This is a genomic window from Micromonospora sp. DT227 (assembly GCF_049841835.1).
Classification (GTDB): Bacteria; Actinomycetota; Actinomycetes; order Mycobacteriales; family Micromonosporaceae; genus Micromonospora.
On the sequence record NZ_JBNCLA010000001.1, the window covers coordinates 470,504 to 583,118 of the forward strand.

General features: G+C 73.1%; 107 protein-coding genes, 2 tRNA genes, 1 pseudogene and 1 riboswitch (1 of these 111 only partly in view). Of the genes and pseudogenes, 64 read left to right on the plus strand and 46 right to left on the minus strand.

The annotated features are described in order from the left end of the window. A pseudogene (locus tag ACLQ2W_RS02365) lies at window positions 1-449 on the minus strand (hypothetical protein); the annotation flags it as partial. Window positions 450-542: 93 nt separating this feature from the next. Here ACLQ2W_RS02365 and ACLQ2W_RS02370 point away from each other — a divergent pair. Together ACLQ2W_RS02370 and ACLQ2W_RS02375 are read left to right on the plus strand one after the other, a co-directional pair. Further along, on the plus strand, window positions 543-1,253 hold the full coding sequence (locus tag ACLQ2W_RS02370; RefSeq protein WP_425785054.1) for a PASTA domain-containing protein: 711 nt from the start codon (window positions 543-545) through the stop codon (window positions 1,251-1,253). Window positions 1,254-1,353: 100 nt separating this feature from the next. After that, window positions 1,354-2,106: a PASTA domain-containing protein gene (locus ACLQ2W_RS02375; RefSeq protein ID WP_425785055.1), complete on the plus strand. Its 753-nt coding sequence runs from the start codon at window positions 1,354-1,356 to the stop codon at window positions 2,104-2,106. Between the two features lie 7 nt (window positions 2,107-2,113). Here the strand turns inward: ACLQ2W_RS02375 and ACLQ2W_RS02380 are convergent, their stop codons facing one another. Next, window positions 2,114-2,542 carry a hypothetical protein gene (locus tag ACLQ2W_RS02380; RefSeq protein ID WP_405091830.1) on the minus strand — a complete coding sequence of 143 codons (429 nt, stop codon included), beginning with the start codon at window positions 2,540-2,542 and terminating at the stop codon, window positions 2,114-2,116. A 103-nt stretch (window positions 2,543-2,645) separates the two neighbouring features. Then, a complete protein-coding gene (locus ACLQ2W_RS02385; protein ID WP_405091831.1) occupies window positions 2,646-2,933 on the minus strand; it encodes a hypothetical protein in 288 nt (95 codons plus the stop codon). Window positions 2,934-3,527: 594 nt separating this feature from the next. Between ACLQ2W_RS02385 and ACLQ2W_RS02390 the strand changes: the two genes are divergently transcribed. From ACLQ2W_RS02390 to ACLQ2W_RS02400, 3 genes are all read left to right on the plus strand, one after another. After that, the gene (locus ACLQ2W_RS02390; protein ID WP_107158177.1) at window positions 3,528-4,409 is read left to right on the plus strand and encodes a helix-turn-helix domain-containing protein; all 882 of its coding nucleotides are present in this window, start codon (window positions 3,528-3,530) and stop codon (window positions 4,407-4,409) included. Then, on the plus strand, window positions 4,379-4,600 hold the full coding sequence (locus ACLQ2W_RS02395) for a DUF397 domain-containing protein (protein ID WP_107158178.1): 222 nt from the start codon (window positions 4,379-4,381) through the stop codon (window positions 4,598-4,600). Before ACLQ2W_RS02390 ends, ACLQ2W_RS02395 begins: the two co-directional genes overlap by 31 nt. A gap of 151 nt (window positions 4,601-4,751) precedes the next feature. Further along, window positions 4,752-5,156: a hypothetical protein gene (locus ACLQ2W_RS02400; protein WP_425785056.1), complete on the plus strand. Its 405-nt coding sequence runs from the start codon at window positions 4,752-4,754 to the stop codon at window positions 5,154-5,156. On the opposite strand, the gene ACLQ2W_RS02405 is transcribed toward ACLQ2W_RS02400, so the two are convergent. From ACLQ2W_RS02405 to ACLQ2W_RS02420, 4 genes are all read right to left on the minus strand, one after another. Then, a complete protein-coding gene (locus ACLQ2W_RS02405) occupies window positions 5,124-5,726 on the minus strand; it encodes a hypothetical protein (RefSeq protein ID WP_425785057.1) in 603 nt (200 codons plus the stop codon). The two genes, ACLQ2W_RS02400 and ACLQ2W_RS02405, sit on opposite strands and share 33 nt — an antisense overlap. 89 nt (window positions 5,727-5,815) lie before the next feature. Beyond that, a complete protein-coding gene (locus ACLQ2W_RS02410) occupies window positions 5,816-6,622 on the minus strand; it encodes a WecB/TagA/CpsF family glycosyltransferase (RefSeq protein WP_425785058.1) in 807 nt (268 codons plus the stop codon). Beyond that, on the minus strand, window positions 6,619-7,728 hold the full coding sequence (locus ACLQ2W_RS02415; protein ID WP_281933778.1) for an NAD-dependent epimerase/dehydratase family protein: 1,110 nt from the start codon (window positions 7,726-7,728) through the stop codon (window positions 6,619-6,621). Before ACLQ2W_RS02415 ends, ACLQ2W_RS02410 begins: the two co-directional genes overlap by 4 nt. 71 nt (window positions 7,729-7,799) lie before the next feature. Then, a tRNA-Leu gene (locus ACLQ2W_RS02420) sits at window positions 7,800-7,885 on the minus strand. Between the two features lie 208 nt (window positions 7,886-8,093). On the opposite strand from ACLQ2W_RS02420, the gene ACLQ2W_RS02425 reads away from it, so the two are divergent. The 7 genes from ACLQ2W_RS02425 to pknB are packed head-to-tail and all read left to right on the plus strand — an operon-like array spanning window position 8,094 to window position 17,053. After that, window positions 8,094-8,897 (plus strand): FhaA domain-containing protein, encoded by an 804-nt coding sequence (locus tag ACLQ2W_RS02425; protein WP_107158181.1) that lies wholly within the window; start codon window positions 8,094-8,096, stop codon window positions 8,895-8,897. A 6-nt stretch (window positions 8,898-8,903) separates the two neighbouring features. After that, window positions 8,904-9,398, plus strand: a complete 495-nt coding sequence (locus ACLQ2W_RS02430) for an FHA domain-containing protein FhaB/FipA (protein WP_107158182.1) — start codon at window positions 8,904-8,906, stop codon at window positions 9,396-9,398. Further along, complete coding sequence (locus tag ACLQ2W_RS02435) at window positions 9,395-10,840, plus strand: PP2C family protein-serine/threonine phosphatase (RefSeq protein WP_425785059.1); 1,446 nt, start codon at window positions 9,395-9,397, stop codon at window positions 10,838-10,840. The genes ACLQ2W_RS02430 and ACLQ2W_RS02435 overlap by 4 nt, the downstream gene beginning before the upstream one ends. A gap of 28 nt (window positions 10,841-10,868) precedes the next feature. Continuing rightward, complete coding sequence (locus tag ACLQ2W_RS02440) at window positions 10,869-12,359, plus strand: FtsW/RodA/SpoVE family cell cycle protein (RefSeq protein ID WP_405091837.1); 1,491 nt, start codon at window positions 10,869-10,871, stop codon at window positions 12,357-12,359. Next, window positions 12,356-13,861, plus strand: a complete 1,506-nt coding sequence (locus ACLQ2W_RS02445; protein WP_425785060.1) for a peptidoglycan D,D-transpeptidase FtsI family protein — start codon at window positions 12,356-12,358, stop codon at window positions 13,859-13,861. The genes ACLQ2W_RS02440 and ACLQ2W_RS02445 overlap by 4 nt, the downstream gene beginning before the upstream one ends. 1 nt (window position 13,862) lies before the next feature. After that, the gene (locus ACLQ2W_RS02450) at window positions 13,863-15,239 is read left to right on the plus strand and encodes a serine/threonine-protein kinase (RefSeq protein ID WP_405091839.1); all 1,377 of its coding nucleotides are present in this window, start codon (window positions 13,863-13,865) and stop codon (window positions 15,237-15,239) included. After that, on the plus strand, window positions 15,236-17,053 hold the full coding sequence (gene pknB / locus ACLQ2W_RS02455; protein WP_425785061.1) for a Stk1 family PASTA domain-containing Ser/Thr kinase: 1,818 nt from the start codon (window positions 15,236-15,238) through the stop codon (window positions 17,051-17,053). Before ACLQ2W_RS02450 ends, pknB begins: the two co-directional genes overlap by 4 nt. An 89-nt stretch (window positions 17,054-17,142) precedes the next feature. On the opposite strand, the gene ACLQ2W_RS02460 is transcribed toward pknB, so the two are convergent. The 4 genes from ACLQ2W_RS02460 to ACLQ2W_RS02475 are packed head-to-tail and all read right to left on the minus strand — an operon-like array spanning window position 17,143 to window position 20,692. After that, window positions 17,143-17,793: an aminodeoxychorismate/anthranilate synthase component II gene (locus tag ACLQ2W_RS02460; RefSeq protein ID WP_425785062.1), complete on the minus strand. Its 651-nt coding sequence runs from the start codon at window positions 17,791-17,793 to the stop codon at window positions 17,143-17,145. A gap of 5 nt (window positions 17,794-17,798) precedes the next feature. After that, window positions 17,799-18,083: a hypothetical protein gene (locus ACLQ2W_RS02465; protein ID WP_425785063.1), complete on the minus strand. Its 285-nt coding sequence runs from the start codon at window positions 18,081-18,083 to the stop codon at window positions 17,799-17,801. Between the two features lie 3 nt (window positions 18,084-18,086). Next, complete coding sequence (locus ACLQ2W_RS02470) at window positions 18,087-19,889, minus strand: class E sortase (RefSeq protein ID WP_425785064.1); 1,803 nt, start codon at window positions 19,887-19,889, stop codon at window positions 18,087-18,089. Next, window positions 19,886-20,692, minus strand: a complete 807-nt coding sequence (locus ACLQ2W_RS02475) for a DUF881 domain-containing protein (RefSeq protein ID WP_405091844.1) — start codon at window positions 20,690-20,692, stop codon at window positions 19,886-19,888. Before ACLQ2W_RS02475 ends, ACLQ2W_RS02470 begins: the two co-directional genes overlap by 4 nt. Before the next feature lie 231 nt (window positions 20,693-20,923). On the opposite strand from ACLQ2W_RS02475, the gene ACLQ2W_RS02480 reads away from it, so the two are divergent. Together ACLQ2W_RS02480 and ACLQ2W_RS02485 are read left to right on the plus strand one after the other, a co-directional pair. Beyond that, a complete protein-coding gene (locus ACLQ2W_RS02480) occupies window positions 20,924-21,187 on the plus strand; it encodes a cell division protein CrgA (protein WP_405091845.1) in 264 nt (87 codons plus the stop codon). Window positions 21,188-21,363: 176 nt separating this feature from the next. Further along, on the plus strand, window positions 21,364-23,562 hold the full coding sequence (locus ACLQ2W_RS02485) for a (Fe-S)-binding protein (RefSeq protein WP_425785065.1): 2,199 nt from the start codon (window positions 21,364-21,366) through the stop codon (window positions 23,560-23,562). 66 nt (window positions 23,563-23,628) lie between these two features. Here ACLQ2W_RS02485 and ACLQ2W_RS02490 read toward each other — a convergent pair whose 3' ends face one another. After that, window positions 23,629-24,300: a GOLPH3/VPS74 family protein gene (locus ACLQ2W_RS02490; protein ID WP_425785066.1), complete on the minus strand. Its 672-nt coding sequence runs from the start codon at window positions 24,298-24,300 to the stop codon at window positions 23,629-23,631. An 82-nt stretch (window positions 24,301-24,382) separates the two neighbouring features. Between ACLQ2W_RS02490 and ACLQ2W_RS02495 the strand changes: the two genes are divergently transcribed. From ACLQ2W_RS02495 to ACLQ2W_RS02505, 3 genes are all read left to right on the plus strand, one after another. Beyond that, window positions 24,383-25,690, plus strand: coding sequence for a hemolysin family protein (locus ACLQ2W_RS02495; RefSeq protein WP_425785992.1), 1,308 nt, complete (start codon window positions 24,383-24,385; stop codon window positions 25,688-25,690). Further along, complete coding sequence (locus ACLQ2W_RS02500) at window positions 25,683-26,687, plus strand: hemolysin family protein (protein WP_425785067.1); 1,005 nt, start codon at window positions 25,683-25,685, stop codon at window positions 26,685-26,687. Before ACLQ2W_RS02495 ends, ACLQ2W_RS02500 begins: the two co-directional genes overlap by 8 nt. Window positions 26,688-26,857: 170 nt before the next feature. After that, window positions 26,858-27,868, plus strand: a complete 1,011-nt coding sequence (locus tag ACLQ2W_RS02505; RefSeq protein WP_425785068.1) for an NlpC/P60 family protein — start codon at window positions 26,858-26,860, stop codon at window positions 27,866-27,868. 66 nt (window positions 27,869-27,934) lie between these two features. Here the strand turns inward: ACLQ2W_RS02505 and ACLQ2W_RS02510 are convergent, their stop codons facing one another. Next, window positions 27,935-29,971 (minus strand): N-acetylmuramoyl-L-alanine amidase, encoded by a 2,037-nt coding sequence (locus ACLQ2W_RS02510; RefSeq protein ID WP_425785069.1) that lies wholly within the window; start codon window positions 29,969-29,971, stop codon window positions 27,935-27,937. 232 nt (window positions 29,972-30,203) lie between these two features. Continuing rightward, window positions 30,204-30,339: riboswitch (cyclic di-AMP (ydaO/yuaA leader) on the plus strand. 13 nt (window positions 30,340-30,352) lie between these two features. Here ACLQ2W_RS02510 and ACLQ2W_RS02515 point away from each other — a divergent pair. Then, window positions 30,353-31,387: an NlpC/P60 family protein gene (locus ACLQ2W_RS02515; RefSeq protein ID WP_425785070.1), complete on the plus strand. Its 1,035-nt coding sequence runs from the start codon at window positions 30,353-30,355 to the stop codon at window positions 31,385-31,387. A 71-nt stretch (window positions 31,388-31,458) separates the two neighbouring features. Here the strand turns inward: ACLQ2W_RS02515 and dcd are convergent, their stop codons facing one another. Beyond that, entirely contained in the window at window positions 31,459-32,037 is a 579-nt protein-coding gene (gene dcd, locus ACLQ2W_RS02520; RefSeq protein ID WP_278108718.1) for a dCTP deaminase, read from the minus strand. A gap of 78 nt (window positions 32,038-32,115) precedes the next feature. On the opposite strand from dcd, the gene ACLQ2W_RS02525 reads away from it, so the two are divergent. Beyond that, entirely contained in the window at window positions 32,116-32,697 is a 582-nt protein-coding gene (locus ACLQ2W_RS02525; protein WP_425785071.1) for a pyridoxamine 5'-phosphate oxidase family protein, read from the plus strand. 72 nt (window positions 32,698-32,769) lie between these two features. Here the strand turns inward: ACLQ2W_RS02525 and ACLQ2W_RS02530 are convergent, their stop codons facing one another. Continuing rightward, complete coding sequence (locus ACLQ2W_RS02530) at window positions 32,770-33,744, minus strand: zinc metalloprotease (RefSeq protein ID WP_425785072.1); 975 nt, start codon at window positions 33,742-33,744, stop codon at window positions 32,770-32,772. A 203-nt stretch (window positions 33,745-33,947) separates the two neighbouring features. Here ACLQ2W_RS02530 and ACLQ2W_RS02535 point away from each other — a divergent pair. Further along, window positions 33,948-34,021, plus strand: a tRNA-Gly gene (locus tag ACLQ2W_RS02535). 127 nt (window positions 34,022-34,148) lie between these two features. Then, complete coding sequence (locus tag ACLQ2W_RS02540) at window positions 34,149-34,814, plus strand: Type 1 glutamine amidotransferase-like domain-containing protein (RefSeq protein ID WP_425785993.1); 666 nt, start codon at window positions 34,149-34,151, stop codon at window positions 34,812-34,814. A 160-nt stretch (window positions 34,815-34,974) separates the two neighbouring features. Here the strand turns inward: ACLQ2W_RS02540 and ACLQ2W_RS02545 are convergent, their stop codons facing one another. Next, complete coding sequence (locus ACLQ2W_RS02545; RefSeq protein ID WP_425785073.1) at window positions 34,975-35,511, minus strand: GNAT family N-acetyltransferase; 537 nt, start codon at window positions 35,509-35,511, stop codon at window positions 34,975-34,977. 52 nt (window positions 35,512-35,563) lie between these two features. Between ACLQ2W_RS02545 and ACLQ2W_RS02550 the strand changes: the two genes are divergently transcribed. From ACLQ2W_RS02550 to ACLQ2W_RS02560, 3 genes are all read left to right on the plus strand, one after another. Further along, a complete protein-coding gene (locus ACLQ2W_RS02550; protein ID WP_425785074.1) occupies window positions 35,564-36,124 on the plus strand; it encodes an NUDIX hydrolase in 561 nt (186 codons plus the stop codon). Window positions 36,125-36,263: 139 nt separating this feature from the next. Further along, a complete protein-coding gene (locus ACLQ2W_RS02555; RefSeq protein WP_425785075.1) occupies window positions 36,264-37,319 on the plus strand; it encodes a MerR family transcriptional regulator in 1,056 nt (351 codons plus the stop codon). Window positions 37,320-37,349: 30 nt separating this feature from the next. Then, window positions 37,350-38,231: an LLM class flavin-dependent oxidoreductase gene (locus ACLQ2W_RS02560; RefSeq protein WP_425785076.1), complete on the plus strand. Its 882-nt coding sequence runs from the start codon at window positions 37,350-37,352 to the stop codon at window positions 38,229-38,231. A gap of 65 nt (window positions 38,232-38,296) precedes the next feature. Here ACLQ2W_RS02560 and ACLQ2W_RS02565 read toward each other — a convergent pair whose 3' ends face one another. Next, a complete protein-coding gene (locus tag ACLQ2W_RS02565; RefSeq protein WP_425785077.1) occupies window positions 38,297-39,319 on the minus strand; it encodes a questin oxidase family protein in 1,023 nt (340 codons plus the stop codon). A gap of 41 nt (window positions 39,320-39,360) precedes the next feature. After that, window positions 39,361-39,900 carry a phosphoribosyltransferase family protein gene (locus ACLQ2W_RS02570; protein ID WP_425785078.1) on the minus strand — a complete coding sequence of 180 codons (540 nt, stop codon included), beginning with the start codon at window positions 39,898-39,900 and terminating at the stop codon, window positions 39,361-39,363. Window positions 39,901-40,067: 167 nt separating this feature from the next. Between ACLQ2W_RS02570 and ACLQ2W_RS02575 the strand changes: the two genes are divergently transcribed. The 4 genes from ACLQ2W_RS02575 (at window position 40,068) to ACLQ2W_RS02590 (ending at window position 44,311) form a co-directional block, all read left to right on the plus strand. Continuing rightward, complete coding sequence (locus ACLQ2W_RS02575) at window positions 40,068-40,703, plus strand: septal ring lytic transglycosylase RlpA family protein (RefSeq protein ID WP_425785079.1); 636 nt, start codon at window positions 40,068-40,070, stop codon at window positions 40,701-40,703. Window positions 40,704-40,770: 67 nt separating this feature from the next. Then, the gene (locus ACLQ2W_RS02580) at window positions 40,771-41,898 is read left to right on the plus strand and encodes a PP2C family protein-serine/threonine phosphatase (RefSeq protein WP_425785080.1); all 1,128 of its coding nucleotides are present in this window, start codon (window positions 40,771-40,773) and stop codon (window positions 41,896-41,898) included. Between the two features lie 116 nt (window positions 41,899-42,014). After that, entirely contained in the window at window positions 42,015-43,871 is a 1,857-nt protein-coding gene (locus ACLQ2W_RS02585; protein WP_425785081.1) for an acyl-CoA dehydrogenase, read from the plus strand. Window positions 43,872-44,041: 170 nt separating this feature from the next. Next, entirely contained in the window at window positions 44,042-44,311 is a 270-nt protein-coding gene (locus ACLQ2W_RS02590; RefSeq protein ID WP_013283345.1) for a DUF6458 family protein, read from the plus strand. Between the two features lie 74 nt (window positions 44,312-44,385). Here the strand turns inward: ACLQ2W_RS02590 and ACLQ2W_RS02595 are convergent, their stop codons facing one another. Continuing rightward, window positions 44,386-44,916, minus strand: a complete 531-nt coding sequence (locus tag ACLQ2W_RS02595) for a SixA phosphatase family protein (protein ID WP_425785082.1) — start codon at window positions 44,914-44,916, stop codon at window positions 44,386-44,388. Between the two features lie 115 nt (window positions 44,917-45,031). Between ACLQ2W_RS02595 and ACLQ2W_RS02600 the strand changes: the two genes are divergently transcribed. Next, complete coding sequence (locus ACLQ2W_RS02600) at window positions 45,032-45,322, plus strand: DUF6458 family protein (RefSeq protein WP_396855788.1); 291 nt, start codon at window positions 45,032-45,034, stop codon at window positions 45,320-45,322. 76 nt (window positions 45,323-45,398) lie between these two features. On the opposite strand, the gene trhA is transcribed toward ACLQ2W_RS02600, so the two are convergent. Next, entirely contained in the window at window positions 45,399-46,076 is a 678-nt protein-coding gene (gene trhA, locus ACLQ2W_RS02605; RefSeq protein WP_425785083.1) for a PAQR family membrane homeostasis protein TrhA, read from the minus strand. Window positions 46,077-46,151: 75 nt separating this feature from the next. Between trhA and ACLQ2W_RS02610 the strand changes: the two genes are divergently transcribed. Genes ACLQ2W_RS02610 through ACLQ2W_RS02620 form a run of 3 tightly spaced genes read left to right on the plus strand, consistent with a single transcriptional unit; the run spans window position 46,152 to window position 48,416 of the window. Next, entirely contained in the window at window positions 46,152-46,766 is a 615-nt protein-coding gene (locus ACLQ2W_RS02610) for a 5-oxoprolinase subunit B family protein (RefSeq protein ID WP_425785084.1), read from the plus strand. Beyond that, window positions 46,763-47,692, plus strand: a complete 930-nt coding sequence (locus tag ACLQ2W_RS02615) for a biotin-dependent carboxyltransferase family protein (RefSeq protein WP_425785085.1) — start codon at window positions 46,763-46,765, stop codon at window positions 47,690-47,692. Before ACLQ2W_RS02610 ends, ACLQ2W_RS02615 begins: the two co-directional genes overlap by 4 nt. Beyond that, entirely contained in the window at window positions 47,667-48,416 is a 750-nt protein-coding gene (locus tag ACLQ2W_RS02620; protein WP_281933690.1) for a LamB/YcsF family protein, read from the plus strand. Before ACLQ2W_RS02615 ends, ACLQ2W_RS02620 begins: the two co-directional genes overlap by 26 nt. A 62-nt stretch (window positions 48,417-48,478) precedes the next feature. On the opposite strand, the gene ACLQ2W_RS02625 is transcribed toward ACLQ2W_RS02620, so the two are convergent. Further along, a complete protein-coding gene (locus tag ACLQ2W_RS02625) occupies window positions 48,479-50,314 on the minus strand; it encodes a thioredoxin-like domain-containing protein (protein ID WP_425785086.1) in 1,836 nt (611 codons plus the stop codon). A gap of 1,059 nt (window positions 50,315-51,373) precedes the next feature. On the opposite strand from ACLQ2W_RS02625, the gene ACLQ2W_RS02630 reads away from it, so the two are divergent. Beyond that, on the plus strand, window positions 51,374-52,177 hold the full coding sequence (locus tag ACLQ2W_RS02630) for a helix-turn-helix domain-containing protein (protein WP_425785087.1): 804 nt from the start codon (window positions 51,374-51,376) through the stop codon (window positions 52,175-52,177). Next, window positions 52,168-52,359: a DUF397 domain-containing protein gene (locus tag ACLQ2W_RS02635; protein ID WP_425785088.1), complete on the plus strand. Its 192-nt coding sequence runs from the start codon at window positions 52,168-52,170 to the stop codon at window positions 52,357-52,359. The genes ACLQ2W_RS02630 and ACLQ2W_RS02635 overlap by 10 nt, the downstream gene beginning before the upstream one ends. A 366-nt stretch (window positions 52,360-52,725) precedes the next feature. Here the strand turns inward: ACLQ2W_RS02635 and ACLQ2W_RS02640 are convergent, their stop codons facing one another. The 5 genes from ACLQ2W_RS02640 to pdhA form a co-directional block, all read right to left on the minus strand. After that, window positions 52,726-56,136, minus strand: coding sequence for an LppU/SCO3897 family protein (locus tag ACLQ2W_RS02640; protein ID WP_425785089.1), 3,411 nt, complete (start codon window positions 56,134-56,136; stop codon window positions 52,726-52,728). Window positions 56,137-56,481: 345 nt separating this feature from the next. Beyond that, window positions 56,482-56,619, minus strand: a complete 138-nt coding sequence (locus ACLQ2W_RS02645; RefSeq protein ID WP_405091869.1) for a hypothetical protein — start codon at window positions 56,617-56,619, stop codon at window positions 56,482-56,484. A gap of 220 nt (window positions 56,620-56,839) precedes the next feature. Beyond that, window positions 56,840-58,345, minus strand: a complete 1,506-nt coding sequence (locus ACLQ2W_RS02650; RefSeq protein WP_425785994.1) for a dihydrolipoamide acetyltransferase family protein — start codon at window positions 58,343-58,345, stop codon at window positions 56,840-56,842. A gap of 5 nt (window positions 58,346-58,350) precedes the next feature. Then, window positions 58,351-59,340 (minus strand): alpha-ketoacid dehydrogenase subunit beta, encoded by a 990-nt coding sequence (locus ACLQ2W_RS02655; RefSeq protein WP_425785090.1) that lies wholly within the window; start codon window positions 59,338-59,340, stop codon window positions 58,351-58,353. Then, the gene (gene pdhA / locus ACLQ2W_RS02660; RefSeq protein WP_107158221.1) at window positions 59,340-60,518 is read right to left on the minus strand and encodes a pyruvate dehydrogenase (acetyl-transferring) E1 component subunit alpha; all 1,179 of its coding nucleotides are present in this window, start codon (window positions 60,516-60,518) and stop codon (window positions 59,340-59,342) included. Before pdhA ends, ACLQ2W_RS02655 begins: the two co-directional genes overlap by 1 nt. Window positions 60,519-61,002: 484 nt before the next feature. On the opposite strand from pdhA, the gene ACLQ2W_RS02665 reads away from it, so the two are divergent. Beyond that, window positions 61,003-61,797 (plus strand): hypothetical protein, encoded by a 795-nt coding sequence (locus ACLQ2W_RS02665; RefSeq protein WP_425785091.1) that lies wholly within the window; start codon window positions 61,003-61,005, stop codon window positions 61,795-61,797. On the opposite strand, the gene ACLQ2W_RS02670 is transcribed toward ACLQ2W_RS02665, so the two are convergent. The 3 genes from ACLQ2W_RS02670 to ACLQ2W_RS02680 are packed head-to-tail and all read right to left on the minus strand — an operon-like array spanning window position 61,778 to window position 66,645. Continuing rightward, window positions 61,778-63,004 carry a hypothetical protein gene (locus ACLQ2W_RS02670; RefSeq protein ID WP_425785092.1) on the minus strand — a complete coding sequence of 409 codons (1,227 nt, stop codon included), beginning with the start codon at window positions 63,002-63,004 and terminating at the stop codon, window positions 61,778-61,780. The two genes, ACLQ2W_RS02665 and ACLQ2W_RS02670, sit on opposite strands and share 20 nt — an antisense overlap. A gap of 52 nt (window positions 63,005-63,056) precedes the next feature. Continuing rightward, on the minus strand, window positions 63,057-64,736 hold the full coding sequence (locus ACLQ2W_RS02675) for a GTPase (protein ID WP_425785093.1): 1,680 nt from the start codon (window positions 64,734-64,736) through the stop codon (window positions 63,057-63,059). Between the two features lie 55 nt (window positions 64,737-64,791). Continuing rightward, window positions 64,792-66,645: an ABC transporter gene (locus ACLQ2W_RS02680; RefSeq protein ID WP_425785094.1), complete on the minus strand. Its 1,854-nt coding sequence runs from the start codon at window positions 66,643-66,645 to the stop codon at window positions 64,792-64,794. A 212-nt stretch (window positions 66,646-66,857) separates the two neighbouring features. On the opposite strand from ACLQ2W_RS02680, the gene dnaK reads away from it, so the two are divergent. The 5 genes from dnaK to ACLQ2W_RS02705 all read left to right on the plus strand — a co-directional run bounded on the left by dnaK (window position 66,858) and on the right by ACLQ2W_RS02705 (window position 71,738). After that, the gene (gene dnaK / locus ACLQ2W_RS02685; RefSeq protein WP_405091876.1) at window positions 66,858-68,726 is read left to right on the plus strand and encodes a molecular chaperone DnaK; all 1,869 of its coding nucleotides are present in this window, start codon (window positions 66,858-66,860) and stop codon (window positions 68,724-68,726) included. A 48-nt stretch (window positions 68,727-68,774) separates the two neighbouring features. Next, window positions 68,775-69,521: a nucleotide exchange factor GrpE gene (grpE, locus tag ACLQ2W_RS02690; RefSeq protein WP_281933660.1), complete on the plus strand. Its 747-nt coding sequence runs from the start codon at window positions 68,775-68,777 to the stop codon at window positions 69,519-69,521. A gap of 79 nt (window positions 69,522-69,600) precedes the next feature. Beyond that, the gene (gene dnaJ, locus ACLQ2W_RS02695; protein ID WP_425785095.1) at window positions 69,601-70,797 is read left to right on the plus strand and encodes a molecular chaperone DnaJ; all 1,197 of its coding nucleotides are present in this window, start codon (window positions 69,601-69,603) and stop codon (window positions 70,795-70,797) included. 24 nt (window positions 70,798-70,821) lie between these two features. Continuing rightward, window positions 70,822-71,262, plus strand: a complete 441-nt coding sequence (locus ACLQ2W_RS02700) for a heat shock protein transcriptional repressor HspR (RefSeq protein WP_107158228.1) — start codon at window positions 70,822-70,824, stop codon at window positions 71,260-71,262. Between the two features lie 269 nt (window positions 71,263-71,531). Beyond that, entirely contained in the window at window positions 71,532-71,738 is a 207-nt protein-coding gene (locus tag ACLQ2W_RS02705) for a hypothetical protein (protein ID WP_107158247.1), read from the plus strand. Between the two features lie 180 nt (window positions 71,739-71,918). Here ACLQ2W_RS02705 and ACLQ2W_RS02710 read toward each other — a convergent pair whose 3' ends face one another. The 4 genes from ACLQ2W_RS02710 to ACLQ2W_RS02725 all read right to left on the minus strand — a co-directional run bounded on the left by ACLQ2W_RS02710 (window position 71,919) and on the right by ACLQ2W_RS02725 (window position 74,441). After that, window positions 71,919-72,347, minus strand: coding sequence for a hypothetical protein (locus tag ACLQ2W_RS02710; protein WP_107158229.1), 429 nt, complete (start codon window positions 72,345-72,347; stop codon window positions 71,919-71,921). 171 nt (window positions 72,348-72,518) lie between these two features. Further along, window positions 72,519-73,727: a cation:proton antiporter gene (locus ACLQ2W_RS02715; protein WP_425785096.1), complete on the minus strand. Its 1,209-nt coding sequence runs from the start codon at window positions 73,725-73,727 to the stop codon at window positions 72,519-72,521. A gap of 5 nt (window positions 73,728-73,732) precedes the next feature. After that, window positions 73,733-74,233 carry a cation:proton antiporter regulatory subunit gene (locus tag ACLQ2W_RS02720; protein ID WP_107158231.1) on the minus strand — a complete coding sequence of 167 codons (501 nt, stop codon included), beginning with the start codon at window positions 74,231-74,233 and terminating at the stop codon, window positions 73,733-73,735. A gap of 70 nt (window positions 74,234-74,303) precedes the next feature. Then, window positions 74,304-74,441 carry a GntR family transcriptional regulator gene (locus ACLQ2W_RS02725; RefSeq protein ID WP_425785995.1) on the minus strand — a complete coding sequence of 46 codons (138 nt, stop codon included), beginning with the start codon at window positions 74,439-74,441 and terminating at the stop codon, window positions 74,304-74,306. Between the two features lie 8 nt (window positions 74,442-74,449). On the opposite strand from ACLQ2W_RS02725, the gene ACLQ2W_RS02730 reads away from it, so the two are divergent. From ACLQ2W_RS02730 to ACLQ2W_RS02800, 15 genes are all read left to right on the plus strand, one after another. Next, the gene (locus ACLQ2W_RS02730) at window positions 74,450-74,599 is read left to right on the plus strand and encodes a hypothetical protein (RefSeq protein ID WP_425786041.1); all 150 of its coding nucleotides are present in this window, start codon (window positions 74,450-74,452) and stop codon (window positions 74,597-74,599) included. Between the two features lie 86 nt (window positions 74,600-74,685). Further along, entirely contained in the window at window positions 74,686-77,277 is a 2,592-nt protein-coding gene (gene clpB / locus ACLQ2W_RS02735; RefSeq protein WP_405091881.1) for an ATP-dependent chaperone ClpB, read from the plus strand. A gap of 154 nt (window positions 77,278-77,431) precedes the next feature. Further along, window positions 77,432-77,815 (plus strand): hypothetical protein, encoded by a 384-nt coding sequence (locus tag ACLQ2W_RS02740; protein WP_425785097.1) that lies wholly within the window; start codon window positions 77,432-77,434, stop codon window positions 77,813-77,815. Between the two features lie 83 nt (window positions 77,816-77,898). Continuing rightward, window positions 77,899-78,531, plus strand: coding sequence for a DUF4178 domain-containing protein (locus tag ACLQ2W_RS02745; protein WP_405091883.1), 633 nt, complete (start codon window positions 77,899-77,901; stop codon window positions 78,529-78,531). 2 nt (window positions 78,532-78,533) lie between these two features. Further along, window positions 78,534-79,028, plus strand: coding sequence for a DUF2617 family protein (locus tag ACLQ2W_RS02750; protein ID WP_107162655.1), 495 nt, complete (start codon window positions 78,534-78,536; stop codon window positions 79,026-79,028). After that, window positions 79,025-79,450, plus strand: coding sequence for a DUF4247 domain-containing protein (locus tag ACLQ2W_RS02755; protein ID WP_281933638.1), 426 nt, complete (start codon window positions 79,025-79,027; stop codon window positions 79,448-79,450). The genes ACLQ2W_RS02750 and ACLQ2W_RS02755 overlap by 4 nt, the downstream gene beginning before the upstream one ends. A gap of 30 nt (window positions 79,451-79,480) precedes the next feature. Beyond that, window positions 79,481-79,903 (plus strand): DUF350 domain-containing protein, encoded by a 423-nt coding sequence (locus ACLQ2W_RS02760; protein WP_405091884.1) that lies wholly within the window; start codon window positions 79,481-79,483, stop codon window positions 79,901-79,903. Next, window positions 79,903-80,679, plus strand: a complete 777-nt coding sequence (locus ACLQ2W_RS02765) for a hypothetical protein (protein ID WP_425785098.1) — start codon at window positions 79,903-79,905, stop codon at window positions 80,677-80,679. Before ACLQ2W_RS02760 ends, ACLQ2W_RS02765 begins: the two co-directional genes overlap by 1 nt. Continuing rightward, window positions 80,676-82,244, plus strand: a complete 1,569-nt coding sequence (locus ACLQ2W_RS02770; protein ID WP_425785099.1) for a polyamine aminopropyltransferase — start codon at window positions 80,676-80,678, stop codon at window positions 82,242-82,244. Before ACLQ2W_RS02765 ends, ACLQ2W_RS02770 begins: the two co-directional genes overlap by 4 nt. A 40-nt stretch (window positions 82,245-82,284) precedes the next feature. Next, window positions 82,285-83,283: a hypothetical protein gene (locus ACLQ2W_RS02775; RefSeq protein ID WP_425785996.1), complete on the plus strand. Its 999-nt coding sequence runs from the start codon at window positions 82,285-82,287 to the stop codon at window positions 83,281-83,283. A 67-nt stretch (window positions 83,284-83,350) separates the two neighbouring features. Further along, window positions 83,351-84,133 carry a hypothetical protein gene (locus ACLQ2W_RS02780; protein ID WP_405091887.1) on the plus strand — a complete coding sequence of 261 codons (783 nt, stop codon included), beginning with the start codon at window positions 83,351-83,353 and terminating at the stop codon, window positions 84,131-84,133. Window positions 84,134-84,205: 72 nt separating this feature from the next. Then, a complete protein-coding gene (locus ACLQ2W_RS02785) occupies window positions 84,206-85,135 on the plus strand; it encodes a hypothetical protein (protein WP_425785100.1) in 930 nt (309 codons plus the stop codon). Then, window positions 85,132-85,941 (plus strand): SDR family NAD(P)-dependent oxidoreductase, encoded by an 810-nt coding sequence (locus tag ACLQ2W_RS02790; RefSeq protein WP_425785101.1) that lies wholly within the window; start codon window positions 85,132-85,134, stop codon window positions 85,939-85,941. Before ACLQ2W_RS02785 ends, ACLQ2W_RS02790 begins: the two co-directional genes overlap by 4 nt. 157 nt (window positions 85,942-86,098) lie before the next feature. Then, entirely contained in the window at window positions 86,099-86,638 is a 540-nt protein-coding gene (gene pyrE, locus ACLQ2W_RS02795; protein ID WP_107162644.1) for an orotate phosphoribosyltransferase, read from the plus strand. A 57-nt stretch (window positions 86,639-86,695) separates the two neighbouring features. Next, complete coding sequence (locus ACLQ2W_RS02800; protein WP_007073957.1) at window positions 86,696-87,073, plus strand: ArsR/SmtB family transcription factor; 378 nt, start codon at window positions 86,696-86,698, stop codon at window positions 87,071-87,073. A 229-nt stretch (window positions 87,074-87,302) separates the two neighbouring features. Here the strand turns inward: ACLQ2W_RS02800 and ACLQ2W_RS02805 are convergent, their stop codons facing one another. The 4 genes from ACLQ2W_RS02805 to ACLQ2W_RS02820 all read right to left on the minus strand — a co-directional run bounded on the left by ACLQ2W_RS02805 (window position 87,303) and on the right by ACLQ2W_RS02820 (window position 94,008). Further along, window positions 87,303-88,085 (minus strand): DedA family protein, encoded by a 783-nt coding sequence (locus ACLQ2W_RS02805; RefSeq protein ID WP_425785997.1) that lies wholly within the window; start codon window positions 88,083-88,085, stop codon window positions 87,303-87,305. 138 nt (window positions 88,086-88,223) lie between these two features. Beyond that, the gene (locus tag ACLQ2W_RS02810; RefSeq protein ID WP_425785102.1) at window positions 88,224-90,740 is read right to left on the minus strand and encodes a polynucleotide kinase-phosphatase; all 2,517 of its coding nucleotides are present in this window, start codon (window positions 90,738-90,740) and stop codon (window positions 88,224-88,226) included. Next, window positions 90,737-92,206 (minus strand): 3' terminal RNA ribose 2'-O-methyltransferase Hen1, encoded by a 1,470-nt coding sequence (locus ACLQ2W_RS02815; protein ID WP_425785103.1) that lies wholly within the window; start codon window positions 92,204-92,206, stop codon window positions 90,737-90,739. The genes ACLQ2W_RS02810 and ACLQ2W_RS02815 overlap by 4 nt, the downstream gene beginning before the upstream one ends. 230 nt (window positions 92,207-92,436) lie before the next feature. Beyond that, on the minus strand, window positions 92,437-94,008 hold the full coding sequence (locus tag ACLQ2W_RS02820; RefSeq protein WP_425785104.1) for an LPXTG cell wall anchor domain-containing protein: 1,572 nt from the start codon (window positions 94,006-94,008) through the stop codon (window positions 92,437-92,439). A gap of 168 nt (window positions 94,009-94,176) precedes the next feature. On the opposite strand from ACLQ2W_RS02820, the gene ACLQ2W_RS02825 reads away from it, so the two are divergent. Further along, window positions 94,177-94,662, plus strand: a complete 486-nt coding sequence (locus tag ACLQ2W_RS02825) for a SigE family RNA polymerase sigma factor (protein ID WP_425785105.1) — start codon at window positions 94,177-94,179, stop codon at window positions 94,660-94,662. Further along, complete coding sequence (locus ACLQ2W_RS02830; protein WP_425785106.1) at window positions 94,659-95,705, plus strand: LCP family protein; 1,047 nt, start codon at window positions 94,659-94,661, stop codon at window positions 95,703-95,705. Before ACLQ2W_RS02825 ends, ACLQ2W_RS02830 begins: the two co-directional genes overlap by 4 nt. A 6-nt stretch (window positions 95,706-95,711) precedes the next feature. Here the strand turns inward: ACLQ2W_RS02830 and ACLQ2W_RS02835 are convergent, their stop codons facing one another. Then, entirely contained in the window at window positions 95,712-95,924 is a 213-nt protein-coding gene (locus tag ACLQ2W_RS02835; RefSeq protein ID WP_405091894.1) for a hypothetical protein, read from the minus strand. Between the two features lie 136 nt (window positions 95,925-96,060). Between ACLQ2W_RS02835 and ACLQ2W_RS02840 the strand changes: the two genes are divergently transcribed. Both ACLQ2W_RS02840 and fbaA read left to right on the plus strand, forming a co-directional pair. Further along, window positions 96,061-96,444 (plus strand): phage holin family protein, encoded by a 384-nt coding sequence (locus ACLQ2W_RS02840; RefSeq protein WP_425785107.1) that lies wholly within the window; start codon window positions 96,061-96,063, stop codon window positions 96,442-96,444. Between the two features lie 135 nt (window positions 96,445-96,579). Continuing rightward, complete coding sequence (fbaA, locus tag ACLQ2W_RS02845) at window positions 96,580-97,602, plus strand: class II fructose-bisphosphate aldolase (RefSeq protein WP_107162635.1); 1,023 nt, start codon at window positions 96,580-96,582, stop codon at window positions 97,600-97,602. 67 nt (window positions 97,603-97,669) lie between these two features. Here the strand turns inward: fbaA and ACLQ2W_RS02850 are convergent, their stop codons facing one another. Then, entirely contained in the window at window positions 97,670-98,881 is a 1,212-nt protein-coding gene (locus tag ACLQ2W_RS02850) for an LOG family protein (protein ID WP_425785108.1), read from the minus strand. Window positions 98,882-99,140: 259 nt separating this feature from the next. Between ACLQ2W_RS02850 and ACLQ2W_RS02855 the strand changes: the two genes are divergently transcribed. Then, on the plus strand, window positions 99,141-99,569 hold the full coding sequence (locus ACLQ2W_RS02855; protein WP_107162633.1) for a DUF3151 domain-containing protein: 429 nt from the start codon (window positions 99,141-99,143) through the stop codon (window positions 99,567-99,569). Window positions 99,570-99,617: 48 nt separating this feature from the next. Here the strand turns inward: ACLQ2W_RS02855 and ACLQ2W_RS02860 are convergent, their stop codons facing one another. Both ACLQ2W_RS02860 and ACLQ2W_RS02865 read right to left on the minus strand, forming a co-directional pair. Next, window positions 99,618-101,813 carry a chromosome partitioning protein gene (locus ACLQ2W_RS02860; RefSeq protein WP_425785109.1) on the minus strand — a complete coding sequence of 732 codons (2,196 nt, stop codon included), beginning with the start codon at window positions 101,811-101,813 and terminating at the stop codon, window positions 99,618-99,620. A 74-nt stretch (window positions 101,814-101,887) separates the two neighbouring features. Further along, window positions 101,888-102,886, minus strand: coding sequence for a diacylglycerol kinase family protein (locus ACLQ2W_RS02865; protein ID WP_425785110.1), 999 nt, complete (start codon window positions 102,884-102,886; stop codon window positions 101,888-101,890). 122 nt (window positions 102,887-103,008) lie between these two features. Between ACLQ2W_RS02865 and ACLQ2W_RS02870 the strand changes: the two genes are divergently transcribed. The 3 genes from ACLQ2W_RS02870 to purD all read left to right on the plus strand — a co-directional run bounded on the left by ACLQ2W_RS02870 (window position 103,009) and on the right by purD (window position 106,770). Then, a complete protein-coding gene (locus tag ACLQ2W_RS02870) occupies window positions 103,009-104,298 on the plus strand; it encodes an adenylosuccinate synthase (RefSeq protein ID WP_405091898.1) in 1,290 nt (429 codons plus the stop codon). A 202-nt stretch (window positions 104,299-104,500) separates the two neighbouring features. Then, the gene (locus ACLQ2W_RS02875; RefSeq protein ID WP_425785111.1) at window positions 104,501-105,439 is read left to right on the plus strand and encodes a type IV toxin-antitoxin system AbiEi family antitoxin domain-containing protein; all 939 of its coding nucleotides are present in this window, start codon (window positions 104,501-104,503) and stop codon (window positions 105,437-105,439) included. A gap of 83 nt (window positions 105,440-105,522) precedes the next feature. Then, window positions 105,523-106,770 (plus strand): phosphoribosylamine--glycine ligase, encoded by a 1,248-nt coding sequence (purD, locus tag ACLQ2W_RS02880; RefSeq protein ID WP_425785112.1) that lies wholly within the window; start codon window positions 105,523-105,525, stop codon window positions 106,768-106,770. Between the two features lie 91 nt (window positions 106,771-106,861). Here purD and ACLQ2W_RS02885 read toward each other — a convergent pair whose 3' ends face one another. The 4 genes from ACLQ2W_RS02885 to ACLQ2W_RS02900 form a co-directional block, all read right to left on the minus strand. Further along, complete coding sequence (locus tag ACLQ2W_RS02885; protein ID WP_425785113.1) at window positions 106,862-108,355, minus strand: N,N-dimethylformamidase beta subunit family domain-containing protein; 1,494 nt, start codon at window positions 108,353-108,355, stop codon at window positions 106,862-106,864. A 73-nt stretch (window positions 108,356-108,428) separates the two neighbouring features. Then, window positions 108,429-109,994, minus strand: coding sequence for an AMP-binding protein (locus tag ACLQ2W_RS02890; protein ID WP_425785114.1), 1,566 nt, complete (start codon window positions 109,992-109,994; stop codon window positions 108,429-108,431). Between the two features lie 165 nt (window positions 109,995-110,159). Next, entirely contained in the window at window positions 110,160-111,374 is a 1,215-nt protein-coding gene (locus ACLQ2W_RS02895; RefSeq protein WP_281933594.1) for an acyl-CoA dehydrogenase family protein, read from the minus strand. A 2-nt stretch (window positions 111,375-111,376) separates the two neighbouring features. After that, entirely contained in the window at window positions 111,377-111,829 is a 453-nt protein-coding gene (locus tag ACLQ2W_RS02900; protein WP_343444160.1) for an SCP2 sterol-binding domain-containing protein, read from the minus strand. Window positions 111,830-111,895: 66 nt separating this feature from the next. Here ACLQ2W_RS02900 and ACLQ2W_RS02905 point away from each other — a divergent pair, with 66 nt between their 5' ends. Beyond that, a complete protein-coding gene (locus tag ACLQ2W_RS02905; protein ID WP_357304213.1) occupies window positions 111,896-112,534 on the plus strand; it encodes a TetR/AcrR family transcriptional regulator in 639 nt (212 codons plus the stop codon). Between the two features lie 45 nt (window positions 112,535-112,579). Here ACLQ2W_RS02905 and ACLQ2W_RS02910 read toward each other — a convergent pair whose 3' ends face one another. Then, window positions 112,580-112,615, minus strand: partial view of a DedA family protein gene (locus ACLQ2W_RS02910; protein ID WP_425785115.1) — the 3' end only. 588 nt of this gene lie beyond the right edge of the window; only the last 36 of its 624 coding nucleotides appear in the window; its start codon lies beyond the right edge, outside the window — the gene reads right to left on this strand; its stop codon occupies window positions 112,580-112,582.

Here is a 112,615-nt window from a genome sequence, read left to right on the forward strand (position 1 = left end):
TTGGGGGGGGGGGCGGGGGTTTCCACCGCCCTGGTCGCCCCCCGCCCGCCGAGCACCCGCCCCGCCGCGGGGGCGGGGGCGGCGACGGTCTGCGGCGCGGTGGTGTCCGGTACCCGCGCGGCCCGGGCCGGCACCGCCACCAGCAGCACGGTGACCAGCGCGCCGACACCGGCGGCCAGGGCGAGCCCGAGCCGGGGCAGCACACCCACCGGCTCGTCCCCACCACCGCGCAGGCGCTGGGCGCAGACCGCACCGGCGATGACCGAGGTCGCGGCGATCCAGGTGGCCCAGGCGAGGCTCGCCACCCACGCCGACTCGACGCGTACGGTGCCGGTGGGCGCCCAGTTGATGATGCCCAGCCCGTAGCCGAAGCCGAGCTGAGCGGCGCCCGCGCCGGCAGCGACGCCGAGCGCCGCAGCGGTCGATCCTCCCCAGCCCCGTCTGGCCATGCCGGGCAGCGTAGCGTCCCGAGGTCGGCCCGGCGAGTCGTGGGAGCGGCCGGCCGGGCCCGGACGGCTTGGCGGCACCGGCTACGGTCGCCGATGACTGAGGCGGGAGACGCGATGACGGACGAGCAGCAGCCGGTACGCGACGAGACCGGTCCGGACCGGACCCGGCTACTCGTCGGAGGCGGACTGGCGGCGGTCCTGCTGGCCGTGATCGGAGCCAGCGGTGGCTGGATCCTGGCCGGTGGCCCGGACCGGCCCACCGCCTCGTCCGAGGCCGTCTCGCCGCCGGCCGCCCCGCCGCCCGTTCCGTCCGGCCCGACCGGGGCCGCTCCCACGACGGACCGCCCGGGCGAGGACCGTCCCACCGGTACCCGTTCGCGCACCCCGGCCGGCCTCACCGTGCCGGAGCTGGTGGGTACTGACTTCGAGCGGGCCCGGCAGCAGTTGCGCGACCGTCGACTCGGTTGGCGGCTGGTGTTCGGCAGCGGCTCGGGACGCGCCGTGGAGCGCACGTCGCCCCGGCCGGGGGCGCCGGTGAAGCGCGGGGTCACCGTCACCGTCTGGGTCACCGGGCCGGCGCCCGAGGTAACCGTCCCCGACGTGGGTGGTGAGTCCTGCTCCGACGCCGCCGACGACCTGGTGGAGGCGGGGCTCTATCCCCGTTACCCGGCCGGTCGGCAGGGGCCGGTCAGCGGGCAGGACCCGGTCGCCGGGGGCACCGCCCACTGGAACGACCAGGTGTCGTTGACCTGCGGGAACGAGCCCTCGAGCACGCCGAGCGACGGCCCGCCGCCGACGCCCTGACGCCGTCCGGCGCGCTGATCCCGGCCGGCCCGGCCGTGGCCCGCTACCGTGGACGTCCGAGGGCCGCGAGCCCCGTCCCGGTGCGGGAAGGACGAGTGTCATGAGCGACGACCGTCAGGAACCACCCGCCGACGACGGGGACGCCACCCGGGCCCTGCCCCGGAACGCGGCCGGGGCGGGCGGGGACGCGGACGCGACCCGGCCGTTGCCCGGCGGGGCCCCTCGACCCCTCGACGCCACCAGCCGGCAGGAGCCGGTCGGTGACGCGCCCTGGTCCGGCCGGGCCGGCGTGCCGCCGCCACGGTCGGCGGCCTATCCGGAGCCGGGCGCCGAGTGGTACGCCGACGAGCAGGCCGGACGTCGCTGGTGGATGCCCATCCTGCTGGGCGTCCTGGCCCTGATCCTGATCGGGCTGATCGCGGCCGGGGTGTGGCTGGCGTCGCGGGCCGCCGACCGCGACTCCGGTCCCGGGCCGGCACCGTCGGCGGTGCCGAGCACCCCCGCACCGACGAACGCCACCCCGACCAGCGCGTCGCCGAGCAGTGCGCCGCCGACCACGCCGCCGGCCACGACGGCAGCCGCCGAGGTGCCGATGCCGCCGCTGGTGGGGGTGCCGGAGTCGGCCGCCCGAACGGTGCTGGACCGGCTCGGCATCGACTACCGCGTCCAGCGCCGAGCGTCGGACCGGCCGGCCGGGACGGTGATCGCCACGGATCCGGAGGCCGGTTACGCCGTGGGCGAGGGCGAGCGGGTCACCCTGGTGGTGGCCGCGTCCGCCGCGCCCACCACCGGCGCACCGACGACCGGGACGACCACTCCGGGCTCCGCGCCGGCCACCTCCGCCACGCCCTGACGCGTACTCACCACTGTCGGCGGCGGGCGCCGACCAGGCCGAGCCCGGCCAGCGAGATGGCGAGACCGAGCAGACCGGAGTAGAACAGCGGCCGGCTGAGGTCCGTCGGCTCGATGGGGCGGTCGGCGAGCATGCCGCCGCCGGCCCCGCTGCCCGCCGCGCCGGACGGGGGTGACACGTCGGCCCCGTCCGCCGCCGACGGCTGCTCGATCTCGTCCGGCTCGGCGTCGTCCGGTTCGACGGTCGGGCGGGCGTCCGCGCCGGCCACGGTGATCTCCGGGGCCGGTACGGGTTCGGCCAGTTGCTGGGTGGTGGAGAAGGCCGGGTGGCGGACCACGAGCGCGAGCGCGGTCGCGACCCCGAGGAAGACGAAGAGCCCGAGGGCGTAGCCGGTGCGGGACCTGTGGTGCCGCCGCGCGGTGGGCAGATTGACCATGACCATCCCTGGTTCAGGGTCCGTGGCGCGCGGGGTGGAACGTGCCGGGGTGGGCGTACCGATTCTATGGCGGCGGCACGCCCACGGGCCGGGAATCGTGAGGTCAGCCCACCCGGACCGGGGTCCGGGTGACCGGACGGCGGGCTGTCCGGACGGTGTGCTGTCGGGGGACCGGCGCGGCCTGGATCTGCCGCAGCCCCTCCTGCTGTACGAAGATCGACCGTCGGTTGACCGCGTCCCCCGCCGCGTTCAACTCGTAGCCGTCGAGCCAGAGCCAACCGTCGTAGGCCGGCCAGTCGAGCACCCGGATCACCCGGAACATGATCGGTCGGAAGAACTGGACACTCGCCGCGCGCGTCACGTGCAGTACGTCACCGGAGCGGGGAAGCACATGGGCTCCTGGGAGGGTTCGGCCGGCACGGGGCCGGCGAGCTGAACGGGTCGGTGCGGTCCGGCGACGGGGGGTCTACCTCGTGGACCGGCGGTCGGTCGGTGCTGGTCGGGCCGTACCCACGGTGGCGAGCCGCCACCCGACCATCACCCGGCTGCTCCCGGTTACCGCTCCCGCCGCCGCAGCCGAGACGGCGTGCAGCGGCGGGGTCTTCTACTCCGGGGCAGGTCGCACGGCGCGGGACGGCTCCCCTCCGGCCGTCCCGCGAGCGTGGTGTCACCACGCGCGGAGATCAAGCGAAGACGGTGAGTAACCCGTGCCATACGGACAGAGTGCATCAGCGAGGTGCGACATGCAAGTTGCACGTCGACTTTTGCCGATAGGTGAGCGGGACACGTGAACCGGACGCTTGAAGCCTCAGGTGCCGGGCCGGCACACTGGACGCCGGTTTCGCCCGTCGCGGCCGGTCGACGACCGGCACCACCCCCGCCGCGAACGCTTGCCCGCCGCCCGCCGGTCGCGCCCACGGCGGGTGTGGAACCGGGCGCGACCGACCGGAGGTAGCCGGGTGACTGCGAGTCCTGGAGCCGCGTCGTGAGCGAACGGCGCAGCCCGACCATCCGTCGGCGCCGACTCGGCGCCGAACTCCGCCGGCAACGGGAAGCCGCCGGCATCACCATCGAGGTGGTCGCCGAGCAGTTGGAGTGCTCGGCGTCCAAGGTCTCCCGGATCGAGACCGGCCACACCACCGCGACACCCCGCGACGTGCGGGACATGCTCCGCATCTACGGGGTGGTCGGCGCGGAGAGCGACGAGCTGGTGCAGATCGCCCGCGAGGCACGGCAGAAGGGGTGGTGGCATCCGTACAGCACGGTGCTGGTGGGCGCGTACGTCGGCCTGGAGGCCGCGGCCAGCCAGATCCGGGCGTACGAGCAGCAGGTCGTGCCCGGCCTGCTGGAGACCGAGGAGTACGCCGGGGCGATGATCCGCGCCGCCCGTCCGGACTTCACCGCCGACCAGATCGACCAACGGGTCCGTGTCCGATTGGGCCGACAGTCGTTGTTGACCCAGGACGATCCGGTCGATCTGTGGGTGGTGCTCGATGAAGCGGTGCTGAGCCGGCCGGTTGGCGGCGACGCGGTGATGCGTAGTCAGCTCAAGCGGTTGGTGGAGGTGGCCCAACTGCCGAACGTGACGGTGCAGGTCCTCCCTTTCGAGGTGGGGGCCCACGCCGGTATGGACGGCACCTTCACGATCCTCAGCTTCCCCGAACCGAGTGATCCCGATGTCGTGTACGCGGAGAACGCCACGGGTGGGCTCTTCCTGGAGAAGAGCGACGAGCTTCAGAAGTACAGCTTCATCTTCGATCACATTCGAGCAGCGGCCATTCGACCGGAGGAGTCCGTCGCACACATCGCGAGACTGGCAGAGGAGCCGCTGTGGAAATGGCGACCAAGGAGTTCCCCGTGGACCTGACGCAGGCGACGTGGTTCAAAAGCTCGAAGAGCGGGCCGAACTGCGACAACTGCGTGGAGGTCGCGTACGTGACCGGGGCGGTCGGCGTCCGGGACTCGAAGGACAAGGCGGGCCCCGCCCTGGTCTTCGCCCCCGGTGACTGGCACGCATTCGTCGCCCGGGCCCGGGGCGGAGCCTTCGGCCAAAGCTGATCGGTACCCCCGAGAAACGGTCCCGCCCGCCAGCGTCGTCGGGCGGGACCGTTCCACGTCCACCGGCCGCCGACGCCGGGCACCCGTCGCCTGTTCCGTTCCGCCTCGTTGAACCGCACGGATCGGCAACCGAACGAGGCAGGCGAGACTGATGACGACGATCGGTTCAGAGAATCTCACCAACGGCCCGGGCAAGCCCGAGCGGTTCGGTGGCAAGTACCGTGGGGCCCGCCGGGACACCGTCCTGACCGAGGTGGTCTCCACCGACGGCGAGGACCTCACCGCCCGGGACACGGGCGCGCCGGAGCCGTCCGCGCCGACGCTCTCCCTGCCGTCGCTGGACCCGAACCCGCTGACCGAGCCGTCGTTCCCGCCCAGCGGGTGGCCGATGGAGCAGCAGGAGTCCCTGGTGGACCACCCGCTGCTGCGCGGGCTGCTGCTGGAGTTGCCGCCCAGGGGGAGCGTGCCCCCGCCCGGCTGGCTGGACCGCTGGTTCGAAGCGACCCGGGCGATCCTCGAACTGCTATACGTGCAGGGCACCGGCCGGACGCGTTGACACCGCGGTCGCCCGGGGCATCGCCCGCTCGGCGAGCCGGTTGTGCCGCAGCGCGTGGCGTACCCCGATCGTGGCCACGCCGAGCACCGCGACGGTGATCGCCGGGCCGGCCACCCCCGGCGCGGCGAACAGGTCGACCCCGACGGCCGGCGGCACCGCCACCAGCGCCGCGAGCGCGGTCGCCTGGATCGGGAGCACGATCAGCGGGTGTGCGGCGGCGGCCCGCAGCCCGTGCGGCGCCGGGGTGCCCGGCGCCGCGGTGAAGGCGCTCGCGCCGGCCCGCAGTCGCCGGAGCCGGCGTACCGTGCAGACCGCGACGAGAGCCGTCGGGGCCGCCGCGACCGCGAGCCCGGCGGCGGCCTTGTCGAGCGCCGTGTCGCCGCCGCTCTGCAGGCCCGCGACGAGGAGCGCCGCGGTGAGCGTGAGGCCGGTCAGCACCAGTGCGGACAACCATCCGGTACGCCGGCGCAGCGCGCGGGCGCGGCGCAGCCCGGGCAGGCCCTCCGCGACCAGGCCGGCGGCCAGCCAGACGGCGGCGACGGGGAGCAGCAGAGCGAGACGGTCATCCATGGGCTCAGCCTTGCCCAGTTCGGCGTCCACCGAATCCGGGACGGCACCCCGGTCGACCCGGAACGTCGTCCCGTAGGGGGCGGGCCGGATCAGACGTCGAAGGTGGACGGACGCCCGGTGGCCGGCGCCGGCGGGGTGGCCTTCCACAGGCCGGTCTTCTGCGCCGCGAGCCGGGCCAGGTAGGCCGGGTTGAGGATGACGTACCGGCGCCAGAGCCGCTTCGGCTCCAGGCCGAGCCGCCAGAACCACTCCAGCCCGGCGCGCTGCATCCACGGCGGCGGGTTGCGCAGCAGGCCGGCGTGGTAGTCGAACGCCGCGCCGACCGCCATCAGCGGCATGTCCAGCAGCGGTCGCATGGCGTACGCGAAGACCTCCTGGCGGGGGCAGCCCAGCCCGACCAGGACGAGGCGCGCGCCACTGCTCCGGATCCGGTCGGCGATCTCGGCGTCCTCGCCCGGCTGGACGGCCCGGAACTTGGACGGCTCGACGCCGGCGATCTTCAGCGCCGGGAACTTGCGCTCCAGCGCCGGGATCAGCCGGGACAGCGTCTCCTCGGTGGAGCCGTAGAGGTAGACCGGCAGCCCCTCGTCGGCGAACCGGGCGAGCACCCGCAGGGTCAGCTCCGGCCCGTAGACGCGGTCGGTGAGGCCGGCGCCGTGCAGCAGGTTGAGCGCCCAGCGCACCGGCTGGCCGTCCGGGGTCACCACGTCGAACGCGTTGAGCCGGGCGTTGTGCGCCGGGTCGAGCACCCCGGTCATCACGCCGTGCACGGCCAGCGCGGTCAGCGCCAGGGGACGGCGTTCCCGGGCGGCGTCGACCACCGCCTCGGTGGCCCGGGCGTAGTCGGTCGCGTCGACGCCGACGCCGAGCACGTTGCGCTTCGTGTCGCCGGTCATGCCTGCGGCACCCACTTGTCGACGTTCGCCTCGTGGATCTCGCGGAGGATCATCGGCACGTCGTATGTGATCTTCCAGGCCGGGTAGTGCTCCTCGAACCGGGCCATGCTGCTGACGTACCACTGGTGGTCGCCGGTGCGGGCCTGCTCGACGTAGTTGATCCGCGCCTCGCGGCCGGTGATCTCCTGGGCGATCCGGAACGCCTCGATGTGCGAGGTGTTCGAGTGCCGGCCGCCGCCGAGGTTGTAGACCTGGGCGGACCGCGGCTCCCGGAAGAACGCCTCGAACGCGGTGAGCACGTCGTGGGAGTGGATCGCGTCCCGGACCATCTTCCCCTTGTAGCCGAAGAGGTTGTACGTCCGGCCCTCCATCACGCACCGCATCAGGTAGGCGAGGAAGCCGTGCAGCTCGGCCGCGGAGTGCGCCGGGCCGGTCAGCGTGCCGCCCCGGAAGCAGGCGGTCTTCATGTCGAAGTACCGGCCGTACTCCTGGACCATCACGTCCGAGGCCACCTTCGAGGCGCCGAAGATCGAGTGCAGCGACTCGTCGATCGACATGTCCTCGGTGATGCCGCCGTACCAGTGGTGGTCCTCGGGCAGCTCGTAGCGCGTCTCCAGCTCGATCAGCGGGAGCGAGTTGGGCCGGTCGCCGTAGACCTTGTTGGTGGAACAGTGGATGAACGGCGCGTCGATCGCGTGCCGCCGGGTGTTCTCCAGCACGTTGAGCGTGCCGCCGGCGTTCACGTCGAAGTCGGTGAACGGCTCCTTGGCGGCCCAGTCGTGGCTCGGCTGGGCGGCGCTGTGGATCACCACGGCGATGTCCCGGCCGTACCGGGTGAAGACCTGCTCCAGGCCGTCCCGGTCCCGGATGTCCACGGCGTGGTGGGTGTACGCGGAGCCGAGGTCGGCGGCGAGCCGGTCGAGGCTCCACGCGGTCGAGCCGTCCTCGCCGAAGAAGTACCGCCGCATGTCGTTGTCGATGCCGACCACGTCGAGACCGAGGCCGGCGAAGTGCCGGGCCGCCTCGGAGCCGATCAGACCGCCGGAACCGGTCACCAACGCGACACTCACACGCCACTCCTGGTCCATGGGAGGCAGGGAAACCATCGGAGCATAGCGTGACGTCCGGTACGCCCCGATACGGCGCGAGGGCCCCGCAGCCTGCGGAGCCCTCGTTCTGGTGGGGATGGGGGGAGTTGAACCCCCACGTCCTTTCGGACACACGGACCTGAACCGTGCGCGTCTGCCATTCCGCCACATCCCCGTGGCACGACCGGAACACCATATCGCATCCCGCGCCCGCCATCTGCGGCGGGTGTCGGGACATATTACGCTGTCCACTGGTCTTGCCACGAACGATCACCGCTCGTGGCGGGCGAAACTGTAGCACGCTCGCGGGCCTGGTCACGAACGGGTCTACGGTAGCCGGCCGAGCGGCGTGTGAGCTGCGGAGGCGGTGTCCGGATACCATCATTGCCTCGGGACCCGAGGAGGAGCCGGTGAGCGTGCTGCAACGCTTCGAGAAGCGTCTGGAAGGCCTGGTCGAGGGGGCCTTCGCCAAGGTCTTCAAAGGGGTGGTCCACCCCGTGGAGATCCTCAACGCCATGCAGCGGGAGGCCGAGGCGCACAAGGCGATCCTGGCCGGTGGGCGCACGTTGGTGCCCAACCGCTACGTGATCGATCTCTCGCCGTACGACCACAGTCGGTTGGCGCCGTACGCCGCCGCGCTGGCCCAGGAGCTGGCCCAGTCGCAGGCGGAGTTCATCGGCGAGCAGGCCTGGACGGTCTACGGCGACGTGATCGTCGAGGTCGAACGCGGTGAAGGGCTGGACACCGGCATGTTCCGGGTCACCGCGGAGGTCTACACCGGCGGCGACGTCGCGCCGGTCTCCGCGCCGGGCGGCTACGACCAGGGCGGCTACGACGCCGGCCCGGCGTACCCGGCCTACGACCAGGGTGGCGGCTACGGTCCGCCGCCCGGCCACGGCGGCGGTCGCAACGTCCGCCTGGTCTCCGGCGACGGGCGCACCTACCCGCTCCAGATGGGCTCGACCGTGATCGGTCGCGGCGACCAGGCCAACCTGCGTCTGCCCGACGTCGGCATCTCCCGGCGCCACGCCCGGCTGGACTTCGACGGCGGCCAGGTCGTGCTGACCGACCTCGGCTCCACGAACGGCACGATGGTCAACGGCCAGCGGGTCTCGGCGGTCGCCCTCAACCCGGGCGACATGATCCAGCTCGGCACCACGACGCTGACCTTCCGCGTGGACGGCTGATCCCCGTTGCCGGAGCTCGTCATCACCGTCGCCCGGTTCGGGTTCCTCATCCTGCTGTGGATCTTCGTCTTCACGGTGGTCGGCGTGATTCGCCGGGACCTCTTCGCCGGGGCCCGGTCGAGTCGCCTGGTGGCCGCGCCACGCGGGGTCGGCGCGTCGACCAACCAGCCCGCCCCACCCGGCAAGCCGGCGAAGGCCAAGCGGGGCCGCGCCGCCCACCAGATGGTGGTCACCGCCGGTCAACTCGCCGGCACCCGGATCACGCTGGGGGAAGCGCAGATCACCATCGGTCGGGCGGAGGACTCGACGCTGGTGATCACCGACGACTACGCCTCGGCGCGACACGCCCGGCTCGTGCCGCGTGACGGGCAGTGGTACGTCGAGGACCTCGGATCAACTAACGGCACCTACCTGGATCGCGCTAAGGTCACCGGACCAACCCCCGTCCCCCTCGGCGTGCCGATCCGGATCGGCCGCACTTCCCTCGAATTACGGCCATGACTCTGACCCTGCGCTACGCGGCCCACAGTGACCGCGGTCTGATCCGAGACGGTAATCAGGATTCCGTCTACGCCGGACCGCGGCTGCTCGCCGTTGCCGACGGCATGGGCGGCATGGCCGCCGGTGACGTCGCCAGCAACATCGTCATCGGTGCCATGGCGCCGCTCGACGAGGACGTCCCCGGTGACGCCCTGGTCGACGCGCTCCGATCCGCCGTGGGCACCGCCAACCAGCAACTCCGCGACACCGTGGACGCCAACCCGCAGCTGGAGGGGATGGGCACGACGCTCACCGCGACCCTCTTCTCCGGCAGCAAGCTCGGCATGGTCCACATCGGTGACTCGCGGGCCTACCTCCTGCGCAACGGCGAGTTCGCGCAGATCACCAAGGACGACACCTACGTCCAGATGCTCGTCGACGAGGGCCGGATCAGCGCGGAGGAGGCGAGCAGCCACCCCCAGCGCTCGCTGCTCACCCGCGCGCTCGACGGCCGGGACATCGACCCGGAGTACAGCGTCCGCCAGGTGCTGCCCGGCGACCGGTACCTGATCTGCTCCGACGGTCTCTCCGGCGTGGTCAGCGCGGACACCATCGGCGACACCCTGCGCGAGTACCCCGACCCGCAGCAGTGCGTGGAACGCCTGGTGCAGCTCGCGCTGCGCGGCGGCGGGCCGGACAACATCACGGTGATCATCGCCGACGCGACCGACCAGGACATCGTCGAGGCGTCCCCGATCGTCGGCGGCGCCGCCGCCCGCGACCGGGGCATGGCGACATCGGCCGACGACTCCACCCCGGCGGCCCGCGCCTCGGCACTGTCCGCCCCCCGGGCGCCCGTGCCCGAGGAGCCCGCCGACAACCGCGACGACGAGCCCGAGCCGCGTCGGCGACGGCCGCTGCGGACCGTGGCCATGGCGCTCGCGCTGGCTGTCATCGTCGCCGGCGCCGTCTTCGGCGGCTGGACGTACACCCAGCGGCAGTACTACGTCGGGGCCACGGACGACGGTCAGCTCGCGGTGTTCCGTGGGGTGCCCGGCCAGGTCGCCGGCCTCGACCTGTCGGACGTGCACGCCCGCAGCGAGTCCCGGCTCGACGACCTGACCCTGGCCGCCCAGGAGCGGGTGAAGCAGGGCATCCAGGCCAAGAGCGAGCCGGACGCCGAGCGCCGACTGGCGGAACTGACGAGCGACGACCCGGCCAACCCGAACCTCAAGCCGCTCTGCCCGCCGAGTCCGGCGCCCGGCACGACGCCGGCCACGCCCAGCCCGACGCCGGTGGCGACGGCCGGCGCGCTGTCCCCGGCGGCCACCGGCAGCGCCGTCCCGCCGACCCCGACGCCCGGCCCGCCGACGCCCACACCGACGTTGACCATCACGCCCGACGCCGTAGTCTCCGACACCGTTCCGCCGGCCGATCCCGCCGGTTGCCGGTCGCCGGAGTGAGCGCCGGCTCGATCCCGAGGACGCATCCGTGACCGCAGCCGCCGCACCGGCCGCCTCGCCCGCTTCGACGGGCGAGCAGTCCGGCGTACGCCTGGCCCGGTCCCGGCGTAACGCCGAGCTGTCCCTGCTCCTGCTCGCCATGGTGCTGGTGGCGGCGTACGCGGCGATGATCGAGGCCAAGGCGCTGGACACCATCACGTCGGATTTCTGGGTTCCGGCCGCCGCGCTGGGGCTGGTCTTCCTGGGCCTGCACCTGGTGATCCGGTGGCTGGCGCCGTACGCCGATCCGGCGCTGCTGCCGGCGGTGGCGCTGCTCAACGGCATCGGGGTCGGCTTCCTGCGCCGCTACGACCTGGCCCAGGCCGCGCCGGCGGAGCGGGCCGACCTGGCCATCTTCGCCGGCACCGGGGGCCGGCAACTGGCGTGGACGCTGGCCGCGGTGGCGCTCGCCGCCGGGCTGCTGGCGATCCTGCGCGACCACCGCACGCTCTCCCGGTACGCGTACACGCTGGGGCTGGCCGGCATCGTGCTGGTGATGATCCCGGCGGTGCTGCCCGGCCGGTTCTCCGAGATCAACGGCGCCAAGCTGTGGATCCGGGTCGGCGGGTTCCAGATCCAGCCGGGTGAGTTCGCCAAGCTCGCGCTGCTCACGTTCTTCGCGTACTACCTGGTGCGCAAGCGGGAGGTGCTGTCGCTGGCCAGCCGGCGGGTGCTCGGCATCGACTTCCCGCGCGGCCGGGACCTCGGGCCGGTGCTGGTGGTCTGGCTGGTCAGCATCCTGGTCCTGGTCTTCGAGAAGGACCTGGGCACCTCGCTGCTCTACTTCGGCATGTTCGTGGTGACGCTCTACGTCGCCACCGAGCGGGTGAGCTGGCTGCTCATCGGTCTGATCCTGTTCTTCGGCGGCGCCTACCTGGCCTACCTGCTGGGCAGCACCGTGGGTGGCCCGTTCGCCAACTTCTACGACCGGGCGCAGATCTGGCTCGACCCGTTCGCCGAGCCGTACGACCGCGGCTACCAGCTCGTCCAGGGCCTGCTCACGCTCGGCACCGGTGGCCTGTTCGGGGCCGGGCCGGGCGGCGGCCAGCCGACGCTGCTGCCCGAGGTGCAGACCGACTTCATCTTCGCCGGCATCGGTGAGGAGATCGGCCTGTTCGGTCTCTCCGCGCTGCTCGTGGTCTACCTGCTGATCGTCGAGCGGGGCCTGCGGGCGGCACTGGCGGTGCGCGACTCGTTCGGCAAGCTGCTCGCCGGCGGCCTGGCGTTCACGCTGGGCCTCCAGGTCTTCGTCATCGTCGGCGGGATCAGCAAGCTCATCCCGCTGACCGGTCAGACCACGCCGTTCCTGTCCGCCGGCGGTTCCTCGCTGATGGCGAACTGGCTGCTGATCGCCGTGCTGCTGCGGGTCTCCGACGGTGCCCGCCGGCCGGTCACCGGCGGTCGCGGCCCGGCGGCCCGGCCCGGCGGCGGCCCGCCCGACCAGCTGCACGGTGCTCCCACGGAGGTGATCCGGCCGTGAACGCACCCCTGCGCCGCGTCGGTGTGGTCGTGATGATCCTGTTCGGCCTGCTCTTCGCGAACCTGAACTGGATCCAGGCGTACAAGGCCGACGAGTACCGCACCAGCGACTACAACGGCCGGGTCCAGGTCGCCGAGTACGACCGCAAGCGCGGCAACATCGAGGTCGGCGGCACCGCGTACGCGCTCAGCAAGGAGACCGGCGGGGAGCTGAAGTACCTGCGCACCTACCCCCAGGGGGAGATGTACGCGCACGTGCTCGGCTGGAAGCCGGTGAACGGCAGCGCGAGCGGCATCGAGCGGGTGGAGAACGACTTCCTCGCCGGCACCAGCGACGCGCTCATCGCCAGCCGGATCAAGGACATGTTCACCGGGGACGAGACCGGTGGCGGCAACGTGCTGCTGACCCTCTCCAAGCGGGCCCAGGAAACGGCGTTCAAGCAGCTCAACGACAACCAGGTCGGGGCGAAGAAGGGCGCGGCAGTCGCGATCGACCCGCGTACCGGCGCGGTGCAGGCGCTGGTCTCCATGCCGAGCTTCGACCCGAATCCGCTGGCCAGCCACTCCAGCACCGAGGCCGACCGGGCCTACAACGCGTTGGAGAAGGACAAGGACCGGCCGCTGGCCAACCGCGCGCTCGCCGAGGTGCTGCCCCCGGGCTCCACCTTCAAGGTCATCATGGCCGCCGCGGCGCTGGAGAACGGCGTCGGCCAGCAGACGCAGATCCCGGCCGGGTCGAGCTACACCGCGCCGGGCGCCGGCGTGCCGATCAAGAACGCGGCGCCGTCGATCTGCCCCGAGTCGCAGGTGACACTGCGGGACGCGGTGACCGAGTCCTGCAACACCGGCTTCGCGCAGCTCGGCGTGCGCCTCGGCGCGGAGAAGGTCAAGGAGAAGGCGAAGCAGTTCGGCTTCGAGCAGGAGGACCTCACGGTCGGGCAGAACGGTGACGGCGGCCTGCCGGTCGCGGCCAGCCGCACCGGTGACATGCAGAACCCGGACGGCAGCACCGACCAGGCCGCGCTGGCCCAGTCGTCGATCGGCCAGAACAACGTGCGGATGACGCCGTTGCAGGGCGCGCTGATCGCCGCCGCGGTGGCCAACAACGGCAGCCAGATGCGCCCGTACATGGTGAAGCAGCTGCTCGGGCCGGACCGCACCACGGTCTACGACGCGGCCAAGCCGCGTGAGCTGCGCCGCCCGGTCAGCAGTCAGGTCTCCGCCGACCTGCGGTCGATGATGCAGAACGTGGTGAAGGAGGGCACCGGCCGCCGGGCCGCCATCGACGGGTACGTGGTCGGCGGCAAGACCGGCACCGCGCAGTCCGGCCCGGACACGCCGGACCACGGCTGGTTCATCGGCTTCGCGATGGACAAGGACGGCACGCCGCTCTCCGCGGTCTGCGTCGAGCTGGAGCAGGCCGGCAGCGGCGGTAGCGCGGAGGCGGCCCGGATCGCCGGCCGGATCATGGCGGCGGCCATCGCGGACTCCGGGAGGCGCTGACGTGCTGAGCCCGGGGGTGCAGCTCGGCAACCGCTACCGTCTCGACGAGCGGATCGCCAGCGGTGGCATGGGTGACGTCTGGCGCGGCACCGACCAGGTGCTGGGCCGGACGGTCGCGGTCAAGAGCCTGCTGCCCGCGTTGCTCGACGAGCCGGGTTTCGCCGAGCGGTTCCGGGGCGAGGCGCGGACCATGGCCACCATCAACCACCCCGGCGTGGTGGACGTCTACGACTTCGGCAGCGACCAGCACATCGCGTTCCTGGTCATGGAATACGTGGAGGGCGACGCGCTCTCCGCCACGCTCGGCCGGGTCGGCCGGCTCACCCCGGCCCGCACCATGGCGTTGCTGGCCCAGGCCGCCGACGCGCTGCACGCCGCGCACGAGAAGGGCATCGTGCACCGCGACGTGAAGCCGGGCAACCTGCTGGTCCGGCCGAACGGCACGCTGGTGCTCACCGACTTCGGCATCGCCCGGTCGGAGCTGGTCGGCCAGCTCACCGCCGCCGGCTCGGTGCTCGGCACCGCCTCCTACATCTCGCCCGAGCAGGCCACCGGCGCGGTCGCCACCCCGGCCTCCGACGTGTACGCGCTCGGCGTGGTCGCCTACCAGTGCCTGGCCGGGCGGCGGCCGTTCGAGGGCGACAACCCGCTCGAGATCGCCATGAAGCACGTGCGGGACACGCCCCGCGCGCTCCCTGCCGACATCCCGCCGCAGGTGCGGGCGATCGTCGAGCGGGCCATGGCGAAGGACCCGGCGGCCCGCTGGTCCAGCGCCGCCGCGTTGGCGGGGATCGCCCGGCAGGCCAAGCAGACGCTCTCCCAGCAGGCGCGCGGCGGGCGGCCGATCTCCGGCGTACCGGCCTCGCCGGCCGCACCGGTCGCGCGGGCGCAGGTGCCGAACGCCGCGCCCCGCCCGCAGCCCCGCCCGCCGGTCACGCCGCCCCGACCGCCGGTGACGCCGGCCCGCCCACCGGCGGCGCCGCGCCCGACCATGGTCGCGCACCCGGCCCCGCAGGCCCGCCCGCCGGTGGGTCCGCGTGGTGCGGCACCCGTCCCGCAACCCCGGCCCCCGCACAACCCGCTGGGGTACGCTCGTCCGCCCGTCGCGCCGCCGCCGGCACCCCGCCGCTCCCGGTCCGGGCTCTGGACGACCGCGATCCTGGTGGCGGTGCTGGTCATCCTCTGCTCGGGCGTGATCTCGTTCTGGTACCGGAAGTACGGTTCGGCCGCCCCCGGTCCGGCGAGTGTGAGCGTGACCTCCGGCGCGGTGCGCGCGTACGGGGGCGACTATCCGGTCCGCACGTCGTACCGTCGTGAGGTACGCCTCCAGCCGGCCGGCGGCGGTACGACGACGAGCGAAGGACGAGAGACGCGATGACAGCGCAGGCCCGCCTGCTCGGTGGCAGGTACCAGGTCGGCGAGCTGCTGGGCTACGGCGGCATGGCGGAGGTGCACCGCGGTCGCGATCTCCGGCTCGGGCGGGACGTCGCGATCAAGATGCTTCGTGCCGACCTGGCCCGCGACGCGACGTTCCAGATGCGGTTCCGCCGGGAGGCGCAGAACGCCGCCTCGCTCAACCACCCGGCCATCGTGGCCGTCTACGACACCGGCGAGGAGACCGCCCCGACCGGCGAGACACTGCCGTTCATCGTGATGGAGTTCGTCAACGGGCGGACCCTGAAGGAGGTCCTCGGCGTCGAGGGGCGGCTCCAGCCGCGCCGGGCGCTGGAGATCTGCGCCGACATGTGCGCCGCGCTGGAGTTCAGCCACCGGCACGGCATCATCCACCGGGACATCAAGCCCGGCAACGTGATGCTCACCCAGACCGGCCAGGTCAAGGTGATGGACTTCGGCATCGCCCGCGCGCTGGCCAGCGGCGCCACCACGATGACGCAGACCAGCGCGGTCATCGGCACCGCACAGTATCTTTCCCCGGAGCAGGCGCGCGGCGAGGCGGTCGACGCCCGCTCCGACGTCTACGCGGCCGGCTGCGTGCTGTTCGAGCTGCTCTGCGGGCACCCGCCGTTCGTCGGGGACAGCCCGGTCAGCGTCGCCTACCAGCACGTCCGCGAGCAGCCGCCGACGCCGAGCACGATCAACCCGGACGTCAACCCCGCGGTCGACGCCATCGTGCTCAAGGCGCTCTCCAAGAACCCGCTCAACCGCTACCAGAGCGCCGGTGAGATGCGGGCGGACCTGCTCCGCGCCGCGGCCGGCCGGCCGGTGCTGGCCACCCCGGTGATGCCGGCCGAGGAGACCATGCCGATGGCGGCCGCCGCGGGCGGCTACCAGGCGGCGCAGCAGACCCAGATGATGGGCCCGCAGACCCGCCAGCAGCCGCCGGCCCGGGTCGGGGATCCGCGCAAGCGCAGAAGTTCCTCCTGGGTCATCGCGACGTTCGCGGCGCTCGGCGTGCTCGCGGTGATCGCGCTGGGCACCGCGCTCTGGCTCAACCAGGCCGGCAACGAGAAGGTCTCCGTCCCGCAGTTGGGCGACCGGACCCAGGCCGACGCGCAGGCCGCGCTCACCCAGGCCGGGCTGCGGTTCGTCCCCGGCACGCCGGTGAAGAACGCCGAGTGCAAGAAGGGCACGGTGGTGGGGCAGAACCCCGGGCCGGGCCTCCGGGTGGACAAGAACACGCCGGTCACGGTGCAGGTCTGCGCCGGCCCGGACGACGTCACCATCCCGCAGAGCCTGGTGGGTGGCACCTACACCAGCGTGAAGGGCCAACTGGAGAGCCTTGGGCTGACCGTCGAGCGCAAGGAAGTCACCAGCGGTGCCCCGCAGGACCAGGTCACCAAGGTGACGCCCAAGGAGGGCAGCACCGTGCCCCCGAACACCAAGGTGACGCTCGAAGTGTCCAAGGGCAACCTGAACGAGGTGCCGGACGTTCGTGGCTACACCGAGGACCAGGCGAAGGCGCGGTTGAAGGACGCCGGCTACGACGTCGAGGTCCGGGACGGCAAAGAGGTCGATCCGGCCCAGGCGGGCAAGGTGAGCAGCCAGTCCCCGTCCCCCGGCAAGAAGCTGGCCAAGGGCGAGACCGTGACCATTGCGGTCGACGTGCCGCTGCCGGAGGAGTCCGAGAGCCCGTCGCCGAGCGCGACCCCCACCACGTCGCCGAGCACCCCGGGTGCCGGTGGCGGTGGCGGCTTCCCGATTCCGTCGATCCCGCCGACGCGCAACCGCTGACGTGTGCTCCCGGGGCGCGGCCCCGGCGGCCCTGACCACGGGCGTGGCGGTGTCCCACCGGGGGCGCCGCCACGTGGGTGTCCGGAGAGTCAGGCGGTGGCGAACGCGGCCCGGCGTCGCGCGTCGACCTCGGCGGCCAGCTCCGGGGCCCGCTCCCGCGCCTCCGGATGGCCGCAGGCGGCCAGCCAGTTCGCCAGCATGAGGTGACCGCCCTCGGTCAGCACCGACTCGGGGTGGAACTGGACGCCCTCGATCGGCAGCGTGCGGTGCCGCATCGCCATCACCACGCCGGAGGCGGTCCAGCCGGTGACCTCCAGCTCGTCGGGGAGCGTTTCGGGCAGTACGGCGAGCGAGTGGTAGCGGGTGGCGGTGAACGGGTCGGGCAGGCCGGCGAGCACGCCGTCGCCGCGGTGGCGCACCTCGGAGGTCTTGCCGTGCAGCAGCTCCGGCGCGCGGGTCACGGTCGCGCCGAACGCCGCGCCGATGGCCTGGTGGCCGAGGCAGACGCCGAGGATCGGGAGCCGGCCGGCGTACTCGCGGATGACGTCCAGGCAGATGCCGGCGCGGTCCGGGCGGCCCGGTCCGGGCGACAACAGGACGCCGGCCGCCCCGACCCGTCCCACCTCGGCGACGTCGATCTCGTCGTTGCGGCGGACCTCGCAGTCCGCGCCGAGCTGGCCGAGATACTGCACGAGGTTGAAGACGAACGAGTCGTGGTTGTCGATCACCAGGACGCGCATCCGGGTCACCCGCCCGGAGCGGTGGGCGGGGCGTTGTTCGTCTCGGTGCTGTAGGGGAGTTCCTCGTCCTGTTCGGGCTGCCCGGTCGGGTCGGTGAGGCCGCCGCCGGGGGCGTCGCCGGGCACGCCGGAGTTTTGCGTGACCTGCACGTCGTCGAAGGGCAGCAGCGGCTCGGCCCACGGGAAGACCACGAACCAGAGCAGGGCCACGGTGGCGGTGGCCAGCAGCACCGACCCGATCAGCTTGCCGGGCAGGCCCAGGGGCAGCTTCCGCCAGATCCACGCGTACACGGTTCAGCCCTCCAGCTCGGCCGGTCGGCCCGTCGACTTGGCCTGGGCCCGGTCGAAGCGGGCGTGGATGATCAGCCGCTGGTAGTTGTCGAACTTGGGGTTGCAGGTGGTCAGCGTGAGCAGCTTCTCGGTGGCCCGGCCACCCGGCTTGCCCGGCACCGGCGCGACCACCTCGACCTGGGACGGCTTGACGATGCGCTGCTGGTAGACCCGGTAGACCAGCCACTCGCCCTTGGTCTCGACCACGATGGCGTCGCCGGGGGACAGCTCGTCCAGCCGCCAGAACGTGGACCGGATACGGTGCCCGGCGACGGAGAAGTTGCCGACCTCGCCGGGCATGGCGCTGTCCGGGTAGTGGCCCGGGGCGTACCGGATGTCGTCCGGGGTGACGCCCTCGACCACCACCCAGTGCTTGTCGAGCTTCGGGATGTAGAGGCCGGCGACCGGCTTGCCCTCGGCCGGCGGTTTCGGTTTCGTGCTCGGGCCGGGGGTCGGGCCGACCGTCGGGTCCGCCGCCCACTCCTGGGCGAGCTGACCGGTCAGGTCGTTCTGGTGGGCGTCGACGATGACCGACTTGCCCCAGATCTCGTAGCCGGCGAAGAGAAGCACCACCAGGCCGAACGTGATCAGCAGCTCGCCCGCGCCACGGACCGCCGTGCGCAGCCGGGAGCCGGTGGTGGGCCGCGTCAGCTCGGAGTAGACGCTGCGGTATCCCTCGCCGGTCTGTTCCGGCCGGAGCTGCACCACCCGCTCGCCGCGCCGTGGCCGTGGCGGCTCGGCGGGCGGCTCGCCGTCGTCGCCGCCGGGGTCCGGCGCCGGGGGCACCGCGCCCATCAGGCCGGTGGCGTCCAACCGGGGGTCGGCCGGCCGGCGGGTGACGGCGGGCAGCACCGCTGTCGCGCCGGGGTCGGCCGGCGGGGCCGGGTCCGGGCCGCGCCCGGTCGGGCCACCCGACCGGGGTACGCCGTGTCGCTCGGGTCCGACAGCGTGTCGCTCGGGTGCGCCGGCGTGCCGCTCGGGACCACTCGCGTGTCGCTCGGCTGCGCCGGGGTGCCGTTGTGGTGCGCCGGTGTGCTGCCGGGCTGCGGTGGAGTGCCGCTCGGGCCGGCCGGCCACCGGCGGGATGAAGTCGGTCGGCCCGTCACCCGGCGCGGCCGGTCGCACGCCGACACCGGGCCCTCCGCCGGCACCGGACATCCCGCCCGCACCGGGCATCCCGCCGGGACGGCCGGTCGGGGCGTCGGAGGGGTCCAGGCCGGCGCGGCGGTCGTGGGGGGCCTCGGCGGGCGGGCGGGAGTGCGGTCCCCGACCCGGCGGGTCGAACCGTCGGGGGTCGGTGGGAGCCGTCGGACCGGCGTACCGCCGGCTGTCGACGCCGGGCGTCTCCGCGGTTCGGCCGGCGGGCGGGCCGCTGGGCGGTGGGGTGCCGAGCCCGTTGCGGACCTCCGGCGACCGCCCCTCGGGGCCGGCGGCGGGCCGGCCGGGTCGGCGGGACGGCGGGTACGCCTCGGTGCGCGAGGCGGCCGGCGGCGGGGAGGCCGGATTGCCCGGCCAGGCGGGCGGGCGGGCCGGATTGCCCGGCCAGGCCGGCGGTGGGTCGGCGGGGCGGGCGGCCGGCGGGGTGACCGGGCGGGCGGTGGGGCCGCGCCGTGCCGGGGCGGAGTGGGCCGGGCCGTCGTCCGGCCACGGCAGGTCGACCCGGGCCGGGGCGGGCGCCGGACGCTCGACCTTCCGGAGGAACGCGGTCGGCTCCTCCGACCCGCTGCGACGGCGATCGTCGCGTTCCCGGGGTTCGTCGCCGGTCACCGGGGCACCGTCGCCGATTGCAGCGCGGTGGAGTCCTCGAACGCCGGCACCGTCACGGTGGAGGTCTGCTCGCTGTAGCCGAGTTGGTAGTGGTCGGCCACTTCCTTGAACACCCGGACTCCCTCAGACGCGGCGAGCGCCCGCTGGAACTGGGCGGGGTCGCCGATGGCCACGATCTTGAAAGGAGGGGAGTAAACCCGGCCGTGCAGCAGCAGGGTGTTACCGACGCAGCGTACCGCGCTGGTGCTGAGCACGCGGACGTTCATGATTGACATGGCCTCCGCGCCTCCGGCCCACAGCGCGTTCACCACCGCCTGCACGTCGCCCTGGTGCACGACCAGGTCGTCGTTGCTGGCGCCCTTGGGCAGCGGCTGGCCGGGGCCCCAGTCGGCGTCGTTCAGCTCGATCGTGATGCCGGTGCCGGTGAGCGCGGTGAACCCGGCCGCCTGCCGGATCGCGGCGGCCCGGTCCCGCTGCGTCTTCACCGGCCCGTCGGTGCCGGCCAGCGCCTCGGTCTGCTCCTCGACCTCGTCGCGCAGCCGCGCGGCCTTCGCCTCGCTGGCCGCGACCTGCTCGCGGCGGTCCTCGATGAGCTGGGTGAGCTGGGGGCGCCGGTCCTCGCGCAGCGGGGTGCCGCCGGCCGTGGTCGCGGTGGTGGTGAACAGCAGCCCGGCCGCGGCGGCGATCAGCGGCACGCCGATCGACCAGCCGGGGCGGCGCTGGCGTGCCCGCCGGGGCAGCAGACCGGCGACCGCGCGGCGAAGGACCTTCTGCCAGGAGGCGGCGCCGGACGTGTACTCCACCGGGCGTTCCCTTTCCCGTCGTCTCGTTCCGGCCCGCGCCGATGCGAACCGACCTGCTCGACCCGAAAAGTCCGCTCTTTTCGGTAACTCCGTGCACCGGCCCGACCCCATTCGTGGCCTGGACGGTCCGTCGGGACTACGCTAGCTGTCGACACATTATTGGCCATGGACCGTCGCCCCCGCGCCCGGTTGTCAGGCCGGACGAGGTCGTACCCCCCTCTGGAGAGCGTCGTGCCCAAGTCTCAGGTCCGCAAGAAGAAGGTGTACACCCCGCCGACGGACGTCCGTCCGACGGCGACGGCGTCGACGCGCAAGCCTAGCCCGATCTGGCTGCCGTTCACCGCCGTCGCGCTGATCGTGGTGGGCATCGCCTGGCTGGTGGTCTACTACCTTTCCGAGCAGGCGTATCCGGTCGCCTCGTGGGGTTACTGGAACCTCGCGGTGGGCTTCGGCGCGATGGTCTCCTCGCTGATCCTGCTCTCCCGCTGGCGCTGACCGGCCGGTTTTCACCTCGCGCACGTCACGCCACGCCGCCCCTGCCCGGCGCCTGGGCTCCGGCCCACCTAAGGTGTCCGCAGGGCGGCGTGGCCGATGCGAGAAGATTCACGTTACTGCTGAGTAACCTTCCGCGTAGGCTGCACTGACAAGCAGCAGACCGGGAGGCCAACTCGATGGGCAGCGTCCAGATCGTCACCACGATCCTCGCGGCCGCCATCACCGCCGTGGCGGTGTGGCTTGCGGTACGCGCGGTCATGAAGATGACGGCCGTCATCCGGCTCGGGCAGCCCGCGCCCGAGCGGTTCGCCGACAAGGGCGCGCGCACCACCAAGATGCTGGTGGAGACCGCCGGCCACACCCGCATGCTCAAGTGGAGCGTGGTCGGGGCCGCCCACTGGTTCGTGATGGTCGGCTTCATCGTGCTGTCGCTGCTGGTGCTGGAGGCCTACTTCGAGGTGGTCTCGACCGGCGGCGGGCTGCCGATCGTCGGGCACTGGACCGTCTTCGGGCTGGTCACCGAGTGGATCGGCATCCTCGGCCTGGTCGGCATCCTGGTGCTGATGGCGATCCGGCTGCGCAACCGGCCCAACCGGCCGGAGAACCGTTCCCGCTTCACCGGCTCGACGATGTGGCAGGGCTACTTCGTCGAGTGGGTCGTGCTGCTGGTCCTGATCTTCGGCTTCCTCATCCGGGGTTTCAAGGTCGCCACAGACCACTTCGAGTACCCGGTCTGGGCCACCCCGCTCAGCCACGCGGTCGGTTCGGTGCTCCCCGACTGGGCGGCCGGCGTCAGCGTGGCCGCCCTCATCAAGATCGTCATCTCGATGACCTGGCTCATCGTGATCTCGCTGAACGTCACCATGGGTGTCGCCTGGCACCGCTTCCTGGCCTTCCCCAACATCTTCTTCAAGCGCGACCCGCAGAAGGCGGCCGGCTCCGGCCTGGGCCCGCTGCGGCCGATGACGAGCGAGGGCAAGCCGCTCGACTTCGAGGAGGCCGACCCGGAGAAGGACCAGTTCGGCGTCGCCCAGGTCGAGCAGTTCACCTGGAAGGGCCTGCTCGACTTCAGCACCTGCACCGAGTGCGGTCGCTGCCAGTCGCAGTGCCCGGCCTGGAACACCGGCAAGCCGCTGTCGCCGAAGCTGCTGGTGCTGAGCCTGCGCGACCACGCGTACGCCAAGGCGCCCTACCTGCTGGCCGGCGGCGGTAAGGACCTGACCGGCGAGGAGAAGGCCACCGAGGCGCAGCTCGCCCACATGGACGTGCTGGCCCTGGCCGAGGCCGACCGGCCGCTGATCGGCACCGCCGAGGAAGGCGGCGTCATCGACCCGGACGTGCTCTGGTCCTGCACCACCTGTGGCGCCTGCGTCGAGCAGTGCCCGGTGGACATCGAGCACGTCGACCACATCGTCGACATGCGCCGCTACCAGGTGTTGATCGAGTCGAGCTTCCCGTCCGAGGCCGGCGTGATGCTGCGCAACCTGGAGAACAAGGGCAACCCGTGGGGCGCGCCGCAGAACACCCGCGAGGACTGGACCAAGGGGCTGGACTTCGAGGTGCCCCGGGTCGGCGAGGTCGAGGACTTCGAGTACCTCTTCTGGGTCGGCTGCGCCGGCGCGTTCGAGGACCGGGCCAAGAAGACCACCCGCGCGGTCGCCACGCTGCTCAACGAGGCCGGCGTGAGCTTCGCCATCCTCGGCGAGGGCGAGACCTGCTCCGGTGACCCGGCCCGCCGGATCGGCAACGAGTTCGTGTTCCAAATGCTCGCCCAGCAGAACGTGGAGACGCTGAACGAGGCGTTCGACGGCCGGGAGAAGAGCAGGCGGAAGATCGTCGCCACCTGCCCGCACTGCTTCAACACGCTGGGCAACGAGTACGGCCAGCTCGGCGGCGAGTTCGAGGTGGTGCACCACACCCAGTTGCTGGCCCACCTGGTCAGCGCCGGCAAGCTCACGCCGGTGCAGCCGGTCGACGGGGGCGTCACCTACCACGACCCCTGCTACCTGGGCCGGCACAACCGGATCTTCGCCGCGCCCCGCGAGGTGCTCGGCGACTCGATGCAGGGCGAGCTGACCGAGATGCCGCGCAACAGTGAGCGCTCCTTCTGCTGCGGCGCCGGCGGCGCCCGGATGTGGATGGAGGAGAAGATCGGCAAGCGGATCAACGTGGACCGGGTCGAGGAAGCCATGTCCACCGGCGCGAAGACCATCGCGGTCGGCTGCCCGTTCTGCTCGACGATGCTCAACGACGGGGTGAACGGCAAGGGCGCCGGCGAGGACGTCGAGGTGGTCGACGTGGCGAGCGTGCTGCTGCGCTCGGTCAAGCCGGAGGCGCCGGCCGGCGAGAAGGAGACCGCGCCGGCGGCCGGCTGAGGCGTACCCCCGGCACGAGCCGGACCACGACGGCGGCGGCACCCGGACGGTGCCGCCGCCGTCGTCTCAGCTCGCTGTGGTGACCGCGATGGCGGCCGTGGTGGTGGTCGCGATCATCACCGCCGCCTGCATCTCCTCGATCGCCTTCTTCGTCGCGGCGGAGGCCCAGTCACCGGCGGCGATCTCGCTCAGCCGGGCCTTGACCCGCTCCTTCGGCAGCTCGCGGAAGAGCTTGCGGTCCAGACCGACCGCGCCGGTCAGGGTGAGCAGCGCCGCGGTCCGCGCGTCGACCGGGCCGTCGCCGACCAGCGCGTCCCTCATCCGGTGCCGGGCCGCGGTCTCCGCCGCCGGCTCCGCGCCGGTCGGCGAGGGATAGCGGGTACGCGGAAAGACCAACAGCACCCGGTCGGACTCCCGACGCAGCACCCCGGCGTCGACCAGCCCGTCGAGCACCCGGTCCGGCAGCCCCTTGGCCAGCTTGCCGATCCAGTCCTTCGGCTTGCGGGGCCGCCCGTCCCCGACGGTGGCCAGCGCCTCGTCGAGCAGTGGCACGCCGGTCGGGGTGGGATCGGTCACCACCAGTCGCTTGTCCGCGACCTCCACCCGGCGGGCCAGCGCCAACTCCAGCAGCACCGCGCCGGCGAGGCCGTAGTCCAGGTGCGGACGGCCGAGCCGGTTCGCGCCGGCGTCGTCGTAGGCGAGCAGGACCAGTTCATCGGTGAGCAGCAGACCGTCCATATCCGCCACGCTACGGGTGGCGCGCCATCGGCGCCCGCATGCCACAATCACGCCCATCGACGGCCTTTTGGTTCTGACGCTGTTGCCCCTGGTCGGCTTCGTGCTGCTGACCGCGGGCAACGCCTTCTTCGTCGCGGCCGAGTTCGCCCTGGTCACGGTGGACCGGGCGGAGATCGACAGGCGGGCCGGCGAGGGGGACGCCCGGGCCGCCACGGTCCGCCGTGCGCTGCGCGACCTGTCCTTCCAGCTCTCCGGCGCGCAGCTCGGCATCACCATCACCGCGCTGCTCACCGGCTACCTGGCCGAGCCCGCCCTGGCCCGGCTCGTCGCGCCGGTGCTGCGCCCGTTCGGCGGGGCGGACCACCTCTCCGGGCTGCTCGCCCTGGCGCTGGCCACGCTGCTCTCGATGCTCTTCGGTGAGCTGGTGCCGAAGAACCTCGCGCTGGCCCGGCCGATGCCGGCGGCGCTGGCCACCGCCGCGCCGATGCGCGCCTTCTCCCGCACCTTCGGCTGGCTGATCCGGCTGCTCAACGACTCCGCCAACCGGTTGGTCCGCCGGCTCGGCGTGGAGCCGCAGGAGGAGCTGGCCAGCGCCCGCTCACCGGAGGAGCTGGGGCTGCTGGCCGCGATCTCGGCGCGGGCCGGCGCGCTGCCACCGGACACCGCGATGCTGCTGCGACGCACCATCCGGTTCGGCGACAAGCGGGCCGCCGAGGCGATGACCCCCCGGGTGGACGTGATCGCGTTGCGCGCCACCGCCTCCGTCGCCGAGCTGCTCGATCTGTCCCGGCGGACCGGCCGCACCCGGTTCCCGGTCTACGAGGAGACGCTCGACCTGGTGACCGGTGTCGTCGGGGTGCCCGACGCGCTCGGGGTGCCGCTGGCCCGGCGGTCCGCCACCACCGTCGCCTCGGTCGCCCGGGAACCGGTGTACGTGCCGGAGAGCCTGGACCTGGACGGCGTGCTGGCCGCGCTGAAGGACGCCGGCGCGGACCTGGCCATCGTGGTCGACGAGTACGGCGGCACGGACGGCGTGGTGACGGTGGAGGACCTGGTCGAGGAGCTGGTCGGGGAGATCGCCGACGAGTTCGACCCGGCCGCGGTGGACGACCTCGGGCCGGCGGAGCTGACCGTGCCGGGCGGGGAACGGACCGTCCTGGTCGACGGCCTGCTGCGCGCCGACGAGCTGGTCGAGCAGACCGGTTTCCGGCTGCCCGAGGGGCCGTACGAGACGTTGGGCGGGTTCCTGATGGCCCGCCTCGGGCACATCCCGGTCGCCTGCGAGACGGTCGACGAGGCGGGCTACGAGTTCACCGTGGTGGAGGTGGACCGGCACCGGATCGAGCAGGTCCGCGTGCTGCGTCCCGAGGAGCCCGACGACGGTGCCTGAGCTGCTGGTGGCCCTGGTGTTGCTGCTCGGCAACGCCTTCTTCGTGGGCAGCGAGTTCGCGCTGATCGCGTCCCGCCGTACCGTGCTCGAACCGCTCACGGCGACGTCGAAGCGGGCCCGCTGGGCGCTGTCCGCGATGAACCAGATCCCGCTGATGATCGCCGGTGCGCAGCTCGGCATCACGGTCTGTTCGCTCGGCCTGGGCGCGATCGCCGAGCCGGCGTTGGCGCACCTGCTGGAGGTGCCCTTCACCGCGGTCGGGCTGCCCGACTCGGCGGTGCACCCGGTGGCGTTCGTGATCGCGCTGGCCGTGGTGGTGTTCCTGCACACCGTGGTCGGCGAGATGGTGCCGAAGAACATCACGCTGGCCGGCCCGGAGCCGTCGGCGCTCTGGCTCGGCCCGGCCATGCTCGCGTTCTGCCTGGCCACGAAGCCGCTGCTGCTGGCGATGAAGTGGTCGGCCCGGCAGGTGCTGCGGTGGTGGCGGGTGGAGGCGACGGACGCGGTGAAGACCGTGTTCACCGCCGAGGAGTTGGCCGGGCTGGTCTCCCAGGCCCGCACCGAGGGGTTGCTGGACGCCGAGGAGCATGCCCGGATCACCGGTGCGCTCGCCCTGCACAGCCGTACCGCCGCGGACGCGTTGCAGCCGTGGTCGACGGTGACCACGGTGGCGGAGGACGTCTCACCGGCCTCGCTGGAGGTGCTGGCGACCCGCACCGGCCGGTCCCGGTTCCCGGTGGTGCAGCGGGCCACCCGCCGGGTGCTCGGCTTCGTCCACGTCAAGGACGTGCTCGGGTACGCCGGCGCGAGCCGACGGGCCCCGGTGCCGGCCGAGGTCTACCGGCCGCTGGCGGTGGTGCCGCCGGACCGTACGCTCGCCGATCTGCTGCTGGCGATGCGTCGCGAGCGCCGGCACATGGTGCTGGTCAGCGACGGTCGTCGGCCCCTCGGTGTGGTGACGCTCGACGACGTATTGACGGCCATTGTCGGCACGTGAATGAATACCCTTGGTGTGCAAGCGATTGCGGACGCGTGATTGAACAGGCGGCCGCCTTGATTCCACCCCGGTGCCTTCCCTAATGTGATGCACCGACCGCCGTGGGTCGTCCGCCTCGATCTTCCCTCTCGCGAGGCGCCCGCCGGTCGGTTGCAAAGGAGTCCGTGCCGGTGGCAACCATGCCCCCTCAACGTCACGTCCCGAGCGCTTCCCCCGGCCGGCCGGCCGGGGTCCACCGGGTGGTACGCCGTCTCCTCACCCTGGTCGCGGCCGTCGCGGTCGGCGCCGGGATGCTGGCGGCCCCGGCGCACGCGGCGCCCTCGGTGGACGACATCGACGCGCAGATCGACAAGCAGTGGGAGCAGCTCGAACCCACGATCGAGCAGTACAACAAGGTCAGCGCCCAGCTCAAGGCCGACCAGAAGAAGTCGGTCGAGCTGAAGAAGAAGATGGTCCCGCTGGAGCTGGCCTCGACGCTGGCGATGAACAAGGTCGGCGACATCGCCTCCCGCTACTACATGCGCGGCCCGTCCCAGGAGATGGGCGCGCTGCTGGTGAGCACCAAGCCGGGGACGCTGGCCGAGCAGCTCGTCATGCTGGACCGGATCGCCGACGACCAGCGCCGGCAGATCGCCGGTGTGCTCGCGGCCCGCGACAAGTACAACGCGCAGAAGCAGAAGCTGGACGCGTTGATCGCCACCGAGCTCAAGCGGAAGAACGACCTGGCGGCGAAGAAGAAGCAGATCGACTCCGAGATCAAGCGGCTGACCGGGATGCTGCCGGTGACCTCGATCCGCCCGGAGGGCTGCCCCTCGATCGACGGGGTGGTGAGCAGCGCCGCACGGACCGCCATCAAGACGGCGTGCGCCCAGGTCGGCGACCCGTACGTGTGGGGCGCCACCGGCCCGAACTCGTTCGACTGCTCCGGCCTCACGCAGTACGCGTACAAGGCGGCGGGCATCTCGCTGACCCACTTCACCGGCGCGCAGTGGAACGAGGGCCGGAAGATCTCGGCGAGCGAGGCCCGCCCCGGTGACCTGGTCTTCTTCTTCAGCGACCTGCACCATGTCGGGCTCTACCTGGGCAACGGCCTGATGGTGCACGCGCCACGGACCGGCAAACCGGTCCAGGTGGCCAAGGTGCAGTACATGCCGGTCGCGGGCTACCGCCGACCGTACTGACCCGCGTCACGGCGAAGGCCCCCGGTCCTCCACCGGACCGGGGGCCTTCCTCCGTCTGGTGGGCCGTCAGCGCGGCGCGCCGAGCGGCGACGGCAGGATCAGCACGTCGTCGAGGTTCACGAACATGATCCGGTGGCCGAACTGGACCTGCACGTAGCGGTTCTCGCCACGGACCACGGTGCGGTCACCGGGGGCGGAGCCGTCGTAGGAGACCGCCCGGTAGTACTCGCCCGGCAGCACACCGCCGACCGCGTACCGCTGGCCGGCCGCGAACGTGTACTGGAGCGGGGAGATGGCCTGGTACGGGATGGTCTCCGGGTAGGCGGCCTGCTCCGGGTAGGCGCGGCCGTACACCGGGATGGTGGCCTTGCCGGGACGCGGCGTCACCACGAAGCCGGTGGCCCACTTCGCGGTGGGCGCGGCGGCCGGGTTGTGGAACCACGCCTTCTGGCCGAGGTACCAGATCGCGGTCCAGTCGCCCTGGCGGCCGGCCACCGCGTACGTCTGTCCGGCGGAGGCGCGGGCGCCGTGGTCGGAGATGTACATCGTGTCCGGCGTGCCGTCCGGGCGCAGCCCGAGGTCGTTGACCAGCGGGGCGTCCGTGCTCGGCGCGGTCCGCAGCACCACCGCCGAGGAGCCGCGCGACGGGCAGGGCGCGGCCGGCGGGGTGGGCGTCGGGACGCCCGGCGGCTGCTGGTTGCAGCCGACGAACGCGGGGCGGTTGGTGGCGAAGTCCGGGTCGATGGTGACCAGCCCGGTACGCGACGTGCCGGTGGTCCGGAACGGGGCCTTCATCAGGTCGAAGTAGTGCGACCAGTCCCAGTAGGGGCCCGGGTCCCAGTGCATGCCCCGCACGTTCGCGGCGGTGATGCCGGGCACGTTGTCGTGGCCGATGATGTGCTGCCGGTCCATCGGGATGCCGAACTTCTGCGCCAGGTACCGGACCAGCTTGGCCGAGCTGCGGTACATCGCCTCGGTGTACCAGGTGCCCTGGCCGGCGAAGCCCTCGTGCTCCAGGCCGATGGACTTGGCGTTGACGTACCAGTTGCCGGCGTGCCAGCCGACGTCCTTGGCCTTGATGTGCTGGGCGACGTAGCCGTCCACCGACCGCAGCGTGTAGTGCCAGCCCAGGTAGTCGGCACGCTTCACCAGGTCGACGCTGGGGGCGAAGTAGCCCTCGGTGTCGTGGATGACGATGTATTCGATTTTCTGCTGCTTCGGCCGGTCGCCCAGGTCGTGGTTGCCGTAGTCGCCCGGGTCGGCGCTGAGCTGCTCGTAGGGGGCGGGAATCCACTCGCAGGCCAGCCGCACCGGGCACTCCAGCCCGTCCGGCCGCGCGGCGTGGCGCAGTCCGAGCCGGGCCAGCCCGGACCGGTCCGGCTCGGCGGCGGTGGTGGCGGCCAGCGTGACCCGCTGCCCGTCGTCGGTGGTCCGGGCCGCGCCCTGGCCGAGCTGGTCGTAGACCTCGTCGGCGAAGGCCGCCGCCGCGTCGGACGTGTCCGCGCCGGAGTAGCGGGCCACCGCGCCGTACCAGGCCGCGACGTCGCTGCCGGCGCCGACCGGCCCACCCAGTGCCTTCTGGTACGACGCCAGCAGCGCCGCGCCACCGCGGATGTTCGCCGCCGGGTCGGTGCGCAGCGTCTGCGCGTCCAGCCCGGTGAGCGTGGCGGCGGCGTCGAGCGTCTGGAGCGAGGCGGCCGGCAGCGGCGTCTCCCGGGTCGGCGCGGCGGCGGTGGCCGGGTCGAGCCGGAGCGGGCGGGCGTCGTCGCCGCGCGGGTCCTCGTCCTCGTCGACGTGCGCGCTGCCCGGCGTGGCCAGGACGTGCGTGGCGTCGGTCAGGTGCATCGGGCCGTAGCCGCCGCTGGTGCTGGGCTGGCCCGGGTGGGTGTCCCACCTCGACTCCAGGTAGGAGACACCGAGCAGCACGTTCTGCGGTACGCCGTACTCGGCCGCCGCGGCAGCGTACTGCTGCTGGCGGTCGCCGGTGGGCCGGCTGGCCTGCGGCGCGGCGCTCACCGGGCCGGTGGTGGCCAGCGCGGTGGCCGTCGCCACGGCGGCGGCGAGCAGGATCCGTCTGCTCGACGGCGGGGCTGAGAGGTGCATCGAACCTCCTGGACAGGGATGGGGGTCACTGCGTTCCACCCTCACTCCGCCCACCCACAAGGGTCAATACCTTTCCGGGCAGTAATCCGACATGAAAGAAATCTTCATTCGCGTTCGGGTGGCGCATCCGGTACGGAGTGTCACGGCCGTTCGGGTTGCGGATCGATAACGGGAATCCTTACTCTGGTCAAATCGTCGGCCGCATGTTTCACCGTCCAACCCGGTCGGTGACGGCACGACACCGCCGAGTCGCCCACGGGCGAACCGGGGACCCAGGTACCTGGGGTGAATCCGCAGCCACTGCGGTAGGGCGCTTCCCTTCCCGCCCGAACCCGTCAGCTAACCCGGTAGGCGGTCAGGCAGAAGGAGTACGGACGCCCGGTGGCCCACCATGCCCCGCGGCCGACGTCGAGCCGGTCGGTCGACCGGTCCGCCGCCGTGCCGCGTTTCCGCTGGTCCCGCTTCACCACCACACTCGCCGCCCTGGTCGGCGCCGCGGTCGTCCTGACCGGTGGCGCGACGGCGGCGCACGCGGAACCCTCGGTCGCCGAGATCGAGGCCCAGATCGACCGCGACTGGAACAAGCTCGAACCCGTCATCGAACAGGTCAACGCCGTCCGCGGGCAGCTCGCGGTGCGCCGCAAGCAGGCCGACGCGCTCGGCAAGCAGATCGCCCCGCTCCAGGCCCGGGTGGACGCCGCGCTCGGCCAGGTCGGCGGGCTCGCCGCCGACGCGTACAAGGGCGACAACCTCTCCACCGTCAACGCGCTGCTGGGCAGCCGTTCGCCGAGTGAGCTGGTCGCCGGCCTGGAAATGCTCGACCGCTTCGCGCACCACCAGCAGGAGCAGGTCCGCGACATCGCCGCGTTGCGCGACGAGCTGGCCGCGAAGAAGAAGCCGCTGGACGCGATGGTCGCCGACCTGAGCCGCACCGAGGCCCAGCTCGCGGCGAAGAAGAAGCAGATCGACGCCGAGATCGCCAAGCTCCAGAAGCTGCGGCTCAAGGTGTACGGCAACGGTGGCGGCGGCCCGCTGCGCCCGGCCCCCTGTCCCGCCGGATACCCGGGCGGCGCGGCCGGGGTGGCGGTCAAGTTCGCCTGCGCCCAGATCGGCAAGATCTACGTGTGGGGCGCGGCCGGCCCGGACCACTTCGACTGCTCGGGCCTGACCATGGCCGCCTGGGCGAAGGCCGGGGTCTCGCTGCCGCACAACGCCCGCCAGCAGCACGACGTGACGAAGCGGGTCAGCCGCGCCGAGCTGCGCGCCGGTGACCTGGTCTTCTACTACGGCGACCTGCACCACGTGGGCATGTACGTCGGGGACGGCTGGGTGGTGCACGCCTCCCAGTCCGGCAAGCCCATCACCATGAAGCGCGTCGACGACGGCGACATCAACAGCTACGGCCGCCCCGGCTGAGGTGTAAGGAGGGGCCCCCGGTTAACGCATTCCGCATAACAGGGGGCCCCTCTTAACAACCACGCTCGGCGTCAGCGGGTCGGCCAGGTGCGCCAGCTCTGCCAGGACCGGCTCGGCGTCGGGCCGCGCTGACCCTGGTAGCGCGAGCCGTAGACGGCCGAGCCGTACGGGTGCTCGGCCGGCGACGAGAGCCGGAAGATGCAGAGCTGGCCGATCTTCATGCCCGGCCAGAGCGTGATCGGCAGATTCGCCACGTTGGACAGCTCCAGCGTGACGTGGCCGGAGAAGCCCGGGTCGATGAAGCCGGCCGTGGAGTGGGTGAGCAGACCGAGCCGCCCCAGCGACGACTTGCCCTCCAGCCGGCCCGCCAGCTCCTCGCCCAGTGAGATCACCTCCAGCGTGGAGGCGAGCACGAACTCGCCCGGGTGCAGCACGAACGGCTGCCCCTCGGGAACCTCCACCATCGACGTCAGGTCGTCCTGCTGCACCGACGGGTCGATGTGGGTGTAGAGATGGTTGTTGAAGACCCGGAACAGCCGGTCCAGGCGTACGTCGATGCTGGACGGCTGCACCAGCGTGGGCTCGAAGGGCTCCAGCGCGAGCGTGCCCGCCTTGATCTCGGAGACCAGGTCGCGGTCGGAGAGCAGCATCGGAACACTCTAGCGACAGACGGTGGTGACCAGCGTGTCGGACTACTTCTTCGTACACGTGTTCGATAGACTGTCGGCATGGCTTCCTGGTCCGAATTCGCCGCCGACGAGCCCCGACTCGCGGCCGAGATCCGCCTTCTGATGCAGCAGTACGGGCCGGGCTTCGGCTACCTCGCCACGGTCCGCGCCGACGGCGGCCCACGGGTGCACCCGGTCTCGCCGCTGATCACCGACGACGGTCTCTGGTGCTTCGTCATCGACTCGCCGAAGCGCCGCGACCTCGAACGCGACGGCCGTTACGCGTTGCACTCCTTCCCGCCGGAGGAGAGCGACGACGAGGCCTACCTGGCTGGTCGCGCCGTTCCGGTGACCGATCCGGTGACGGTGGACCGGCTGACCCGGATCGGCCGGGCGGCGCCGCAGGGTGACTGGCGCCTGTTCGAGTTCTCCGTCGACGTGGCGATGCTGACCCGCCGTGACCCGGTCACCCAGATCGGTGCCGGCCGCCCGGAGATGCGGCTCTGGCTGGACCCGGGGGAGGTCGCACCCGTGTCCGCCACCCCGGCGTCACCATCCCCGGCCGCGGCCCGACGTGACGTGCTCGTCCCGGACGGCCGCCGTGGTCGGCACGGCTTCGACACCCGCCGGCCGGCCGCCTGACCGGGCCCGGAAAACGACGGTGCCGGCCCCGTCCGCAGACGGGGCCGGCACCGGTACGTGGTGCGGTGGCGATCAGGCCGCGCGGTAGGCGTTCCACGCGGTCAGCATGCGGCTCGCCTGGCCGGCGGTGAACTGGTACATGCAGGAGTCGTAGGTGTAGTCCATGAAGTTGGTGATCGGGTCCTTGCCGGTCGTGGAGCAGGTGTCCCGACCGGTGGGGCACTCGTACGCCGGGGAGGCCTCGGCCGGGGTGTCGGAGACGCTGTCACCCGAGCCCGAGCAGCCGCCCTGGAAGGTGTGGTAGAGGTTCAGCCAGTGGCCGATCTCGTGGGTGCCGGTGTCGCCCTGGTTGTAGTTGGTCGCCGAGCCGCCGGGCAGCGACTCGTTGAGCACGACCACGCCGTCCATCTTGTCCAGCGTCCGCTTCGGGAAGGTCGCCCAGCCCAGCAGGCCGTCGCTGAGCTCACCGAGGTACATGTTCAGCGTGTTCTTGCCGCCAGTGCGCAGCGAGGTCTTCATCGACCGCTCCGCCGAGGAGCCCTGCACGATCGGGTACCACGACGTGTTGGTCACCCGGTTGATCTTCGTGAGCTGGAAGCTGAACGCGGTGGCCGCGCCACCGGTCGAGCCCGCGTACGCCTGGTTGAGCACGCTGATCTGCTGGGTGATCAGCGAGTCCGGGATGTTGCCGCCGGCGCGGGTGCTGTTCTCCTGGATGACGTGCACGACGACCGGGATGGTCACGGTCGCCAGCGGGGCGACGGCGCCGGTCCGGAAGTTGGCCCGCTCGCGCTGCGCGGCGGCGAGGTCGGCCTCACGGTCGCGAACCTGCTTGGCGGTCAGGTGGTTCGGGTCGAGCTTGGCGTGGCCACCCTTGGCGACACGGGCGTGGGCGTCGGCCGGCTCGGCGCACACGCCGGCCGGGGCGGCCGAGAAGGCCGAAGCAGCGGGGACGACGCCGACGGCGGCGGTGCTGAGCAGCAGCGCGAGGGTCGACGTCGCGACACCGGCGGTACGCCGGGTCAGCAGGTTGGGACGGAGTCCCATGGGCCCACCTCTTTCTGACGGCGTGCCAGGGGGTGTGTCACGCCGAGTCGGAAACGTGTGGCAGACGTTACATCCCATCGAGGGATTTGAGAACGACCATATGTTGCCGGCGTGCAACATCCTTGATCAACTTGGCTGGCCCTCGCGGGGCGGGGGTACCTGGGTGCACGGGGGTGGTGACCTCAGGTACAGTGGTGCCGCTCGCGGGTGTAGTTCAATGGCAGAACATCAGCTTCCCAAGCTGACAGTGCGGGTTCGATTCCCGTCACCCGCTCCACGATCGAGGCCCTGGTGAGGACGACAGTCCCGCCGGGGCCTTCGACGTTGCGGCGGCCGACGGACGCCGAACTCGCGGTCAGGGGACTATTCTCCGGAGACTGACGAAGATCCATCGGGGGATGATCTTGAAGCTCCTTCTCACGTCCGCGGGCATCAAGAACGCCAGCATTCAGGACGAGCTGGTCGACCTCCTGGGCAAACCGATTGCCGACGCCAACGCCCTCTGCATTCCGACCGCCGGATACGCCATGGGCGGTCCCGCCGGGGCGTGGCGCTTCATCACCGGTCAATCCGTCATACCGATGTGCGAGTTGGGGTGGAAGTCGTTGGGGGTGCTGGAGCTGACCGCGTTGCCCAGCGTCGGGGAAGATCGCTGGGTGCCCTGGGTCCGGGAGGCGGACGCCCTGCTGGTGGGCGGCGGGGACGCGCTGTATCTGAGCCACTGGATGCGGCAGTCCGGGTTGGCGGAACTGCTGCCGTCGCTGGATGCGGTCTGGGTGGGGGCGAGCGCCGGCAGCATGGTGATGGCCCCCCGGGTCGGGGCCGAATTCGTCGCGTGGACCCCGCCCGGCGGGACCGACGAGGCGTTGGGCGTGGTCGACTTCTCGATCTTCCCGCACCTGGATCACCCGAACCTGCCGGAGAACACCATGGCCGAGGCCGAGAAGTGGGCCGCCGGCATGTCGGGTCCGGCATACGCGATCGACGATTCAACAGCCATCACGGTGATCGACGGCAGCGTCGAGGTCGTCACCGAGGGGCACTGGAAGCTGTTTCCGGCACAGTCGTGACGACAGGCGATCTGCCCGCCGTGGGGCCGGATCGCGTTCTCAGGACCGGTTCCCGCGCGCCAATCCCGCTTCCACCTCGGCCAGCACGGGCGGACGCACTCGACCTCGCAGTGGGCGAGGCAGCCGCTCAGGGGCGACGGGATGTCGACCGACACCTCGCTCACCGCTGATCCCCCGGGCGCGTACCGCCGGCCTGAGGGCGCTGCTCCGGAGTCGGGTGCAGGTCGAGGACGTGCCGCAGCCCCGGCTCCCCACCCAGGTCCACCGCACCGGCCTCCACGAACCCGGTCCGCCGGAGCACCGCCAGCGACGCCGGGTTCGCCAGCGTCGCGTCGGCGACCAGCCGGCGCAGCCCGTACCCGTCGCGGGCCAGTTCGCTGACCCGCCGCACGCCGTACTGCGCGAGGCCGCGTCCGGCGGCGCGTTCGGCCACCCGGTAGCCCAGCTCGGCGCTGCCGTCGGCCACGTCGACCAGGTTGAACCGCCCGAGCACGAAACCGTCGTCGTCGACCAGCACGTGGAAGTGGCAGATGCCGCGGTCCTGCTCGTCCAGCAGGGCGGCGAGCCGGTCGGCGAACAGGTCGAAGTAGTCGTCGCCGCGGTCGGGCACGTAGCGCGCGAAGTAGGCCCGGTTCTCCCGCTCGAACCGGTACAGCACGTAGGCGTGATGGGTGGCGAGTCGTTCGAGTTCCGGCACCGGGCCAGGCTAGTCGCCGGCGCCCGTCGTACCCGGATGGCAGCATCGCGGGATGCGCGACGAGATCCGGGCCCTGGTCGAGGCGCTGACGCCGGGTGACGAGCTGGAGGCCCGGCACCGGGCGGCGGCGTTGGTCTGGCTGGCCGGCACGGAGGACATCTTCCGCCGGGTCAAGCCGCGCACCCCGTCGCCGCACCTGGTCGCCTACTTCCTGCTCCGCGACCCGTCCGACGGCGCGGTGCTGCTGGTCGACCACCGCAACGCCGGCAGGTGGCTGCCCAGCGGCGGCCACGTCGAGCCGGGCGAGCACCCCGTGCACACCGTGCGCCGCGAGCTGCGGGAGGAGCTGGGCGTACCAGCGGTCTTCGCACCGCCGTTCGGCGAGCGACCGGCGTTCCTCACCGTCACCGAGACGGTCGGCCCGCCTGCGCAGCGGCACACCGACGTCAGCCTCTGGTACGTGTTGGACGCCCACCGCGAGCAGCGGTTCACCCCCGACCCGGTCGAGTTCCGGGGCGTCCGCTGGTGGACGCCGGCCGAGGTGGGCGACGCGCCGGCCGGCACGGTCGAGCCGCACCTGGGCCGGATGCTGGCCAAACTCAACCAGGGCTGAGCGTCAGCGGATGCGGCTCGCGGCGCGGCACGAGCGCGATGGCCGACAGGGTCGCCGCGCCCTCTTGACCCGTCCCCTGCGGCAAGCCGCAACGTGGTCCGGGCCGGCCCACCCGGGCCGGCGCGAGGAGGAGAGCGACGTGCGGCTGCTGACCATCGGGGCGTTCGCCCGCGCGGCCGGACTGACCGCCAAGGCGCTGCGCGTCTACGACGACTGCGGGCTGCTGCCGCCGGCCGCCGTGGATCCGCACTCCGGTTACCGCTACTACGCGCCGGAGCAGCTCGACCGGGCGCGGCTGATCGCCGCGCTGCGCCGGGCCGGCATGCCGTTGGCCGAGATCCGGGCCGTCTGCGCGCTGCCGCCGCCGGCCGCCGCCGAGGCGCTGGACGCCTGGTGGCGGCGGGTCAGCGCGGACACCGTGGCCCGTGGCCGGGCCGTCGCACTCCTCGTCGACCAGCTCACCGAGAGGGGCACCACCATGTCCGAACACACCTTCCGGTACGCGGCGCGCTGCGAGACCGGCACGGTCCGCGACTCCAACGAGGACATCGCGTACGCCAGCGACACGCTGCTCGCGGTCGCCGACGGCGTACGCGGTCCGGGCGGGTCGACCGCCAGCGCGGCGGCGGTGGACGCGCTGCGGCCGTTGGCGGCGGCCGACGCGCCGGCGGGCGACCTGCTCGCCGCGCTGGGCGACGCGGTGAGCCGGGCCGACCGGGCGGTACGCGCGCAGGCCACCGACGCGGACCGGCCGGCCAGCACGCTCACCGCGATCGTCCGGCGGGGCACCCGGCTCGCGCTGGTGCACGTCGGGGACACCCGGGCCTACCTGCTGCGGGGCGGCGAGCTGTCCCGGCTCACCCAGGACCACACGTACGTGCAGACGCTCGTCGACCAGGGGCGGCTCACGCCGGCCGAGGCCGGGGCGCACCCGCAGCGGGCGCTGCTGGCCCGGGCGCTGGGCGCGGGCGGCGAGGTGGAGGCGGACCTGGCGCTGCGGACCGCGCTGCCCGGTGACCGCTACCTGCTCTGCTCGGACGGCCTCGCCGCGGTGGTCGACCCGGGCGCGCTGCACGCCGCGCTGGCCGGGGCGGACGACCCGGAGACCGCCGTCGGGCGCCTGGTCGAGCTGGCGTACGCGGCGGGCGCGCCGGACAACATCGCCTGTGTGGTGGCCGATCTGGTGACGACGTAGCGGAACGGCCCGGGCCGTACGCTGGGGATCATGCGGATTGGCATCGTGATCCTGCCGGACCAACGCTGGTCGGAGGCGCGCCGGCGGTGGGCGCAGGCGGACGAGTGGGGCTTCGACCACGCCTGGACGTACGACCACCTGGGCTGGCGTGACCTGGTCGACGGGCCCTGGTTCGACTCCTGGACGACCCTGACCGCGGCGGCCTCGGTGACCTCCCGGGTCCGGCTCGGCACGCTGGTGGCCTCGCCGAACTTCCGCCACCCGGCGGCGTTCGCCCGGCAGGTGACCGCGTTGGACGACGTGTCCGGCGGGCGGGTGCTGCTCGGGCTGGGCGCGGGCGGCATCGGCTTCGACTCGGCCGTGCTCGGCGGCGAGACGCTGCCGCCCCGGCAGCGGGTCGACCGGTTCGCGGAGTTCACCGAGCTGCTCGACCTGATCCTGCGCGAGGACGGCACGACCTGGCGCGGGGAGTGGTTCGCGGCGGTGGACGCCCGCAACAACCCCGGCTGCGTCCAGCAGCCCCGGGTGCCGTTCGTGCTGGCCGCGAACGGTCCCCGGTCGATGCGCCTGGTCGCCCGGTTCGGGCAGGGGTGGGTGACCACCGGCCTCGACGGTGACGACCTGGCGGGCTGGTGGGACACGGTGGCGGAGCTGTCCGACCGGATGACGCGGGCGCTGGAACAGGCCGGCCGGGACCCGGCCACCCTGGACCGTTACCTCTCGCTCGACTCGGCTCCGGTCTTCTCGCTGACCAGCGCGGACTTCCTCGCGGAGCAGGCGGCCCGGGCGGCCCGGCTGGGCTTCACCGACGTGATCACGCACTGGCCCCGGGCCAGCAGTTGGTACGCCGGCGACGAGGCGGTGCTGACCGAGGCGGCGGCGCTGCTGCCGGAGCTGCGCCGGGTCGGCTAGGTGTTAGGAGGGGGCCCCTGTTATGCAGAATGCGTTAACAGGGGGCCCCGCCTTCGCGGCACCGGTCAGATCAGACGGCCGGCGTGGGCGGGGGCGGCCAACACCCGCTGGTCACCTGTTGCCGCGTACGCCTCCAGCGCCGCGTCGGCCAGCTTCACCACGTGTTCGTCGCCGTGTCGGGCCGCCCGGGCGAACACCTCGGCCGGATCGGTGGGCCCGTCGACAGGAGTGGCGGCGGTCGGCGCGGGTGCGGCGTACACCGAGGTCACGGCCGCCGTCGCGGCCCAGGCCGCGGCGACGCTCGGCGCTCGCAGCGCCGGGTCCAGGGCCGGCAGGGTACGCAGCACCGCGGTCGGCGCGGTGACCGCGTGCACCAGCATCACCGGCTCGCCGTGCCCGAACCGCAGGTAGTCCAGCGCGGCGCGGTGCACCACCTCGGTGAGCGTGCGGGCCGCCCGGTCCGGGTCGGCCGGCGGACGCAGCGCCGTGACCGCTGTCGACCATCCGGGCTCCCCGGTCAGCCGGCCCAGCCGCTCCCGGATGCCGCCGCTGCGGTCCGCGATCCGGGGCACCCCGGCCAGCGCCGCCACGACGTCGGCGTGCCCGGTGAGCGGGCCGGCGCCGGGGACCGGCTGCCAGCGGGCCGCCCAGTAGCCGAGCGCCTGGCCCAGCTCGGCGCGGCGCTCCGGGGTCTCCCCGTCGGTGTGCAGCACCCGCACCGCGTGTCCGACCCGGATCACGCCGTGGGTGGCCCCGGCCGCGATCCCGGGGAGCAGCCGGGGCCACCATTCGCCGAGCACCTCCCGCCACGGCCGGTCGCGCAGCTCGCGGTCGAAGTGGTCGAGCCAGTCGCCGGCCCGCTTCGGGTCACCGAGCGCGGCCCGCCAGTCGTCGATCGGCCGCAGCCCACGGGGCAGGTCGTCGAGCCGGCGCAGGTAGCCGTCGAGCCAGCGGTGCACGCGGGCGCCCTGCCCGTGCCGGACCAGCGCCTCGGCGGCCATCGGCCCGTGGTTGGAGAGCCAACCTTCGAACTCGGGGCCGGTGCGGTGCAGTCGGTGGTACGCCTCGTCGAGGATGCCGTCGTCCATCCGCCGATGGTCGGGGTTGAAGCGTGCTTGAGGTCAACCCCTCAGGGCAGGTCGTCCCCGGTGAGCAGCGCGCGGACCCGCAGTCGCGCGCGGACGGCCGGCGGGCAGGTGGCGACCAGCGCGGCGGCGCCGACCGGCTCGGCGTCGTGGTCGCGCACCAGCCGGCACAGCGCGTCCAGTTGCGCGCCGGTGTCGACCCAGTCGTCCACCAGCAGCACCCGGTCGCCGGGGCCGAGCCGTCGGCCGTCCACGCCGATCCGGAGCCGCTGCCCCCGGTGGTCCGGCGGGGTCGCGGCCCACCGGGTCGGCCCGATCCGGCGTCGCTCGCCACCGTCCTTGTACGCGGGCAGGAACCCGGCGCCGGCGGCCACCGCGACCAGCGGGCCGAGCAGCAGCCCGGTCACCTCGGGGGCGACCACCACGGTCGGGCGCGCGTCGGGGAAGAGGCCGGCCAGCGCCGGCCCGACCTCGGCGAGCACCTCGGGGTCACGCCACCAGCCGGAGAGGTCGCTGACCAGGTGGCTGCTCTCCGGCCCGGGGTCGGCCCAGCGGAACAGTTCGACCAGGCGACGGTTCAGCACCGCTCCATCCTGCCCACCCGTCCACCGTTCGGCCCAACGGCCGTGGCTTGATCGGCTACACGTACCACGGCAAATGCGGGCATATCACCATGATCACGTTGACGTCGGAAGTGCTTCTCTCGTTACGGTCCGGGCCGGTTTGTTGAGTTGACGAAAGGACCGGCCCGGTGGCTGCTAGGCACCTTCGTACCCGCAGATTGTTCTCCTCGCCGGCCGGCATCGCCGCCACCGCGGCGGTCGGCGTGGCGCTCGCGGTCGGCGGCACCGTCGGCGCGGTGCAGCTCACCGCCGCCGAGCCGCCCGCCGCGCCGGCCCTGGTCGAGGCCACGCCCAGCACGGCGGCCCCCACCTCGGCCGCGCCGTCGCCGAGCGCCTCCGCCACCGCGAGCCGGAGCCCGTCGCCGAAGGCCACCCCGAGCCCGAAGCCGACCCGCACCCAGCCGGCGTCCCGGGGCAAGACCCGGACCGCGGCGCCGAAGCCGACCACGACGAAGAAGAAGACCGCCGCCCCGAAGGTGGTGGAGAGCGGCTCCTGCGGCGCGTCCTTCTACGACGAGGGCCAGATGACCGCGAACGGCGAGACGTTCGACCCGGACGCGCTGACCGCGGCGCACAAGACGCTGCCGTTCAACACCCGGGTCCGGGTCACCAACCCGGCCAACGGGAAGTCCGTGGTGGTCCGGATCAACGACCGGGGCCCGTACATCGACGGTCGGTGCATCGACCTGTCCCGCGCCGCGTTCGCGGCCATCGCCTCGACCGGTCTCGGCGAGGTGGACGTCCGCTACGAGGTGCTCGGCTGACAGCCGGTCCGGCAGAACTTCCGCGACGGACGGGCCGCGATCGTTCTCCGGTTCACATCCATCAGGCATGCTGTCCGATGTACGTACGCAACCCTTCCAGCCGGGCCGCGGCCCGCTGAGCCCCGGATCCCGCGCCGGCCTCGGCGCGGCCCTCGCGCTGCTCGCGATCGTGTCGGCGGCGGAGGCGGCCGACGGCCGGCCGGTGCACTACCTCGCGCTGATGGCCGCCGCCCCCGTCCTCGCCGCCGCGCTGGCCTCCTGGCGGGTGGTGCTGGCCGTGGGGGCGCTGGCCACCGCGGCCGGGGTCGCCTTCGCCGCGGCCGAGAAGGGCATGCCGCTGGTGACCGCCGTCAGCGTGGCCGCCATCGTGCTGGCCACCGCGATCTCCGCCGCCACGGCGGCCGTGCGGCAGCGTCAGACGGAGCGCATCGCCGAGCTGACCCGGCTCGCCGCGGTCGCCCAGCAGGCGGTGCTGCGTCCGCTCGGTCCGCAGGTCGGCACGCTGGCGGTGGCCGCGCGCTACATCTCCTCCACGGCCACCGCCGAGATCGGCGGCGACCTGTACGAGGTGATGGACACCCCGTACGGCGTCCGGATGATCATCGGGGACGTCCGCGGGAAGGGGCTGGACGCGGTCCGGCTGGCCAGCATCGTGCTCGGTTCCTACCGGCACGTGGCCTACGAGCGGGCCGACCTGCGCGCGGTGGTGACCGACCTGGACCGGGCGGTGGCCCGCAACGTCGGCGACGAGGACTTCGTCACCGCCGCGCTGGTCGAGGAGCGCGGCGGCACGCTCACCATCGTCAACTGTGGACATCCACCGCCGCTGTTGCTGCGCCGCGGCGCGGTGATCCCGCTGGAGCCGCCGGCCCCGGCGCCGCCGCTGGGCTTCATGCCGGTGGTCCGGCCCCGGGTGGAGCGGCTGGAGCCGGGTGACCGGCTGCTGCTGTTCACCGACGGGCTGGGCGAGGCCCGGCGGGACGGCGAGTTCTTCCCGACCGCCGACCGCGCCTGGCGTCTGCTCGGCCACGGGACGGTCGGCGACGGGCTCGCCTCGCTGGAGACCGCCCTGGTCGAGTGGGTGCAGGACCGGCTCGACGACGACATCGCGCTGGTCCTGATGGAGTACACCGGCCCGCGTAGCGCGGCGGCGGCCCCGGTGCCGAGCTGGGAGGTCGGCGCCGCCGACGGGTGAACCGGACGTGTGTAATCGCTGTCACTTCGGCGATCGGGTTGTCGTTGCCTACCGGCGAGTAATACAGTCTGGAGTTACTGATCGGTAACACCTGTCCGGAAGCGGGGCCAGCGAGCATGACCCACTACAAGAGCAACCTTCGGGACCTCGAGTTCAACCTGTTCGAGGTGTTCGGGGCGGACCGGACGTTCGGCCAGGAGCCGTACACGGACCTGGACGTCGACACCGCCCGTAGCTTCCTCTCCGAGGTCGACCGCCTGGCCCGCGAGGACCTCGCCGCCAGCTATTCCGACAGCGACCGCAACCCGCCGGTCTTCGACCCGGCCACGCACACCGCGCCGCTGCCCGAGTCGTTCAAGAAGTCGTACCAGGCGTTCATGGACTCCGAGTTCTGGCGCCTCGACCTGCCGGAGGCGCTCGGCGGCACGAACGCCCCCCGCGCGCTCTGGTGGTCCCTGGCCGAGCTGGTGCTCGGCGCCAACGCCCCGGTCTGGATGTACGCCTCCGGCCCGTCCTTCGCGCACGTGCTGCACGTCGAGGGCACCGAGGAGCAGCGGAAGTGGGCCCGGCTGTTCATCGAGAAGCAGTGGGGCTCGACCATGGTGCTGACCGAGCCGGACGCCGGCTCGGACGTGGGCGCCGGCCGCACCCGGGCGGTCCAGCAGCCGGACGGCTCGTGGCACATCGAGGGCGTCAAGCGCTTCATCACCTCCGGTGAGCACGACCTGAGCGACAACATCGTCCACTACGTGCTGGCCCGTCCGGTCGGCGTGGAGGGCGTCGGCGGCCCCGGCACCAAGGGCCTGTCCCTCTTCGTGGTGCCGAAGTTCCACTTCGACGCCGAGACCGGTGAGCTGGGTGAGCGCAACGGCGTCTACGCCACCAACGTCGAGCACAAGATGGGCCTGAAGGTCTCCAACACCTGCGAGGTGACCTTCGGCGAGCACGGCGTACCGGCCAAGGGCTGGCTGCTGGGTGAGAAGCACGACGGCATTCGCCAGATGTTCATGATTATCGAGTACGCCCGGATGATGGTCGGCACCAAGGCCATCGCCACGCTCTCCACCGGCTACCTGAACGCGCTGGAGTACGCCAAGAACCGCGTACAGGGCGCCGACCTGATCCAGCAGGCCGACAAGACCGCGCCGCGGGTGACCATCACCCACCACCCGGACGTGCGCCGCTCGCTGCTGATGCAGAAGTCGTACGCCGAGGGCCTGCGCGCGCTGGTCTGCTACACCGCGAGCTGGCAGGACAAGGTCGCGCTCGCCGAGGCGGCCGGCGACGAGAAGGCCACCAGGCTGGCCAAGCGGGTCAACGACCTGCTGCTGCCGCTGGTCAAGGGCGTCGGCTCGGAGCGGGCGTACGAGCTGCTCGGGCACGAGTCGCTCCAGACGTTCGGCGGCTCCGGCTTCCTCCAGGACTACCCGTTGGAGCAGTACGTCCGGGACGCCAAGATCGACACTCTGTACGAGGGCACCACGGCCATCCAGAGCCTCGACCTGATCTTCCGGAAGATCGTCCGGGACAACGGCAAGGCGCTGATGGCGGTCGCCGGTGAGATCCAGGAGCACATCGCCTCCGAGGCCGGCAACGGCCAGCTCAAGGAGGAGCGGCAGGCGCTCGGCAAGGCGCTCGCCGAGATCCAGAACATGATCGGTGTGATGACCGGCTGGCTGGGTGAGGCCCAGGCCGGTGACGCCCGCGCGCTCTACAAGGTCGGCCTGAGCAGCCGCCGGTTCCTGCTCGCGATCGGCGACCTGGTGGTCGGCTGGCTGCTCCAGAAGCAGGCGGACGTGGCGTTGAAGGCGCTGGCCGGTGAGGTCTCCGCCAGCGACAAGGCGTTCTACACCGGCAAGGTGGCCGCCGCCCGGTTCTTCGCCCGCGAGGTGCTGCCCCGCATCGGCGCCGACCGGCGGATCATCGAGGGTGCCGACCTGGAGATCATGGACCTTCCGGAGGAGGCGTTCTAAGCCCTCGCGGGCACTTCCTCCCTTTCACCTCGACGGCCGGTGGGCGACAGCCCGCCGGCCGCCGTCGTTGGTGGCGCCGGAGGTGGATAGGCCGGCCGGTGGGTGGGTAACCGTCGCGGACCACGACCGGAGTACGCCCAAGGGCCACCGCACGGGGGAGTGCAGCGCACATGGGCATTGGCAGCGCCATCTTTCTCATCGCGCTCGGCGCGATCATGACCTTCGCCATCCGGGCCAACGTCTGGTGGATCGACCTGCGCGCGGTCGGCTGGGTCTTCATCCTGGCCGGGCTGGGCGTCCTGCTGACCACGTTGTGGTTCTGGCAGGACCGTCGCAAGCGGGCCCGCACGCTCATCGTGGAGGAGAACCGGCTCTCCCACCCGACCGCGATGATGCCACCGCCGCCCGACCCGCCGCCGCCCACCGCCCCGCCGTCCTGACGGCCTCGCCCGCACGTGTTAAGCGGGGCCCCCTCCTCTACCGAATGCGTTAAGAGGGGGCCCCTCCTTGCACCTCAACCGCGGGCGGTGTGGCGGGTGGCGAGCGGGGCGCGCGAGAGCGCTGCCCACTCGGTGGTGGGGTGGTGCACCACGATGTCGGTGGTGCGCATCCCTTCCGGATCCGCCCGCTCGGGGTCGAGCAGCGCCGAGAGCAGTGAGATGCCCGGGTTGTGCGCGACCAGCAGCACCGTGCCGGCTGCCGGGTCCACCGATCGGACCAGCTCCAGCAGCTCGTCCGGGTGCGCCTCGTACGCGGTCGGCTCGTAGCGGACGGCGGGGGCCGGACCCGCCGGGCCGCCCTCCGGCGGGGACCCGGCCAGGCCCAGCGCCACCCCGTGCCAGGTCTGCCGGGTGCGTCGGGCCGGCGAGCAGAGCACCACGTCGGGGAGCAGCCCGTGCCGGGCCAGCCAGGCGCCGGCCGCCGCGGCGTCGGCGTGCCCCCGCGCGGTCAGCGGCCGTTCCGCGTCCGGGGCGTCCCGGGACTGCTCGGCCTTGGCGTGCCGCAACAGCACCAACGTCCGCTGCCGGTTCCTGCCGTCCGTCATCCGCCCAGCTTGCCTGATTGGCGATCGGAGCGCGTGGGTATGTCGATGTGTGCCGCTACCTCATCCATGGCCGCGGCGGGCAGAAACGCCAGCAGGACGCCAAGGAGGCGACGTCATGGGCATCGGTGCCAGCATCTTCCTCATCGCGCTCGGCGCGATCTTCGCGTTCGCCATCGACGCTGACCTGGGATGGCTGAACCTCAACGTGGTGGGCTGGGTGCTCATGCTCGCCGGTCTCGCCGGGCTGCTCACGACGCTCTACTTCTGGAACAGCCGCCGTCGCGTGGTCGCCGCGCCGGTGCGTCAGCAGGTCGTCGCCGAGCCGGTGGTGCCGGTGCAGGGCGACCGGGTGGTGCGCGAGGAGTACCGCGAGGTGCGCCGCCCGGGCTCGGGCTACCCGGCCTGACCCACCCCGAGACCCGAGGGCCCCGCAACGGCGCGGGGCCCTCGTGCATGTCCGGGCCGGCTTCGTCCGGGCCGGCTCAGGCGAACAGCGCGAAGTAGATCGCGATGTGGTGGCAGATCGCCGCGACCAGCGTGCACGCGTGGAAGAACTCGTGGTGGCCGAAGACGGTGGGCCACGGGTTCGGCCGGCGCAGCGCGTAGAACACCGCGCCCACGCTGTAGATCGCGCCGCCCACACTCAGCAGCACCAGCGCGGTGACGCCGCCGGAGTGCAGGATCTCCGGCAGCATCGCCACCGCCACCCAGCCGAGCGCCAGATAGAGCGGGGCGGAGACCCAGCGGGGCGCGTGCGGCCAGATCAGCTTGACCGCCACGCCGGCCAGCGCGCCGCCCCAGACGAGGCTGAGCATGATCGTGGCGTACCGGGTGTCCAGCAGCAGCGCACAGAACGGGGTGTAGGTGCCGGCGATGAACACGAAGATCATCGAGTGGTCCATCCGGCGCATGATCTGGTAGCCGCGCTCGGACCAGACCCGCCGGTGGTACAGCGCGCTGGTGCCGAAGAGCCCGCACACGGTGAGGCTGTAGATCAGGCAGCTCACCAGCGGCGCCCAGCCGGGCCGGGTGGCGGCGATCGAGCAGAGGACGATGCCGCAGACGAGCGCGGCGAAGAACGCGTACGCGTGGAGCCAGCCGCGCATGCGCGGCTTTCCGATGTCGACCGGCCGGAGCCGGAGCGGTGCGGAGGTGGTCACCTCATCAGGTTACGACACCGTAGGTTACTTGCAAGTAGTGTGGACCGTCACGCCCGACGACGCGAGGATGACCGGATGCGGATCCGACCCGTCGGGGCGCACGCCCTGCTGCTCGACTGCGACGACCCCGACCAGGTCGAGGCGTGGCGCGCCGAGCTGTGGCACCGGCGCGCCACCGGCGAACTGGTCGCCGTCGAGATCGTCCCCGCCGCGGTCACCGTCCTGCTCGACGGCGTACCCGACCCGGCGGCCACCGCCGCACGGATCGCCGGCTGGCACCCCCGGAACACCACCGACCGCTCCACCGCCGCCGAGGTCCGGGTGCCCGTCACGTACGACGGGTCAGACCTGCCCACCGTCGCCGGCCACTGGGGCGTCGACACTCCGACAGTGGTCGACCGGCTGCGGCGTACCGAGTTCCGCGTCGCGTTCTGCGGCTTCGCGCCCGGGTTCGCCTATCTCACCGGGCTGCCGCCCGAGCTGGCCGTGCCGCGCCTCCCCACCCCGCGTACCCGGGTGCCGGCCGGCTCGGTCGCGCTGGCCGGCCCGTACGCGGGCATCTACCCCGCCGCCTCACCCGGCGGCTGGCTGCTGGTCGGGCGGACCGAGCTGACCCTCTTCGACGTGCGTGCCGACCCGCCGGCCCGGCTCACGCCCGGCACCCGGCTCCGGTTCGTCGACGCGCCATGATCGAGATGCTGCGGGCCGGCGCGCTCACCACCGTCCAGGACCAGGGCCGGCCCGGCTGGGCGCACCTCGGCGTGCCCCGGTCCGGCGCGCTCGACCCGGCCGCCCTGCGCCTGGCCAACCGCCTCGCCGGCAACCCGGAGCACGCCGCCGGCCTGGAGATCACCCTGACCGGGTGCGTGCTGCGCGTCACCCGGGCGGTCACCGTGGCGCTCACCGGCGCCCCCGCCGACGTGCTCGTCGAGCAGCGTTCACGGACCGCCGGCCCGGGGCCCGCCGAGGTGCGCCCGACCGGGCCGCGCCCCGGCGAGGTCGAGCGACGCCCCGGCGACGTCGGGCGACCGCTGTCGTTGCCGGCCGGCGCGGTGCTGCGGATCGGTCCGGCCCGCGTCGGGGTCCGGACCTGGCTGGCCGTCAGCGGCGGGATCACCGTCGAACCGGTGCTCGGCAGCCGGTCCACCGACACGCTCTCCGGCCTCGGGCCGCCACCGCTGCGCGATGGGGACCGGCTGCCGCTGGGCGCACCGACCGGCCCGCCGCCCCCGGTGGACCTCACCGTCACCCCGCCGGTGCCGGCCGAGGTGTCGCTGGCCGTACGACCCGGCCCCCGGCAGGACTGGTTCACGCCCGCCGCGCTCGACCTGCTGCACGGCAGCGCGTACACCGTCGGGTCGGACAGCAACCGGGTCGGCGCGCGGCTGGCCGGCGCCGCCCTGCCCCGCGCGGTGGCCGGCGAACTGCCGAGCGAGGGCCTGGTGCTCGGCGCGGTGCAGGTGCCACCGGACGGCCAACCGCTGATCTTCCTGGCCGACCACCCCACCACCGGCGGCTACCCGGTCATCGGGGTGGTGGACGACGTGACAGCGCTCGCCCAGGCCCGCCCGGGGACTACGGTGAGGTTCCATGGACCTGAACGCGGACCTCGGTGAGGGATTCGGCAGCTGGCGGCTCGGCGACGACGAGGCGCTGCTCGGGCTGATCAGCTCCGCCAACGTGGCCTGCGGCTTCCACGCCGGGGACGCGGCCACCATGCACCGGGTGTGCGCCGCCGCCGCCGAACGCGGCGTCGCGGTCGGCGCGCAGGTCGGCTACCGGGACCTCGCCGGCTTCGGCCGCCGGCACATCGCCTACGACTTCGCCGAGCTGCGGGACGAGACGATCTACCAGCTCGGGGCGCTCGACGCGTTCTGCCGGCTCTACCGGACCCGGGTGCGCTACCTCAAGCCGCACGGCGCGCTCTACCACGCGGCGGCGTGCGACGAGGCCCAGGCCGCCGCGCTGGTGGCGGCGATCAGCGGGTACGACCACGAGCTGCCGGTGCTCTGTCAGCCCGGCACCGTGCTCGCCCAGCTCGCGGTCGGCGCCGGCCTGCGGGTGGTGGCCGAGGGCTTCGCCGACCGCAACTACCTGCCCAACGGGGCGCTGGTGCCGCGCGGCGCCCCGAACGCGCTGGTGACCGACCCGGACCAGGTCGCCGTGCGGGCCGTCCGGATGGCCGTCGAGCGGACCGTGGTCGCGGTCGACGGCAGCGTGGTCTCCTGTCCCGTCGAGTCGATCTGCCTGCACGGCGACACACCCGGCGCGGTGCGGTGCGCGGAGCTGGTCCGCGCCGCACTCGTCGACGCGGGGGTCACGCTCACTCCGTTCGCGTGAAAGGAGGGGGCCCCGGTTAACGCATTCTGCATAACCGGGGCCCCCTCCTAACACTCGTCAGCTCACGCGTCGTCGAGGCCGCGCAGGACCAGGGGGAGGCGGGTGGCGCCGTCGGTGACCACCCGGACCGGTACGCCCCAGTCCTGCCGGGTCAGGTGGCAGGCGGCGTGCTCGATGTCGGCGTCACAGGTCGCCGCCTGGGCGGTCACCTGCAACACCCCCTGCGTCACGTCCCCGCTGACCACCAGCCGCCGGGACAGGTCGGTGGTCGTGCCCGCGCCGTCGACCAGCAGCTCCGGCGGGGACGCCGAGACCACCAGCCGGGTCGACGGCCCGTACGTGTCGTCGAGCTTCTGCCCCGGCGCCGGCGTGAAGATCACGTCAAGCGTCAGCTCCCCGGCCGCCACGTCCGTGGGTTTGCGCTCCATCCGGTGCCGGGCACCCGCCACGGTGCTCGCGCCGGCCGCCGTCAGCGCGCCGGGCGCCAGCCGGGTCAACCGGTGCGCGGCCGACTCGACCACAAGCACCTCCCCCGCCGGAGTGACCACCAGGTCGCTCGGCTCGGCCAACCCGTCGGCCACGGTCGCGACCTGGCCGGTCGCCGGATCGAAGCGGCGCACCGCGCCGTTGTACGTGTCCGCGATCAGCACCGAGCCGTCCGGCAGCGCGCACACGCCCAGCGGATGCTGGAGCAACGCCTGATCGGCCGGGCCGTCGACGTGCCCGAAGTCGAACAGCCCCTGGCCCACGGCGGTGTGTATCTCGCCCGCCTCGACCCAGCGGACCGCGCTGGTCTCGCTGTCGGCGATCCAGAGCCGGGAACCGTCGGCCGAGACGGACAACCCGGATGGTTGGGCCATCCAGACGTCCGGCAGCGGACCGTCCCGCAGCGCCTCGACCGTGGTGCCGGCGTACATGCCGGCGGTCCGCTTGATCGGGTCGAACCACCAGAGCTGGTGGATGCCGGCCATCGCCACGACCACCCGGTCGTCGTACCAGGCCACGTCCCAGGGGGAGGAGAGGTCGACGGCGCGCGCGTCGTGCGCGTGGTAGTCGACCGTCGAGCGCCACTGCCGCCCGGTGCCGGCCACGGTGACCACCTCGCCGGTCTCCAGCCGTACGCCGCGCAGCAGGTGGTTGACCGTGTCCGCGACGACCAGGTCGTAGCCGGCCACCTCGGCCACGTGCGGGGGCAGCAGGCAGAGCCCCTGCGGCTCGGCGAACGTCGCGCCGGCCGCCGGGCCGTCGGTGCGGCCACGGGTGCCCGCACCGATCCGGCGCACCACGGTCTCCGCGTCCGGCGCCAACTCGACCAGGGAGTGCCGGGCCGAGTCGGAGACCAGCAGGTTGCCGCCGTCGAGCGGGACGACCTTGCCGGGGAAGCGCAACGCCGTCTCCGGCTCGGCCGGCGGGACGTACGGGCCCTCGCCCCGGTGCAACGTGCCCTTCGCCTCGTGCGTGGCGATCAGGTCGTCGACCAGCCGGGCCAGCCCTTCGGCGTGCCCCTCGCCGGCCATGGTGGCCACCACGTAGCCCTCCGGGTCGACCACCGACAGCGTCGGCCAGGCCTTCGCCGCGTACTGCTGCCACATGTCCATCTCGGGGTCGTCGAGCACCGGGTGGTGCACGCCGTACCGCTCGACGGCCGCGGCCAGCGCGTCCGGGTCCTTCTCGTGCTCGAACTTCGGCGAGTGCACCCCGATCACGACCAGCACGTCGCCGTACTTCTCCTCGAGCGGGCGCAGCTCGTCCAGCACGTGCAGGCAGTTGATGCAGCAGAAGGTCCAGAAATCCAGCAAAACGATCTTGCCCCGCAGGTCGGCCAGCGTGACGGCTCTGCCGCCGGTGTTCAGCCAGGCCCGGCCCCGTAGTTCGGGGGCGCGTACGCGTGCGCTCATCACCCCATCGTGCCGCATCAACGGAGCCCAGTCGGCGCGACGGGGCGGCGGGAGAGGCGTACGTGACACTGACTCTCCCGGGAAGGCACAGCCGACGCGCCTGCGGGCCAGAGCCCAACCCATGAACCGGTCTGTCAGGCTTGGCGGGATCTCGCCCGAATCCTGGGCCGCGTAGTCGTCGATCGCATCGGCGAGCTGCGCGCCGAGGTGGAGGATCAACCCCTGGCGGTCGTCCGCGAACCTCGCGCGGAGGGCCGTCCGGGCAACCGAGCACGGCCACGGGCTACCGGTGGCGCGGCACGTCCACGCCGGGCGGACCGGGGAGTGATCGTCGGTGGGAGGTTTCATGCGCCCACCTGTACGGGCGTACGCCGGCTCGGGGCGCGGCGCGCTGAAGACGGGATCGTCGGCGCGGTCAGGAGGCGAACGCCGTCCAGCCAGCACCACCCGTCGAACGTTGGCCACTCCAGTGTGCGAATGACGCGAACGGCGATGGGACGGGCGAACTGTGGGGACGCCGCGCGGGTCAGGCGGAGCACGTCGCCAGACCGAAACGGCGCCGAGGTGGCCGGGCCAACCGTGCGGCGGGGCGCGGTCACCTCTGCTCCCCGCTGCGCCGGAAGACGGTCGTCGTCGCGGGAGCGGACGACCAAGCGTGCCCGTTCGGGGGGCGTGAGGCCGGTGGCGGGGATGGGGGAGCGGCGGCCCGGCGGCGCAGCTTGAGGCAGTAGCGCCAGGTCATCAGGCCGCACGAACAGCTCAGGCCGGGCGGGGACAGCCGCAGGCGGGGGCGGTGAAATCGGGAGGGCAGGACGGCAATCCAATTGAGCTTCGGCTTCTCTCTGGGCACGGCTTCGCCTCCTTTCGTGAGGACCGGGAAGGGGTCGCCCCGCGTGGTGCCTGCCCGGCGGGGCGACCCCCTGACTGGTTCCACTCTCGTGCGTGACCGCCTAGTGTCGGAAGGTGTTCGGCCACGTTGGAGAGACTGCGGCCTTCAGTGTTTGCCCTGGTGGGGAGCCAGGGGGACGGCTGGCTGAAAGTGGGGAAGGGCTGGGGGACATGACCATGACCGCCGCTGAAATCCTGCTCGATGAGCTGCGGAACGCGCGTGCGTCTCGCGGCCTCAGTCAGGACGATTTCGGCAAACTCATCAGCTACTCGGGCACGCATGTCAGCGCCGTCGAGACCGGCTCGCGACCGCCGACGGGCGAATACGCCGCCGCCATCGATCGAGCACTGAGGACGGGCGGCATGTTCGCGCGGCTACTCGATCGGCTCTCCGACCTCGATGCCGCGCCACTCTGGTTACGCGAGTGGATCAGCTACGAACAGCAGGCCCGCACGTTGCGGTGGTATGAGGTCGCGTGGGTGCCAGGGCTCTTGCAAACCGAGACGTATGCACGCGCTGTGTTCGGTAGTGACGGCAGGATCAGCGCCGAGGAGGTAGAGGCGCGAGTGACCAAGAGGCTTGCGCGGCAACAGGTCATCGCCAGCGATGACCCGCCCCACCTCGTTGCCGTCCTGGACGACGCAGTCCTTCGGCGTCCCGTCGGCGGCCCCGCAGTGATGCGCGAGCAACTGTTCCACCTGGCGCAGCTCAGCCAGGACCGACGGCGCGTCCGAATCCACATCGTACCGCGCGGGGTCGGCGCGTACGCTGGCCTCGACGGGCCGTTTGTCGTCGCGACCCTGGCGGACCTGGTTGACGTGGGCTACCTCGACAACCGGCTACGGGGTCAGGTGGTCGAGCGGGCCGCGGAGGTAGCGGCCCTGCGCGAGCAATGGGAAGCCATCCTCGCCGAGGCGCTGACCCTGCAACAGTCCACCGAGCTGATGACGGAAGTGGCAAAGTCATGGACCTGACTGGCGCGCACTGGCGCAAGAGCACCCGCAGCGGCAGTAATCAAGGGGCCTGCGTCGAGGTCGCCGACAACCTTCCCGGCGTCGTCGGCGTGCGGGACTCGAAGGACCCGACCGGCCCGGCGCTCGCTTTTGAGCCGGCTTCCTGGCGGGCGTTCGTCGCCCAGGTCGCCGACCGCAGCTGACACGACCAACACGAGCGCCCGTCCCGTGGTGGGGCGGGCGCTTCACTGTGTGGGCGAGGGTAGGGCGGGTGCCAGCCGGGCCCGCCTGGGCGAGGACCGGGCGTACGCCCGGCTAGTACGTCGAACCCTGACCAGCAGCCGATCGAGCGCTCCGGGCGTACGCCCATCCGACGCCTGGCACCCGCTCTGGCGAGGGCTACCCGAAGGCGCGCATCGCGGCGACGCCGACCCGCCCGACGATCATGAAGTTGGCGGTGACGAATCGGACCGGACGCGCCGTCAACTTCATGATCGACGGGCCGCGGGGGCTGGCCGGGACAGCGTGAAGCGCCCGCCCCCACCGGGGACGGGCGCTTCACGGGAGAGTTACTGGCCGGCCGGCTTCAGGCAGAGCACGCGGTTGGTGCCGCCGCCCTGGAGGACGACAGTGGGCTGGGACAGGTCGGCGCACTTGTCCTTGTTGTCCACCTTCGACACCACGGTGAACGCGCCCTGCTCGCCGCAGTCCGCAGGCGCGGCGGTCGTGCCGGTCTGCTTGATGCAGGAGCCGACCGCCGGGTCGAAGCCCGCCGGCTTGTCGTCACCGCCGATCTTGCCGAGCAGCGTGAGCAGGCCGAGCGGCACGGCGAGGATCAGCACGGCCGCGATGAGCACCAGGGCCAGCACCCGGCCGTTGCGCACCTTCGGCGAGGGCGCCTCGGTCTTCGGCTCGGCGTCCGGCTTGAACGCGTCGAAGCGGCCCTGATCCGATTCGTCGGCCGGACCCTCCGGGGACCAGGCCGGCGGGGCCTGCGGGGACGGCGGCGGGAACGCGGGCGGGAAGCCGCCCGGCTCACCCCCGGGACCCTGACCCGGTACGGCGACCGAGGCCCGCCCACCGGCCGCCGGACCGTACGCGTCCTGCTGGCCACCCGGACCGCCGAACGGGTCGGGACGGCCACCGGGACCGCCGTACGCGTCCTGACGGCCACCCGGGCCCCCGTACGCGTCCTGGTGGCCGCCGGGGCCGCCGAACGGGTTCTGCTGGCCGCCGGGGCCGCCGAAGGAGTCGCGTGACCCGCCGGGCTGCTCGTCGTCCTGCGGGTGCACCCCGTTGGCGGGGCGGTTGTTGCCGGGCGGGTCCACGAAGGACGGCACCCCGACCGGGAACGGCGGCGGGCCGGCCGGCGAGGACGGCCGGTCGCCGTATCCGCGTGGGTCGTCGTCGGACCGGGACTGCGGTCCGCCGTAGCCGGGGGGACCGTCCTGGCCGGGGTAGCCGTGCGGCCCGTCGGACCGGGACTGTGGCCCACCGAAGCCGGGGGGACCGTCCTGGCCGGGGTAGCCGTGCGGCCCGTCGGGCCGCGACTGCGGACCACCGAAGGCGGGTGCGTCGTCCGGCCGGGAGTGCGGTCCGCCGAAGGCGGGTGCGTCGTCGGAGCGGGACTGCTGGCCGGCGAAGTTGGGTGCGTCGTCAGCACGCCCCTGCGGCCCGGCGAAGCCGTGTCCGTCGTCGCCCCGGGAGGGGGACCCGAAGCCGTGTCCGTCGTCGCCCCGGGAAGGGGATCCGAAGCCGTGTCCGTCGTCGGCCCGGGACGGCGACCCGAAGCCGGGTCCGTCGTCCGGTCGGGCCTGCGGGCCGGCGAAGGCGGACGGAGCATCCTGGCCGGGGTAGCCGTGCGCGTCGTCCGCCTCCGGGGCGTCCTCGGGCTCCGGTCGGGTCGGCCGGCCGTACACCCGGGGCTGCGGCGTGGACGCGCCGGTCGGATGTGCCGGCTGGTCGGCCGGCGGGGTGACCCGGCTGGCCACCGGGACGGAGGCGCTGGCCGAGACCGGACCGGCGGCGCCGGCCTCGGGCGAGGTGCGCGGGCCGGGAAGGATCGGACCGGCCGGCGACTGCGGCTCCTCAGGTGCGGACCGGGCGGCGCCCCAGCCGGCGTCACCGCGCTCCGGCTCGTACGCCTGGGGTGCACGCTCGGCCGGGCCGAACTGCGCGGCGGCGGCATGGTCGGCGGGTGGTGAGGCCGCCAGTGCGGCCCCCGGCACCCGCTGGCTCTGTGCGGGCAGCGGTACCGCGTGGCCGGGTGAGATGCCCGGTGCGGGCGCGGGCTGGTAGACCGGTCCGTCCTCGGCGGGCTGCCAGCCGCGCGACGGTGCCGGCGGAGCCTCGTCGGCGTGGCCCCACGCCTCGGCGGGCGACCAGGGTTCGGCGGACGCCCGCTCGTCCTGGTTGCCGCCCCACCCGGGCCGGACCGGCTCCTCCGCCGGCCGCTCGGTCTCCCGCTGCTGCGGCCCGGCTGCGGCGCCGCCCCAACCGCCGGCCGGTCCCTCGCCGCCACGCTGCGGCAACGCCGGGGCGTCGTGCCAGCCGGCGGCCTGGTCATCGGCGTCACGTTGCGGCAACGCGGGAGCGTCGTGCCAGCCACCGGCCTGATCGTCGCCGTCGCGCCGAGGCCGGGCGGGGGCGTCGTTCCAGCCCGAGGGGTGGGGCTGATTCGACTCGCCCCAACCGGCCGGCTGCGGGACCTCGGCCGCGCCGGCGGCGCGCCCGCCGGCGGCCCAACCGCCGGAGCGGTCCGGGTCGTCGTCCCGAGTGGAACCGTCCCGGCCGCCCACCCGGTTCTCTCCCTGCGGGGCGGGCCAGCCGCCGGATCGGGCCGGTTCGTCGTGCTGCTGCCCGCCGGCCGCCTGCCAACCGCCGGAGCGGTGCGGGTCGTCCTCGGTGGGGTTGGAGCGGCTGTCCTGGTCGGACTGCTCCGGAGTGGACCACGCCTGCTCGGGCCGGACGGCGCCGGGCACGGAGACCTTGGCGGCGGCCCGGGCGGTCGGCTCGGGCGGAGGCCAGGTGGCCCCGCTCTGCTGGCCGGGCGGAACCCAGGCCGGCTGCGTGTCGCGCGGGGTCCAACCGCCGGACCGGTCGTCCGGCTGCGCGCCGGGCTGCTCGTCGCGGCGGTTCCAACCGCCGGAACGGTTCGGGTCGTCCGACCGGGCGGCGGCCTGCTCGTCGCGGCGGTTCCAGCCGCCGGAGCGGTTCGGGTCGTCCGACTGGGCGGTGGTGCCGACGGCCCAGCCGCCGGAGTGGCCGGCGTCGTCACCCTGCTGCGCGGCAGGGGTGAACCCGCCGGAGCGGTGCGGGTCGTCCGAGCCGGCGGGGGTGACCCAGGACTCGTTCGGCACGGTGGCCGGCGCCGGGACGTAGCCGGTGCTCCGCGCGCCCGTCTCGGGCTGCGCCCAGGCGGGCTGCTCCCCGGCGGCGCCGCGGGCGGGACGGTGCTGCTCGGCGGCCCAGGCGGGCGGCGCCGGCTCGGCGGGACCGCCCGACGTCGGGGCCCAGGCCGGCGGCGCCGGCTCGCCGGAGGCGTCCGGACGGGTCGACTCGCCCGGCCCCCACGCGGGAGCACCCGGACCGGAGCCGGCCCAGGCCGGTGCGCCCTGCTCGGGGCCACGGTCGCCGGAGGCGGCCCAGGCAGGCGCGCCCTGCTCGGAGCCGGCCCAGGCGGGCTGTGCGCCCCGGCCGCCCGAGTCGGCGGGCGGGGGCACCTGGGCGGTGGCGCGACCGGTGACGTGCTGGCCGGCGGGCGGGGCCCAGGCGGGCGGCTGGTCGTCGGCCGCGGCCCAGGCCGGAGCCGGCGGGGCGGGCCGACCGGCCGGCGGGGGCGGGGCCCAGCCGAGGTCGGGTGTGCCGTTGTACCCGTTGTCCTGCTGCGCCGGCTGGTCGCCGTACGGCACCGGTCCGCCGGTGCCCGGCGACACCTCGCCCGGCTCCTGGCCGGGGTGGTGCGGAGCCTCGGACGTCATGGGTGCTCCTCCTCCATCACAGGTCGACCGCCGATGCCGGCCGGGGACCGTCGGCATGGCTGCCGGCGTCGCCGGCGGGTACCGGCCGTGCGGGCTCCCCGCACCGTATCCGGTGGCCGCCCGGGGACGCTCGGGGAGCATCGGCCGTCACCGAAAGTCACCGGTCGACGTCGATGAGTTTCACTCTCCACGTCGGTCCGGAGCAGCCGGTTGGCGACCGTGCCAACCGTACCGGGCGGTGCGGCGGGGTGGAATCCCGGTGCCGGACGACGGGGAACGCAGAAGACCCGCCCGGGGTGCCGGGCGGGTCTTCTGCACTGGAGGAGGTGAGGAACGTCGGTGGCGTCAGCTCAGGTGACGCTGGGCGATGGCGAGAAGCTCTGCGCGGACCGCGGGCGAGTTGGCGGAACGCAGGGCGTGCTCGATGGCACGGGCCCGGCGGTTGGCGTCGCGGCGGGTGCGGATTCGCTCGATCATGCTCATCTTGGGTCTCTCCTCCTGGCTATTCGGTTGTCAGCCCTTGATGTCTCTATTTAAGCGCACCGCACGCATGATCGCCATCGATTACAAGGTGAGCTGAGCCACCTGCCTAAGGATCGTAGGCATCCTCATCGCTGAGCCGATGATTCCTTCATCAACGGCAACGGCCGGTGTGCCGGGCGTTCACCCGTGGCACACCGGCCGTTGCCGGAGCGGTGGTACGTCAGGTCCAGGCGAGCAGCGCCGCCTCCGGATCGGCCAGGAAGTCCCCGATGTCGCGCAGGAACTTGGACCCCAGCTCACCGTCGATGATCCGGTGGTCGAAGGAGAGGCCGAGCGTGGTGACCAGCCGGGCCTTCACCTTGCCCTTGTGCACCCACGGCTGCTCGCGTACCGCGCCGAAGGCGAGGATCGCCGACTCGCCCGGGGGCAGGATCGGCGTACCGGTGTCGACGCCGAAGACGCCGACGTTGGTGATGGTGAGCGTGCCGCCGGACATGTCCGCCGGGGACGTCCTCCCCGACTTCGCGGTCTGCACCAGCGCCGTCATCGCGTCCGCCAGCTCACGCAGCGTCAGCCGGCCGGCGTCCTTGATGTTCGGCACGATCAGGCCGCGCTCGGTGGCCGCCGCGATGCCCAGGTTGACGTACTCCTTGACCACGATCTCGTCGCCGGCCCAGGTCGAGTTGACCATCGGGTACCGCTTGACCGCCAGCAGCACCGCCTTGGCGACCAGCAGCAGCGGGGAGACCCGCACGTCGCGCCACTCGCGCCGGTCGCGGAGCCGGTCCAGCGCCTTCATCGCCCGGGTCACGTCGACGGTCAGGAACTCCGTCACGTGCGGGGCGGTGAACGCCGAGCGGGCCATGTTCTCCGCGGTGAGCTTGCGTACCCCCTTGACCGGGATGCGCTGCTCGCGGTCCGCGCCGAAGCTCGCGGCCGACGCGGCCGACGTCGCCGGCGCGGTGACCGTCAGCGGCTCGGCCGCCGCCGGGGTCCCACTCGCCGCCCGCTGTACGTCCTCGCGGGTGATCGAGCCGAGCGGACCGGAACCGGTCAGCGCGGCCAGGTCGACCCCGAGGTCCTTGGCGAGCTTGCGGACCGGCGGCTTGGCCAGCACCGGGCCGCCGCCCGCCCGACCGTTGCCGTTGCCGTTCAGCGCGGGCGTCGGGGCCACCGGGGTCGCCGCCGGAGCCGGCGCCGGCGCGGCCTGGACCGGCGCGACCGGGACCGGGGCCGCCTGGGTCGGGGCGGCCGGCGCCGGGGCGGCGCCCTTGCGCGGGCGGCGCTTGGCCGGCGCGTTGCGCGGGCCGTAGCCGACCAGCACGGCGGTACGCCCACCCGGCGCCACGCCACCGATCAGGCCCGGCTCGACCATGCCCTCCTCGGGCGCCACCTCGACAGCGGCCAGCGAGGCCGCCGACGGGGTGGGCAGGTCGGCGGTGGGCGTGCCGGTCGTCGACTGCTCCACCGGCCCGGCGCCCGGGTCGGTGTCGATCGCGATGATCGGCACGCCGACCTCGACCGTCGAACCCTCCGGGTGGAAGATCGCCTGCACCCGGCCGGCCCACTTCGCCGGGATCTCGACCGCCGCCTTCGCGGTCTCCACCTCGACGATCGGCTGGTTCAGCTCGATGTCGTCGCCCACCTTGACCAGCCAGGCGAGGATCTCGCCCTCGGTCAGGCCCTCGCCCAGGTCGGGCAGGTTGAACTCCTTGATCCGGGACATGCCGCTCACCAGCCGAAGGTGCGGTCGACGGCGTCGAGCACCCGGTCGAGGTCCGGCAGGTACTCCTCCTCCACCCGGGCGGCCGGGTAGGGGATGTCAAAACCGGTCACCCGCAGCACCGGGGACTCCAGGGAGTAGAAGCACTCCTCGGTGATCCGGGCCGCGATCTCCGACCCGAGGCCCAGGTTGCCCGGCGCCTCGTGCACGACCACGCAGCGGCCGGTGCGCTTCACCGACTCGTACGCGGCGGTCAGGTCCAGCGGCGACAGCGTCCGCAGGTCGATGACCTCCAGCTCCCGGCCGTCCTCGGCGGCGGCGGTGGCCGCGTCCAGCGCGGTGCGCACCATCGGGCCGTACGCCAGCACGGTGGCGTCCGTGCCCGGCCGGGCGACCCGCGCGTTGTGCAGCGGGTACGCGTCGGTGAGCGGGGCGTCCAGGTCGACCTGACCCTTCTCCCAGTAGCGCCGCTTCGGCTCCAGGAACACGATCGGGTCGTCCGACGCGATGGCCTGCTGGATCATCACGTACGCGTCCTGCGGGTTCGCGCAGGTGACCACCTTGAGACCGGCGGTGTGCGCGAAGTACGCCTCGGGCGACTCCGAGTGGTGCTCGACCGCGCCGATGCCGCCGCCGTAGGGGATCCGGATGACCATCGGGATCCGCACCTTGCCCTGCGAGCGGTAGTGCATCTTCGCCACCTGCGACACGATCTGGTCGTACGCGGGGTAGACGAAGCCGTCGAACTGGATCTCGCAGACCGGCCGGAAGCCGCGGATGGCCAGGCCGACCGCGGTGCCGATGATGCCGGACTCGGCCAGCGGGGTGTCGATCACCCGCTGGTCGCCGAAGTCCTTCTGGAGGCCGTCGGTGATCCGGAACACGCCGCCGAGCTTGCCGACGTCCTCGCCCATGATGACGACCTTCTGGTCGTTCTCCAGGGCTCGCCGCAGACCGGTGTTGAGTGCCTTGCCGAGCGTGAGCGTTTCCGTGGCCATCAGTGCGCGCTCCCCTCGAACGACTCCATGTACTGCGAGAACCGGGCCCGCTGCTCGTCCAGCTCCGGGGAGCCGTGCGGGTAGACGTGGTCGAACATGCTGACCGGCTGCGGGTCCGGCATGTTGAGCACCCGTTCACGCAGGTGCACCGACTCGGTACGGGCCTGCTCGTCGATCTCGGTGAAGAACGACTCGTCGACGATCTGCTGCTTGAGCAGGAACGCCTTCATCCGGGCGATCGGGTCCTTGGCCTGCCAGGCCTCGACCTCGCTGGCGATCCGGTAACGCGTCGGGTCGTCCGAGGTGGTGTGCGCGCCCATCCGGTAGGTGTACGCCTCGATCAGGGACGGGCCCTGGCCGCTGCGCGCGGTGTCCAGCGCGTGCCGGGTCACCGCGTACGAGGCGAGCACGTCGTTGCCGTCCACCCGGACGCCGGGGAAGCCGAAACCGCCGGCCCGCCGGTACAGCGGGACGCGGGTCTGCCGCTCCAGCGGCTCGGAGATGGCGTACTGGTTGTTCTGGCAGAAGAAGACCAACGGCGCGTTGAACACGCTGGCCCAGACGAACGACTCGTTGACGTCGCCCTGGCTGGTGGCGCCGTCACCGAAGTAGGCGATCACCGCCTCGCCGTCCTCGCCGCCGGTCTTGCCGTCCATGGCGACGCCCATGGCGTACCCGGTCGCGTGCAGGGTCTGCGCCCCGATGACGATCGTGTACATGTTGAACTTGAACTCGTTCGGGTCCCAGCCGCCCTGGTCGACGCCGCGGAACAGGCCGAGCGGCATGATCGGGTCGATGCCGCGGCAGTAGAGGACGCCGTGCTCCCGGTAGGTCGGGAACGCCATGTCCTGCGCGCGCAGCGCGCGGCCGGAGCCCACCTGCGCGGCCTCCTGGCCCAGCAGGCTCGCCCACAGGCCCAGCTCGCCCTGGCGTTGCAGGGCGGTCGCCTCGGCGTCGAGCTTGCGGACCAGCACGAGGTCGCGGTAGAGCCCGCGGTACTCCTCGTCGGTGAAGTCGACGCGGTACTCGGTCCCGTCCGGGCCGAGCGCGGTCTCGATCCGCTCGCCTTCCGGCGTGAGCAGCTGTACGAGTTCCGGTTCGCCGGTCGCGGCGGCGCGCCTGGTACGGGGTGCGGCCCGCTTGCTGCGGGTGGCGGCCCCGGGGTCGCCCTTTGCCATCGGTCTCTCCCTGTCTGTCTGCGCCGCCGGGGGTGACCCGAGCCGCGCACCTCGTGCGCCCGCCCGGCTGCTGCCGGGTCGGTCCCTGGCGACCGCGCCTAGCCCCGGTGAGGGTTGCCGCGCGGCGTGAGCCGGGGTCCGTCGGGGGACCCAGGCCCGGGAGCGCCGGCGCCGTTCCGCACCAGCCGCGGGGTGCGCGGAGGTAGCGGCTGCGTTGCCGTCGTGCCTGAATGATTGCAGAGGAGGTGAGCGGGCCCACAGTATGGCCTCCCCCGTCGGTGAGCTTCCATCGGCTTCGCGACGGATGAGCGCTTTTGTCCCGACAGGTGACGGGCCCTCGGCGGACAAAATGTGTGTCGACACGCGGTTGCGGCTGGTGAACTGACTGTCACTCGGTCAAGCTGGCGATGAGCGTTCACGCGGCTTTTGTCCGGATATTCGGGCGGGCTGTTCCGTTCCGTCGACGCGTACGAGGAGTGTGCCGGTGTCTGAACCAGAGGGTCCTCCCGGTGCCCCCTTCCTGGGCCGGCACCGGGCCCTGCCCGCCGCCCGCTACCGACGGGTGGTCGGCGCGCACCGCGCGCCCGGCGTCGGTGGCCCGAGCCGGGGCTACCTGCTGACCGTGGCGCTGCTCGCCGGCACCGCCTCGATGCCGATCCTGGCCGCGATCAGCACCGGCTCGGCGACCGTGGGGAACAGCGCCCTGCCCGACGCCGGCACGCCGTTCATCCCGACGCCCTCGGTCGGGCCGGTGGTCATCCCGCTGCCCCGGACCACGCCGGCCCCGGTGCTGACGGCGTCCACGCCCGCGGTCGACGCCGTCACCACCACCGCGCCGCCGCGACCGGCGTTCCCGGCCGCCCCGATCCCGCCCGACAAGAGCGACCTCGGCTCCGCGCGTCGGTCCCGGCCGGCCACCGCGCCGGCGGCCCCGCCCGAACCACCCCGGCCCTCACCGGTCCGGCCGCCGCGACCGTCGCCGGTGCCCTCGCCCACGCCGGTACCCACCCCCTCGGCGTCCGACCCGGCGCAGGATCCGGTCCCGGTGCCCGAGCCCACCACCACCTCCTCCGCGCCCACCCCCGAGCCGACCGGCACCTCGTCCGGACCGACCGCCGAGCCGACGTCCGGGCCCACCTCGGAGCCGTCGTCGGGGCCGACCGCCGAGCCGTCGTCGTCCGGGCCCACCTCGGCGCCGACCTCCGGGCCCACGTCGGAGCCGAGCCAGGGGCCGTCGCCGAGCGGCGAGCCGGACCGGCTCAGGCGGGGTCGTCGGTGAGGCGGTGCCGGTTCGCCTCGATCCAGGCGTCCAGCGCCGCCGGGTCGTCCGGGTCCACCCCGTCCGCCATCAACTGCGCCACCGCCGCGGTGGCCGCGCTCCGCCGCTCACCGGTGCTGTAGAGCCGGGCGAACTCGGGGACCATCTCGGTGATCGCCTCGTCCGTCCGGGCGGTCGCGGGTGGCGCCAGCCCGCGCTGCCGGCCCGCGTACGCGGCCCAGGCCCGCAACACCCGGGGCAGCATCGCGGCGTCGTCCATGTCCAGCACGGCGCGACGGTGCACCCAGTCGAGCAGGAACAGCTCGACGACCATCGGGCTCCACCGCATCGGGTCGGCGTCCGGGAAGCTCGCCGCGTGATCCAGCAGCAGACCCAGGCAGAAGTGCAGCGAGGCCAGCTCGCCGTCGGCCACCTCGGGCAGGCCGAAACGGGCGGCCTCGGGCGAGTCGAGGAAGGCGCGTACCAGCCTCGTCCGCTCCTCGTCGGTGGCCGGCGGCACGACCTCCGGCCCGGTCGGCGGTCGCGGCCCGGGCAGGGCCGCCAGGCGGGCGCCCACCAGGGCCCGGTCGGTGGCGAGTGAACCCTGGGCGGGCAACTCGCCGAGGTCGTCGGTGACCGCCAGGTGGCGGCCCACCTCCGCGTGCATCCGGGCCGGGTCCTCGGCACGGAACCAGGTCAGCTCGTCCTCGGTGCAGATCTCCCGGGCCTGCTCGACGATCCGGGCCGCCGGACCGCCGACGAACACGTCCTTGGTGATGCCGATGTTGTGGTCGACGAGGGCCACCAGGGCGTGCTCCGGCCCGCCCTGCTCCTCGTCCTCGTAGGCGAACGTGGCCAGGTAGGAGGTCTGGTCGCCGTACACGTCGCCGTACGCCCAGGTGCCGGTGAGGCGCACCCGGCCGAGCTGGCCGGCCCACGCCGGGGCGTACGCGCCGGGCCGGACCCGGGCGGCGCCCTCGGCGTCCGGCACCAGGGCGGCGAAGACGGCGCGGATGGTGGTCGCGGCGGCACTGCGCCGGCGTGACGTGGCGGCGAGGAAGCCGGTCACGAACTCGTGGACGGCTCGCTGTCGGTCGTGCTCCGCGACGGCGTAGACGCTGCCCAGCAATGCGGCGCCGAGCATCTCCGCGTCCAGGGCGGAGTCGAGCCTCGTCACGTCGCGCGCGGCGTGCAGCACCGCGTCGTAGGGGGTCTGTGGCGTGGCCATGCATCGACCCTACGCCGCGCCGACGGCCGTCACACCGCTCCGCGCGCCCGATTCAGCGCCGGCCGGCCTCGTGCAGCGCGTCCCGTGCCGCGCCGTACCGCCCCAGCAACGCCCAGACCGGATCCAGCACGTACTTCTCGCCGACGCTGCCGACCGAGGTGAGCAGGCGCTGCTCGGCCCGGTCGCGGGCCCGCCGGGCCGCCCACCCGACCACCGGCCGGGTCAGCGCCGCCACCAGCAGCCCGGCCAGCAGGCCGCCGAGCAGCAGCACGGTGGGCCAGGGCACCTCGCCGAGCTTCGGGTGTTCCAGCGGTGGCAGGCCGAGGAAGCGCAGCGCGTACCCCAGGACCAGCCAGACCAGGCCGCCCACCGCCGCGAGCGTGACCAGCCACTGGATCGCGCCGACCACCCGCCACCAGGCCGGTCGCCGGTCCATGCCGAGGTCGGTGGCGGCGACCGCGTGGTCGAGCGCGCCCGGCAGCTCGGCCAGCCGGGACCGGGCCGCGGCGGTCACCGCGGTCGGCCACGGCGCCGGCAGGTCGGCGCCGGACCGGTCGGCCACCGCCCGGATGGCCAGGTTCAGCGCCGAGCGCTGCGCGGCGGTCGGATCGGGTACGGAGGTGGCCGAGATCAGGCTCTCGGCCGGCGCGTCCGGGTCCCGCCCCGGCAGGTGCAACCGGCGCAGCGGATCCGGGCGCAGCTTCCGCCAGCTCCGCACCAGCGGCCAGCCGGTGCTGCTCACGGCCCGGTGCCGGTACGCGCCCTGGACCGCCTGCGCCACGGTCGGCACGCCGGCCGCCCCGGCCAGCGCCCGGGTGAGTTCCCGGGCCGAGGCGTCACCCGGCCGGGTGCGTGGCGGCTCCGGCCCGACCAGCGGTTCGAGGTCGGTCACCACGGCGTCCACGTCGCCGGAGAGCCGGCGCAGCGCGGCCTGCCGCTCGGCGACCGTCTTCTCCAGCTCGGCCCGCAGCCCGGCCAGCCCGGCCGGGTCCGTGGCCACGGTGGGCAGCAGCGGCACCCCGCCCAGCCCGTCGGCGTCGAGCAGCCGGCGCAGGTCGTCGAGGACGGTGGGCAGCGCGGTCGGGTGCAACCGGTCGGCCTGGTTGAGCACCACCACTGTCACGTCCCGGTGCCGGTGGAACTCGCGCAGGTAGCTGGTGTGGATCACGCGGTCGGCGTACTTCTGCGGGTCGACCACCCAGACCACCAGGTCGACCAGGCCGAGCAGCCGGTCGACCTCCAGCCGGTGGTGGTGCTGCACCGAGTCGAAGTCGGGCAGGTCCAGCAGGACCAGGCCGTGCAGGTTGGACTCGTCGTCGCCGTCCAGCGGGCTCTCCCGGACGAACCGGTGCCGGGGCAGCACCCCGACCCAGTCGAGCAGGCGTACCGCGCCGTCGAGCGGGCCCCACACGCAGGCGTGGGCCACACCGGTGGTCGGCCGGCGCACGCCGACCGGGGAGAGGTCCATCCGGGCCAGCGCGTTGAACAGGCTCGACTTTCCGCTGCCGGTGGCGCCGGCGAGCGCGACCACGGTGTGCCGGCCGGAGAGAGCGAGCCGGTCGCCGGCCCGCTCGACCACGGTGTGCGCGGCCACCAGTTGGGCGTCCGGCACCTGGCCGTCCACCGCGCCGAGGAACCGCTGGACCGCCTGGAGGCGCGCGATCAGGACGTCCGGGTCGATCCGTTGGTCGCTTCGGAACGCCTCGCGCATCCGTCCCACGAGGTTCGTCATGATGCCGTCCTTGTTCGCGACTGCGGGGCTCGCAGGCCCGGCTCGCTCCTCGCGCTCACGGGTGGTGGCGTCCGTCCTGGTCGGTGGCGGTGGCGGTGGGCGACGGGGCGCCGTCGGCGGTGGTGAGGCCGCTGCGGTGCCGGGCCCGCTCGACCGTCACCGCCGCCTGGCGCAACGCCGCACCGGCGTCGGTGGCCGGGCGGGCGGCCTCGGTGCGGGCCAGGAAGCGGGCGGCCTCCTCGGTGAGCAGCGCGCCGACCCGGTCGAGCAGGTCCACCCGCGCCTTTCGGGACAGGTTACGCACCGCCTGGTCGCCGAAGATGGCCTGGAGCACGGTCTGCCCGGCGACCGCGGTGCCGGTGCCGGCGGCGACCTCCAGGCCGGTCGGGATGAACGCGGTGGAGGCGAAGACGCCGATCATGACGGCCAGGCCGGTGGCGTTGACCGCGTACGCCGCGGTGCGGGCCACGAACCGCCGGTCGCCGCCCTCGACGCGGACCAGCTCCAGCACCGCGCGCTGCCAGTCGCGGACCAGTTGCTCGCCGCGCGCCGGCAGGTCGGCCGACGCGTACGCCAGCTCCGGTTCGAGCAGCGCCGCGCCGGCCGGGTGCGCCTTCCAACCGGTGTACGCGTTCTCGGCCGCCTCGGCGGCCACCCCGCGCAGCAGCGTGACCAGTTGCGACTCGATCGCGGTCCGCAGCTCCGCCGCCGGGGCGGGCCGACCGGTGACCGCCGCGACCATCCGGTCCCGCAGCCGGCCGATCCGTGCCTCCAGGCTGCGGAAGAACTCGCCGGTGCCGACGAACTCCTGCCAGCGGGCCAGCACCTCGCCCCGGAGCAGCCGGCCGTCCCGGAGCCCCTGGTCGACGGTGCGCTCGGCGCCCCGGTAGGCGGCCCGGACCCGTTCGTCGAGCGCCTCGGCGGCGGCCATCTGCTCGTCGGCGGCGTCGGCCAACCCCTCGACCACCGGGTGCAGGGCGGCCAGCGCGCCGTCGAGTGTCTGCCGGACCACCGCCGAGCGGGCCTCCGCGTCGCCGGCGAGCCGGGCGAACCAGCCGCTCAGCGGCGCGGTCATCCGGTCCGGCAGCAGGCCCTGCCCGTCCACCCAGGTCTCCGGCAGCACGAACAGCGGCGCGGCGCCCAGATCCTGCGAGGCGAGCATCTCGGACAGGTGGGCGGCGATCTCGTCGGCCGCCTCGGGCGGGACCCGGTCGAGCACCATGGCGACGGCGGTGCCCCGGGCCCGGGCGCTGCGCAGCAGCTCCCAGGGCACGGCGTCGGCGTAGCGCGCGGCGGTGGTGACGAACAACCACAGGTCGGCGGCGGCGAGCAGTTGCCCGGCGAGCGCCCGGTTGGCGTCCACCACCGAGTCGATGTCGGGGGCGTCGAGGAAGGCCAGCCCGGCCGGCAGTGCCGGGGCGGTGACCAGTTGGAGGGTGCCCGGGTGCTCGCTCGGCTCGGTGGTGCGGGTCAGGCCGGGCAGCAGCTCGCCCTGGCGGAACCAGGCGGCGTCGGCCGGATTGCAGACCAGCACCGGGGAACGGGTGGTGGGCCGGAGCACCCCGGCCGCGCTGACCCGCGCCTGGACCAGGCTGTTGACGAGCGTCGACTTGCCGGCGCCGGTCGAGCCGCCGACCACCACGAGCAGCGGGGCGTCGAGTCGGGCCAACCTCGGCAGCAGGTAGTCGTCGAGCTGGTCGGTGAGGCTCCGGGCGGCGTGCCGGGCCGACTCGGCCGAGGGCAGGGCGAGCGGGAAGCGAGCCGCGTCGATCGCGGCCCGCAGGTCGGTGAGCGCGGCGGACAGGCCCGCCGTGGCTTCGGCGGGCTGGTCGTCGCCGGTGGGGGTTCCGGTGCGGGCTGCGACGGCGGGCGCGCCGGCACGGGTGGCGGAATCGCCATGCGTCGTCACCGCTAAAGCGTGCCCGACCGACGCAAGGTAAGACAACCGGACGGTAATAACGGTCAGGTTGCGTCGAGTCGACTCAACCCCGACTTGCGGTTTGCCGATCGCGTGGCACTATTGAGTCAAGTTCACTCAACTTGTGGCGCGGCTGCCTTCCGGGCGACCCCGCCGGGCAGGCCAACCGACCTGCTCACCCGTTATGAAGCGAGGAAGCGAACATGGCACGTGCGGTCGGCATCGACCTCGGCACGACGAACTCCTGCGTCAGCGTTCTCGAGGGCGGTGAGCCCACCGTCATCGCCAACGCTGAGGGCTCGCGTACGACTCCCTCGATCGTCGCGTTCGCCCGCAACGGCGAGGTGCTCGTCGGTGAGGTCGCCAAGCGCCAGGCGGTGACCAACCCCGACCGGACCATCCGCTCGGTCAAGCGGGAGATCGGCACCAACTGGACCGTCGACATCGACGGCAAGAAGTACACCCCGCAGGAGATCTCCGCGCGGACGCTGATGAAGCTCAAGCGGGACGCCGAGGCGTACCTGGGTGAGCAGATCGCCGACGCGGTGATCACCGTCCCGGCCTACTTCAACGACGGTCAGCGCCAGGCCACCAAGGAGGCCGGGGAGATCGCCGGCTTCAACGTGCTGCGGATCGTGAACGAGCCGACCGCGGCCGCCCTGGCGTACGGCCTGGACAAGGGCTCCAAGGAGCAGACCGTCCTGGTCTTCGACCTCGGTGGCGGCACGTTCGACGTGTCCCTGCTGGAGCTGGCCGAGGGCGTCGTCGAGGTCAAGTCGACGAGCGGTGACAACCAGCTCGGCGGCGACGACTGGGACCAGCGGATCATCGACCACCTGGTGAAGACGTTCCGCGGCGAGCACGGCATCGACCTGTCGCAGGACAAGATGGCCATGCAGCGGCTCAAGGAGGCGGCCGAGAAGGCCAAGATCGAGCTGTCCGCGGCCACCACCAGCAACATCAACCTGCCGTACATCACCGCCGGCGCGGCCGGCCCGCTGCACCTCGACGTGACGCTGAGCCGCGCCGAGTTCCAGCGCATGACGCAGGATCTGCTGGACCGCTGCAAGGGCCCGTTCGAGCAGGCCGTCAAGGACGCCGGGATCAAGGTCGCCGACGTCGACCACGTCATCCTGGTCGGCGGCTCGACCCGGATGCCGTCCGTCACCGACCTGGTCAAGCAGCTCACCGGCCGCGACCCGAACAAGGGCGTCAACCCGGACGAGGTCGTCGCCGTCGGCGCCGCGCTCCAGGCCGGCGTGCTCAAGGGCGAGGTCAAGGACGTCCTGCTGCTCGACGTGACGCCGCTGAGCCTCGGCATCGAGACCAAGGGCGGCATCTTCACCAAGCTCATCGAGCGCAACACCACCATCCCGACCAAGCGCTCCGAGGTCTTCACCACGGCCGACGACAACCAGCCGTCGGTGCTGATCCAGGTGTTCCAGGGCGAGCGGGAGATCGCGGCCTACAACAAGAAGCTCGGCACGTTCGAGCTGACCGGCCTCCCGCCGGCGCCGCGCGGCGTGCCGCAGATCGAGGTCACGTTCGACATCGACGCCAACGGCATCGTCAACGTGCACGCCAAGGACCTGGGCACCGGCAAGGAACAGAAGATGACGATCACCGGCGGCTCCTCGCTGCCGAAGGACGACATCGAGCGCATGCGCCGGGACGCCGAGGAGCACGCGGACGAGGACAAGCGCCGCCGCGAGGAGGCGGAGACCCGCAACGTCGCCGAGGCGCTCCAGTGGCAGACCGAGAAGTTCCTCGCCGAGAGCGGCGACAAGCTGCCGGCCGAGAACCGGGACCAGCTCAACGAGGCGCTCGGCGAGCTGCGCAGCGCCCTCGGCGGGCAGGACATCGAGAAGATCAAGGCCGCGCACGAGAAGCTGGCGCAGGTCTCCCAGCAGGCCGGCTCGCTGCTCTACGCGCAGCAGCAGGAGGGTGAGCCGGGCGCTCCCGGTGCGGGTGCGGCCGGGCCGGGTGCCGGCGCGGGTGCGACCGGCGGTCCGCAGGCCGGCGGCGCCGACGACGTGGTCGACGCGGAGATCGTGGACGAGGACAAGAAGTGACAGTCGGTCCCCGGCACGATCCGCACCGCAGAGGGATGAGGTGACCGCATGACGGACACGCCACGAGCTGCCGACCCGGGTTCCACCGGGTCGGCGCCGGGTGGCTCCGCGGGCGCCGGCAAGGACGCCGGCGACGAGCCGCGGGTCGTCATCCGCGACAAGCGCAAGCTCGGCAAGGTGACCGAGGAGCCGGCGAACGACCCGTCCGCCGCCGACGCCGCCGCCGACGCGCCCGCCGAAGGGCTGGTCGAGGAGGCCGAGGTCGTGGTCGACGAGATCGGCGGCGACGCCGACGTCGCCGGGCCCCCCGTGGTCGACGCGCCGGCCGAGCCGAGCGACGAGACCGGCAAGGCGCCGCTCGGCGCCGAGCTGGAGTCGCTCCGCTCCGACCTGGAGGAGCGCACCCGCGACCTCCAGCGGGTGTCGGCGGAGTACGCCAACTACCGCAAGCGGGTCGACCGCGACCGCAACCTGGTGCAGGAGCAGGCGACCGGCGGGGTGCTCACCGCACTCCTGCCGATCCTCGACGACCTGGACCGGGCCCGTGAGCACGGCGACCTGGTGGGTCCGTTCGGCAGTGTGGCCGACCAGCTCACCGCCGCGCTGGGCAAGTTCGGCCTGACCGCGTTCGGCGAGCAGGGCGACCCGTTCGACCCGACCCGGCACGAGGCGGTGGCGCACCAGACCTCCGCCGACGTGACCGAGCCGACCTGCGTGCAGGTCATGCGCCGGGGCTACCAACTCGGCGAGCGCCTGCTGCGGCCGGCCCTGGTCGCGGTCGCGGACCCGGAGTAGTGCCGACCCGTGACGTCCCGCCCGCCCGCACCGGGCGGGCGGGACGACCGGGATTCGACCCGTGGAAGGGGGTGGACCGGTGAGTTCCAAGGACTGGCTCGAGAAGGACTACTACGCCGCGTTGGGCGTGGACAAGTCCGCCTCCTCGGACGAGATCAAGAAGTCGTACCGGAAGCTGGCCCGGGAGTCGCATCCGGACCACAACCCCGGTGATGCCGGGGCCGAGGAGCGGTTCAAGACCGTCTCCGAGGCGTACGCGGTGCTCGGCGACGAGAAGAAGCGTCGCGAGTACGACGAGATGCGGTCGCTGTTCGGCTCGGGCGCGTTCCGGCGCGGCGCCCGCGGCGCGGGCCAGTCCGGGGGCACGCCGTTCGACGTCTCCGACCTGTTCGGCGGTGGCGGCGGTGGTGCCGGCGGTGGTGGCGACGCCCGGTTCGGTGGCGGCGGCTTCACCGACCTGTTCAGCACGATCTTCTCCGGTGGCGGCGCCGGCGGCGGGGCACGCCCGCGCGGTCCGGCCCGGGGCCGGGACGTCGAGGCCGAGGTGGCGCTGGACTTCTCCGACGCGGTCCGCGGCGTCACCCTGCCGCTGACGCTGCGCGCACCAGGGGTGTGCGACACCTGCCACGGCAACGGCGCGAAGCCGGGCACCACGCCGCTGGCCTGCCCGGTCTGCCACGGCGCCGGCGTGACCACCCGCAACCAGGGGTCGTTCAGCTTCTCCGAGCCGTGCCGCAACTGCCAGGGTGTCGGCACGATCGTCGAGGAGAAGTGCCCGGAGTGCCACGGCAGCGGCGGGGTCACCAAGACCCGCACGCTGACCGTGCGCTTCCCGGCCGGGGTGGCCGACGGCCAGCGGATCCGACTGGCCGGTCGCGGCGAACCCGGCGACCGGGGCGGCCCGGCGGGAGATCTGTTCGTGCACGTGAAGGTGCGCCCGGACGAGCTGTTCGGACGCACCGGGGACGATCTGACCCTGAACGTCCCGATCACGTACGCCGAGGCGGTGCTCGGCACCGACCTGCGGGTGCCGACCCTGGACGGCACGGTGACGTTGCGGGTGCCACCGGGTACCCCCGCCGGGCGGGTGTTGCGGGCCCGCGGCAAGGGCGTCGTACGCAACGACGGCCGCGCCGGTGACCTGCTGGTCACGCTCGACGTGGTGGTCCCGGCGAAGGTGTCGGACGAGGCGCGGGCGGCGCTGGAGACCTTCGCGGCACAGACCCCGCCCGCCGCGCGGGAACATCTCGACGCGCGGGTACGTCGATTCAGTTGACGGCGGCAGCGGAGGTGAGCGGGCATGTCGGAGGAGTACGTCGGCTCGGGTGACCCGGCCTACGAAGCCAAGATTCTGATGATCTCGGTGGCGGCGCGAATGGCGGGCATGCACCCCCAGACGCTGCGCCAGTACGACCGGCTGGGCCTGGTGCAGCCCGGCCGGGCGGCCGGCGGCGGTCGCCGGTACAGCGTCCGGGACGTGGTGCTGCTGCGCGAGGTGCAGCGGCTCAGTCAGGACGACGGGATCAACCTGGCCGGGGTCAAGCGGATCATCGGGCTGGAGCGGCTGCTGGAGGAGGCGCAGCAGCGGGTGGCCCGGCTGGAGGCGGAGCTGGACGCCGCGTACCGGCGGATCGCCGAGCTGGAGTCGCTGGGTGGCTTCCCCCGCGGCGACCTGGTGCCCACCAACCGCACCTCCACCGCGCTCGTGGTCTGGCGTCCCCGCCGTACCCCCGATCGCTGACACCTGCTGCTCGCGCTCGTCCGAGGGCCGGCACGTCCCCGCTGTTCCCGGGGCCGTTGCCGGCCTTCCGTCGTCTCTCCCATTGCCCCCATGGCTGCAGAGCAAGTGGGTGGAACGCCATGGCTGTCTCCGGGCCGCGGAGGGATCCATGGCGTTCCACCGGTGCCGGCCGGAGGTTGCGGAAGTGGGGGTGCGGCGGAGTGGATTCCACTAGGCTTCCGATCAGGGATGAAAGCCCTGAAACGGAATCCGGGCTGGCGGGGGGAGCCATGGCGGAACCGGCGAAGAAAGTGGCGGAACGCGCGGAGGAACGCCTCGAGAAGGTGGCCGAGAACGTCAAGGAGCGGTTCGACCGGGTCACCGAGGGCCGCTTCAGCGACAAGGTCAAGGAAGGGCGCTTCGCCGACCAGACCGACCACGGTGTGGACCGCGCCAGGGACGACGAACGGCGCAAGAAGCAGGGCGGATCGACCTGACGGTCCGCCGACGAACGGGCCGGGACCCACGGGGGGCCCCGGCCCGTTCGCCATTTCGCGCGGGCCGGACGCCACTCGGCCCACCCTGACCGGTGATCATGAAGTTGGCGGCATCGGTGGAGATCGACACCGCCGTCAACTTCATGATCACGGCGGAGGCGGGGTGCGGCGGGTGGGGGGTCAGAGGCGGCGGTTCTCGCGGACCAGGCCGCCCTCGCACCAGTCGCGGTAGACGAAGAGATCCGGGCGGGCGAGCAGCACCCGGCTGTTGTGCGCCCAGTTGCGCATCAGGTCGTCGCCGGTCCGTTCGGCCTGCTCGACGAGCTTGCGGAAGCGGCGTTTCGGGTGCGCGCGGAAGTTCGTCCGGATGCCGTCGGCGGCGTAGATGTAGAGGCAGTGCAGCGCGAACCGGCGGGCCGGGCAGGACCGGTCCATGGCCAGGTCGAACAGCGTCTGCACCAGGTGGTCACCGGCGACCAGCAGGTCCCAGTCCGGTGGCATGGAGGCCAGTGGCACCGAGTCCGGTTGGTACGCCCAGGCCCGCAGCTCGGCGGGCGAGGGGTCGACCGGGTTGGCGAAGCCGTGGAACGTCTCTTCCCGCACGTTCACCGGCCGACCTTCCGCTGACGCTGACGGGGGCTCCGGCCACCCGCGGACCCTGGCTGCTGGGGCGACACGTTAACGCGCTTCGGCGGAGCAGTGGTAGCCCTTCCCGGAATCAATTTGACAACCGTTGGCCGGGCCGGACCGGCTGAGCAGCCGATCAGGCCCGGCCACGGGTCAGTCGCCCACCGGCACCGTGACCGGTCGGGTGGCGGCGGCACGTCGGCGCAGCCACTGCTTGAACCAGGGGGTGTCCGGCAGTCGGGCGAGCAGCGGACCGGTCACCACCGTGATCAGCACGTACGCGGTGGCGAGCGCGGCCAGCTTCGGCTCCACCGGGTAGACGGCCGACACGGCCAGCCCGGCGATGACGATGGAGAACTCACCGCGCGGAGTGAGCGCCAGGCCGGCCCGCCAGCGTCCGGGCTCGGCGATCCCGGCCCGACGGGCGGCCAGGTAGCCGGTGGCCACCTTCGTCGCCATGGTCACCACGGCCAGCAGCAGCGCGGGCAGCAGCACCGGCGGCATGTCCAGCGGGTTGGTGACCAGCCCGAAGAACACGAAGAAGACCGCGGCGAAGAGGTCTCGCAGCGGCGACAGCAGTTGGGTGGCGTGGTGCGCGACCGGCCCGGACAGCGCGATGCCGACCAGGAACGCGCCGACCGCGGCGGAGACCTGGAGCTTGGCCGCGATACCGGCGACCAGCAGGGTCAGGCCGAGCACGCCGAGCAGCAGCGCCTCCGGATCCTTGGCGGAGAGCGCGGTGGAGATCAGGTGCCCGTACCGGATCGCCACGGCCAGCACGACGACCACGGTGAACACCGCGATGGCGAGCGCGATGCCGCCCTTCATCAGGCCGACCCCGGCGAGCAGCGCGGTGACCAGCGGCAGGTAGAGCGCCATCGCCAGGTCCTCGATCACCAGGACGGAGAGGATCACCGGGGTCTCCCGGTTACCGACCCGGCCCAGGTCGCCGAGCACCTTGGCGATCACGCCCGAGGACGACACCCAGGTGACGCCGGCGAGCACCACGGCGGCGACCCAGCCCCAGCCGAGCAGCAGCGCGAACGCGAAGCCGGGCAGCGCGTTGAACACCGCGTCGATGAGCCCGGCGGGCGCGGCCGAGCGGAGGTTGCCGACCAGTTCGTTCGCGCTGTACTCCAGGCCGAGCATGACCAGCAGCAGGATCACGCCGATCTCCGCGCCGACGGCGAAGAACTCCTCGCTGGCGTTGAGCGGCAGCAGGCCGCCGTGCCCGAAGGCGAGGCCGGCCAGCAGGTAGAGCGGGATGGGCGAGACGCCGACGCGACGGCTGAGCCGGCCGAGCAGGCCGAGCAGGAGCAGCAGCGCGCCGACCTCGACGAGCAGGATTTGGGTTTCGTGCATACGCGTCAGCCGTCCGGGTCGGTCTCGGCGAGGATGGAGGTGACGCCGTCGAGCCCCTGTCGGGTGCCGACCACGACGACCACGTCGCCGGATTCGAACCGGAAGGTGGGGTCGGGCGAGACGTTCACCTCGCCCTGACGCAGCACGGCCACGATGGACGCGCTGGTCCGGGTGCGGGCCTTCGTGTCGCCGAGCCGCCGACCGACGTACTTCGAGCCGGCCGGGATCACGATCTGCTCGGTCAGCAGCCCGGCGGCCTGCTCGCGCAGCCCGGAGAGTTGACCCAGCATCAGCGACGCGCCGAGGATGTCGGCCAGCGCCTCCGCCTCGTCGTCGGTCAGCGGTATGTCGTGCTGACAGGAGTCGGGATCGTCCGGGTCGTAGAGGACCAGGTCGCGGCGGCCATTGCGATGGGAGACCACGCCGAGCCGGCGGCCGGATTCCGTCATCAGGTCATGACGTACGCCGATTCCCGGTAAGGCGGTCTGTTCGACACGTACTCGCACGCCGGTGAGGCTACCTCTGCCAGGCACATGCTGCTCCCGGAGCCGAGCCACCACCCGGATGCTCGTGGAATCAGGAGGCGTTGCCGCGGGGGGTGACATAGGTGCCCTTGCCCTGGTGCCCCTCGACCAGCCCTTCGGCCTGGAGGATCAGCAGCGCCGAGCGGACCGGCTCTGCGGAGACCTGGTAATGGGCGATCAGCTCGCGCAGCGAGGGCGTTGGGCGGGATCACCGTCTCGGCCGAGGACGACCAGGGCGTACGCCACTGGGTGTTCTGCGACCGCAAGCTCGACGGCGGCCGGCGCTGCGTGCTGCGCGCCGACCACGTGACGCCCTGCACCGCACGTCTCCCCGGCCGGAGACGGTGACTCAGGTCACACGGGTGGAGTTGAGCGGAATAGACTCAACTCTGGTTGTGTCATGTCCAGTCGACACGCCGATCCCGGGGGAGCCCATGAACACGGAACGCCTCACCACCAAGAGCCGCGAGACCATCACCGGTGCCGTCGCGCTGGCGAACCAGCGCGGTCACGCCACCGTGGAGCCCTGGCACCTGCTGCTGGCCCTGCTGGACACCGACGGCTCGACCGCCGCCGGCCTGCTGCGCGCCGTCGGCGCCGACGCCGCCGAACTGCGCCGGGTCGCCCAGCGCTCGGTCGACGCGCTGCCCGCCGCGCGCGGCTCCAGCCTGGCCGAGCCGACGTTGGCCCGGGAGTTCGTCAACGCCATCGGCGCCGCCGAGCAGATCGCCCGGCCGCTCGGCGACGAGTACACCTCGACCGAGCACCTGCTCGCCGGGCTGGCCCGGGTCGGCGGCGCGGTCTCGGTCGCGCTGAAGAACGCCGGCGCCACCGAGGAGAACCTGGTCGCCGCGTTCCCGACCGTCCGGGGCGGGGACCGTCGGGTCACCACCGCCGATCCGGAGCAGACCTACCAGGCGCTGGCCAAGTACGGCGTCGACCTGACCGCCAGCGCCCGCGACGGCAAGATCGACCCGGTGATCGGCCGGGACTCGGAGATCCGCCGCGTGATCCAGGTGCTGTCCCGGCGTACCAAGAACAACCCGGTGCTGATCGGTGAGCCGGGCGTCGGCAAGACCGCCATCGTCGAGGGCCTGGCCCAGCGCATCGTCGCCGGTGACGTGCCCGAGTCGCTGCGGGACAAGAAGCTGGTCTCGCTGGACCTGGGCGCGATGGTTGCCGGCGCGCAGTACCGCGGCCAGTTCGAGGAGCGGCTCAAGTCCGTGCTGGAGGAGATCAAGAACTCCGACGGGCAGGTCATCACGTTCCTCGACGAGCTGCACACCGTGGTCGGCGCCGGCAAGGGCGAGGGCTCGATGGACGCCGGCAACATGCTCAAGCCGATGCTGGCCCGCGGCGAACTGCGGATGGTCGGCGCGACCACGCTCGACGAGTACCGCGAGCACATCGAGAAGGACCCGGCGCTGGAGCGCCGCTTCCAGCCGGTGCTGGTCGGCGAGCCGACCATCGAGGACACCATCGGCATCCTGCGCGGGCTCAAGGAGCGCTACGAGGTGCACCACGGCGTACGCATCACCGACGCCGCGCTGGTCGCCGCCGCCGCGCTCTCCGACCGCTACATCACCGACCGGTTCCTGCCGGACAAGGCGATCGACCTGGTCGACGAGTCCGCGTCCCGGCTGCGCATGGAGATCGACTCCCGCCCGGTCGAGGTCGACGAGATCGAGCGGGCGGTGCGCCGGCTGGAGATCGAGGAGATGGCGCTGGCCAAGGAGCCCGACGCCGCCTCCGCCGAGCGCCTGGCGCGGCTGCGCAAGGAGCTGGCCGACAAGCGTGAGCAGCTCACCGCGCTCTCCGAGCGTTGGCAGACCGAGAAGAGCCACATCACCAAGCTCTCCACCGCCAAGGAGGAGCTGGAGCGGCTCGGCGGCGAGGCCGAGCGGGCCGAGCGGGACGGCGAGCTGGAACGCGCCGCCGAGCTGCGCTACGGCCGGATCCCCACGCTCAAGGGTGAGCTGAAGCAGGCCGAGGAGGAGCTGGCCCGGCTCCAGGCCGACGGCGCGATGCTCAAGGAGGAAGTCGGCGCGGACGACATCGCCGCCGTGGTCGCCTCCTGGACCGGCATCCCGGCCGGCCGGCTGCTGGAGGGCGAGACCGCCAAGCTGCTCCGGATGGAGGAGTCGCTGCGGGCCCGCGTGGTCGGCCAGGCCGAGGCGGTCGGCGCGGTCTCCGACGCGGTCCGCCGCGCCCGGGCCGGCGTCGCCGACCCGGACCGCCCGACCGGCAGTTTCCTCTTCCTCGGCCCGACCGGCGTCGGCAAGACCGAGCTGGCCAAGGCGCTCGCCGAGTTCCTCTTCGACGACGAGCGGGCCATGGTCCGCATCGACATGAGCGAGTACGGCGAGAAGCACTCGGTGGCCCGCCTGGTCGGCGCCCCGCCCGGTTACGTCGGGTACGAGGAGGGCGGCCAGCTCACCGAGGCGGTGCGCCGCCGGCCGTACTCGGTGATCCTGCTGGACGAGGTGGAGAAGGCCCACCCGGACGTCTTCGACATCCTGCTCCAGGTGCTCGACGACGGGCGGCTCACCGACGGCCAGGGCCGGACGGTGGACTTCCGCAACGCCATCCTGATCCTCACCTCGAACCTGGGGTCGTCGGTGATCAGCGACCTCACGCTCGGCGAGGAGGAGCGCCGGGAGGGGGTGCTCGCGGTGGTCCGGTCGCACTTCAAGCCGGAGTTCCTCAACCGCCTCGACGACATCGTGGTGTTCGCCGCGCTCCAGGGCGAGGACCTGCGGGCCATCGTCGACATCCAGCTCGACCGGCTGCGGCGCCGGCTGGCGGACCGTCGGCTCGGCATGGACGTCACCGACGCGGCCCGCACCTGGCTGGCCGACCACGGGTACGACCCGATCTACGGCGCGCGCCCGCTGCGCCGGCTGGTGCAGTCGGCCATCGGTGACCGCCTCGCGAAGGCGCTCCTGGCCGGCGAGATCCGCGACGGCGACACGGTCCAGGTCGACCTGGCCGACACCAAGGACGCCCTGACCGTAACCGCCGCCTGACGGATCCCCTTCCCCGGCTCGGGGCCCCGCCGGACCGGCGGGGCCCCGCCCCCTTCCGGCGATCATGAGGTTGGCGGTGCGACACGCCGTCGTGGTGCCGGACAACTTCATGGTCAACAGCGTCGGGTCGGGGCGGAGCGGGCAATAGGAGGGCATGGTGGGGATGGGGAAGAAGGACCGGGAACTGGACGCCGCCGTCCGGCAGCTCGCCGAGGCGGACACGCTGGCGTTCGGCGGGGTGGGGTTCGCGGGGCAGATCCTGCCGGCCACGGACGCGTACCGGCACATCGAGCGGGCACTCGCCGACCATTCCGAACGCGCCCGGAAAGAGGTGGATCGGCTGCTCCGGAAGGGCTCGCCGGCCGGGAAGGCGTACGCGGCCACGCTGCTGGAGACCGTCGACCCGGCGGCCGGGCGGAACGCCTGGGAACGGCTGCGCGACGACGACGGCGAGTTCACCACGTTCCACGGTTGCGTGATGGGCCGCACCACGCTGCGTGAGTACGCGGCCGAGCGACTCGCGGCAGACCGTAGCTGACCCCACACTCAGCGAACAGCGCTTCGGCCGAGGTGCGCGGGGTTGTTACCGTCTCCGCCAATGCAGGTTGGGGGGAGGCGGTCATGAACGGTTCGGTGGCGTACGTGGTGGCCACGCTGGGGTGCCTGCTGGGGGTGGCCGGCGTGGTGATCGCCGTGATCGCGCTGCGCAGGTCCCGCTCGGCGCCACGCCCGAAGGCGGCACCCGGTGACCCGTTCCGGGACCGGGACTCGGACGCGCTGCGCGGCGACCCGCGCGCGCTCAAGCCCGGCGACATCGTCGAGATCCGCCAGGTGCCGTACACCGTGCGCGGCTCGGTGCACCTGGTCGAGGGCGGTTGGAGCTGGGCGGAACACCTGCTCGACGACGCCGGCGGCGTGAAGCGCTGGCTCTCCGTCGAGGCGGAGCCGGACCTGGAGATGGTGCTCTGGGCCAGTGAGCCGGGGGCCACGGTGACGCCGGGCGCCCCGACGCTGGAGATCGCCGGTCGCCGCTACAACTGGGACGAGTCCGGCCAGGCGCGCTACACCGCGACCGAGGGCACCGGCCTCGACCCGCGCGGCACCATGCGCTACCACGACTACCAGGCACCCGGCGGGGCCCGGTTGTCCTTCGAGGCGTACGGCGAGGCCGGCTGGGAGGTGAACCTCGGCGAGGAACTGCGCCGCGCCGAGGTGATGATCTACCCGCAGGGCGGCCCGGACCAGGTGAAGTGAGCGTGCTCGTCGCCCTGCAGACCCCGTACGTCGACAGCCGCGCCGCCGACCTGAGCCTGACGCTCGGTGGCCCGGAGCTGCCGGCGCTGGCCGTCCGCGACGTCGACCTGCCCGGCGGGACCCGGCTGCGGCTGCGCCTGCTCGGTGCCTCCCACCAGGTGGTCCTCGGCGGGCTGACCGAGACGGTCGCCTGCCTGCCCGGCCGCCGGCCGCACCTGCCGGACACGCTGCACGACGCGACCGCCGGCTACCGGTTCACCGCCACCGTGCTGCGGCCGGCTGGCGACGGCCTGCGTACCCGGGTCGCGGCGCTCCGCGCCGAACTGGCCGGCGACCCGTTCGCCCTGGTCGGGGTGTTTCCCGGCGACGAGGACGCGGTCACCGCGCTCGCCGTCCGACCCGACCCGCCGGGCGGCCCGGTCGCCTGGCGCACCTGGCACGCCTACCCCCAGACAAACGAGCTGGTCCTGACCGAGACGGTGGTGGAGGAGCTGTGACGTACCGACGGTGGTTCGTGGTGGGCGTGGCGGTCGCCGTGGTCGGCGCGCTGGTCGCCGCTTTCGCGATCTTCTACGGCAACTTCTCGCCACGCGGCTACGTGCAGGACCACTACTCCCGGGCGTCCGGTCGGGACATCGGCTCGCAGGCCGTCGCGTACACCTCGAACCGGTCGCCGAGCCAGGTCTCGAAGGAGATTACCGACACCTGGCAGCCGGCCGACCAGTACGTCGACGGCAGCGGCGTGTACCTGCGCTACGACGACGACTCGGTGGTGATCCTCCCGCTCGCCGTCGGCTCGGTGATCCTGCTGGAGCGGATGTCCACCGCGTACCCCCGGTACCACAGCGTCGTCGGCAACAGCTGGGGCTGGGGCCGAGGCAGCACCGTCCGGGGCGGCGGCCCCGGCGCCGGCAAGTAGCCCGTCCGACCCCCTCACCCTGGAGTTCCTGTGCAGCATCTCGTCACCGATCTGCTGGTCACCCTCGCCTATGGCGTGGTCGGCGTGGTCCTGATGGCCGTCGGCTACCTGCTTGTCGACCTGGCCACCCCCGGCAAGCTCCACGAGCTGATCTGGGCCGAGCGCAACCGCAACGCCACGCTGCTGCTCGCCTCCAACCTGGTCGGCGTCGGCACCGTCGTGGTCGCCGCGATCGTGGCCAGCGCCGACGACTTCATGCTCGGGCTGGTCGGCGCCGCCGCGTACGGGTTCCTCGGTCTGGTGATCATGGCGGCGGCGTTCGTGCTGCTCGACGTGGCCACCCCCGGCAAGCTCGGCGAGCTGCTGGTCGACCCGGACCCGCACCCGGCGGTCTGGATCTCCGCCACGGTGCACGTCGCCACCGGCGCGATCATCGCCGCCGCCATCAGCTGATGACCAACAGCAAGACCACCGCGACGGGCGCGCAGAAAAAGCGCCAACAGGTGCTGATCTGGACGGTGATCATCGGGGTCACGGTCGGTGCCTGCGTCCTCGGGGCGATCACCGGCGACTCGGACACCACCGTTCCCGCGCCAGCCGCCGACGAGCGCTCCGGCACCGTGCCGATCCTCCAGGCCGCGGCCGACAGCCAGGGCATCTGCTACGGGTGGCGACTGCTCGACGGGTACGACCCGGTGAGCGTCGGCTCCAACCTCGGCGACGGCACCCCGGTCGAGGACGCGGCCGGCTGCGCGCGCTGGATCGAGGTGACCGCCAACGTCTTCTACACGTCGTCCAGCAGCGAGTCGAACGACTCCGCCGCGATCCGGGTCCGAGGCTCGTCGGACATCGAGTTCTCCGACCTCTCCGCGATCGAGTCGGGGCTGGGCCGCTTCGGGCTGGACGAGGACGCGTTCGTCGACGAACCGGGTTGGGCCGTCACCCGGGCCGCCACGATGCTGCCGCTGCTCGCCACCGAGCGAGGGCTGGCCGACCCGGCCGCCGTCCTCACCGCCGAGCCGGCCACCCCGGCCGCACCGCTACCGGACGCCGGCAGCGACTTCTGGCGGGACCGGTGGGTCCTGCTGCTCACCACGGTCGGGCTGTTCCTGGCCGCCGCGCTGTTCATCGCCGTGGGCGTGCGACAGCGAAACCGGCAGCGCCGGGAAGCCGGGCCCGCGCAGCGCGCCGGGGCGGGACCCGCCGGGCGTACCCGGGAGGAAGCGTGACCGTCGACGTGCCCGCGCGGCCGCGGTGGCGCGCGGCCCGCGCGGCGGTCCTGCTCGCGGTCTTCGTCTGCGCGGCCTGCGGCCTGGTGTACGAGCTGGCGCTGGTCGCGCTCGGCAGCTACCTGATCGGCGACGCGGTCGGGCAGGCGTCGATCGTGCTCGGCGTGATGGTCTTCGCGATGGGCGTCGGCGCGCTGGTCGCGAAGCCGTTGCAGTCCCGGGCCGCGCCCGCGTTCGCCGCGATCGAGCTGACGCTCGCGCTGCTTGGCGGCCTCTCCGTGCTCGGCCTCTACGCGGCGTTCGCCTGGCTGGACCTCTACGGCCCGGCGCTGGTCGGCACCGCGTTCGTGCTCGGGCTGCTGATCGGCGCGGAGATCCCGCTGCTGATGGTGATGCTGCAACGCATCCGCGAGCAGTCCGCCGGCAGCGCGGTGGCCGACCTGTTCGCCGCCGACTACGTGGGCGCGCTGCTCGGTGGGCTGGCCTTCCCGTTCCTGCTGATGCCGATCTTCGGCCAGCTCAAGGGCGCGCTCGTGGTCGGCGCGGTGAACGCCGTCGCCGGGGTGGTGCTGGTCTTCACGGTGTTCCGCGACGAACTGAGCCGCCGGGCGCGGGTCGGCCTCGGCGCCGGCTCCGTCGTGGTCGCGCTCCTGCTCGGGTACGCCTGGGTGACCGCCCACGACTTCGAGGTGACCGCACGCCAGCAGCTCTACCGCGACCCGGTGGTGCACGCCGAGCGCAGCCGCTACCAGGAGATCGTGCTGACCCGCTCGGTGCGGGAGGTCGGCCACACCGACACCGACCTGCGGCTCTTCCTCAACGGTGACCTCCAGTTCAGCTCCGTCGACGAGTACCGCTACCACGAGGCGCTGGTGCACCCGGCGATGCGCGGGCCGCACGGTGACGTGCTGGTGCTCGGCGCCGGCGACGGGCTGGCGGCGCGGGAGATCCTGAAGTACCCGGACGTGCGCTCGGTGACGCTCGTCGACCTCGACCCGGCCGTGGTGACGTTGGCCCGCAGCGAGCCGCAACTGCGCGACCTCAACCACGCCTCGCTCACCGACCCCCGGGTACGGGTGCTCAACCTGGACGCGTTCGGCTGGCTGCGGACCGCCACGCAACGCTTCGACGTGGTGATCGCCGACCTGCCCGACCCGGACGAGACGGCCACCGCGAAGCTCTACACGGTCGAGTTCTACGCGCTGGTCCGGCCGGTGCTGGCCCCGGGCGGGCGGCTGGTGGTGCAGTCCGGCTCGCCCTACTTCGCGCCCCGGTCGTACTGGTCGATCGAGCGGTCGGTGCGGGAGGCGGGGTTCGCCACCGTGCCGTACCACGTCGACGTGCCGAGCTTCGGCGACTGGGGGTTCGTGCTCGCCGCGCCCGGCGACGCCGCGCCGGAGCTGGCCCTGCCGGCCGACGCGCCGCCGCTGCGTTTCCTCACCCCGGCCGTGCTCGCCGCCGCCGCCACGTTCCCCGCCGACCGTGGCCGGGTGGACGTGCCCGCCTCCACGCTGTTGCAGCCCAGGGTGCTGGAGTACGCCCGCGAGGAGTGGCGCGGCTACTAGGTTTCGGAGCATGCGGGCACACCATCGGCTGGTCCGCCGGCTGCCGACCCGGGCGATCGGCGCCGCCGCGTACCTCCAGGCGTTCGTGCTCTCCGGTGTGGTCACCGTGCTGGCCGTCCGGGCCTACCTCCAGGCCACCAACTATCCGCAGCTCGGCGGCGGTGGGCTGCACATCGCGCACGTGCTCTGGGGTGGCCTGCTGCTCGTCGTCGGCCTGGGCATCGCGCTGGTGTTCCTCGGTGGTGGGCCGCGCACCGCCGGCGCGGTGGTCGGCGGCGTCGGGTTCGGGCTCTTCATCGACGAGGTCGGCAAGTTCGTCACCGCCCGCACCGACTACTTCTACGCGCCCGCCGCGGCCATCATCTACGTCGTGTTCGCCCTGCTGGTGCTGCTCACCCAGGCGGTACGCGGGCGCACCGGCCGGGGCCGGCTGACCCCGGCCGAACGCACCGCCAACGCGCTGGACCTGGTGCTCAGCGGCCTGCCCGGTGGGCTGACCGACAGGCGTCGGATCGCGGTGCTGCGCCTGGTGCAGGGCACCGGGCCGGCCACCGAGGCGGCCCTGGCCCAGGTGCTGGACGCGGTGCCCCGCCGGGAACCGCCGCCGGTGCGATTCTGGCAGCGCGGGGCGGCGTGGGCCCGACGCCTCGCCACCTGGGCGGTGGGCCGGCGCTGGCTGGTCTGGCCGGTGGTGCTCTGGCTGGTGGTGGAGCCGGTGGTGACCGTGGTGGCGGTGGTCGTCGACGGCGTGACCGGCGCGCTGGACCAGGAACGGGAGTGGGGCGCGGTGCTCGGGGTGAGCGCCACCGCGCTGGTCACCGCCGTGCTCAGCCTGCGCGCGGCCTGGCTGCTGCGCCGGGACCGGACCGAGGCGTTCCGCCTGTTCAAACTGGCCATCCTGGTCGACCTGCTGTTCGGGCAGGTCTTCAACTTCACGGTCAACCAGTTCGGCGCGGTCTCCGCGGTCGCGCTCGACCTGGCGCTGCTCGGCGTGGTCACCGCCGAGCACCGGCGGCTGCGCCGCGCCGCCGATCACTGAGCCCTTCTGCCGTGCTCACCTGGCCCGGGATCGCTACGGTGGTGATCTCATCCAGGGAGGGAGAATCATGGTCGATGCTCCGGGCACCTCGCCCCGCGCGCGTCCCAGTGTGGTGACGCTTTCCAGTTGGCTGCTCATTCTCGTCGCCGCGATCCAGGTGCTGAACCTGATCGTGACGCTGTCCGTCATCGGCAAGATCCGGGACGTGCTGAAGGACGCGTACGCCGGCACCTCGGCCGAGTCGGCCGGTGACATCGCGTACGCCTTCACCATCGGCACGTCGATCCTGTCGCTGCTGCTGGCGGCCGGTCTCGTCGTGTTGGCGTTGCTGAACAACCGGGGCAAGAACGCCTCCCGTATCACCACCTGGGTGGTGGGCGGCATCCTGTTCTGCTGCACCGGTGGCAGCCTGCTCAACGGCGTCTCCGGCGGCACCATGGGCGGCGGCAACACCAGCGGCGACCTGCCCAGCGGGCAGGAGATCCAGCGCCGGCTGGAGGACGCGCTGCCGTCCTGGTTCGCCCCGGTCAGCACGCTGCTCGGCGTCGTCGCGCTGCTCGCACTGCTGGGCGCGCTGATCCTGCTGGCGCTGCCGAAGTCGAACGAGTTCTTCCGCAAGCCGAAGGCGGGCTGGGAGCCGCCGGTGCCGGGTGGTGCCTACCCGGCGTACCCGTCGGCACCGGGCCAGTCGGCCGACCCCGGCTACCCGTCGGCCACGGGGCAGTCGGGCGACCCGTCGTACCCGGCGTACCCGTCGACCCCCGACCAGCCGCCGACCACGCCGCCGCCGGCCGGGCCGACCGGTCAGCCGGGCGAGCGCCGTGACCCGGAGCCGCCTTCCGGAAACTGACGTCCGGATATCAGCGACGCCGACGGTCCCTCCGAGTAGGTTGCAAGCCGACGCCTACCGGAGGGACCTGTCGTGTCGTACCCCGATCGGGTCGCGCCCCGCCGGCCGGGCGCGGTCGTCGCGGCGGTGGCCGTGCTGCTGCTGATGGCGGTCGGCGCCGTGGCGTACGCGGCGACGAACCTGGTGATCGCCGGCGGCACGGTGGACCGGTTCCGGGCCGCCGCGGCGGGCACCGACGCGGGCGGTGACGACATCGACCGGGTCGCCGGCCTGCTGCGCGGCTCGACCGTGCTGACCGCCGTGCTCGGCGTGCTGGCCGCGCTGTTGCTGGTCGGGCTCGCGCTCGGGCTGCGCGCCGGCCGCCCCGGCGCACGGGTGGCCACCTGGGCGGTCGCCGGGCTGGGGCTGCTCTGCGGCTGCTGCGGGTTCGCGACGCTGGTCGGGCAGCGGGCCGCCCCGCTGCGGCTCGGCGCCGACGACCGGGTCACCGCCGATCTGCTGGGGCTGGTCGGTGACGCGTACCCGGACTTCTGGCTCGCGGCGAACGCGGCCATGTTGGTCGCGCAGATCATCGGGTACCTGGTGGTCGTCGCGCTGCTCGCGGCGCCCTCGGCGAACGCCTTCCTGCGCCGTCCGGCCCCGGCGCGGTCCGGCCCGGCCACCGGCTACGGCGCGACCGTGTCCGGCGGGCCCGCCTCCGGGCCGACGCCCTGGGGCCCGCCACCCGGCCTGACCGCACCGACCGGGCCGACCGGGCCGGCCGCGACCGCACCGACCGAGCCCTCGACGCCACCCGCGTCCGCGCCGCCACCCCCTCCGTCTGCGCCCCCGTCGTTGTCGTCGACTCCGTCCGCGCCACCCGCGTCCGCGTCGCCGATGCCGCCGTCTGCGCCGCCGATGCCGCCGTCCGCGTCGCCGATACCGCCGTCCGCGTCGCCGATGCCGCCGTCCGCGTCGCCGTCGTCCCCGTCCGGCTCGCCCCCTCCGGAGGATCGTCCATGACCGACGCCGCCGTACCCGTCCGTCGCCGGGCCCTCATCACCGGCGCCAGCCTGGGGATCGGCGAGGCGTTCGCCCGCCGGCTCGCCGCCGACGGGTGGGACCTGGTGCTGGTGGCCCGGGACGCCGCCCGGCTCGGCGCGTTGGCGGCCGAGCTGACCGGCCGGCACGGCGGCGCGGCGGAGACGCTCCCGGCCGATCTGTCCACCGACGACGGTTGGGCGATGGTCGAGCGCCGGCTGACCGCCGGCTCGCCGGTGGAACTGCTGGTGAACAACGCCGGGATCAGTCTGGACACCCCGTTCGTCAGGTCGGCCGTCCCGGACGAGGTGCGGTTGGTCCGGCTCAACGTGCTGGCGGTGCTCCGGCTCACCCACGCGGCTCTCGGTCCGATGATCGAACGAGGTCATGGGGCAGTGATAAATGTCTCTTCGGTTGCGGGTTTCGGGGTACCCATGCCGGGATCGACATACTCCGCCAGCAAGGCGTGGGTGACCAATTTCAGTGAGTCGATCGGTCAGTCGGTGGCTCCGCTCGGTGTACGCGTGATGGCGCTCTGCCCCGGCTACACGCGCACCGGAATTCACGAGCGAACCGGCATCGACATGTCCAGACTGCCCGCCTGGGCCTGGCTGCGGCCCGACTCCGTCGTCGATGAAGGGCTGCGTGACCTGCGCAAAGGCAAATTGGTGAGCGTGCCGGACTGGAAGTACAAGCTGGCCGTGGCCGGGCTGCGGCACGCGCCGAAACGGCTGCTGCGCGGCTTCACGCGCGACACCCGGGGAGCTGTCGACCGGGCTGGTGGGTGACCTGGCGGTGCTGCGGACGATCGGGTCGATCCGTCGCCGGACCGGGATGGACGGTCGCACAGCGTAGCCGGGCATAGCCACTCATCGGTCGCTCACAGGGTTGACCGCGGTGGACCCCACAGACGGCGTACAGACTCGGGAAGTACGCTCTATCGCCATGGGGGACCACGACGACCTGCGTAAATTCATCACTGACCTGGCTGTGGTTCACGGTCGGGTGGTGCTCTCGTCGGGCCGTGAAGCGGACTGGTACGTCGATCTGCGTCGCGTCACGCTCCATCACCAGGCCGCTCCACTGATCGGACGGGTGATGCGCGACCTCACCGCGGACTGGGCGTACGACGCGGTCGGTGGCCTGACCCTGGGCGCCGATCCGGTGGCCGTCGCGATGCTGCACGCCTCGGCCGGCACCGACCGCCCGTTGGACGCCTTCGTGGTCCGGAAGGCGGGCAAGGCGCACGGCCTCCAGCGCCGGATCGAGGGCCCGGACGTGTCCGGGCGTCGGGTGTTGGCGGTGGAGGACACCTCGACCACGGGCGGAAGTGTGTTGACCGCCATCGAGGCGTTGCGTGAGGCGGGGGCGGAAGTCGTGGGCGTGGCGGTTATTGTTGATCGAGGCGCCGGCGACGCGGTGCGAGCCGCCGGACTGCCTTATCGGGCGGCCTATACGTTGGCTGACCTCGGCCTTGTGGCCTAAAAGTTTGCCGATTCGGATCTGCTGATATGCAGGCGGATCGATGCTGCTGGTGGAAGGATGGAATACGTGGGAACTGCGTTGGCTGAAATGACCATGCCTCAGATCTCGCCGCTTGCCGGCGAGCCGATCGAACGCGCCGACGCCGAGCGGCTGGCGGGGGTCCTCAAGGCCCTCGCCGACCCCGCCCGGCTGCGGCTGCTCAGCCTGATCCAGTCGGCTCCCGAGGGGGAGGCGTGCGTGTGTGACCTCACCGCGCCGCTCGGCCTCTCGCAGCCGACGGTCAGTCATCACCTGCGTATCCTCACCGAGGCCGGCTTGCTGGAGCGGGAGAAGCGCGGTGTCTGGGCGTACTACCGGCTGGTGCCGACCGCGATCGCCACGATCGCGGATCTGCTCACCCCGCCGCGGAAGCGGGCCACCAAGAAGGCTCGCTGACATCACGGCCCGTTTGTGGACGGGTCGGCCGGTCGAGGCCCGGCGCGCTGACACGCGCGTCGAACCCGACAGGCCGTTCCGCCCGGATGCGGGTGGCCGGTGGCGTGCCAGGGGTGGCGCCATCGACGCACGGTGACGGCTGCCGTCATCCGTGTCACCCGCGACCCGACAGGTCGGACGCGAAGGCCGGCCCCCGCCCGGGGGCCGGCCTTCGGTGTGTCCGAACCGGTCAGCGGCGGTGCTGGCCGCCGTGCCCGTGCGGGTGGTCGTCGCCGTCGAGGGCGTCCCGGGCGGCGTCCACGGCGCCGGCCGCGGTCGCCGCGGCGATCACCGCGACCGCCTCGCCGCGCTTGCGCGCCCTCCGGTCGCGGAGGAACTCGAAGAAGATCGGCAGCACCGAGATCAGGATGATCAACGCGACGACCGGCAGGATGTACCTGTCGATCTTGTCGCCGATGGCGTCGTAGATCTGGCGGGCCAGCAGGTAGCCGATCAGCAGGATGCCGTCCACCCAGAGGACCGCGCCCACCACGTTCCACACGAAGAACTGCCGGGCCGGCATGCCGAGCACCCCGGCCACCGGGTTCAGGAACGTCCGCACGATCGGGATGAACCGGGCCAGCACCACGGCCTTGGCCGGGCCGAACTTCTGGAAGTAGTGCTCCGCCTTCGCCACGTACTCCCGCTTGAACAGCCGGGAGTTGGGCTTGTCGAACATGCGTCGGCCGTAGCGCGCGCCGAGCCAGTGCCCGAGCTGCGCGCCGGCGATCGCGCAGATCGGGCCGCCGATCATCAGCCCGGCCAGCGACAACCGGGTGCCGTTACCGAAGATGGCGTCGGCCACCGGCGAGGCGGCCACCCCGGCCAGGAAGAGCAGCGAGTCACCCGGGAAGAAGAAGCCGACCAGCAGACCGGTCTCGGCGAACAGGATCGCCCAGACGCCGATCATCCCGAAGGTGTGGATGAGGTCCTTCGGGTCGAGCGGGTTCAACGCCACGTTCTCGGAGATCATCCGGGTCTTCTCTGCTGTGTCCACGGCCACATAGGGTACCCGTCCACCCCCCACCCCCGGCCCGCCCCCGCTTTTTCCCGGAAAGAGTGGCCATTCGCCCGTCGATGGGCCCGCTTTCCGGGAAACCGCGGGGGTAGGTCAGAGGCGCGGGTCGACCGGCTCGGACTCGCAGGCGAGGATCGCGAACACCAGTTCGTGACGACGCCAGAGCGGAGCGTCCTCGGCGAGCGCGTCCAGGGCGGCCAGGCCCAGGCCGTGCTCCCGCAGGGCCAGGCCGCGCTTGCGGCCCAGCGAACGCTTGCGCAGCGCGGCGAGCTGCGCCGGCTCGGTGTACCCGGGACCGTAGATGATCCGCAGGTACTCCCGACCCCGGCACTTGATTCCGGGCTGGAGCAACGAGCCCTTCGGCGACCGGGCGGCCAGGCCGGCGTATGGCTTGACCACCATGCCCTCGCCACCGGCGGCGGTCAGCGCCAGCCACCAGTCGGTGGCCGCCGACACCGCCACCTCGTCGGCCAGCTCCACCACCAGCCGCCGGGTCGGCGTGAAGAACTCCGGGTCGGCCGTGCGGAGCCGGTCCGCCAGCGCCAGATGCCAGCCGTGGTCGCGGTCCGCGTAGCTCGTCCCGGCACCGGCCAGCACCGCGAACGGGGCCAGCGTGACGCCGCGCAACCCGTCCGTCGGACCGACGTACGCCCGGTACGCCGCCGAGTACGCCGTCACCTCGGCGGCCCGCTCGGCCATCCGCGCCCGCAACCCGTCCACCGGCAGCCCGCGCCCGGCCGCCGAGTCCAGCGTGGCCAGCACCGCCGGCAGCGCCGCCCGGCCGGCCGCGCCCACGCTGGCGTACTGCTCGCGGATCAGGCCGCCCGCCTTCGCCGACCAGGGCAGCAGCTCCGTGTCGAGCAGCAGCCAGTCGGTGTCCAGCTCGGCCCAGAGACCGGCGGTGGTGACCGCGGCGCGCACCCGGGCCAGCAGCTCGTCGTCGAGCGGCGGGGAGAAGAACGGCCGGCCGGTACGCGTGTGCACCGCTCCGCCGCCGAACCGGCCCGGCTCCCGTTCCACAAGCACCACGGCGCGGGAGCCCATGTGCTTCTCCTCGCACACCACCCGGTCGACACCGGCCGCGCGGTAGTCGGCGAACGCCTGCGCCGGATGCTCCAGGAACCCCGCCACGGTCGACGTGGAGCAGGGCGCCATGGTCGGCGGCAGCCACACCAGCCGGCCCGGGTCCAGCGCGTACCGGCTCATCACCTCCAGCGCGGCGGCGGCGTTCTCGGCCGGCACGGTCAGCGACCCGTACGCGTGGGTCAGGTGCCGCCGACCGGTCACGTCCGCCACGTCCAGCACGGTGTCCGGCCGCGCCGGGGCGGGCGGGACCAGCGGGCGGGCCGGGGCGTACCACTCCCGCTCCGCCGGGACCGCCACCAGCTCCTTCTCCGGGTAGCGCAGCGCGGTCAGCTTGCCCCCGAACACGCAGCCGGTGTCCAGGCAGATCGTGTTGTTGACCCACTCCGGCTCCGGCGTCGGGGTGTGCCCGTACACGACCATCGCCGAACCCCGGTAGTCGCGCGCCCACGGGTAACGCACCGGCAGGCCGTACTCGTCGGTCTCACCGGTCGTCTCGCCGTAGAGCGCGAACGACCGTACCCGGCCGGACGCCCGGCCGTGGTACGCCTCCTTCAGGCCGGCGTGCGCCACCACCAGCCGGCCGCCGTCCAGCACGTAGTGGCTGACCAGGCCGTCGATGAACGCCTCCGCCCCGGCGACGAACTCCGCCGGCTCCGCGGCGAGCTGCGCCATCGTCTCGGCCAGGCCGTGGGTGAGCCGCACGTCCCGGCCGCGCAGCTTGCGCAGCAGCTTCTGCTCGTGGTTGCCCGGCACGCAGATCGCGTGGCCGGCCGCCACCATGCCCATCACCAGGCGGAGCACGCCGGGCGAGTCCGGGCCGCGGTCCACCAGGTCACCCACGAAGACCGCGGTACGCCCCGACGGGTGCGACGCGTCCACCGGGCGGCCCGCGTCGTCGCGGCGCAGCGCGTAACCGAGTCGGGACAGCAGCGCCTCCAGCTCGGCGCGGCAGCCGTGCACGTCCCCGACGATGTCGAACGGGCCGGTCAGCTCCCGCCGGTCGTTGAACAGCTTCTCGTAGCGGACCTCGGCCGCGTCGATCTCCTCGACCCCGTGCAGCACGTGCACCTTGCGGAAGCCCTCCCGGGCCAGCCGCCCGTACGACTGCCGCAGGTCACGCCGCATCCGGGTGAGCACCTGCCGGCCGTGCGTCCGGTCGGCGCGCGCCTCGGTGCGTTCCCAGGCCACCGTCTCCGGCACGTCCAGCACGATCGCCACCGGCAGCACGTCGTGCTCCCGGGCCACCCGGATCAGCCCGGCCCGAGCGTGCGGCTGGAGGTTCGTCGCGTCCACCACGGTCAGCCGACCGCGCCGCAGCCGGATGCCGGCCACGTGGTGCAGCGCGTCGAACGCGTCGGCGGACGCCGACTGGTCGTTCTCGTCGTCGGCGACGAGACCACGGAACATGTCCGAGGAGAGCACCTGGCTGGGCGCGAAGTGCCGGCGGGCGAACGTGGACTTGCCGGCGCCGGAGACGCCGACCAGCGCCACCAGCGCCAGCTCGGGAATGTCCAGGACGGTCATCGGCTCGTCTCCTCCTTCCGGTCGTCGCGGTCGTTTCGGGTGAAGACCGCCAGCTGGGTCGGGGTGCCCACCTCGGGGTCGTCGTCGTCGCCGACGCCGCCGAGCGTGGCGGTGTAGCCGTGCGCCGCCGCCACCCGGGCCACCCAGGCCGCGAACTCCGCCCGGGTCCACTCGAACCGATGGTCGGCGTGCCGGAACCGGCCCGGCCCGAGCCCCTCGTAGCGGACGTTGTACTCCACGTTCGGGGTGGTCACGACCACCGTGCCCGGTCGGGCGTGGCCGAACACCGCGTCCTCCAGCGCCGGCAGCCGGGGCGGGTCGAGATGCTCGACCACCTCCATCAACACCGCCGCGTCGTACCCGCGCAGCCGGTCGTCCCGGTACGTCAGCGCCGACTGCCGCAGGTGGATGCGGTCCCGCTGCCGCTCCGGCAGCCGGTCCAGCCGCAGCCGACGGGCCGCCATGGCGAGCGACCGGTCGGCCACGTCGACGCCCACCACCTCGGTGAACCGCCGGTCGGCGGCCAGCGTGGTGAGCAGCGCACCACCACCGCAGCCCAGGTCCAGCACCCGGCTCGCGCCACTGTCGCGCAACGCGGCGAGCACCGCCTCCCGTCGGCGTACCGCCAGCGAGGCGCGACGCGGGTCGGCGTCCCCGGCCGGCGCGTCCCCGGCGGCGCCCGGGTCGACGCTGTCGTCGGCGGGCGGCTCGTCGGCCAGGCGCAGCTCGGCCAGGCGGGCCAGCGCCGCGCCGGCCAGGGCCCGGCGGTGCGCCAGGTAGCGGCGGGTGATCAGGCCCCGCTCCGGGTGGTCGACCAGCCAGCCGGAGCCGGCCCGCAGCAGCTTGTCCACCTCGTCCGGGGCGACCCAGTAGTGCTTGGCGTCGTCAAGTACCGGCAGCAGCACGTACAAATGGTTGAGGGCGTCGGCGAGTCGCAGCGTCCCGGTCAGCGTCAGGTCGACGTAGCGGCTGTCACCCCAGTCCGGGTACGTCTCGTCGAGCGGGACCGGGGTGGCCGTCACGGTCCAGCCGAGCGGGGCGAAGACGCGTACCGCCAGCTCGGCACCGCCCCGGCAGCGCAGCACCGGCACCCGTACGGTCAGCGGGAGGTCGGTGGCGGCCAGTTCGGGGCGGTCCCGGGACTCGCCGCGCAGCGCCGAACGGAACACCTTGGTCAGCGCCGAGGAGAGCAGGCTGGAGGCGGCGTACGGGCGGTCGTTGACGTACTGCCCGAGCGTGAAGCCCTCCGGGGAGGTCGACTGCCGGCGGCCCCGGCCCCCGCCCAGCTTCAGCGGGTCCACCTCGACCAGCAGCGCCGCCGTGCACCGCGCCTCGTCCGCCTCCGGGTAGAACACGTGCGCGGTGCCGGCGGGCAGGTCGAAGCTCTGCACGCGGTCCGGGTGCTTGACGAGGAGGTGGCCGAGGTCGGTGGCGGGGTGGTGGGTCGTGGTGAGGGTCAGCAGCACTTGGTTGATGTTCCTTGATCTTTGCCTTGGTGTCGTGGGGGTTTCCGGGGGAGCCCGACCCGCTCCGGGGCGGTCAGGCTTGATCCCTGCGCGGGTCGGGCTCCCCCGGAAACCCTGTCGTTGTCGGTCTCCGTCGGACCGTGCTGCTTTGTGGGTCTTCTTTGTGGTGCTCTGGATGTGGCGGTGCCCCGCCGACCGGTGTGGTCGGCGGGGCACCCGGGGTGGTTCGGTCAGGCGACGAAGCGGGTCTTGCGGCGGCGGGCCACCACGTAGCCGCCGAAGCCGGCGGCGAGCAGCAGCGCGCCGATGCCGGCGATCAGGCCGGTGGAGGAACCGGTGATCGGCAGCGTGCCGCCGTCACCGCCACCCTGGCCGCCGTCGCCACCCGCGGCGGCGTTCACGACGACCTTGGCGCTGTCGTTGGCCGGCTTCTGGTCACGGTAGAAACCGCCGTCGCACTCACACGGCACGTTGATCTTCACGAGCCCGGTGTCGTTGGCGATCACCTTGTCGATCTTCAGGCCGAAGTCGAGCGTGACGGTCTGGCCGGCCTTCAGGAACGAGTCGAAGTAGCAGCGGTAGTGACGCGCACCCGGCTGGCCGGGCTCACCCCACTCGTCGCCCTTCACCGGGAAGCAGTTCTCCGGGACCGCCACCGTGGTCGTGCCCTTCGGCACGTCGAAGGTCAGGTAGGTGACCGAGCTGCCGGAGCGGCTGTAGTCGAGCGTCGCCGGGCCGTTGTTGCGCAGGCCCACGGTCGCCTTGACCGTCGCGCCGGCCGCGCCGGACACCGAGGAGCCGAGCGCCTCGAGGTCGGTGCCGTTGTTGCCGGTCACCGTCACCTGGAGGTTCGTGCCGTTGTTCTCCGGCCGCGGGTCGGCCTGGAAACCACGCGCGCTGGCCTTGCCGCCGGCCTCGGCCAGGGTCAGCTTGCCGTCGGTGCCCGGCTTGCCGACGGTCACGTCGTAGTTGTCGAGGTAGCTCTCGAAGTCCTCGAACTCGTTCGGGGTCATCCAGATGACCTCGCCGTACTTGAAGCCCGGTGCCAGGGTGTCCGCGCCCAGGGCGTACGGCAACGTGGCCCCGAAGGTGCTGCCGGCCGGCAGTTCCTCGTCGAAGCGGCAGGTGCGCAGCTCGTCACCCACGTAGGTGCAGTTGCTGTAGTGCTTGGTGGAGTTCAGCCCGTAGTCGTTGTAGAAGACGACGGTGGCGCCCTTGGCGGTGGTCTCGCCCGCGTTGCTGACCTTCAGCGGTGCGGTGAAGGTCTTGCCGGGCGCGACCGACACGGCGGTCTCCGGACCGGCCGCCAGGTCGACACCCTCGCCGACGCGCACCTTGGCGTCGTGCGAGACGGCGTCGAAGCCGTTCGCCGACAACGTCACCTTGATCGTGCCGGAGTCGCCGTCCTTGGCCTTGTCGGTGGCCTTGATCTGCACCGGGAAGATCCCGCCCAGACCCCACTCGTCCACCTCGACCTCCCAGGGCGAGGTGCAGACCAGCACGTTCGCGGAGGGCGAGGCGCAGTCGGCGAAGGTGTCCTCCTCCTCCGCGACGGTCACCTTGCCGGCCAGGCCGGTGAAGTCGTAGCGCACGGTGAGGTCGTTCAGCACGGTCGGGGCCGAGCTGTGGATGGTGCTGTACTCGATCTTGCCGTCGGAACCGGTCGCGACCGTCGTGTCGCCGAAGTAGACGCCCAGCGCGATCTGCGGAGCGGCGGCGACGGCAGGGGTGGCGGAGGCGGCGACGAACGCGCCTGCGACGCCCAACCCGGCGAGCCAGCGCCGGGTGGAGTGGCTGAGCATGTAGGGGGTCCTCCCGTGGGGATGATCAGGTGGAGCCCGTGGAGCTTAAAGATTCCTTAAGCCGGGCCGTTGCCCCGAACGGCGAACATTGACCGAACGGTTGATCACCACCGCCGCAATGTTCGGTGCCCCCGTGCCCGTCTATCGATCGGGACACCGGGAGGTGCAGTGACGTACGAGGAGTTCGTCGACGCGCGGCTGGGCGCGCTGCTGCGGTACGCGGTCATGTTGACCGGCGACCCGCACCAGGCCCAGGACCTGGTGCAGGAGACCATGGTCCGGGTCCAGCTCCACTGGCGACGGGTGGCCCGCGCCGACGCGCCGGAACGGTACGTGCGCCGGATGCTCACCAACCAGTTCGTGGACTGGCGGCGCGGCTCCTGGGCCCGCCGGGTGCTGCTGCGTGGCGAGCCGGACGACGCGGTGCCCGCGCCCGCCGACCACGCCCAGTCCGCGGTGGACCGGGACCAGGTCTGGTCCTGGCTGTCCCGGCTGCCCAGACGGCAGCGCGCCGCGCTGGTGCTGCGCTACTACGAGGACCTGTCCGACGCGGAGATCGCCGACGTGCTCGGCTGCGCCGTCGGCACCGTCCGGTCCAGCATCTCGCGCGCCCTGGCCACGCTCCGAGCCGAACACCTGGAGGTCTGCTCATGATCGAGGACGAGCTGCGGGCCGCGTTCGCCCGGTACGAGGCGCTGACGCCGTCCACCGGCCCGGTCCGGGCCGCCATCGACCGGGCGGTGGCCCGTCGACGTCGACGCCGTCGGCGGGTACGCCTGGCCGGCACCGCGCTGGCGGTGGCCGCCGTCGCGCTCGTCGGCTTCACCGTGGTGGCGCCCCGACCACCGCAGCCCACGCCGCTCGCCACCGCCGCGCCGTCGCCGCCCCCCGGCACCGCGCTGAACGTGCTGCTGCTCGGCCTGGACCAGGCGGACGCCAGCCGGCGGGCCGACTCGATCGTGCTGGTGCACGTGCCGGCCGACCAGAGCCGGCTCTACCTCGTGTCCATCCCGCGTGACCTGCTCGTGCCGATGCCCGCCGGCGGGACGGACAAGCTCAGCGCGACCTTCGCCCTGGGCGCCGGGTCGGGTGACCTGGCGGCCGGCTACCGGGCCACCCGCCAGGCGGTCACCCGGCTGACCGGGGCGCCGGTGGACGCCGGGGCGGTGCTCACCTACCAGACCACCCGGACGCTCACCGACGCGGTCGGCGGCGTACCGGTCTGCCTGCCGGCGGCGGTGCGCTCGGTGCACACCGACCGGCGCTTCCCGGCCGGCTGTCAGCGGCTCGACGGCGCGCAGGCGGTGGACCTGCTCCGACAGCGGTACGGCCTGCGCGAGGCCGTGCTGGACCGGGAACGCAACGCGCTCCGGTACGCGGCCGGCCTGCTCCGCCAGATACGCGAGCAGGGGATCACGAGCGATCCGGTACGCCTCGGCCGGCTGGTCGGCCAGGTCGGACCGGCCCTGACCACGGACACCGGTGACCTGTCCCTGCCGGCGCTGCTCTCCGTGGTCGTTCGGGCGGGCACCGCCGACCCGGTCGCGCTCGGCCTGCCGGTCCGCTACCAGGAGTGGACGGCGCGCGGCTTCGAACCGGACCCGACACTCGTCGACGGCTTCCTGGACGCGTTGCGTGGCGACCGGCTGGCCGGCTGGAGCGCCGCCCACCCGGCGCAGGTCGTCAGCCTGCGCTGACCAGCGTCAGCGGTAGTCGTCCTCGTCGGCGCTCACCACGCGGGCCTGCTCCATGGCGTCCCAGTCGGCGACCTCCAGGCCCCGGTGCGGCTCACCGTCGGTGTCGTCGAGGGTGGCCGGGGCGGCCTGCTCGACCGCGTCGGCCGGCTCCGCCTCGGGGTCCCGTTCCTCCGGAGCGAGGTGGTCGCTCGGGGCGAAGTCCTCGTCGGGCTGTCCCATCGTCCCTCCCTGCGTCTCGTTCCGACCGTGTCCCCACCACCGTACGGGCTGGTCGGGGCCACCGCTCGGAGCCGGGCGAAGCGCGGAGTCGGCGATTGCGCCTCCCCGGGCGCGCGGCCGGTGCCAGGATGGAGGCGTGGGCTTCCTCATCCGGCTGGCGATCACCGCGGTCGCGCTGTGGGTGACCACGCTGATCGTGCCCGGGGTGCAGGTCGCCGGCCGCAACGGCGGCAACACGGTGTTCACGCTGATCGTGGTGGCGCTCGTCTTCGGCGTGGTCAACGCGGTGCTCAAGCCGCTCATCAAGGTGTTCGGCTGCGTGTTCTACCTGCTCACGCTCGGTCTGTTCGCGCTCGTGGTGAACGCGCTGCTGTTCCTGCTGACCGACTGGATCGCCGGCGTGCTGCGCCTGCCGTTCCACGTCGACGGCTTCTGGGCCGCCTTCTGGGGGGCCATCGTGGTGTCGGTGGTGAGCTGGCTGATCAGCGTCGCCGTGCCGGACCGTCTGGAGGAACGGTGAGCGGTGGTGCCCGGGTCGGTTGTGTCCCGCGTTCGCTTCTACGGGATACTGCCCGCGGTGGACAGCGCGGTCCGGCGCACCCGAGGAAAGACGACGGCCTGTACGGCCGAGAGCGGTAAGTAAGGAGCGTTCGACATGCCCATCGCTTCCCCCGAGGCTTACGCGGAGATGCTGGACCGGGCCAAGGCCGGCCGGTACGCGTACCCCGCGATCAACGTGACCTCCTCCCAGACGCTGAACGCGGCGCTCAAGGGCTTCGCCGACGCGGAGAGCGACGGCATCATCCAGGTCTCCACCGGTGGCGCGGAATACCTGTCCGGCCCGTCGGTCAAGGACATGGTGACCGGCGCGACCGCGTTCGCCGCGTACGCGCACGAGGTGGCCAAGAAGTACCCGGTGAACATCGCGCTGCACACCGACCACTGCCCGAAGGACAAGCTGGACAAATTCGTCCGGCCGCTGATGGCCATCTCCCAGGAGCGGGTCAAGAACGGCCAGGAGCCGCTGTTCCAGTCGCACATGTGGGACGGCTCGGCCGTGCCGGTGGCGGAGAACCTGGAGATCGCCGAGCAGCTCCTCGCCGAGGCCGCCAAGGGCAAGATCGTCCTGGAGATCGAGGTCGGCGTCGTCGGTGGCGAGGAGGACGGCGTCGAGAACGCCATCAACGACAAGCTCTACACCACCGTGGACGACGGCCTGGCCATGGTCGAGGCGCTCGGCCTGGGCGAGAAGGGCCGCTACATGGCGGCGCTGACCTTCGGCAACGTGCACGGCGTCTACAAGCCGGGCAACGTGAAGCTCCGTCCCGAGGTGCTCAAGCAGATCCAGGACGCGGTCGGCGCCAAGTACGGCAAGGACAAGCCGCTCAGCCTGGTCTTCCACGGTGGCTCCGGCTCGCTGCTGGAGGAGATCCGGGAGGCGCTGGACTACGGCGTGGTGAAGATGAACATCGACACCGACACGCAGTACGCCTTCACCCGCCCGGTCGCGGACCACATGCTGCGCAACTACGACGGCGTGCTGAAGATCGACGGCGAGGTCGGCAACAAGAAGCAGTACGACCCGCGGGCGTGGGGCAAGCTGGCCGAGGCCGGCCTGGCCGCCCGCGTGGTCGAGGCCTGCGAGCACCTGCGCTCCACCGGCACCCGGATGAAGTGACGCCCCGCATGTGAGAAGGGGCCCCTTCTCTACCGCAGGCGTTAAAAGGGGGCCCCTCCTTGCACGGTCAGCGCACGAGGAGCGAGACGGCCTCGCGGGCGTCGTCGGTGAGGTGGATCGTGCGGGACAGGTCGCCGAACGGGGACGCGGCGAACAACGGCCGCAGCAGCGACTCCACCGGCAGTTCCGTGGTCCAGAACGCGCGGTCGAGGAAGACGTACGCGCCGCTGGCCCCGTCGGTGCCGTAGAACGTCTTGGTGGCGGCCTGGAACACCTCCTGCACGGTGCCGGCCCGGCCGGGCGCGAACACGATGCCGCCCCGGGCCAGGCGCAGGATGGTGTCCTCCCGGATGGCGTTGGAGAAATACTTGGCGATCCGGCCGGCGAACAGGTTCGCCGGTTCGTGGCCGTACAGCCAGGTGGGGATGGCCAGGCCGCCGGAGCGGGCCCACCCGGTGTCCGGCGCGGCCGGCCGGGGCGAGGGCAGCGACGGGCCGTCCGCGTACCGCTTGCGTACCGCCAGCGCCGCCGCCGTGTAGCGGTCGTGGTCGGTGAAGTCCGGCGCGGCGGCCAGCACGTCGATCGCGGCCGACAGCTCCTCGGCCGGCCAGGCCGCCAGGAACGCGCCGAGGTTCGCCGCCTCCATCACCCCCGGACCGCCGCCGGTCACCACCAGGCGGTCGGCCCGCGCCAGCTCCCAACCCAGCACCGCCGCCATCCGGTACGCGGCGCTGCCGCGCGGCACCGCGTGCCCACCCATCACGCCCACCACGGACTGCGGCCCGTGCACGGTCAGCCACGCCCGGGTCGCGTCGGCGAGCGCGTTGTCCACGCCGTGGTCGTGCAGCCGCTGACCGAGCGCCTCGCGGACGTCCGGCAGCGCGCCGCCGTGCGCCCGGAAGTGCGCGTACACCCGGGTGTCGTACATCTCGGCGAACCCGCCCTCGGCGAAGCCGGCGGCCAGGTCGTCGGCGGTGTAGAGGTGCGACGGCTGGGTCGGGTAGGGCAGCCCGGAGAACGGCGGCACGACGTTGGCGCCCCGACGGACCAGGTCCGCGCCCACCTCACGGTCGGCGAACCGGCAGCCCACGAAGAGCGTGCCGGCGACGTCGACGTCGCGCAGGTCCGGAACCGGATCAAGGTCGAGGCGGAGACCTTGCACGGTCAGGCCGGCGAGGGTCCCCCCGGCCAGCCGGTGATCGAACTCGGTCCGGGTCTGGACCTCGTCGACGTGGGGCGCGTGCGGCTCGATGACGTCCGCGGGTGGTGGGGTCGGCACCAGATCATCCTGCCCCGGCCGGGCAACCTCGCAAACCCGGGCGGTACGGACAGGAGCCCGGCGGGTGCGCCGCCGGGCTCCTGCGTAACCGGTCCTGGGGAGGCTCCGGACCTGTAGTTGTAGTGCAAGAACCACGGCGGCGGCATGGGCCGCGGGTACGTGTGGTCCCGCCGAGGCGTGACGAAACCCTCAGCCGTTCAGCCGACCGGCCGGCCGGCCCCCCTCGCGCGCGCCAGGGCGAAGCGGGTTGAATGGGGCGATGCAGAACCTGTTGCCAGAGCCACCGGCCACGCTGCTCCCGGTTTCCGAGGAGGCCGACGCCGCGCTCGCCGCCGCGGTCGAGCAGGGCACCGAAGAGGCGTACGCCGAGGTCGCAGCCCGCTTCCCGACCTACAGTGCGGCCTGGGCGTCGCTGGCCGGCCGCGCGCTCGCCGCGGGCCAGGTCGTCCCGGCGTACGCGTACGCCCGCACCGGCTACCACCGGGGCCTGGACCAGCTGCGCCGCAGCGGCTGGAAGGGCCACGGTCCGGTGCCCTGGTCGCACGCGCCCAACCAGGGCTTCCTCCGCTGCCTCTACGTGCTCTCCCGGGCCGCCGGTGAGATCGGCGAGGCGGACGAGGCGGCCCGCTGCGCCCAGTTCCTCCGCGACTGCGACCCGGCCGCCGGGGATGCGCTGGCCAGCGACTGATCCGTCCCGCGACGGCCGGCCCGGACCCGGGCCGGCCGTCGCGTCGTCCTACAGCCCTTCCGCCACCGACGCGGCGATCTTCAGCCAGGCGTCGCGGGTGGCGGCCGAGAGTTGGCCATAGCGCAACGGCTCGCCGGTGTCGATGAGCCGCTCGTACGGCGCCAGCAGCACCGCCCGGGTGCGGGCGGCGAAGTGGGCCTGGATGGCCGGCAGATCGATCTCCTTGCGCGACGGTGGCATCGAGACCACCGTGACCGCCTGCCGGACCAGCCGCTGCCGGCCGCTCTGCTCCAGATGGTCCAGCATCCGGGCGGCGGTCTCGGCCGAGTCGTTCCGCGCCGACATGGTGACCACCAACTGGTCGGTGGCGTCCATGGCGGCCTGCCAGTTCTGTGCCCGGACATTGTTCCCGGTGTCCACGAAGATCAGCTTGTAGAAGCGGCTGACCACGTCCCGGATCTCGGCGAACGCGGCGGCGGTCAGCATCTCGCCGCCGGTCGCCGACTCGTCCGAGGCGAGCACGTCGAACATCCCCTCGCCCTGCGAGCGGACGTACTGCGACAGGTCGCCGACGCGTCCCTGCGCACCCTGGAACTGGCCCAGGTCGCGCAGCATGTCCCGCACCGTACGGGCGTGGAAGTCCTGCTGCGCCCGCATGCCGAGGGTGCCCTGGGTCTCGTTGTTGTCCCAGGCCAGCACGTAACCACCGCGCTTCTGGCCGAACGTCATGGCGAGCAGCAGGATGGCCACCGTCTTGCCGGCGCCGCCCTTCGGGTTGACCACGGTCACCTGGCGCAGCCCGCCGAAGTTGCGGCGGACCATCTCGATGTCGCGCTTCATCTCCTGCTCGTGCCGGCCGGGCGCGAGTCGGACCAGCCCGATCCGGTTCACCACCGCGCGGACGCCCATGGTGGCCACCGGGTCGACCGGCCGGACCTGACGCCGCCGGGCGAAGTCCTCCGCCGTCGGCGGCACCACCTGCGGTGCAGGCCAGCCCTGCTCCGGGTACACCCCGGGCGGCACGGCCGGCTGACGCGCCGGCCCCGGCAACGGCGGGTACGCCGTCCCGACTGCCGGTGGGCCGGGCAACGGCGGGTACGCCGTCCCGACTGCCGGTGGGCCGGGCAGCGGGGGGTACGCCGTCCCGGTCGCCGGTGGGCCGGACGTCGGCGGCTGCGGCGGCTGTGCCGGCACACCCGGTTGCGGCATCCCGGCCGGTTGCGGCATCCCGGCGTGCGGCGACACCCCGGCCTGGGCCGACCTGACCGCCTGCGGCGGTACGTCACCGTGTGGCGGTACGCCGCCGTATGGCCGTGCTCCCGCCTGGACGGGCCCGCCGGCCGGGGACGGTCCGCTCGCCTCCTGTGGCGTTCCCGGCTGCGGCGGCGGCCATCCCGGCGGGTACCAACCCGGCTGGCCGGGCTGCGGCGGGTAGGTGACCGGCGGGTAGACCGTGCCGGTGCCGGTGCCGGTGCCCGTGCCGGGCGGCTGCTGCGGCAAGGGCACGCCCGGCGACGGCGGGAACGGGCCGAGCCGGGGCGGGGACTCCTCGGCCGGTACGCCCGCCCCGGCCGCCGGCTGCGGACCGTCCACGGGTGCCGAACCGACCGGAGCGGTAGCGGCCTCGACGGTGGCGCGCTGCGGTGGCTGCGCCCACGGTGACTCGGTCCGGCCGTTCGCCGGGGCGTCACCGCCACTGTTCACCCGCGTCGGGATCGGGGTTGGACCGACGTCGCCCACAGGCGCGGCGGTGGCCCCGGGGCCGGTCGCCGGAGCGGCGGGCCGGTCGTGCAGCGTCGCCGGCCGGTACGGATGCGCCGCCGGCCCGGCTCGATCGACGTCGGCCGTCGAGGCGGCCCACGCCGGAGCCGGCGGTCCACCCCGGCCCGGAACGGGCATCGGGGCGGCCTGCGGCGACGGGACCGGCGTGGCCTGCGGCGACGGGACCGGCGTGGCCTGCGGCGACGGGACCGGCGTGGCCTGCGGCGACGGGACCGGGGTGGCCTGTGGTGATGGGACCGGGGTGGCCTGTGGCGACGGGCTCGGGGTGGCCTGTGGTGACGGAACCGGGGCGTCGGCCGGCGGGAGGGGCCAAGGCGGCACGGCCGGCTGGGCCGGGGCCGCCCACGGCGGCGCGGTGACCACCCCGTCGATCTCCTCGGGCGGCCAGAGCGGCTCGATGTCCCGCTCCGGCACCTGCGGTCGGCCCGGTACGTGGGCCCGGTCGTCGTTCTCGTGCACCACGGTTCCTCCAGATCCCTCCCGCCGAGGATAGGCGGTCCGGCCAGCGGCGTGGCCCGGGCACGGATCGATCAGGGTCAGCCCGTCCAGACCGCCCAGGCGCCCGGCTCGGTCCACCAGGACCGTTTCCGGCTCAGTTCACCCTCGACGCCGTCGTCGAGGAAGGGCACCCGATCGTCCCGGGGCACGACCGCCACGGCCCGGCCCCGGGCCCGGCGTACCTCGAGCCGGACCTTCTTCCGGCCCAACGCGGATCGGGTGACCACGGGCACGGCCACGCCCACCGCGATCCGGCCGTCGGTCGGATCCGGGTCGGCCAGCAGCGTCACCTCGCCGAGGCGCGCGTACCCGCCGGCGTTGCCGATCGCGCACGCGGTGATCGGTTCGGTGCCGTCGCTGAGCACCGCGCCGTCGACCTCGACACGGGCCCGCCAGTGCAGTGGCCGCCCGGCGTCGTCGGCGGCGCCGAGCAGCGCGCCGTCGAGCGTCACCGAGCCGCCGTCGTTGCGCAGCAGGTCCAGTCGGCGTGCCGTGCCGTCCAGCACCGCCGTGGCCACCGCCGCCGGGTCACGCGGCAGCCCGAGCTGCGCGGCCAGGTCCCGCGCCGTCCCGGCCCGGGCCGGATCGAGCGGGAGTACGCCGACCGGGGGCAGGTCGGGCAGGGTGCGGTTCTCCGGCAGGTCGGCCGGGCGGCGGCTGGGCGGCGGAGCGTACCGGCGGACCAGCCGACGCAGCACGGCGCGCAACTGACCGTCACTGGCCGTGGCGACGATCAGCCGGGTCTTGCCGTCGGGGTCTGGCCAGGTGAGGCCGTCGGGGCGGGGCGGGCCGTCGAGGCGGGCCAGCACCTCGTCGATCTCCGCATCCGACCGGGCGGTCACCGTGGTCACCCGCGCGCCCCGGGCGGTCAACGCGTCCGCGCAGGCCAGCACCGGTACGCGCGGTGTCTCGCAGCGCTCCTCGCCGGCTGCCTCGACGGTCTCGTCCGCGCCACCACAGCAGGCTCCGCCGCTGCCACAGCCCGCACCGGGAGCGTCCCGCTCCGAGCCGAGGGTGAGCAGCACCACGTCGTACACGAACGAGCCTCCTGCTTCTCGACGAACCCCTGCCGGTCCCGCCGTCACTACTTGTTAGCCTGACACCCCGGGCTCGCCGACCGGTCGCCACCTGGCACCCGAGCCTTCTGGAGGCGGAGAAGATGCCAGCGATCGTGCTCCTCGGCGCCCAATGGGGCGACGAGGGCAAGGGCAAGGTTACCGACCTGCTGGGTGAGCGGGTCGACTACGTCGTGCGCTACTCCGGCGGGAACAACGCCGGCCACACCGTGATCACGCCGGACGGCCAGAAGTACGCGCTGCACCTGATGCCGTCCGGCGCGCTCTCGCCGAGCGCGATGATCGTCATCGGCAACGGCGTGGTGGTCGACCCGAAGGTGCTGCTGCAGGAGATCGACGGGCTCGCCGAGCGCGGCGTGGACGTCTCCCGGCTGCGCATCTCCGGCGACGCGCACCTGATCATGCCGCACCACCGGGCGCTGGACCGGGTGGTCGAGCGCTACCTGGGCAGCTCCCGGATCGGCACCACCGGCCGGGGCATCGGCCCGGCGTACGGCGACAAGGTCGCCCGGATGGGCATCCGGCTCCAGGATCTGCTCGACCCGGGCATCCTGCGCAAGAAGCTGGAGCTGGCGCTCCGGGAGAAGAACCAGACGCTGTTCAAGGTCTACAACCGCAAGGCGATCGACGTCGACGAGACCGTCGAGGAGTACCTCGCGTACGCCGAGCGGCTGCGGCCCTACATCGCCGAGACCCGGGTGATGCTCTGGGACGCGCTCGACCGCGGCGAGACCGTGCTGCTGGAGGGCGCCCAGGCCACCATGCTCGACATGGACCACGGCACGTATCCGTTCGTCACCTCGTCGAACCCGACCGCCGGTGGGGCGTGCGTGGGCGCCGGCATCCCGCCGACCGCGATCACCAAGGTCATCGCGGTGAGCAAGGCGTACACCACCCGGGTCGGCTCCGGCCCGTTCCCGACCGAGCTGTTCGACGACAACGGGCAGCACCTGCGCAAGGTCGGCCACGAGTACGGCACCACCACCGGTCGGGAGCGCCGGTGCGGCTGGTTCGACGCCGTGGTGGCCCGGTACGCCTGCCGCCTGAACGGCGTCACCGACCTGGTGGTGACCAAGCTGGACGTGTTGACCGGCCTGCCCAAGGTGCCGATCTGCGTCGGGTACGAGATCAACGGCGAGCGTTTCGACGACATGCCGATGACGCAGACCGACTTCCACCACGCCACGCCGATCTACGAAGAGCTCGACGGCTGGTGGGAGGACATCACCAAGGCGAGGACCGAGGACGAGCTCCCCGAGAACGCGAGGCGCTACATAGCCCGCATCGAGGAGCTGACCAACACCCGGGTGAGCGTCGTAGGCGTAGGCCCCGGCCGCGAGGAAAACGTCCTCCGCCACCCCCTCCTCCCCTAACCCCCCCCACCCCCCACCCCACCCACCCCACCCTCACTGCGTCGATCATGAAGTTAGCGGCCGATTTGTAGATCCACATCGCCGCCAACTTCATGATCGACGGGGCGGGGGAGCGAAGTCGGCGACCGGTGGTTGTCCACAGGGTGGGGAGGGTTTTCCACAGGGGCTTTTCGCGGGGCTTGGTCGCCGGGAGGCTCGGTGGGTGGAACGTGAGTTGGTGCTCGGGCGAATTGCCGGGGAACAGGGTGGCGTCGTCACTCGGGAGCAGGCGCTGAGTGTCGGATTCAGTCGACATGAGATCGACAATCTCCTCACCTCCGGTCGATGGCGACGGCTGGCTCGCGCGACGTATGCCGTGCGGCCCTCCTCCGGGTCGGCCACCCGGGAACGACATTGCGCGATTCGGGCTGCGGTGCTGTCCTCGGGACCGGAGGCGCACGCCGTTCTCGCTACCGCCGCTGAACTGCACGGGATCGCGGGCCTCCCGCGAACGCCTGCCATCCACGTCGCCTTACCAGGCGACGCCGCCCGACCGGCGCGCGTCCGGGATCGCGTCGTCGTCCTGCACCAGTTCGAGCATGCCGCCGGCGACCTGACGTCGGTCGACGGCATCCCGGTGACCGTCCCCGTGCGGACACTTGCGGATCTGATCCTCCGGGAGCGCCGATACGCCGCCGTCGCGCTGCTCGACTCGGCGCTGAACCGCGGGAAGCTCAGCGAGGACGAGTTCGGTTCCATCCCTGCCCTGATCGCGGGTCGGCGAGGTGCGGTGGCTGCACGCACCTACCTGGCCGAGGCGAACGGCGCGGCGCAGTCGCCGCTCGAGACACGTACCCGGCTCCGCTGTGTCGACGGCGGCGTCCCACCGGACGCCCTCCAGGTCGAGGTGCGTGACACCGATGGCTATCTGCTCGGCATCGGAGACATGGGCTGGCGGGCCGCCCGGGTGATCGCCGAGGCGGACGGCCGGGAGCCGCACAGCGCTCCCGACGCGCTCTTCGACGATCGGCGACGCCAGAACCGCCTGGCCAACGCCGGCTGGGCCGTGCTCCGTTTCACCTGGCCCGACACCCTCCGCCCCGACTACATCCCGCAGGTGGTCCGCCAGGCCCTGACCGCCCGGACCACGCGTCGATCATGAGGTTGGCGGCATTTTCGATCTCACATCCTGCCGCCAACCTCATGATCAACGGGGTGGGGTGGTGGGGTCAGTAGGATGCGGTCGTGCGGGTTCTTCTTGTGGGTGGTGGGGGGCGGGAGCATGCGCTCGCGCTCGGGTTGGCCGGTGACCCGGCCGTCGAGGCGCTTGTCGCGGCACCGGGGAATCCGGGGATCGCGGAGGTCGCCGCGCTGCGGGAGGTGACCCCCACCGATCCGGCCGCGGTGTCCGCGCTCGCCGTCGAGCTGGCGGCCGACCTGGTGATCATCGGTCCGGAGGCGCCGCTGGTGGCCGGCGTCGCCGACGCGGTACGCGCCAAGGGCATCGCGGTGTTCGGCCCCGGCGCGGAGGCGGCCCGGCTGGAGGGCTCGAAGACGTTCGCGAAGGACGTGATGACCGCCGCCGGCGTGCCGACCGCCCGCGCGTACACCTGCGTCGACGCGGCCGAGGTGGCGCGGGCGCTGGACGAGTTCGGCGCGCCCTACGTGGTGAAGGACGACGGGCTCGCCGCCGGCAAGGGCGTGGTGGTCACCGACGACCGGGCGCTCGCCGAGCGACACGCCGCCGAGTGCGGCCGGGTGGTGATCGAGGAGTTCCTCGACGGTCCCGAGGTTTCGCTCTTCGTGGTCACCGACGGCGACGCGGCGCTGCCGTTGCTGCCGGCGCAGGACTTCAAGCGCGTCGGCGACGGCGACACCGGGCCGAACACCGGCGGCATGGGCGCGTACGCGCCGCTGCCGTGGGCGCCGGCGGGCCTGGTCGACGACGTGATGCGCGACGTGGTGCACCCGACGCTGGCCGAGTTGCGCCGCCGGGGCACCCCGTTCGCCGGCCTGCTCTACGTGGGCCTGGCGATCACCGCGAAGGGTCCTCGCGTGATCGAGTTCAACGCGCGCTTCGGCGACCCGGAGACGCAGGTGGTGCTCGCCCTGCTGGAGACGCCGTTGGCCGGGCTGCTGCACGCCGCCGCCACCGGCACCCTGGGCGCGCACCCGCCGCTGCGGTGGCGCGACGGCGCGGCGGTCACCGTCGTGGTCGCGGCCGAGGGCTACCCGGCGGGCCCGCGTACCGGTGATGTGATCACCGGCGCGGACCGCGCCGGGATCATCCACGCCGGCACCCGCCGCGACGCCGACGGCACGTTGCGCTCCGCGGGCGGCCGGGTCCTCTGCGGTACGGCCACCGGCCCGGACCTGGCCGCCGCGCGCGACGCCGCCTACGCGCTGGTACGCGGCGTCGAGCTGGCCGGCGCCCACCACCGCACCGACATCGCGGCGACGGCGGTGGACGGCCGGATCACGATCCCGGGCTGACCGGGGGCGCGGGCGGCAGCATGGCGAGCGCCGCGGGGACCACCGCAGCGCACCCGTGGTCGGTCCTGGGTGGAAACCTCGTGGGTGGCCGTCAGGCGGGCGCGGACCGGTCCCGGGCGACCATCCGGTCGAGCACGTTGGCGGTGGCCCGCTCGATGCGTGGATCGCGGTGGCCGCGCCGGTCCAGTGCCATGGTCCAGCCGAGCGTGCCGGTGGCGAACACGACCGCGCCCTGCGGCGTCTCGTGGACGTGGGTGCCCTGGAGCCGCCGGCCACCCTGCTGCGCCGGGTACGGCGACGAGCTGAGCATCGTCCCGCCGGGGCGGGGGACGCCCGCGTTCACGCCGTCCGCCTCACCGGCCACCACGCCGGGGACGCGGTCCCCGTCGGCCACCCCGGTGCCGGCCCACACCCAATGGTCGGCCGAGCGCACCACGAGCGGCTGCGGGGTCAGCACGATGCCGTTGTACTGCACGCCGAGCAGCGCCTGCTCCGGCCGGTCGAGGTCGCGCCAGGTGACCGTCGGGCCGGCGGCGTCCTCGCCCGGGTCGGGGCGGGTCTTGGCGCACTCGACCAGCCGTTCCGGGCGACCGTCCGCGGCGGCGCCCACGCGTACGTGCCAGTAGACGCTGTTCGCGCCGAAGAAGGCGAGGCTGGTGCCGCCGGCCAGCCCGGCCTCCACGGCCCGGCGCATCTCCGCCGACCAGTACTCGTCGTGTCCGCAGAACACCAGCCCCCGGTGCCGGGCCGGGTCGAGGCGACCGGAGTGCAGGTCGAAACTGGTCGCGTAGCTGACGTCGTAGCTGTTGCGTTCCAGCCACCGGATCGCGTCCTGGTCGCGGTCGGCCTGGGTGGGCAGGCCCGCGCCGGCGTACGGGCGGTCGAAGGAGACCGCCCGGGCCCGCAACTCGGAATCGCGTCGGCCGTTCGGGCGGTAGCCGTTGTAGAGGCTCCGGCCGGCCCGCCGGTCGCGGGGCCACTGGTTGTACGCCTGCCAGGTGGTCACCGGCAGCACCACGCAGAGCGCGGCGGCCCGCCGGTCGTCGCGTACCACGAAGGGGGTGGCCGCCCGCCAGCCGGCGGCCGAGGTGAAGACGGCCTGGTAGAGGCCGGAGGCCCAGCCCTCGGGCACGCGCAGGCGCCAGGAGCGCGGCCACCGGCAGTCGAGCGCGCCGGTGTCCGGGTCGGCGGGCGGCACCGGCTGCGGCTCGCCGGTCAGCTCGGGGCTGGTCAGCAACGTGCGGGAGCCGGCGCCGGCGTACCAACCGATCCGGTGCACGGTGATCCGGAACGGGCCGGCCGGGTCGACCGCGACGTGGAAGTCGATCGTCTCGCCGGGGGCGACGCTCGTCGTCGAGGCGTACCCCTGGATCTGACGTCGCCGGTCGTCGGCGGCCCGGCCGCCGTCCGCCGGCCACCAGGGCGCGCCGGCCGCGCGGTTCTCGATCTCGACCGGCGGGAGCTGCCGGGGGACCGGGGCGCTCTCGCGGTGCTCGCCGCGCACCGGTTCGAGGGGGCCGAGCGCGGAGGCGGACGCGCCGCCGAGGAGGAGGCCGAGCGCGGTTCGTCGGCGGAGTCGGACCATGGTGTTTTTCCCCGTTCACCCACTGAAACGCGGGCAAAGGTAGCACCATGCTCCGTCCTCTGTGGTCAGCCGATCAGCCGAAGTACCGGCGTAGTTCCCGACTCAGCACCTTGCCGGTGGCGTTACGGGGCAGGTACTTGACGAAGATCACATCGCGGGGCACCGAGAAGCGGGCCAGGTAGCGCCGGACGTACTCGCGGACCGCCTCCGGGTCGAGCGTCTCGCCGGGGCGCAGCGCCAGGAACGCGGCCAGCCGCTGCCCGTACTCCGGGTCCGGCACGCCGAGCACGGCCACCTCGCGGACCTGCGGCAACCGGGCGATCAGATCCTCCACCTCGGAGGGAAAGACGTTCTCGCCACCCGAGACGATCATGTCGTCGGCCCGCCCGTCCACGAAGAGCAGGCCCTCCGGGCTCAGTCGACCCAGGTCGCCGGTGTCGAGCAGCCCGTCGCGGCTCTCCCGGCCGGCGCCCGACGTGTAGCCCTCGAAGAGCATCTCGTTGCCGACGAAGATCCGGCCGACCCGGCCGTCCCGGATCGGCCGGTCCGCCTCGTCCACGATTTCCAGCCGGGTGCCGTGCGGCGGCCGGCCGGCCGTGGTGGGCGCGGCGCGCAGCTCGGCCGGGCCGGCGATGGACGCCCAGGAGACCTCGGTCGAGCCGTACAGGTTGTAGAGCACGTCGCCGTAGCGGTCCATGAACGCCGTGGCCAGGTTGCCCGGCAGCGCGGAGCCGCTGACCGCGACCACCTTGAGCGGCGGCCGGTGCGCCGGCGGCGCGACCTCCATCAGCCGTTGCAGCATCACCGGTACGGCGAAGAGCGCGTCGCACGGCTGGTTGGACAGCGCGGCCAGCGTGGCGGCCGGGTCGAAGCGGCGGTGCAGCACGACCGTGGCGCGCAGCGCGAACGAGACCTGGAGGGCGGCGTACCCCCAGGTGTGGAAGATCGGGGCGGCGATCATGACGACGTCCCGCGCGTGCAGCGGAATCCGGTCGATGATGGACACCAGCGGGCCGAAGCCGTGCGGGGTGGGCCGGCGGGCGCCCTTGGGCGTGCCGGTGGTGCCGGAGGTCAGCACGATGGTCCGGCCGTCGCGTTCCGGCGGCTGGAGCTTGTCGCCGGGCACCGCGCCGGCGATCAGCTCCTCCTGCCGTCGCTCGTCGACCCGGTGCAGTTCGGCCGGGAGGCCGAGCACCCGGTCGGCGAACTCGGCGTCGTGCACCAGCACGCGCAGGCCCTGCTCGTCGGCGACGGTGACCAGTTGGGCCGCGGAGAGGCCGGTGTTGACCAGGACGGCGTCCGCGCCGAGCAGCATCGACGCGACGATCGCCTCGATCAGCCCGTGGTGGTTGCGGCAGAGCAGCCCCACCCGGTCGCCGGCCTGCACGCCGAGGCCGGAGCGCAGCGACCGGGCCAACCGCTCCGAGCGGTCCAGCAGCTCCTGGTAGGTCAGCGCGGCGCCGTGCTCGTCCACCACGGCGACCCGGCCGGGGTCGCGGGCGGCGGCCTGGCGCAGCTCCCCGGCGAGACTCCAGCCCCACCGGCGCAGCGCGTTCAGTTGCGAGGCCACCCGGATCGGGCGGCCCGGGGTGAGCAGTCCGCGTCGGGTCAGCGTGGCGACGATGAACGGCAGGTCCACGGCGCAACCTCCTTCGCGTTCGAGGTCTCCCGATCATGCATCCGACCTGGTCGGTCGCGCGAGGGGGCCCGGCCCGCGACGGCGCCGACGGCGACCGGGTGGACCCCGGCCGCGCATCGGTACGCCCGGCACGGCGTGCCGTCGCGGGCCGGGGTCCGGCGGCGATCAGCGAATCTGCATCCCGGAGATGGCCCGGGAGATGACCAGCCGCTGGATCTCGGAGGTGCCCTCGAAGATGGTGTAGATCTTGGCGTCCCGGTACCACCGCTCGACCGGGTGGTCGCGCAGGAAGCCCGCGCCGCCGAGAAGCTGGACCGCCTTGTCGGTCACCGAGACCGCCACCTCGCCGGCCTTGAGCTTGGACATCGAGCCCTCGCCGGCGGTGAACGGCCGGTTGTTGCGGCCCATCCAGGACGCCCGCCAGACCAGCAGCCGGGCGGCGTCGATCTCCATCCGCATGTCGGCGAGCGCGAACGCGACCGCCTGGTTCTCGATGATCGGCCGGCCGAACTGCACCCGCTCCTTGGCGTAGTCGAGCGCGTACTCGTACGCGGCGCGGGCCACGCCGAGCGCCTGCGCGCCGACGGTCGGCCGGGACAGCTCGAACGTGCGCATCGCCGCCTGGCCGGAGGCGCGTTGGCCGGCGCGGGCCCGGGCCAGCCGCTCGTCGAGCGCGTCCCGGCCGCCGAGCAGGCAGCGGCCCGGCACCCGGACGTCGTCGAGGAAGACGTCGGCGGTGTGCGAGGCGCGCAGCCCGAGCTTGCGCAGCTTGCGGGTGGCGCTGAGGCCGGGCGTGCCCGGCGGTACGACGAACGCGGCCTGCCCGCGCGAGCCCAGCTCCGGCGCGACGGAGGCGGTGACCACGTGCACCCCGGCGATGCCGCCGTTGGTGGCGTACGCCTTCTGGCCGTTGAGCACCCACTCGTCGGTGGCCTCGTGGTAGACGGCGCGGGTCCGCATCGACCCGACGTCGGAGCCGGCCTCCGGCTCGGTGGTGCAGAACGCGGCGACGGCCGGCTGGTCGGTGTCGCCGAAGCACTGCGGCACCCACTCGACGAGCTGGTCCGGGGTGCCGGCGCCGTAGATGCCGGCGACCGCGAGGGCGGTGCCGAAGATGCTCAGGCCGATGCCGGCGTCGCCCCAGAAGAGCTCTTCGCTGGCGATCGGCAGGGAGAGGCCGGTGGGGTCGGCCCAGCAGGTGGCGAGGAACTCGAACCCGTACAGGCCGACCTTCGCCGCCTCCTGGATGACCGGCCAGGGAGTCTCCTCCCGGGCGTCCCACTCGGCCGCGGCCGGGCGCACGACCTCGGCGGCGAAGCCGTGCACCCAGTCGCGAAGGTCCCGCTGTTCCTCGTTCAGGTCGAGCGAGAACTCGGCCATGGTCAGGCCTTGGGGATGTCGAACAGGTTGGCGATGTTGGCCGCCAGGCCCAGATCGCCCTTGGCCTTCAGCTTGCCGGTCATGAACATCATCACCGGGTTGGCGCCGCCGGAGACGATCTTCAGGAACTCGACCGGGCCCATGGTGAGGCTGAGCTTCGGGTCCCGGGTCGGGGTGTCCGAGACGGTGCAGGTGCCGTTCTCGATGACGATCTCGTAGGTGTCGGTGCCACCGTCCGGACGACCGGTGATGTTCCAGTGGATGACCGCGTTGGTGGAGCCGGCGCGGTCGGCCCGGAACAGCGTGGGCATCCGGTTGAAGACCTCGCTGAGGATCTTGCCGCGCGCGTCACCGGACATGATCTCGGCGATCTTGTCGTCCGGCGTGGACTTGACCAGCTGCGCGAACTCCTTCGGGCCGACGTTCGCGAAGGTGGCCGGGTCGAAGTCAGTCATGGAAGACACCTCTCGATTTTGGTTACTCCAGCGTAACCTTACGCACGAGTAGGTATGCTTGCAAGAGTGTCCAGCACACCGACGTTCAAGCGCCTTCCCCGCGCCGTACGCGAGCAGCAGATGCTCGACGCGGCGGTCAAGGTCTTCTCCCGACGCGGCTTCCACGCCGCCAGCATGGACGAGATCGCCGACGACGCCGGCATCTCCAAGCCGATGGTCTACGCCTACCTCGGCACCAAGGAGGAACTCTTCGTCGCCTGCCTGCACCGCGAGGGCACCCGGATGATGGAGGCCATCGCCGGCGCCGCCGCCCCCGACCTGCCGGCCGACGAGCGGCTCTGGCGCGGGCTGCGCGCGTTCTTCGGCTTCGTCGGCGCGCACCGGGACGGCTGGGCGGTGCTCTACCGGCAGGCCCGGGGCTCCCAGCCGTTCGCCGCCGAGCTGGCCACCATGCGCGGCCGGCTGGTCGAGGTGGTCGCCGGCATGCTCGACCACGCGCTGCGCGCCTCCGGCCGCGAGGTCGGCGCCACCGACCTGGAGGTGGTGGCGTACGCGCTGGTGGGCGCGTCCGAGTCGCTGGCCGACTGGCTGGCCGACCACCCCGAGGCCGACGCCGAGAAGACCGCCACCCGGATGATGAACGTCGCCTGGCTGGGCGCCGACCAACTCCTACGCGGCATCACCTGGCGCCCGGGTGCGGTTTAAGGAGGGGCCCCCGGTTAACGCCTCCGGTATAGGCGGGGCCCCCTTTTAACACCCGCGTCGTGCCGCAGCCCGGGCGCGCGC

Coding starts and splice junctions, on each gene's coding strand:
- ACLQ2W_RS02370 (WP_425785054.1), top strand. CDS start 543: ATGACTGAGGCGGGAGACGCGATGACGGACGAGCAGCAGCCGGTACGC.
- ACLQ2W_RS02375 (WP_425785055.1), top strand. CDS start 1,354: ATGAGCGACGACCGTCAGGAACCACCCGCCGACGACGGGGACGCCACC.
- ACLQ2W_RS02380 (WP_405091830.1), bottom strand. CDS start 2,542: ATGGTCAATCTGCCCACCGCGCGGCGGCACCACAGGTCCCGCACCGGC.
- ACLQ2W_RS02395 (WP_107158178.1), top strand. CDS start 4,379: ATGGCGACCAAGGAGTTCCCCGTGGACCTGACGCAGGCGACGTGGTTC.
- ACLQ2W_RS02400 (WP_425785056.1), top strand. CDS start 4,752: ATGACGACGATCGGTTCAGAGAATCTCACCAACGGCCCGGGCAAGCCC.
- ACLQ2W_RS02405 (WP_425785057.1), bottom strand. CDS start 5,726: ATGGATGACCGTCTCGCTCTGCTGCTCCCCGTCGCCGCCGTCTGGCTG.
- ACLQ2W_RS02410 (WP_425785058.1), bottom strand. CDS start 6,622: ATGACCGGCGACACGAAGCGCAACGTGCTCGGCGTCGGCGTCGACGCG.
- ACLQ2W_RS02415 (WP_281933778.1), bottom strand. CDS start 7,728: ATGGTTTCCCTGCCTCCCATGGACCAGGAGTGGCGTGTGAGTGTCGCG.
- ACLQ2W_RS02435 (WP_425785059.1), top strand. CDS start 9,395: ATGACTCTGACCCTGCGCTACGCGGCCCACAGTGACCGCGGTCTGATC.
- pknB (WP_425785061.1), top strand. CDS start 15,236: ATGACAGCGCAGGCCCGCCTGCTCGGTGGCAGGTACCAGGTCGGCGAG.
- ACLQ2W_RS02460 (WP_425785062.1), bottom strand. CDS start 17,793: ATGCGCGTCCTGGTGATCGACAACCACGACTCGTTCGTCTTCAACCTC.
- ACLQ2W_RS02485 (WP_425785065.1), top strand. CDS start 21,364: ATGGGCAGCGTCCAGATCGTCACCACGATCCTCGCGGCCGCCATCACC.
- ACLQ2W_RS02490 (WP_425785066.1), bottom strand. CDS start 24,300: ATGGACGGTCTGCTGCTCACCGATGAACTGGTCCTGCTCGCCTACGAC.
- ACLQ2W_RS02510 (WP_425785069.1), bottom strand. CDS start 29,971: ATGCACCTCTCAGCCCCGCCGTCGAGCAGACGGATCCTGCTCGCCGCC.
- dcd (WP_278108718.1), bottom strand. CDS start 32,037: ATGCTGCTCTCCGACCGCGACCTGGTCTCCGAGATCAAGGCGGGCACG.
- ACLQ2W_RS02525 (WP_425785071.1), top strand. CDS start 32,116: ATGGCTTCCTGGTCCGAATTCGCCGCCGACGAGCCCCGACTCGCGGCC.
- ACLQ2W_RS02530 (WP_425785072.1), bottom strand. CDS start 33,744: ATGGGACTCCGTCCCAACCTGCTGACCCGGCGTACCGCCGGTGTCGCG.
- ACLQ2W_RS02550 (WP_425785074.1), top strand. CDS start 35,564: ATGCGCGACGAGATCCGGGCCCTGGTCGAGGCGCTGACGCCGGGTGAC.
- ACLQ2W_RS02560 (WP_425785076.1), top strand. CDS start 37,350: ATGCGGATTGGCATCGTGATCCTGCCGGACCAACGCTGGTCGGAGGCG.
- ACLQ2W_RS02565 (WP_425785077.1), bottom strand. CDS start 39,319: ATGGACGACGGCATCCTCGACGAGGCGTACCACCGACTGCACCGCACC.
- ACLQ2W_RS02580 (WP_425785080.1), top strand. CDS start 40,771: ATGCTGTCCGATGTACGTACGCAACCCTTCCAGCCGGGCCGCGGCCCG.
- ACLQ2W_RS02585 (WP_425785081.1), top strand. CDS start 42,015: ATGACCCACTACAAGAGCAACCTTCGGGACCTCGAGTTCAACCTGTTC.
- ACLQ2W_RS02590 (WP_013283345.1), top strand. CDS start 44,042: ATGGGCATTGGCAGCGCCATCTTTCTCATCGCGCTCGGCGCGATCATG.
- ACLQ2W_RS02595 (WP_425785082.1), bottom strand. CDS start 44,916: ATGACGGACGGCAGGAACCGGCAGCGGACGTTGGTGCTGTTGCGGCAC.
- ACLQ2W_RS02600 (WP_396855788.1), top strand. CDS start 45,032: ATGGGCATCGGTGCCAGCATCTTCCTCATCGCGCTCGGCGCGATCTTC.
- ACLQ2W_RS02610 (WP_425785084.1), top strand. CDS start 46,152: ATGCGGATCCGACCCGTCGGGGCGCACGCCCTGCTGCTCGACTGCGAC.
- ACLQ2W_RS02615 (WP_425785085.1), top strand. CDS start 46,763: ATGATCGAGATGCTGCGGGCCGGCGCGCTCACCACCGTCCAGGACCAG.
- ACLQ2W_RS02620 (WP_281933690.1), top strand. CDS start 47,667: ATGGACCTGAACGCGGACCTCGGTGAGGGATTCGGCAGCTGGCGGCTC.
- ACLQ2W_RS02625 (WP_425785086.1), bottom strand. CDS start 50,314: ATGAGCGCACGCGTACGCGCCCCCGAACTACGGGGCCGGGCCTGGCTG.
- ACLQ2W_RS02630 (WP_425785087.1), top strand. CDS start 51,374: ATGACCATGACCGCCGCTGAAATCCTGCTCGATGAGCTGCGGAACGCG.
- ACLQ2W_RS02635 (WP_425785088.1), top strand. CDS start 52,168: ATGGACCTGACTGGCGCGCACTGGCGCAAGAGCACCCGCAGCGGCAGT.
- ACLQ2W_RS02640 (WP_425785089.1), bottom strand. CDS start 56,136: ATGACGTCCGAGGCTCCGCACCACCCCGGCCAGGAGCCGGGCGAGGTG.
- ACLQ2W_RS02645 (WP_405091869.1), bottom strand. CDS start 56,619: ATGAGCATGATCGAGCGAATCCGCACCCGCCGCGACGCCAACCGCCGG.
- ACLQ2W_RS02650 (WP_425785994.1), bottom strand. CDS start 58,345: ATGTCCCGGATCAAGGAGTTCAACCTGCCCGACCTGGGCGAGGGCCTG.
- ACLQ2W_RS02655 (WP_425785090.1), bottom strand. CDS start 59,340: ATGGCCACGGAAACGCTCACGCTCGGCAAGGCACTCAACACCGGTCTG.
- pdhA (WP_107158221.1), bottom strand. CDS start 60,518: ATGGCAAAGGGCGACCCCGGGGCCGCCACCCGCAGCAAGCGGGCCGCA.
- ACLQ2W_RS02670 (WP_425785092.1), bottom strand. CDS start 63,004: ATGGCCACGCCACAGACCCCCTACGACGCGGTGCTGCACGCCGCGCGC.
- ACLQ2W_RS02675 (WP_425785093.1), bottom strand. CDS start 64,736: ATGACGAACCTCGTGGGACGGATGCGCGAGGCGTTCCGAAGCGACCAA.
- dnaK (WP_405091876.1), top strand. CDS start 66,858: ATGGCACGTGCGGTCGGCATCGACCTCGGCACGACGAACTCCTGCGTC.
- grpE (WP_281933660.1), top strand. CDS start 68,775: ATGACGGACACGCCACGAGCTGCCGACCCGGGTTCCACCGGGTCGGCG.
- ACLQ2W_RS02700 (WP_107158228.1), top strand. CDS start 70,822: ATGTCGGAGGAGTACGTCGGCTCGGGTGACCCGGCCTACGAAGCCAAG.
- ACLQ2W_RS02705 (WP_107158247.1), top strand. CDS start 71,532: ATGGCGGAACCGGCGAAGAAAGTGGCGGAACGCGCGGAGGAACGCCTC.
- ACLQ2W_RS02715 (WP_425785096.1), bottom strand. CDS start 73,727: ATGCACGAAACCCAAATCCTGCTCGTCGAGGTCGGCGCGCTGCTGCTC.
- clpB (WP_405091881.1), top strand. CDS start 74,686: ATGAACACGGAACGCCTCACCACCAAGAGCCGCGAGACCATCACCGGT.
- ACLQ2W_RS02740 (WP_425785097.1), top strand. CDS start 77,432: ATGGTGGGGATGGGGAAGAAGGACCGGGAACTGGACGCCGCCGTCCGG.
- ACLQ2W_RS02745 (WP_405091883.1), top strand. CDS start 77,899: ATGAACGGTTCGGTGGCGTACGTGGTGGCCACGCTGGGGTGCCTGCTG.
- ACLQ2W_RS02765 (WP_425785098.1), top strand. CDS start 79,903: ATGACCAACAGCAAGACCACCGCGACGGGCGCGCAGAAAAAGCGCCAA.
- ACLQ2W_RS02780 (WP_405091887.1), top strand. CDS start 83,351: ATGGTCGATGCTCCGGGCACCTCGCCCCGCGCGCGTCCCAGTGTGGTG.
- ACLQ2W_RS02790 (WP_425785101.1), top strand. CDS start 85,132: ATGACCGACGCCGCCGTACCCGTCCGTCGCCGGGCCCTCATCACCGGC.
- pyrE (WP_107162644.1), top strand. CDS start 86,099: ATGGGGGACCACGACGACCTGCGTAAATTCATCACTGACCTGGCTGTG.
- ACLQ2W_RS02800 (WP_007073957.1), top strand. CDS start 86,696: ATGGAATACGTGGGAACTGCGTTGGCTGAAATGACCATGCCTCAGATC.
- ACLQ2W_RS02805 (WP_425785997.1), bottom strand. CDS start 88,085: ATGATCTCCGAGAACGTGGCGTTGAACCCGCTCGACCCGAAGGACCTC.
- ACLQ2W_RS02810 (WP_425785102.1), bottom strand. CDS start 90,740: ATGACCGTCCTGGACATTCCCGAGCTGGCGCTGGTGGCGCTGGTCGGC.
- ACLQ2W_RS02820 (WP_425785104.1), bottom strand. CDS start 94,008: ATGCTCAGCCACTCCACCCGGCGCTGGCTCGCCGGGTTGGGCGTCGCA.
- ACLQ2W_RS02830 (WP_425785106.1), top strand. CDS start 94,659: ATGATCGAGGACGAGCTGCGGGCCGCGTTCGCCCGGTACGAGGCGCTG.
- ACLQ2W_RS02835 (WP_405091894.1), bottom strand. CDS start 95,924: ATGGGACAGCCCGACGAGGACTTCGCCCCGAGCGACCACCTCGCTCCG.
- fbaA (WP_107162635.1), top strand. CDS start 96,580: ATGCCCATCGCTTCCCCCGAGGCTTACGCGGAGATGCTGGACCGGGCC.
- ACLQ2W_RS02855 (WP_107162633.1), top strand. CDS start 99,141: ATGCAGAACCTGTTGCCAGAGCCACCGGCCACGCTGCTCCCGGTTTCC.
- ACLQ2W_RS02870 (WP_405091898.1), top strand. CDS start 103,009: ATGCCAGCGATCGTGCTCCTCGGCGCCCAATGGGGCGACGAGGGCAAG.
- ACLQ2W_RS02885 (WP_425785113.1), bottom strand. CDS start 108,355: ATGGTCCGACTCCGCCGACGAACCGCGCTCGGCCTCCTCCTCGGCGGC.
- ACLQ2W_RS02895 (WP_281933594.1), bottom strand. CDS start 111,374: ATGGCCGAGTTCTCGCTCGACCTGAACGAGGAACAGCGGGACCTTCGC.
- ACLQ2W_RS02900 (WP_343444160.1), bottom strand. CDS start 111,829: ATGACTGACTTCGACCCGGCCACCTTCGCGAACGTCGGCCCGAAGGAG.